The sequence below is a fragment of the Sphingobium sp. SYK-6 genome, from assembly GCF_000283515.1.
In the GTDB taxonomy this organism is placed as follows: Bacteria; Pseudomonadota; Alphaproteobacteria; order Sphingomonadales; family Sphingomonadaceae; genus Sphingobium; species Sphingobium lignivorans.
Window position 1 is genome coordinate 1078327 of sequence record NC_015976.1, and the last position, 115343, is coordinate 1193669.

Consider the following 115343-nt stretch of genomic DNA (forward strand, 5'->3'; position numbering starts at 1 on the left):
AGATTCTCACGGTGATTGCTCCATCAGGCCCAAGTCAGGCGGCTAAAGGCGATTCCCAATCTCCGGTCATCGCCTGGTGGCTGAGCCAGCTTGTCGACGGAAAGCCGGAGCGTGTTGGATCCCCTTCGCCATTTGCCGGCTGGAGCAAAGGTAAGTGGCTGTGGGCCGGTCGACGGCTCCAGCTCATAATGCCCAACCGGTCGCTCGTTGAGATAGATGGTCACTTTTTGACCACCTTCAACAAAGGGATTCGCGCTGCAATACAGTGACATCGTTTCAGGGCAGGCAGCGAAGCTCGCCATCAACAGTGCGTCGTGTGCAACGGACCACACGAAGCCGCCTGACACTTCCACACCCGACCACCCATTCGAAAGGAGGCCGGAGAACTCGTCAAGTTGGTCTTCTCGTGCCGCCACATCCGTCGATCTCGACGGCGGCATGATCTCGAAGTGAAAATCCGCAAGACGGATGCCCGCCACCCGACTGTCCTCGCGCGTCAGCGGAGCGAGAACTTCAGGAATGATCGTCAGCCGAGAACCCGGCGGAAGCGCCTGGCTGAAGCGAAGGTCCAGATGGAACTGCCCCAGCCCGATGTCCGCTTCGGCGATCACCCTTCCGCCTGACATCAATGTCAGCTTCTGGTCTGGATGGGTATTGTCGCCTACGATGGTGATCCCCAGCGACGCGAAGTCCGAGGGCGTCACCATTTCGGTGATCCCTGCCCAGCGGACACGGGTGTCGAAGCCCGATGCAGGGTCCGGCATGTCAGGCGCGTGGGATCCCGACGCGTAATAGCCGCAATAGGGGGTATGCATCTCGAACGGCGAGGCCGTCGCGCTACCGAACATGAACTTGTCGACCTGTGTCGGGCGCAGTGAGCGGGAGCGATAGGCGTGCGCCCATTCGCGCTGGATCCTGCTACCCTGCGCGCCTGAAAAACCGCCGGCCAGATAGTGAGCCACGATTTCGTCGATATATTGCATTCGGGCGCCTTCGTCATACGCGCGAAATAGAAAGTCGTGGTCGGCGCAAATAGAGTAGCGGGGGTTGTATCTTATGTCACGCAACAACGATGCGCGCGTAAAAGTGGCCTGGTGACCCGGAATCCGGCTATGCCAGCGACGGTCGATCGTCCCTCTCCGCAGATCGTCGCGCAATGCAGAAAAGTCGCTCGATCGCTGGATTTTTTCCAGGCGGCCATTCACGTATACATGATCGCCGTAAAAGATATCGGGATCGCCAGCGACCCGTGCGAACATGTCGGCAACGGTATCGGCGCTATACAACCGGTCTCCGGCGTTTAAGAATAGAATATAGTCATTGGATGCCATGAACGCAGCGGCATTCATCGCGTCATAGATGCTACCGTCCTCGATATGCTCGACGCGATCAAATGCGCCTGCGTAGCGATCAAGAATGGTGCTGGTCGCGTCCCAGCTCATTCCGTCAACAAATATATACTCGACGTTCGCATAACTCTGATGGAGTACACTTTCGATCGTAAGGGGTAGGTCGGCAGCAGCATTTAAGGCGACCGTGACGATTGATAAGGACTTTTCAGTCATCAAAATCTTCTGCTTTTATGTTGAATTTTTATGATGATAATTCATTAAATGTCGAACTATTCTTCACATGTAATGAAAAAAATTTCATGGCCCGACAGGATGTAAAAGCTTACAATATCATTCCTTTGTGTCAACAATGGAGATCAGTTCTGCATTGTAGGATCTTATATTTGATCGGTCTCGCCCGAAAGGCGAAATGGCTTGATGTTCTTCCGGCTGCCTCTAAAAAGCGCATGGCCATGCCGATCTGTTTTTTTGCCCGTATCTTGCAGCCTCTGTATTGGGTGTCTTCGCCGGAATCAATCAGGAGCAATGCGTGGGAATGACCGGGGAGCTGAATATCAACACGGATGTGGCTGCGCTCATGGCGGCTGGGCAATGGGATGTCGCTGCCATACTTATCCGCCAGATGCTCGCGGACCAGCCAGACGATGCCGGCGCCCGCATCCTGTATGGTGATTGCCTCTTGCAACTGGGCCAGTTCGCCGCCGCAGAGCAATCCTATCGGGTCGCGTTGTCCGATCGTGGTAGTATGAGCGTGCTTTTGTCCAAGCTCGCGCTCTTAGCCCGGGCGCGCAATAGGTTCGACGAGGCGCTCGGTTATTATCAGGAGCTCCGTGGCAAACCATCGGCCCATGCAGGGGGCGATACGCAGATGGCGGACGAGGCAGCCGCCATCAGGGCCGCTTGGCCCCGGCGACCGGAGGTGTCGCCGGATCAACTTACCATCATTTTCTCCGGATTATCGTTTCCAGGCGTCCCAGCGGTTCATTGGGGGCGAGACAAGGCTTTCTGGCGCTACGCCCCGATCGCTCAAGCCTATATGTCGGTGCTCGATGCGGCCGGATTTTCCTATCGCGTTATTGCTCATCCTGAATATATAGCCGATGCGGCTACGGAATTCGGCACCTCTGACTGCATTCACATCCGTATTGCTCCACCGGATAATCCCCGGCTTTTGAAGGGAGCGTATAATATACTGGTCTGCCCCGCGACGGTTGCCGATCTTCCGATCAGCAAAAAGGAAAAGCATCCCTTTGCCGACTGGATGACGTTGATCGAAGCGTTTGACGAGATCTGGGCGCCGACGCGATACAGCTTCGACATACTTGTCAATTACACTCGCGCGAAGGCGCGCCTCGCGCCGCCGCCTTTAATACCGGTCGGAAACACGGGCCTGGTTGGCGAACCAGAGCGTCGCCGGGCGATCGGTATCCAGACGCTCGACAATCGCAAATTCATTCCTTTAGCGGTTTTTCCGCGCATCCAGCCCCTCTTCAGCAACTGGTCTGCACGTCAGGCACGGACGCTCGGCAGCATCGTCCAAGGCATGATCGAGGAGCCGCGTGTCTTCCTCGCGATGGTCGTCCAAGGTGACAGCCGCCAACACGTCCGGGCCCTTGTGGAGGCGTTCAGCGAGTACCTTCTCTGGCATCCCGACGCGCTGCTGCTGATCCTCTACATGGCGGTCGATCTGCCTCCGGAGGCGATCAATCCCGATATCGCCAGGCATCATCTGGAACTTCCCGATCGGCTGTTGGAAACGCTCTGTTCGGACCGTATCTGGCTTTGTTCCGATCAGTGGAGTCCTGATGCCCTTGCCGAACTCTATGCCATGACCCATTTCTTCATTGGCTGCCCGTCCATTGAAGGGCATTCTCAGATGCTGGTGGACGCGATGACGCACGGCTGCGTGCCGATCATGCCGCGCCATTCAGGGTTATGTGACATCATCGACGATGACAGCGCAGTAGTGATAGCCAGCACGCCCATGGATGATCTGCCGTCAGAGCATCTAATCACGGCCGAAGATGTATCCGATGCCTTGGCGCGGGCTGGAGCGCTCTCCGACGAAGCCTATGCCGCTCTCCAGGCCCAGGCTGTCACAAGCGCGCACAGAATACATGGAGGGAAGAATACGACCGGCCTGTTTCAGCAATTCGTGAGCACGTTACGCGCGGCTGGATCGGCGGACCGCTCATGATCTGGAAAACAGCGGCAGAGTTGCCAGGGGCGTTATCGGGAGACGCGGTATCGGACTCGGGCATTCCCACGGCTGCGCTGGAGATTTCGCCGATGTTCGAGGAGCATTGGAGCGGCATTCCGATGGTCACCGCGGAGTTGGCCGGCCATGCGCTCGGCGACAGCGGTGTCGACTGGATATTCCTGCACAACAATATCGTCATTCCGTATGCACTGGTCGAACTCCTGCTGGTGCGCCGGTCTGGTCGTGCACTTCTGCCCGATCTCGCCGACCTGGCGTATGCGGGAAACCTCATCAATCGCTTCGAAGCCAGCACTCGCGCGTGCGTATGGCCGAACGTCAAATGCATGGCCGGCTGGTTCGCGCGTGAAGCCGTTATCATCCATGATTTGTCGACGTTGATCGCGCCGGAATTCCATAACGACGACACAATCAATTATCATTGTGATCGTGTCCTGCACGACTGCAGGACCTCCGATCATATTTTCTGCGTCTCCGATGCGACACGCAGGGACGTCATCAACTATTTGCGCGTGCCCGAGCGCAAGACCTCGGTAATTCCGCTAGGGGCGCGCTTCGAAGAGTCGGACCTCTATCAGGCGTGCGAGCAGCGTCGCAGCATCGATGTCGAACCCTATATCGTGATCATCGGAACAATCGAGCCTCGCAAGAACGGAGGCATGATCATCGACCTGCTGATGAAATATCCCCATCTTCTGAACGGCTACCAGATCGTCTTCATCGGTCGGGAAGGCTGGCTCGACGAGAAGCAGCGGATCATGGATCAATTGGCGACGTTGGGCATCGCGAGCGACAGAGTTGTCTTCACGGGTTATGTTTCTGACGAGATCAAGACCCGCTTGCTCCTGAACTGCGCCTTCGCCGTCTATCCATCCTTCTTCGAAGGCTATGGCCTTCCGGTGCTGGAATGCGCGGTGCTGGGCAAGCTATGCGTCGCATCGCGGACGAGCAGCATCGTGGAAGTTGCTCCTGACATGTGCATATTCTTCGATCCGACCGATTTGGAGAGTCTGCGCTCTGCGATCGAACACGCTCTTGCCTGCGTCCGGCTGCCGGGCAGGCAGGACCCGTCCTTTATCGATCTGTGCCTCGCGATCGAGGCTCGCGGTTGGCATCATTGCTACAATCATGTCCGCAATTGGCTGATGTCTGGGGAGCCTCACGCGTCATGATCGGGCAGGTTGTGCATCTTGATGCATGGTTCGATGGGGCAACGGGCAGAGTCGAGGGATATGCCGCGCCAGCGGGTGAGATTGCCCCCTGCACGATCCATTTTCGGAATGGTGGTCGCCTCATCGCTGCCGCCCGAGCGGTTCATTTCATGCGCGACGCGACTTACATCCGCGCGGGATGGTGCGGTTTCTCGCTGGGGGTCGTGCCAAGTCTCTTTCTGTTCGATGACAGTCTCGATCTTTGCTGCGCAGCATCCGGGAATGTTCTGCTGAGCTTGTCTTTTGCAGATATTGCTGATGGCTGGGCGGCGTCTCCCACGAAGGCAAGAACTGCCAAGATCATCGACTTCCTCCCCTCGCAAAGCGCTATACCCTCAGTCGAGGCACTCGGCCCGCTGGTGTCACGCATCATCGAGCGTAAGGGGCCGATAGTCGCGGCAGAGGCGATGTATGAGATGCTGCTCCGGCGCCCTGCCGACCCGGGCGGTCTAGTGGAGGTCGCGGGGCGGTTGAGAACCGGCCACGTCAAATTAGCGATGGAGGGGATGCTAGCGAGCGAGGAGTATGCCTCGCTCGCTGCTAGTCGTCGCCTTCTATCGCCCTTCGATTATGGCACCCCCCCTGAAATGGTTCTGGCTTTGGTGGACTAGGCCGTGAACTCATAAAAATGGATCAGGCTGATGCGGCCCTCTTGGCGTTTCGGTGCTGATGAGCACGGCGCCGGATGAAGGCGTGGATCGGGTAGATGTCGAGGAATTTTCCTCGTTGGCCATCGATAGTCAGGGTAAGCTGTTCGCCATCAGAAAGGGAAAGCAAAAGCTTACGGGCCTCGGCGCTCTCCTTTACCTGCGGATCGAATTTTAGGGCCGCGATGTCGCGATAGGCCACGAACCTCTGGTTTGGTAGCAAGCGCAGGCCTTCACGCTCAATGACGAAGATCTTCTCGCCAGAACTATCGCTGTAGATTCCAAGCACCTCTCCTGCGTCGTCGGTGCTGGACCCGCGCAGACCGATGGTGCTCTCCACGGTGCGCTTGATGATCGGATCACACATTGTGATGGTATACTCGATTTTGCCCTTTCGTCTTCATCGGGAACATGATTCAGAATCGGCATGAGCCGATATGATCTGACCGACTTCGAGTGGCGCGTGATCGAGCCGCTGCTGCCCAATAAGCCCCGAGGCGTGCCCCGTGTCGATGACCGCCGCGTGCTGAACGGCATCTTCTGGGTGCTGCGTTCCGGTGCACCGTGGCGTGACCTGCCCGAGCGCTATGGCCCACGCACCACTTGCTACAATCGCTTCGTGCGATGGCGGAAGGCTGGCGCCTGGGACCGGATGATGGATGCCATCACCGCCGCCTATGACGGCGACATCCAGATGATCGATAGCACCTCCGTTCGCGCCCACCAGCAGGCCGCGACGGCAAAAAGGGGGGGCGAGATCATTGTCTCGGTCGCTCCCGAGGCGGCCTCACGACCAAAATCCACGCGGTCGTCGATGCGCAGGGGCTTCCGATCCGGCTCGGCTTAACCGCTGGGCAAGCGCACGACGGCCAGGTCGCTGACACGCTGCTCGACCAACTTGACCCACATACCATCGTGCTAGCTGACAAAGCCTATGACGCTGACCGCATCCGTGAACTGATCGAAGTGCAAGGAGCTACGCCGAACATCCCGCCGAAAAGCAATCGGCGCTGGAAGCCCTGCTTCAGCAAGCGCCTCTATCGCGAGCGCAACCTGATCGAGCGATTCTTCTCCAAGCTGAAACACTTCCGCAGGGTCGCCACCCGATACGACAAGCTGGCCGAGAACTTCCTAACTATGGTCCAGCTCGCATCAATGCGGCTCTGGCTTCGCGTTTATGAGTCTACGGCCTAGCTGATTGATCCCATGGCATCGCGGGGCCCCTGATCCGGAGGCCAGCGATGCCGCGGGCCCGGCATGCGTGTCTATATGCTGCCCAAAAGGTCAGCGTTCGCGCGCTTCCAGCATGCCATGCATCAGATAATGACGCAGGGGGGCAATGCCCGCAGCGGCGACATCCGGATAGCGGGATAGATAACCGTCGCCGTCGAACAGGCCTGACTGCTGCAGCTTTTCGTTCTGGCGCTTGCGCTGCCACCTTAGCGGCATAAAGCGCCACCACCATTTCCCGGGTTTGTCGAGTGCGAAAACCGCCAATTGACGAAGCCATTCCATCTGCTCCCGAGTCTCCCGCAACAACCGCTCGGTTTCGAGGTTCCTCGTTTGCACTACCATCGGCATCGGCTGCCGCGCCGGGATGGCTTGGACTCCGAGGCGCTGCGGGGCCCCATTCGGCGATCCCGCTTCCACGCGCATCCGTGGTAGTGCTGGAGCGGTCAGCGCTTCTGCCGGCTCCGCATCAGTCTCAGGCAACAATGCTCCCGCACTGGCCAGACGTTTCATGAGCATGCTCTTGTCGCGATGCTTCACGGGATCCATCAATGCCGATTGGTAGGGCGGCGCGGCGGCTGGACTCGAAGAGGTAGGCGCAGGTTGCGCTGCCGCCTTCTCAACGGCTTCGCTCAGGGCTGCATTCTTCGATGTCAGCAGGTCGATCTGGTTGTTCAGCCTTTGCAGTTGCGCCTTGGCCGCACCGAGTTCTCGTGATTTTGCATCGCGGTCGCGCGCTAGAGAGGACAACTGGCTTTGATGATCTGCGCGTTGCTCAGCCAGCTTGAATATCCATCCATTCGCGTCCCCCAGCTTGGCCTCTAGGACCGCTTCACGTTCTTCCGCCTCCTTGAGTTCCCGCTCTAAAGAACTGACCCGATCGCGATGCGCAGTGAGCAGTGAAAGCGTTTGTTCGATTTCCTCCTGACGCTGCCGGAGGATATTCTCGGCCCGAGCGATGTCCTGCTCGAGCTTCTTTACCTGTGAACGCGAATCATCCAGCAGCGCCTCGGCCTTGGCCGTGTGCTGTTGCTGTTCATTCTTTTCATTCTGCAGTTGCGCGCTCCGCGCCTCTTCAGCGGCCAAGCGCGTCGTGAGGTCCTTAAGCATGTCGAGCTTTTCCGCAAGGTCAGTTTCCAGAGCTGCCAGCTTGGTGGTCACGCGCTCGCGTTCCTCTCGCGCCGCGTTTTCCATGGATTTCTGCCTGGCGCGATCCTCGTCGAGTTTCTCACGCAATTTCGCTAGTTCACCCTCACGATGCGCGCGATCGGTCTCCATCTCGGCAAGGCGGGATTCCAAGCTGATCCGAATATCTTCGTTCTGGCGTGAGCGAGCCTTCTCGGTCTCCAGCAGTCCGTGCCATACCATGCTGGTATGATCAATGAACTCCTTCTGCTGGTGGATAAGTCCTTCGAGTGTCTTGATGCGCTGAGAAAGCGATTCTGGACCCCCGCTCGCTACTGTATTCACGCTTAACCTCACTTTCGAAAGATGGATGCATTTCTGGACGAATTCAGGTCGCGTCCCTGCCAGTCAGTCACTACTCATAGATTGCCCTTAGAACGCTTTGCCATTCGCCGCCAACCCGTTGTGCAGAATAGCGATCTGCCACAAGTGCCTGTCCCCGATGGGCGATGTCATCGCGCCAGACACTGTCCTCGACCATACGTCGCATATGGCGTGCAGCCATGTCGAGGTCCGGATCAGCCCATGTTTGTCCGGCACCGAAAGGATATTGCCCTTGGCCGACCTGACACAGGGAGGCAGCAACGAGAGCTGCCGTGCCGTGCGTCGTGAAATCCATATTCCCTGAGTGAGCAGTCGCAATCACCGGCTTGCCCAGGAGCATGGCCTCCGCGATGTTTCGGCCGAAACCCTCGCTACGATGTAACGAGACGAAGCAATCGAGAGATCTCCAGAGGTCGAGTAAATCGGCACGGGTGAGGGATTCCGTAATGATGCGGATGCGGTGATCATGGGCCTCTTCGCTTACTAATGCCTGCCACTCGGGATTATCAGAGCGTAGAGCTTTGATGACGAGGCCGACCGACTCATCGTCACGTCCGAACGCCTTATGGAAGGCCGTGATACAATTGCCGGGTGCTTTCCGCGCGTAGCTCGACAGGCCATCGAAGGCGAATCCGAACAGAAACGGGATTGCCGGCAGGTTGAAAGCCCTGCGATCCAAGCCAGAGCTCTCCCGCACAGAGACAGCCATCGGCAGATGCCGAACGGGTTTGGGCGACGAGCGACAATAGGCGTCATAAGTGAATCGGCTCGAAGCCCAGACTTCGTCTACGAGATCATAACTGTCACGCCAGGCCAGAGGCATTTCTGATAGCTCCCAAGGCCAAAACCCGACATTGTAATAATCGGCAAACAGCGCCCGGCCGCGCTGCATAATTTCAGCGGCCGTGCTGAGGGGGCTCATACAGAACATGTTGAAGGCAAATGGAAGGAGATCTCCAGCCTCTGCAAATCCCTGTTCCTCATCGGGCATGGTGATGCCGGGAGAAACATTATGTAGCGAATAAGGGATGTCGACGGCGTCCAGCGCGTAAGCTGCCATGCGAACATCTTCGCTGACGCCGCTTCGTCCGTGGATATGGCCAAACAGATTGACGCCGAAAGGGCGGGCTACAGAAAAAATGCGCGATGGTGGGCGGGCGAGCATGATCTTGGGATGGGTGAGGATCGGAAAGATGCGGCTCCCTTCACAAGCGCACCAGGCGCGGAACTGGGGATCGCTCGGCGACATGAAGCGGGTGGCAAGGGTCTCGTCAACCGACCATATGTAAGTGAGAAGGCGCGGAACATCCCTGAAAGCGTCGTCGGGCGCAAGCAGATGACTTGCCTGCTCATCGTCCAACAGCGCATCCAGGTTGGTTTGGGACAAACCCCGCGCGAACAACCAGGCGAAAAAGGCATTCTGCTGAAGCGCGTTGGCGTGGGCCAGCGGCGTCGATAGTGGCGAGCGGTGGGCTAGGCGATGCATCAGCCATGTAACCGGGATAGGTCCGCGTTGTCTGTACTTGGGATGGGGCCGATTCGCAGCCAAGAGGCCACGGTCACCGACGGGATCGAATTGAAGTCCCATCTCGGCGAAGCCATGGAGGATATACCACCAGTACAAGTCTGCCACGCCAGCGCGCGTATGGAGGTCGAAGGCGGTCTGAAGGTCCTGCCGTTCTTGCCAGATGGCCCGTGCCCGGGCTGGAAGCGATGCGCCGGCCGGCATCTGGGCTGACCCTGATCCAAACCACTGCATGATCCGGCGCGGCAAGATGCCGGCCGTTCTGCTCAATGAACTTCGTCTCACTCGTCCTGCCCTGGTAGCCTACCGTTCATGCCGCGTACTCGGCCGAAATCGAGCGTAAGCCGCTCCTTGCTTTGGCGGCAATGTTTTTATTATCTGTCCCGTCTGCCGCGCTCGGGCGTTGGCGGCAAGCAACGCTGTTGCCACTGATCATGCCACGTGGCATCGACGGCAAGCTCATTCGGGCCTGCATGCGGACTGTTTACGTTTGTGGCATTCGACCAGATGTGCCTGACACGCCGATCGCAGTGGCGTAAAATATAATGATCAGGCGCAGATATGGTGAATAACGGTGACTGAGGTGTTGTTGCTTTCCTTAAATATAAGATGAATTTGTCGAAAGATTTTCTATTGAGGGATTTTCATGAAATTCGCCTTTGTCGTGCAAAATTTGGCGCAGGTGAGCGATTCCGTTGGATATGACTGTATATACCAGTATAAGACAATTAGAGAATTGTATCCTACGGATGGCGGCGTTCGGATTTTTTCAGAAGTATTCGACAGAAGAATTCATTGCGATATAGACATCGAGCCGATGAAGGATTTTTGGGAGGCCGTTGCGGCATATCCCGACGCCTGCATCATTTATCATTTCTGCGATGGCTGGACAGAGATTGACGAATTTCTACGCGAAACGGCGCGCAATGCCGTAATTCGCTGGCACAACAACACGCCGCCATGGTTCTATATCCGGGACAATGTAGATTTCGCTGCCGACTGCAATCGGGGTTACGACATTATCTCCCGGTTCGCGCACGCGGGAAGTGTGCGATTTATGGTCAACTCTGAGTTTACACGCCGACAGCTCCATGCATTGGGTGGGCTGGATTCGTTGATAAATACCGTGTTTCCTGCCAGCACTTTTCTCCTGAAGGATCGCCGCGACAATCGGGCCGCCCTGCCGCAGTCGGCTGACCGCCCGATCGAACTCCTGTTCGTAGGACGGGTGGTGCAGCACAAAGGACATCGACACATCCTTTCAGTTGCCGCGGTCGTGCAGCGCTTTTGCGAGCGTCCGGTCCGCGTGCTGTTTGCCGGAGCACTTGAAGCGCGTCTCCAGAACTATTGGTTAGAGCTGACCGACATTGGGGTGAGGCTGGGTGTCGAAACTGTTTTTCTAGGACTCGTTTCCGACGCTGATCTGGCGGAACTATATGCATCCTGTGACGCCTTCATCTGCATGTCGGAGCATGAGGGTTTTGGCATGCCGGTGTTCGAGGCCATGCGAAGCCATGTGCCAGTTATTGCCTGGTCGACGAGCGCCATGGCGGATCTGCTGAAAGGCCACCCTTTCGCATCAAGTGAATTTTCACTTCATCGGTTTGCCGCTTGTGTCATTGCAGCCATGGAGCCATCCATCAGGCAGCGTGTGATCGCCTTACAGCAGTATGTCCTGGAGGGGTATACTGATGCGACTGTGCGCTCCCAACTATGTGCCGCAATAGCACGGGCAGAAGATTTGGGACTAGATCCGATCTCCGATGCGCCGGCCGTTCCCGATATCGACGATATCGCCACCTTTGTCTCGAATCTCACCGAATGGATAGAGCAAGAAATCGGCACGTCTGTCGAAGTATTCATCCACGACGCCCCCGTGAATTATGTCAGCCTCTATGACATCGCGATCCATGACCGACTCATTCGGGCCGTCTATTTTGATAGACAAGCTCGGGGCGCACGCGCACGCTCCGATCATTTCGATGAGCTGCACCCGTTCCACTCCATCATCCGGCATGCGATGCTGGGCGAGGCGATTGCTGACGTCAATCCGCCTCGTGATCTGGAAACGCTGTTGAGCTTCGACGACGAGGTATTCGTGCGCTTGGCTTATTGGGCGTTGTTGGGAAGGGAGGTCGATTCAGGCGGACTTTCCATTTATCTGCGTCGCATTCGCAAGGGCGAGGATAAACTGAGGCTGCTTCGCGAACTGGCCAGTTCCGCTGAAGGGCGGAAGCATGGCGGGCGGTTGGGAAAGGCGGTTCTGGCGGCCGGCCAGCCCAGCGATATCGTTCGCTTGCAGCAGATGGAGACGACAATCGGGCGGCTGCAGCGCTTCCTCGCCCCTGAAGTGGGCGGGCCGCCGCCTCATGATCCCCTCGGCAGCATTCGCCATGTCGACGATTTGCTGCAACTTAACACCCCGTCATTCATCGACATGTCCTATCGCATTTTGCTTGGCCACGCCGTGGAGGCGGGGCGCATGGACCGCGATCTGGCGGCCCTCCGTCAAGGGCAGTCCCGGCACGCCTTCTTATCAGCGCTGCGAAGGTCATTAACCGAACAGGATCAGATCGGCAGTCTAGAGGGCTTGTCGGCCTATCTCGCAGCACCCGAAGATGGGGCGGATCCCGTGTCGATCCGTGTGGCGCGACTGTCTAATGAGTTGGGACGATTGACTAATCAGTTGGCGCTGTGGGACCAGGCTCCATCGGGCGTTCATGCGCAGGAGCCAGACCGTGCCTTGCTCCGTCTGACTGAACAGGCGGTCCGCACAAGCTCTAGCCCTTCGATGGAAAGCCTGCGGGCGCTATCGTTGGAAAGAGCGGCCGGACGCCGAGAAGCCGTGACCCAATCAGCCGGCTTGTGCCCGGCAGAGACGCAAGCTGGGCCCGGCGAGATCGAAATCCATCATATCCATCAAATTCTGATAAACGACGAGGACCGGATACCTGATGAACTGCCAGACATCGTGCAGCGCAATCGGGACTCGCTCCGTAGGTTCTATCCGGAAGCTGAGTATCGCCTGTGGGGGGCGGATGATCTGCGGCAATTTATCGCAGCGCATTTCGAGCCAGCCGTGGTCGAGGGTTTCGACATCCTGCAGGCCTACGCGCTCAAGGCCGACTTGGGACGATACTGTCTTTTGTATGTTTTTGGAGGACTCTACAGCGACCTCTCCAATCGTTTTCTTTCGCGGTGGCGGATTGCGGAAGGAAAGACGATCGCCTGCTTCCGCGAGCATAAGCCTCTCCATGGCGCCGTGTGGATGCTCCAGAACACCTTGATCTATGCCTCACCGGGGCAACCAGAATTACGACTCGCGATAGATCTCGTACTGGAGAACATCCGTAATCGGGAATATGGAGTCAGTTCCCTTGCGCCAACTGGCCCTATCCTCTTTGGCCGCGCTATGGCTGCAGTCGGCCAGGCGAGCAGCTACCAGATCGGCGATGCGATCAATCTGCCGGTCGAAGGCGGGTTGAACCGTGCCAATTATGTCGATCGGGACGGCACATTGGTCGCGGCGAGGTTGCAGGGCAATGGGGGATGCCTCTCGGAACTCGGCCTGCAGAAGACAAACGTCTATGGTGAGATGTGGAGCCGTCGGGAAATCTACGGCGAAGGTCTCCTACTGTTCGCGCATGATAACCCTGCCGTGGAGACGGCGGAACCGCGCGACATTGCGGGTATCGTTCTGGGCACGCAGGGCAAAGAGCGAGGGATAAGCATTCGTAAGATTGCCTTACCGCGCGGGCAGTACAGGATCACCGCCCGATTCCTCGTGAAGGATCGGCCGGGCGCTATCGGCTTGGCAGTCGATAGCGATGGCGGAACCCGTCAGATCGTGAGGGGCAAGGCCGTGTTGCCGGATGACTGCGGCGACGTCGGCGTCGCAGTCACGCTCGACGAGGCAATGACCGTCGACGTCCATATCCGCGTCGGTCATGCCTTTCACGGTCTCTTCAAACGTCTGATGGTTCGCGGTGTTTCTCAGCACGATTCCGATGTGACACTGACGGAAACCGAAGCAAGTGGTGTTCACGCCCCCGAAGCGAGAAGCGTGACAGTGCAGCCCGTCAGTCACATTCATCATATAGCCTATCATCCCGCCGTCTTGGCTTTGGCGGATGAGAGCGAAATTGCGGAGAACATCCGTCTTGCGGCAGCCTTGCATGATGGGGCGCGGCAGATGGTCTGGACCGAAGCTAGCCTGCGCGAGTTTATCGCGTCTCGCTTCAATGCCGATGTCGTCTGGGCATATGACTGTCTGCCCCAATTTATGAACCGATCGGAACTGGGGCGCTATTGCCTCCTCTATGCATTGGGCGGGCTCTACGTTGATCCGTGGCTCCGGATGGTAAGTCCGATCGGCGTTGCTTATGGCAAGCAGTTGACGTGCTTTCGCAGCGCCGAGGTGGAGGATGGGGCCTCATGGTCGATTGACACCAGCTTGCTTCACGCTGAGCCCGGACGGGCCGAATTCGAGCAGCTCATCGATCAGATTGTCGAAGGCGTGCGTGGCGGGGATTATGGCGCGATACCAACGGCTGTGACCGGGGCAGAGCGGCTGGGGCGGGGCTTGGCGATATCTTATGATGCCAGACGATATTTTGGCGGCGAGATCGTCCCCATGACCCGCGGACGTCCAATCGTCAACGACTGTTTCGTTAGCCAAGATGGACGTCTCATCGCCGTCTGTAAGGGGAGCGACAATCCCATAACACGAATGCGACAGGAAGTCAGGGCGGCGTGGCTGGAAGGGCGCATCTACGCGCATGTCGAAGGGCCGCATTTGCCCCGGCGGGCGCCATTGGTGCAAACTTTAGGCTGATCTGATCCCGGAAAACTCTACCCCAGGGTGGTCCAGAGAATGGTGTCGGATCACGGACGAGCCGTGGTGACATGCTCCCCGAAGTTCCTCCACTCATAAGTAGGGGCCGGCGTTGTCATGGTGCCCATCCGAGCGGGGTTCCACAAGCCGCTTGGCAGCATCGGCGGGCGTCAGCCCGCCTATCCCGCTATGCGGACGCGCATGGTTGTAATCGTCGCGCCAGCTCCTCAGTACCGATCGGGCGGCATGGCTGAGCGATGCGAACAGCGTTTCATTGAGGCGTTCTTCGCGCAAGCGACCATTAGAGCGTGATCATCTTAGGTTGAAGCATAGCCACTATTTCTGAGATAGTTTGCGCACTCGGTGGGGGAGAAGGCGTCGAGCAGTGATCCGATGCGCTTCCATGTTGCCTCGACTGATCGTTCGTTTGCCTTTCGCAAGAGCGTCTTGAGCTTGGCGAAGACCTGCTCGATTGGGTTGAGGTCAGGGCTGTAGGGCGGCAGGAACAGGAGCTTGGCCCCGCAGCTGCGGATAGCCTCACGCACGGCCTGGCCTTTGTGGCTGCCGAGGTTGTCCATGATGACGATGTCGCCCGGGGCAAGCGTAGGGACGAGGAACTGCTCGACATAGGCAAGGAAGAGTTGGCCGTTGATTGGTCCGTCGAGCACGCACGGGGCATCGATCCGGTCGTGGCGCAGCGCGGCGAGGAAGGTCAGTGTGCGCCAGTGACCGAACGGCACTTTCGCGTGCAGCCTCTGTCCGCGCCAGGCGCGACCGTGGGTGCGGGTCATGTTGGTCTTGGCCCAGGTCTCGTCAATGAAGACGAGGCGCGATGGATCAAGCCGGTTCTGGTACTTGCGCCACTGCATCCGTCGGCGGGCGATGGCGGGACGATCCTGCTCGCTGGCGAACAGGCTTTTTTTTGAACGACAGTCCCTCGCGTTCGAGGAACAACCACAGCGCGCCATAACTCGCCTTCACCCCGCGGTCTGCCAGTTCGGCCAGCAAGCCACGCAGCGTCAGATCGGGTTCTGCTGCAACACGCGCCAGCAGCCACTCCCGCTCCGGCAGCAACACCGGCTTGCGGTGCCCGCCCAGTTTGCCTGGGACAACCCCGCCAGTCCGGCGCTGGCGCTGAGACCAACGCACAGCGCTCGCAACGCTCACGCCAAACTGCGCCGCTGCCGTTCGGGCGGAAGCGCCCGACGCCATCGCAGCAACAACCCGCTCACGAAGATCAATCGAATAGGCTCGGCTCATCCCTGCTGGCCTCCTGCCCAGCCAACAGGTTGAATCAGAAAAATCAGCCCGCGTGAATCCCCAATCGATTCAATCAAACAAGATCACGCTCTAGAGCTCTCCACATAGCCGTTCTGCTGCGGTTTGCCGGGCGCGATGTAATGCCACTCGATGCGGCGGTCCTGAGTCCATCGCAGGGTCGCCAGGCTCGTAAGATCAGTGCCGTTATCGCTGACGATCATGAGGGCCTTGCCGCGAGCCACGATGATCGCGTAAGCTCTCGGCTGACACGGGCGCGTGACAGCGACGCCGCGCACGACCTGCTAAAACCGCTTCGTGCGGTGGCGGAAGGCAGGCATATGAGATCGGATGATCGATGCCACCACCGCCGCCCATGGCGGCGATATCCAGATGATCGACAGCACCTCCGCTCGCGCCTAACAGCAGGCGTGACGGCAAAAAGGGATCGAGCTATTGTCCCGGTCGCTCCCGAGGCGGAGTTAAGAACAAAATCCACCCGCTTGTCGATGCGCAGGGGCTCCCGATCCGGCTCGGCCTGACAGCAGGACAGGCGCACGCCGGGCAGGTCGCGGGATCATCTTGGTCCGCACACCATCGTGCTTGCCGACAAAGCCTACGATGCCGACCGCATCCGTGCGCTAATTGAAGGGCAAGGAGCCACGCCTAACGTCTCGGCCGAATTCAATCGGAATTGGAAACCCTGCTTCAGCAAGCGGCTCTACCGCGAGCGTAATCTGATCGAGCGCTTCTTCTCCAAACTGAAGCACTTCCGTCGCGTCGCCACGCGGTACGGCAAACTCGCCGAAAACTTCCTCGCCATTGTCCAACTTGCGTCAATGCTTCTGTGGCTCGGTGCTTATGAGGCTACGACCTAGATGAGATGCCTGAGGAAGTGGCCAAGAAACTGCAGGCGGGCCTGACGAGATCGACGTGATTCGGCCATCCCCTGCCCACAGCTTAAGTAACATTGGGGGGCGGATCCACCCCCTTGCCAGTCCCCTCGCGCCGCCCCGATCGCGCGTCGAGCGCGTGGAGGCGGCGTGTGACGTCCGGGCGGTGGAGGAGCTGTGCGAGCGGCGCGGGCAGGCGGCGTTGCCAGTTCGGGTGTTCGTGGGTGGTGCCCGGGATGTTCACCTGATCCTCGGCGCCGATCAGGTCTTCCAGCGAAACCATGGCAAGCACCGAGCGCGTGCGGGAGATATGGTCCACCGCGGCGTCGACGACCTGTGAGGAGTCCGTGGGCGGGGGGAGGGGCCCGGTGCCGATCGCCTGCCAGAGCAAGGTCCGGTCGCGAGCCCGGATCGCCTGCGCTGCGGCCAGGTCGAACGCCTGGTGCAGGCGCGCGGTCCATTCGAGATCATGGCCGCTCCACCAGCCGGCGAGGGTGGCCGTATCGTGCGTTCCGGTCATGGCGACGCTCTGGGCCTCGTATGCGTCGGGGGGCAGGAAGCGGCCATCGCCCTCCCGCTCGAAGGGGAGGACGCGCATGCCGAGCATGCCGCGGTCATTCGCCCGCTCGCGGAAGCCGGCGGGTATGGTGCCCAGATCCTCGGCGACGATGATCGCATCGTGCCGCTGGCTCTCCAGGGCGATGATGCGCAGCATGTCCTCGAAGGGGCAGGCCAGATAAGCGCCGGCGCTGCTGGGGCTGCCCTCGGCGATGACCCACAGGCGCTGCAGCCCGAAGGCATGGTCTATGCGCACGCCGCCGCAATGGTGCAGGGCCGCGCGGATCATGGCGATCCAGGGCTCGAATGCCTGATCCGCCAGGGCGCGCGGCGAGAAGGTTGTGAGGCCCCAATTCTGTCCCGTCGGTCCCAGCGGATCGGGCGGCGCGCCGATCGTGAGCTTCCGGAGATAGGCGGAGGGGCTGGCCCAGACATCGCTGCCCCGGGGATCGACGCCGACGGCCAGATCCGCGATCAGGCCGATGCCCATGCCGGACGCGCGGGCCGAGGCCTGTGCGCGGGCCAGCGCCTGCGCGGCGAGGCGCTGGCCGAGAAGATGGACGCCAAGCGCGTCGGGATGCGTGGCGATGAACGCGCGGAGCGGGTCCTCGGCCGCCGTCCGCAGATCATCCGACCAGCGCGCGCGGAGCGGGGGCGAGAGATGCAGGGCATCGAACGCGGCGTGCCGGTACAGCGCTTCGCCTTCCCCCGCCGCCCAGTCATGCAGGTCTCGTCGCTGCGGCGCCGTCAGACCGGCATAGCTGCGCTCCAGCGCATCGAGCGCGGCGGGGAGAGCGGCGGACCAGTCGATCAGTGCCGAGGCGTTGACGGTCTCCTGCAGGCCGAGTGGCGCCAGCGCGCTATTGAGAAAGCGGCGGCTGGACGGCGCATAGGGGCTGTAATGCTCCGTGCGCCCGGGAATGAGGGCGTGGACCGGACTGATCGCGAGGAAGGCGGCGCCGCGCGCTCCGAAGAGGTGCGCCGCTTCCGCCAGATCATCCAGCGTGCCGAACGCGCCCGGTCCCCGCAGGGCCGGTATCTGCACGGACGAGCCCCAGCCCCGATCGGGAAGGCGGCACCGCGCCGGCGCGATGGCGAGGACCATTTCATGGCCGTCGACGTACAACCGGTGATAGCCGGTCCGTGCGATGGGCGGCAGGCTGCCCCCGCGAATGGACAGCGCGAGCGGCTCTCCATCCTCCAGGATCAGCTCGGCCCGTTCGTGCCGGGCGAGCCCTGCCGGAAGGGGAATGGGTTGTCCGGCATCGCCGCTGAGGAAGCGCGGGGGCTGGCGTTGCTCCGCCTCGCATCTGGCGAGGCTCTGCGCCCGGTCTGCGGACGTCCCGGCGGGATAACCGAGCGCGCCGAGCACGGCGACGAGGTCGTCAGGGGCGACCTCGGCCGGGCGCCCCTCGGCGTCGGTCCATTGCCTTGATAGGCCCAGAGCGGCCGCGAGCCTGTCCAGATCGGGTTCGGCCCGCATGCCGCCTTCCGTGCTCGTCAGACAGCCGGGGCCTTCTTCTTCGGGCGCCCGGCGCGCCGTGGCGCCGCCGGCGTGGCTTCGGAAGCCTCCGGGGACGGTTCCGGCTGTTCGGCTACGGCCTGCTGGGCCGCATCGAAAGACGGGGCAGCATCACCATCCAGTTCCTGTTCCGCGCGCAACCAGTGGTCCTGCGAACGCCCGTCGGGGCGGCCCTCCGCTTCCCATATGGCATAGGCACGATCCTTGATCGTCTGGTCCCGATCTTCGCTCATTCATGATCCTCCTTCACTTGCCGGTCGGCACAACGCCTAACGCGCCGCGCGCAGTTTGGATGCGACAAGCCGCAAGAGCCTTGATCGAGATTAAGTCCTGCATGTGCGGTCGAGATGGCCGGGAACGTGGAGCCTCATCCATCGTTTCGCTGGGGCAATTCAAAGGAGACTGAGAATGATCAAGCGATTGCTCGTCGGTGCCGCGCTGGGTGTGTGGGGCAAGAAGCTCTATGACGAAGGACGGCTCGATCCCTATATCGCCAAGGCCAAGTCGAAGGTGGACAGCTATGCGGGTACGGACACGGCCACGGCCGGCCCCGCCAAGGCCAAGACAGCCACCACGCCGGCTGTCTGAACTGCATGCGTGGGGCGGGGCTTTGCTGCCTCGCCCCGTCGGCCTATGGCGAAGGTCGGGCCGCTCATTCCCACTCCCGGATCAGACTGCCCAGCTGGGCAGGTGAGAGCGGCTGTTCCAGCTGGTCGCTCGTGCATTGTTCCGGCGCTTTGTCCGGCCGCCAGCGCAGCAGCCGCGTGCCGTGGCGGAATCGCCCGCCGGTCACCTGATCGTAGCGGACCTCGACGACCAGCGAGGGCTTGATCGGCAACCAGTCGGAGGTGCGCTTTCCGCTCCACCGGCTCGGCCCGCCAGGCGCCTTGCCGGTGAAGCCGGGCGGCGCGACGAGCGGCAACAGACGGTCTCGAAGTTCCCTGCGCTGGTCGCGCGCTATCGCGCTGGTGAAGCCGACATGATTGAGCTTCCCGTCCGGCCCATAGAGGCCGAGGAGCAGGGAAACGACCGCGCCGTCGGCTTCCCGAAAGCCGCCGACCACGCAGTCGGCCGTGCGCTGCTGCTTGATCTTGGCCATGGCGCGCTCTCCGCCGCGATATGGAGCGTCGCGCCGCTTTGCGACAATGCCGTCCAGTGCGCCGCCGGTCCGGTCGAGCCAGGCCTTCGCCTGCCTGGCATCGCGTGTCATTGGAGAGAGGTGAAGGACGGGAGAGCGGATGGTGGCATGCCAGGCTTCCAGGGCCGTGCGGCGTTCTTCGAGGGGGCGGTCCGCCAGGCGGGTGCTGCCGCGATGGAGCACATCGAACAGCATGATCTCGGCGGGAGTTTCGCGCGAGAGGCGCGCGATCCGCGACGCGGCGGGATGAAGGCGCTGCTGCAGGGCGTCGAAGGACAGCATGTCGCTCACCGGCAGGATGATCTCCCCGTCGAGGCTCAACGCCCGATCACCCAGAGCGCCGATGGCGGCGGCAAGTTCGGGAAAGAAGCGGGTCAGGCTCTTTCCCGACTTGGACTTGAGCTCCACATCCGGCCCATCCTTGAGGATCAGCACCCGGAACCCGTCCCACTTGGGCTCGAACTGCCATCCGTCCCCCGATGGAAGCTCCGCGACGAGCCTGGCTTCCATCGGGAGTAGGTCATCAAACCAGGCGCGCAGCCTGCCCGCCATCAGGCGAGCTTCAACCCTTCCTTGTTCATGCTCGCGGTGAGCCGGGCGCCCTCGGAATCCGAGATGGCAGCGGCGAGGGCGGGGAACAGCGTCTCCTCTTCCTCCGCGATATGGGTTTCGAGCGCCGAACGCAACTCGCCGACCTTGGAGAGGAAACGCGGCGCATTGGGCGCCATCATCTCGAGCTCGAACAGGGCGTGCTTCACGTCGCCATGATCGGTGATGAGTTGCTCCGCTTCCTCGGCCAGCCCATGATCCCGCATGGCGGGGTAAATGACATTCTCTTCCTCGAAGGCATGCTTGCCGAGCAGATGCTTGATCTGCGTGAGCAGCATGGAGCGTTTCGCTTTCTGGGTCTCTTCCGTCGCTTCGAGCGCATCGAGCAGGCGGAACACGATGCGGTGCTCGGTCTGCAGCGCTTTCTGCCAGTCCCGTCGCAGCAGGCTGGGACCCTGGACAAGGAGCTTGCGGCCGAAATTGGCGGCGAGCCCTGCGGCCATGCCGATCGCAGCGAAGCCGACCAGCACGGCTGGAGAGGGAACGGCCTTGGGCCGGGCGAAAGCGTCACTGATTTTCATGTCGATTGCTCCGTCGCAAGGGGGACATCTAGAGAACCGCTGCCGGAGCGTTGGGTTTCCGGTGCTTTCGGGCGCATCCGGCGGGGCAGCTCGATGGCCATGGTGAAGCTCTGCTCCTGCCAGTCCCGCCGGACGTAGAGCGCATCGTCGCCCGCAGTGAGCGTGTATCGTCCCATCGCGAACAGCTCGGGCTGCTGGCGCCGACGGGCGAGCAGGTCGCGGGTCAGGTCCAGCTTCCGGGCATCGCGCGCGTCCATGTCCGCGCTCGCGTCCCAGTCGACCGGCCGGCGATTGTCGGGATCGGTGAGCGCAATGCTCGTCAGCTCGGTGCCCTGATAGATGTCCGGGATGCCCGGGGCGGTCAGTTGCAGGGCCGCCTGCGCGAGGACGAGGTCGCTGTGGATCGCTTCGAAGGCCTGCCGCTCCTCGGCCGACCAGATGAGATGATCGGCGAGTTCCTGCATGAGACGAGTCGCGACCGCCGCGGCGCTTTCCTCCGTCTCGATCGCGGGATCTTCGTGGCTGGAGTTGTCCTTCGCTTCCCGCATGGCCTTTGCCAGATGGTCGGCACTGCGCGCATCCCTGTCCGGTTCCCGGTACATCATGAGCGCGACCTGCGCGGCATAGATGCCCCAGCGTTCCGGGAGCGCGCGCTCGGCCGCGAGCGTGCGCCCGCGCGCGTACAGCCGCTCGCCCAGCGCGGGCAGATAAGTGAGCGCGATGATGGCCGCGCGCGCATCGGCCGAGCGCTTGGTGTCATGGGTGGAGAGGCCCGTCAGCGCGCAGGGCGTTTCCTGCGCGCGGGCAGCCATGCGCTGCTCGAACGTGGCGGGGTCGGTCGGCTGGAGATCCGGTTCGGCGCCGACCTCGCAAAAGGGGAGATAAGCGACAGAACGGAAGAACACCGTGTCTTCCTCCGATTTCGCGGTGAGGGCACCGGTCAGCTGTTCGAAGCGGGCGGCGAAGGTGCGGGCCTGCGGATCGTCGGGCGCCGAAAGCAGGTTGAACACCGGTCCGAGCGCTTCGCTCGGCAAGCGGTCCGCCCGGGCGGCTTCCAGCGCGCCTGCCAGTCGGGCACCCGGCGGCAGCGCGTCAGCAGCGTAGGAGCGATAGACCGGCCAGTGGAGAGCAAGCTGCGCAATGGCGGCCCGCACCGCCTGCGCGGCGGGAAGCGAAGCGGCAAGGGCCTGCGACGCGGCATGGCTCACGCGGTCCAGCTCGGGTGCGAAGACATGTTCGAGCAAGTGCGCCCGCACGGCCCGCACTTCGGCCCCGCTGTCTGCGGGGAGGCAACCATTCGCGGCCTCCCGAAGCGCCTGCAGTCCGTCCGGCGCGGTCAGGAGCTGCGTGACGGGCGCCATGAATTCATAGCCGCTCATGCCCTCCACGGGCCAGCTGGACGGCATGGCCTCGCCTTCCTTGACGATCTTCTCCACCCAGATCGGCAGGACCCCGACCGCGTCCCGGAGGCGGCGCAGATACGCGCCGGGGCGGGCAAGGCCATCGATATGGTCGACCCGCAGGCCCTGGATGTGCCCGGCCTGCACCTGCCGGATGATCCAGCGATGCGTGAAGTCGAACACGTCGGGGTCTTCCTGGCGGACCCCGATCAGGCTGCTGATGTTGAAGAACCGACGATGAGTGATGGCGTCCGCGCTGATCCGCCAGTGCCCCACGCTCCAGTGCTGCCGGTCCAGCAATTGCCGGAGGGTTTCACCGGTGAGCGCTCCGTCCGGCGGGAGCGCGGAGAGGGAGCCCTCGCGCAGGGGATAATCCTGATCATAGATGCGCAGCGCCGGCACATCCCCATCCCCGGCGAGCGAGATGTCGCCCGCCGCGAGCAGGTCCGCCGGCGACCCGTCCAGCACGGCGAAATGCAGGGGCCCCCTGCGCCAGTCGATGTCGAACATGGCGGCATAGCGGCTGGCGGGACCTTCCCGCATGACGTTCGCCAGATAGGGATTTTCGGGCGACAGCACCATGTGGTTGGGCACGATGTCGAGGACCAGCCCCATGTCGGCATCCCGGACCGCGTGGGCGAGCCTCTGGAACGCGTCCTCCCCACCCAGCGCCGGATCGACCTCATTGGGATCGACCACGTCATAGCCGTGAGTCGAGCCCGTCGCGGCCGTGAAGAGCGGGGAGAGATAGAGGTGACTGATGCCCAGCGTCCGGAGCCAGGGGATGCGAGCGCGCACCGCGTCGAGGTCCACGCCGTTGCGAAGCTGGACGCGGTATGTGGCGACGAGGCCGGGGGCAGCGCGATGGGCCATAGCGCGTCTCATTCCATTCTGACGGCAGCCGCGATGGAAAAGCGGCTGTCAGGTTGTGCTTCGACGAAGAAGGGGTCGAGGGGTGGTTCGATCGCGCCATCGCCGAGGGAGAAGCGCAAAAGCAGGCGCCCCGGGCCGAATGCCCAGGCGACATCGAACCGGGCACCCTCCCGCTCCACCGTCACTGCGGGGGCGGCGGCGGGGGTGGGGGCAGGGGCGGCGAGCAGCGGCTGGACATGGATTTCGCGCAGTGCGAGCACATCGCGCGCGAAGGCCTCGTGGCGCAGCTGCCGCTCGGTCTCGGGACGACCGATCTGTGAGCGCAGCGCGGTCTCGGGCGCGTTGGGATCGGGCACGGTGCCGGCGAAGGCACTGAAGCGCTCGAATTCCCGCGCCCGGCCGGACCGCACAGCTTCGGCCAGCTCGCCCTCGAAATCGGTGAAGAAAAGGAAAGGCGCGTCGGTCAGGAACTCGTCGCCCATGAACAGCATCGGGGTGAAGGGCGAAAGGAGCGTCAAGGCCGTCACCACTCGCAGCGCGCTCTCATCGCTCACGAGATGATGGAGCCGTTCGCCTTCCGCGCGATTGCCGACCTGGTCATGATTGCCGAGGAAATTGATGAAAGCGCTGCGCGGCAGATCGGACGAAGGTTCGCCTCTCGGCTTTTCGCTGCCGGGTCGCGGCTGGCCCTGCTCGACATAGCCGTCGCGCAGCGCCGTCTCGATGTCGGCCAGCGGATCGACGGCGAAGGGCGCGTAATAGCTCTCGCTCTCTCCGGTCAGCAGGCAATGCACGGCATGGTGCCAGTCGTCGTTCCAGGTCCCGTCGAACGGGGCATCATCGTGAAAATAGCGGGTGAGATTGCGCTCGTCCTCAGTCACCAGATGGATCGGCCGGCCCCATTCGCGTGCCCGGATCGCGCGGCCGATGTCGTCGAGGATGTGGGAGTCGGATTCGTCGTCCATCGCATGGACGGCGTCGAGGCGCAGGCCATCGAGCTGGAATTCCTCGAGCCAGTAGAGGGCGTTCTCGATGAAGAACGCGCGGACGGCGGGTTCCTCATAAGCGATGCCCTGTCCCCAGGGGGATGTGCGCGAGGAATGGAAGAAGCGCGGGCACCAGGCCGCCAGATAATTGCCGGCCGGCCCGAAATGATTGTAGACCACGTCCAGCATGACGGCGAGGCCGAGCCTGTGCGCCGCTTCCACGAAATGCTTGAGATCCTCCGGACTGCCATAAGCGTTGTGCGGCGCATAAGGCAGGACACCGTCATAGCCCCAGCCGCGCTGCCCTTCGAACTGGGCCAGCGGCATCAGCTCGATCACCGTGACGCCAAGCGACTTGAGGCGTGCCAGCCCGTGCCTTGCAGCGTCGAAAGTGCCTTCCGGCGTGAAGGTGCCGACGTGTAGCTCGTAGATGATGGCCTGATGCCAGGGCACGCCCTGCCACTCGGCGGTCCATTCGAAGGCCGTCGGATCGACGAGGCGGGACGGGCCATGGACATCGCCTGCCTGCGCGCGCGCGGCGGGATCCGGATAAAGCTGGCCGTCCACCCGGAACAGATAGGTCTGGCCCGCCCGCGCCGCGGTGGTGACACTGGCCCAGCCATCGTCCTTGCGCGTCATGGGCGTCGCCACGCCATCCACCTCGACGGCGATCTCCCCGGCATCGGGCGCCCACAAGGCGAACCGCCATTGCCCGTCCGCGGCGGGTTCGGCGCCCCAGGAGCGGGGGAGGGCATGCGTGTTCATGGCTGGGCCGGCGCGAAGACGCAGACGCTGGCCGGCTCGATCGCGACCGTGTCCCCGGGGCAGGGCTCCGGCGCGAAGGCTTCGTCCCGCGCGGTATCGACGACGCGGACCCAGCCCGTGACACCATTGGGCGTGGGCAAGGTGAAGTCGAGCCCATCGCCGGCATTGAGGACGATGAAGAGCGCGCTGATATTCTCGTTCTCGACGAAGGGCGCACGGGCGGAATGGTCGACGAACAGACCGAGGACTCGCAGCCCGGCCTGTCCCCACAGTTCCTCGTCCATCTCCCGGCCGTCCGGCTGATGCCAGGCGATCTCGATCCTGTGCTCCTCCGTGCTTTCGCCCAGCAGGAACATGTCTTGCGAGAGAACGGGGTGATCGCGGCGGAAAGCGATCATATTGGAGACGAAGTCGAGGAAGGCGTCATCGCGACGGTTCCAGTCGATCCAGGCGGTCTCGTTGTCCTGGCAATAGACATTGTTGTTGCCGCCCTGCGAATGGCCGATCTCGTCACCGGCCAGCAGCATGGGAACGCCCTGGCTGAGGAACAGCGTCGCAATCATGTTGCGGCGCCGGCGGGCGCGCGCAGCGATGATCGCCTCGTCCTCTGTTTCACCTTCGGCACCCATATTGTCCGACACATTGTTGTCGTGCCCGTCCGCCCCGTCCTCGCCATTGGCCTCGTTGTGGCGATCGTTGAACGAGACGGTGTCCATGAGCGTGAAGCCGTCATGGGCAGCGAGGAAGTTGATCGATGAGGTCGCGCCCCGGTCGGAATGATTGAACTGGACGGGGGAGCCGAGCAGATTGCCGGCCAGATCGCCCACCATCCCTTCATCGCCCCGCCAGAAACCGCGGACCGTGTCGCGGAACTTGTCGTTCCATTCCCGGAAGGGATGAGGGAAGCCGCCCACCTGATAGCCGCCTTCGCCAACGTCCCATGGCTCCGCGATCAGCTTCACGCCGGCCAGGATCGGATCCTGCCGGATGGCGCCGAAGAATGTGCCTTCCCGGTCGAAGCCGGCGGCCTGGCGCCCCAGGGTGGACGCGAGATCGAAGCGGAAGCCGTCGACATGCATCACCTGCACCCAGTAGCGCAGGGAATCGAGCACCATGCGCAGCACCATGGGATGGGCTACCGAGAGGGTGTTGCCCGTGCCCGTCTGGTCGAAGGAATAACGGGGATTCTCGGGGGAGAGGGCATAATAGGCCGCGTTGTCGAGCCCCCGGAAGCACAGCGTCGGGCCGCGCTCGGACCCCTCGGCCGTGTGGTTGTAGACCACATCCATGATGACCTCGATGCCGGCCCGGTGGAAGCGCTTGACCATGTTCTTGAACTGGCGGATTGCCGAGGGCGCGCCGTCGCGCTGCTGGAGGAAGCGGGGCTCCGGCGCGAAATAGCCAAGCGTCTGATAGCCCCAGTAATTGGACAGGCCCCGGTCGACGAGCGCGCGATCATCGAGGAAGAACTGGCAGGGCAGCAGCTCGATCGCGGTCACGCCGAGCTTGCGCAGATGGTCGAGGATGGGATCGCTGACCATGCCCGCATAAGTGCCGCGCAACTCCTCGGGCACATCCGGGTGAACCATGGTGAGCCCCCGGACATGCGCTTCATAGATGACGGATTCGGTCCAGGAACGGCGGATCGCCTTGTCATCCTCCCAGTCGAAGTCCGGGTCCTGCACGACGCTCTTGACCATGAAGGGTGCTGAATCGCGTTCATCGAAAGTGAGATCGTCGCCGCTTTGCAGGTCATAGCCCCAGAGCGCATCGTCCCAGCGGATCTGCCCGGCGACTTCCCGGGCATAAGGGTCAAGCAGCAGCTTGTTGGGATTGAACCGGTGACCTTCCTCCGGCGCATAAGCACCATGGGCGCGATAGCCATAAAGCTGCCCGGGCCGGACGCCGGGCAGATAGCCCGACAGGATCGAGCCCTCGCGATGCGGCAATTCGAGCCGCTGGAGCTCTTCCGAGCCGTCCGGGGAGAACAGGCAGAGTTCGATGGCTTCCGCATTCTCCGAGAAGACGGCGAAATGTGTGCCTTCGCCCGTGAATTCGGCCCCCAGCTCATGATGCAGCCTGTCGGGCTTCGCGAAGGCAAAAGTCATTGGTCCTCCTGAATTTGAAGTCTTCTCTCTTTTCTCAGCGGCGGCCGTTCGCGAGCAGCCGGAGGGCCGGGGCCTCGGTCCGGTTGCGATCGGTGGACGCAAGCAGGGGCCGGGGATGCAAGGCTGCGCCGTCCAGCCGTGCAAGATTGGCCAGGGCGCGCGCCGAGAGGACGTGGATGCCGCCCTCGGAAATGGTGCACCATCGGCCCGGTGCGCGCAGGGCGCGGTCCAGCTCGAACCCGTCGGGGAGAACCGCGTCCTGCGTCACGATCGCATCGTGGATCGTGACGTTCCGGCCGATCCTCGCGCCCGGCAGCACGACGACATTGTCGAGCCGCGAGCCGGCGCCAATGAGCGCGCCATGCGCGATGGACGACCCGGTCCAGCTGAACACCGAAACGCTGTCCCGCGCGTGCGTCCGGGCGGGATCGAGAACCGGCATGGCAGCGACGTCGAGCGGAACGGGCCAGCTCGGATCGAGCGGCAGGGTCCCGCTGGCCATTTCGCTATGGACGCGATGATAGGCATCGATCGTGCCGAGGTCGCGCCACAGGGGCGCGGCGTCCCTGCGACCGGGCAGCGTATAGGCATGCGCAAGCCGGCCTTCCACCATTTGGGGGAGCACATGCTTGCCGAAATCCAGCTCTTCATGGAGCGGCGCCAGCCGGTCCAGCAGGCTTTTCAGCCGCGACCAGCTGAACACGTAAATGCCCATCGAGGCCAGCGCGAAGCCGGGCCGGTCCGCAGATGACCTGGCGGTGGCGGGCTTCTCGAAGAAATCGACGATGCGGCCATCGTCATCCACCTGCATGATGCCGAATTCGCGAGCGGTTCCCACAGGCACATGCGCCGCGCCCACCGTCACGCCGGCGCCGCTCCTGCGGTGCGCGTCCATGAAGGGGCGGTAATCCATCTGGTACAGATGGTCGCCGGCGAGGATGACCACGAGATCGGGTGCCCGAGCATCGATCGCGGCCCGCACCTTGCCGACCGCGTCGGCAGTGCCGTTGAAGCCGCCAAAATCGCTTCCATCCAGCAGTTCGATCCCGAGCGGACCACCGCGATGCCGGCTCTGCCAGCTCGCTTCGATATGGCTGCGCAGGCTTTCCGGCGCATATTGCGTCAGGACCATGGCCTGCGCGATGGCCGAGTTCGAGACGTTGGCGAGCGTGAAGTCGATCAGGCGGCAGGACGGGCCGACCGGCAAGGCGGGCTTGGCCTGCGCATCCGTGAGGTCGAAAAGCCTGGATCCCCTGCCACCGGCAAGAACGATGGCCAGATCGCGCGAACGGACGGCCGGAGCAGTTGCTTGGTTCATTCTGACCCTGTGCGGACGGTGTTGACGGGGAGATGTTGACATCAGCCACAACTCGCACCCGCGATCGCCGTTCCCGCACTTGCGCTATGTTATCATCTGCCGTCCTCTCCCTGTCATCGCCGGTCCCGTCCGCCCGAAAGGAAATGGCCCGCCATCAAGGGAAGGGCGGGCCATCCAGGCGGAAAGAGAACCGCTGCGGCGGCTCAATTCCGGTCGAGACGCCGGGCGTGCGCCAGATGCTGCTCGATCACCGGTGCCAGCTCGCCCGCCGCTGCCTTCAGCGGCGTCACGGTCCCGTCCGTCGCATACTTCCTCATGAGTGCCAGCGCATCTTCATGCGCGTCGACCTGGCCGTCGATATACTCCTCGTCGAACTTCGCGCCCTTGAGGGCCTTCAGCTCATTGAGGTCTTCCTGCTGATCGCGGCTGAGCGTCGCGTCCGGCGTGATCTGCGGCTGCGAGGCGCCGGCCGCTTCCTTGATCCGGGCGGTGGACTGGGTATGCGCCTCGATCATCTTTTGGGCGAATTCCTTGACCTCGGCGGATTGGGCGTTGGTGGCCGCGAGCTTTGCTGCGGCGATCTCGAAAGCGTCGCTGCGTGCGGCGGTGTTGGCGAATTCCTGTCCCGAGGGGGTGGGCGTCAGGCTTTGGGTCACGTTGTCGATGGTGTTGGTGGCGGCGTTCTCGGCCCTGTCCACCGTGCCTTCGACATCCTGCTCGACATTGGAGTTGCACGCCGCGACGGCGAGAAGGGGCAATGCGAGAAGGGCTGTCCTCATAGCGATCATGATGATCTCTCCCAGGCTGCTTGTGGCGAATGAAACGTGGCGGGCTTTGCGAGGTTCCCCCGCCGCGCTTCGCCGTCACGCCGTCGCCTCGCCGGCGATCACCCGCGGACCCGCCCGCAGAAGGGTGGGGCGAAACCAATGTTCGCCAGCGCCGTTCCCAAGAAGCCGGCCCTTTGCCGGCGAGACAACGGAGGTTGCTCATGGGACTGATTCTTTGGTTGATCGTCGGCGGCATCATCGGCTGGCTGGCGAGCATCGTCATGCGGACGGACGCTCAGCAGGGCATTTTCCTCAACATCATCGTCGGTATCGTCGGCGCATTTCTCGGCGGACTGATCTTCTCCGGCGGATCGATCAACAACGCGCCGCTCACGCTCACCAGCTTCCTGGTTTCGCTGGTCGGTGCGATCATGCTGCTCGCGATCGTCAATCTGGTTCGGCGTGGCCGGGTTCGCTGAGCGGACGAAGAATGAGGAAGAAGGCGTGCGGGAGATCGCCACTGGCGGGAGAGGTGCTAACCCGCGTTAATATCACGCCTCTCGCGCTTTACGGCAGGACGCCCTATGCTCGCCGCCCGTACCGGGCGGAAAACAGGCCAGGGCGCCTGTCGTGAGGTGAATTGATGGGAACAAGGCAGGAGACGGTGCAGTCGCACCGGACGGCAGAAGGACTGCCGCAGGACGCTGGCGTCCTGAGCCTGCTCTACCGTTATACGGACCAGCTCTACCGGGCGAAGACGCTGGACGCGATCTATGACGCGGCCCTCTCCGCCATCTGCGACGGGCTGGAGACGGACCGCGCATCCATTTTGCGATTCGACGACGAGGGCGTCATGCGCTTCGTCGCCAGCCGGGGGCTTTCGCAAGCCTATCGGCAGGCGGTGGATGGCCATTCCCCATGGGAAGCGGGGGCGCGCAATGCCGAGATCATCAGCATCGAAGATATCGCGCAGTCCGGGGAATCGCCCGAGATCATCGCCGCGATCCGCAAGGAAGACATCCGGGCCCTGTGCTTCATCCCGCTGGCGCCCGACAACCGGGTGATCGGCAAGTTCATGGTCTATTACCGGGATGCGCGGACACTCGGCCGGGACAAGTGCGAACTGGCGCTCACCATTGCCCGCCAGCTCGGGTTCGCCTTGCAGAAGCACGAGGCGGATCACGCCGCACGCCACCTCGCCGCGCTCGTCGACGGCTCGAACGATGCCATTATCTCCAAGACGCTCGACGGCATCATCACCAGCTGGAATGCCGGCGCGACGGGCCTCTTCGGCTACACCGCGCGCGAAACGATCGGCAAGCCGATCCTCATGCTCATCCCGGAGGACCGCAGGACCGAGGAAGACGAGATCCTCGCGGCGATACGCGCGGGAAAGCGAGTCAGCTCCTATGAAACCGTGCGGCGCCGCAAGGACGGGCAGCTCCTCGATCTTTCCCTGACCATCTCGCCGGTGAAGGACAATGACGGGCGGATCGTGGGTGCGTCCAAGATCGCGCGCGACATTTCCGAGCGGCGACGCCATGCCGAGGCGCAGGCGCTGCTGCTCGCGGAGATGAACCATCGGGTCAAGAATGCCTATGCGCTGACCAGCAGTCTTCTCCTGCTGAGCGCACGCACGACGAAGGATGCCGATACCCTGGCGAAAATGGTCGCGGATCGCCTCGCCGCCCTCGCTCGCGCGCATAGCCTCACGCTTCCGTCCGCAGCATCCGGGGAAGGGGATAAACGCCCTGATTCGCTTCAGTCCGTCCTTGCCGCCACGCTCGCGCCGTTCGAGGGAAGCACCGATGCGGGCGTCCCGCGCCTCGTGATCTCAGGCGACGACGCGCCGGTCCCGGACAGGCTGGTGACGTCGCTTGCCCTGCTGTTCCATGAGCTGGCGACGAACGCCACGAAATATGGAAGCCTGTCCGTTCCGGGTGGCCGGGTGGAGCTTTCCGTCCGGGGCAGCGAACAGGAGACGGAGATCAGCTGGCTGGAACTGGGCGGCCCGGCCACATCGATGCCAGCGGAGAAGGGGTTCGGCAGCCGGCTCCTCGACCTTGCGGCGCGTGAACTCGGCGCGATCGAACGGCGCTGGGAAGTGGACGGACTGCGCGTGATCCTGCGGATGGCCCGAACAGAAGACTCGAACCCGGCTCCCGTCAACGATTCCGCGGCCATCCCGTGACACAGCGAACCGGCGTGCGCCACGCCTCGACCCGGAAATGCAGACAATCTAACATATGTAAATTCAGCGGGAGTAGAATCAGCTAATCTCGTGTTTCGGGGCGAAACAGGAATTTGTTGATGGCCAGTCTTGCCACTATCGCCGACGATCATATTCAATTCAGACCCCACCAATATCTTGCTCGCGAGGCCGACCGGCCTGAGTTCGTCTACAGGATAGAGGAGGGATGGGCATGCCGATTCCGTCTTTTGAATGACGGCCGGCGACAGATTACTGCGCTCTTCCTGCCCGGTGACTATTGTGAGCCGCAGTGGGTTCTGGGTCATCGCCCGGCCCAGCCCATCGTGGCGCTTACCAATGTGCGCGCCTCGTGCATCCCCTGCGCGTCGATTGGCAATCGTCCGTTCGATCAGCAACGTCGTCTCTGGAGCGCGCTTGCGCATGCGCTCGACCGGCAGTCCGACTGGCTGGTGACGCTGGGGCGCCGCACGGCGCTGGAGCGCATCGCGCATCTTCTGTGCGAGATATTCGAGCGCCTCAGTCGCAGCGGCCTCACTTATGGCCAGCAATGCGCCCTGCCGCTGACGCAGATGGACATGGCCGATCTCACCGGCCTGACCCCGGTTCATGTCAATCGCACGCTCCAGTCCATGCGCTCGGCAGCGCTGATCGAATTGCAGTCCCGCTGGCTGCGCATTCCGGACCTTTCGGCGTTGCGTCAGGCGGCGTGCCTGGCACCGGCCTAGCGCCGGAGGTCGATCAATCCGCTCAGCGGGGCCGCCGTTCGGGATGGAGATAGGCCGGATCGAACTCGGCGAGCGCGCGGAGCGCACCAAGGTCGCTGATGGTCACTTCCCGCTTGCGGAACTCGACGGCGCCGCTGTCCCGCAATTCCTGCAGCACCCGGTTGACGTGGACGCTGGTGAGCCCGAGGCAATCGGCAAGATCGGCCTGGGTCAGCGGCAGGGGGAAGGGCGTTTCCGGCGGGGCATGGCCGACCAGAGTCAGCCGGAAATGCAGCTCGCAGAACAGATGGGCGAGGCGCTCGATTGCCGGACGCCGCCCGAGCGAGAGAACCCATTCCCGATGGATGGCCGCGTCCAGATTGGTCGTGAACCAGAGCAGGCGCGTGAGATGGGGATGGGTTTCCGTAATCCGCAGCAGTCGCTCATGGGGGACGATGCCGATCCGGCAAGGCGTCAGGGTCGTGACGCTGTCGGACAGCTTCTTGAGCGTGAACCCATGCAGGTCCACGAAATCCCCGGGAATGTGAATTTCCGTAATCTGCCTGCGGCCTTCGCTCAGATCCTTGTGACGGCACATGAAGCCCTGGAGCAGGACGATCGCGTGACTGAGCTCCTCCCCTTCCCGGATGGTGGCATGTCCGGCGCGGACGGAGCGGATGTCGCTGATCGCCCAGCGCAGCATCGCTTCCTCGTCCGCACTCATATCATCGTGCGTCCGCAGTCGCTCGAGTAGAGGGGCGATGGCAGCAGTCACGGCACCCAGTCCAATGCTGACGCCAGAATATCTCAAGACAGGCCTTTCGCAAGGCAATGGTGCGGACGGTCAGCCGGGCCGGTCCGCGCCCGGGCCGAACAGCATGCCATGGCCCGGCTCGCCAGCCATATCAGGGGCGGCCGGGAACAGGAGGGACAAAGCGTCACGCGTCGGGTTCGCCGATCTCGTCTTCCTCGTCGGTGGCCAGAGCGTCCGCCTCGTCGTGATCGAGATGCCGCTCGATTTCCTCGGAGATCAGCTCGAGCTGATCGTAGCTCATGGCGAATTCGTGCGTGTCGCCGTCCTCGTCGTCAAACTGGAGCAGATAGCCTTCCGTGGATCGGGCAATGGTGAAGGTGTCGAGCAACTTGGCCATATCGCATCTCCCTTGGTCTCCGCCCCAAACGCCAGATGACGCGAAATGTTTCTTCCAAATGATGCGGCGCGGCCAATGACAGGGCCGCCGCGCCGGGCCGAGGCCCGTTCAGGCGATGATCGGGGCGATCCTCGCGCGGAGCAGGGCTGCCGCATCGCCCGGCGCCAGCCGCACCTGCAGGCCCCGCTGGCCGCCGTTGATGTAGACGAGGGGCTCGGCCATCGCGCTTTCCTCGATCACTGTGGGCACCATGCGCATCTGGCCGAACGGACTGATCCCGCCCACCTTGTAGCCGGCGATGCGCTCGGCGTCGGCCGGGCTCATCATCTGCGCGGACTTGGCACCCAGCGCGGCGGCAAGCTTCTTCATCGACGCTTCCCGATCGGAAGGCAGGATGAGGCAGGCCGGCTTTCCGTCCGCCATCGCCATCAATGTCTTGAGAACGCGGCAGGGATCCTCGCCCAGCGCCTGCGCGGCCTGAATACCGATCCGGTCGGCCGACGGATCATAATCATAACTGTGGATCGTGAAGGGGATACCCGCCTTCTCCAGCGCCCGTGTGGCGCGCGTGGCTTTCGACATGGCGGCGCTCCGGATACTCGACGGCCCGCCGCATAGCCCGGCGAACGCGCCAAGTGAAGGCCGCGCGCCCCGGTATTGCGCGCTATAAGCAACAAATCAGCAACCATTGCCCTTATCCTTTCAGTATCGACTGGACGGGCACAATCACCGCCGGACGGGACGCAAGAGGCGGTTGATGTTGAAGCGAATAGACGTGGCGGAAGTTCAGCTTGGCATGTTCATCCACAAGCTGGAAGGAAGTTGGCTCAAGCACCCGTTCTGGCGGACGAAATTTCTCCTCGATGATCCGCAGGTCCTGGCCGATCTTCGCGCCAGCGAGGTTGAAGGTGTGCTCATCGACATCGAAAAGGGCGCGGACGTAGGAGACGCCTCCTCGCCGGCCGGGCGCCGACGCCCGCTGGTCCCTGCATCCTCGTCGGCGGATCATGTGGCGGAGCGGGTGAGGCTGGAGCGGATGCAGGCGAGCCAGCAGGCCTTTCGCGCGGCATCGAACGTCATTCCCTTCGACCTGCGCTCGGCCACGGCGCTCAGCGTGGCGCGCGAGGTCGGCCATGCCCGCGCCGTGGTGGCGAAGGCCAGCCGCATCCTGTCCGGCGTGTTCGAGCAGGCGCGGCTCGGCAAGGCCCTGTCGAAAGCGCAGGTGGAACCGGTGATCGAGGACCTGTTCGCCTCGATCCAGCGCAACCCGCATGCCTTCAATGGCCTCATGCGCATCCGCCGGGAGAACAGTACGCTCTATTCCCACGGCCTTGCCGTCAGTGCGCTGATGATCGCGCTGGGCCGGCAGATGGGGCTCGACGAGCAGCGCGTGAAGGATGCCGGCATGGCGGGCCTGCTCATGGACGTGGGCATGGGGCACCTGCCCATCGATGTCTCGACGATCCTGGACGATCTGAGCAGCGCCCAGCGCAACATCGTGGAGACTCACACCACGCTCGGCTACGAGTTCCTCGAGCTTGGCGGGGAATTGCCCGAGGAAGTGACGCGGGTCTGCCTCGAACATCACGAGCGCTATGACGGCAGCGGGTATCCGCATGGGCTGGTTGGCGAGGAAATCGGCCTGTTCGGCCGCATGGCGGCCATCTGCGACGTCTATGATTCCCTGACATCGGACCGCCCGCATCGCCCGCGCGTCGATCCCAATGCCGCGCTCGGACTGATGCGCGGCATGGAAGGCCAGTTCGATGAAGCGCTGCTGGATCAGTTCATCGAGAGTGTCGGCGTGTATCCGATCGGCTCGGTGGTGCGCCTGACCAACGGGCGGCTGGCGCTCGTGGTGGATCAGAATGCCCAGGACTATACCAGCCCGCGCGTCTGGAGCTTCTATGACGTGGGGTCGCGCCGGGTCATCAAGCCCGAGGATCTCGACCTGCGATTCTGCCGGGGGCGGGTGGAAATCGTCTGCAGCGACGATGCCTCGGACTATGCCATCGAGAATTTGCCGGCTATCCGCGAAATGGTCTTCAACAGCGCCTGCAAGGCCCTGGCCTGACGAACAAATCTGCGGGTAGCGAGAGCCCGCACCGATCTCCCGGACCTTCGGCGCAGACCCCTTCTGCTCAGGCGGATTCACGCTCGCCATGGCCGGCGAGGTCCGGAGCATCTTGCAATCATATCATGATATGATATCGCCATATCATGCGATTCCTGGCCGACATTCCCGATGACGATCTCAAGTGGCTGGATCAGCGCGCCGGCGAGCAGGGCCGGTCCCGCGCCGCCATGCTCCGGGAAGCGGTGAGCGCCTACCGGGCCGAACAGTCGCAGCAGGGGATCGAGCGCTTCTTTGGCCTCTGGTCGCGCCATGGCTCGGCGGTCGATGGGCTCGACCATGAGCGCCGGATCCGGGGTGGCAGCGACGGCGCGCCCGGCGGGAAACGCGCGTGAGCGAGTTCTATTTCGATACCAACATCCTGATCGATGCGCTGCATGACCGGCCGCAGGCATGGGCCGAGCTGCGCCGGGCGCGGCGGCCGTGGATCAGCCGGATCAGCTGGATCGAAGTGATGGCCGGTGCCCCGGAAAGCGCGCAGGCGGACACCGAGCGCTTCCTCGACATGTTCGCGGTGGCGGAAGTGGATGAGGAAGTGGGGCGGCGCGCAGCCTCGCTGCGCCAGCAGCGCGGATCGATGAACCTTTCCGCGGCGATCATCCTGGCGTCCGCCCAGCTCAGCGGACGTATCCTCGTGACGCGCAACAGCAAGGATTTCCCCGCCAATATGCCGGGCATCCGGATACCCTACACAATCTGAGACGACGGAAGGCTTGAGCGATGTGCGGAATCATCGGGATCGTAGGAGCGCAGGATGTCGCCGAGCGGCTGCTCGACGGGCTGCGGCGCCTGGAATATCGCGGCTATGATTCGGCCGGCATCGCGACGGTGGTCGACGGCGCGATCGAGCGGCGGCGCGCGGAAGGCAAGCTCGCCAATCTCGCGCGGGCACTGGCGGACGATCCGCTGTCCGGCACCACCGGCATCGCGCATACGCGCTGGGCTACCCATGGCGCGCCGACGACCAGCAATGCCCATCCCCATGCCACCGGCGAAGTGGCAGTGGTCCACAATGGCATCATCGAGAATTTCAAGAGCCTGCGGGACGAGCTGATCGCGCGGGGGCGCGTCTTCCACAGCGAGACGGACACGGAAGTCGTCGCGCATCTGCTGAGCGAGCATGTGGAAGCCGGGGCCAGTCCGCAGGAAGCCGTGAAACGCGTGCTGCCGCGCCTGCGCGGCGCCTTCGCGCTCGCCATCCTGTTCCGCGCGCATCCCGAGCTGCTGATCGGCGCGCGCCTGGGCTCGCCGCTGGTCGTGGGCCATGGCGATGGCGAGACCTATCTGGGATCGGACGCGCTGGCACTGGCGCCGCTGACGCAGAGGATCGCCTATCTGGACGAAGGCGACTGGGTGGTCGTCACGCGCGACGGCGCGCAGGTGTTCGATCGCGATGACAACCCCGTCGAGCGCCCCGTCACGCTCTCGGGCGTGTCCGGCGCGATGATCGACAAGGGCAATCACCGCCACTTCATGCAGAAGGAGATCTACGAGCAGCCGGTCGTCGTCGCGCAGACGCTGCGCAGCTATCTGCGCCGCATCGATGATCAGGTCTCGCTGCCGGTGCCGGATTTCGATCTCTCCGCGATCCGGCGCGTTACTATCGTAGCCTGCGGCACGAGCTTCTATGCGGGCATGGTCGCGAAATACTGGTTCGAGCAGTTCGCGCGCGTGCCGGTCGACCTCGATGTCGCGAGCGAGTTCCGCTACCGCGCGCCGGTGATGGAGGATGGCGGCCTTGCCCTCTTCATCAGTCAGTCCGGCGAGACGGCCGATACGCTGGCGGCGCTGCGCCACGCCCGGGCCGAAGGGCAGAAGATCGCCGTGGTGGTCAATGTGCCGACCAGCTCGATGGCGCGCGAGGCGGACCTGCTGCTGCCCACGCATGCGGGGCCGGAAATCGGCGTCGCCTCCACCAAGGCCTTCACTTGCCAGCTGGCCGTGCTCGCCGCGCTGGCGGCGAATTTCGCGCGCGCGAAGGGGCGGCTGACCCCGGAGGACGAGAAGGCGATCGTGGGCCATCTGGCGGAAGCGCCGGCCGCGATGAATCAGGCGCTCGCGCAGGACGAGGCGATCCAGGCACTGGCGCCGCTCATCGCGCCCGCGCGCGACGTGCTCTATCTCGGCCGGGGCACGGATTATCCGCTGGCGCTGGAAGGCGCGCTCAAGCTCAAGGAAATCAGCTACATCCATGCCGAGGGCTATGCCGCGGGCGAGATGAAGCATGGGCCCATCGCCCTCATCGACGAAGCCGTGCCGGTGATCGTCATCGCGCCCTCCGGCCCCCTGTTCGAGAAGACCGTTTCCAACATGCAGGAAGTGCAGGCCCGGGGCGGCAAGGTGGTGCTGATCTCGGACGAGGAAGGCATCGAGGCAGCGGGCGAGGGGTGCCTCGCGACGCTAGCCCTGCCGAAGGTCCATCCGCTGATCGCGCCGATGGTCTATGCCGTGCCGGTCCAGTTGCTGGCTTATCATGTGGCGGTGCTCAAAGGCACCGATGTCGACCAGCCCCGCAACCTGGCGAAGAGCGTGACCGTGGAATGAGGCGGGGCGGACGTGAGTAGATGTAGTGAAACAAAAGAGATTTTCAGATTACAATTAAGTCTTTCAGATTTTGAATCTGTGACAATTGAAATTTGCGGATTTATTCCGGAATATATCATTGATATATTTGAAAATTAAGCAAGATAGGGCTCAAGGGCGCTTGCTTATCAAAGTGTGAATCTTGGGGTTTCGTGCAAAAATCGGGTGAGAAATGGCTACTGGCTGATCGCTGTATTGGGCGTCGATGTGCGGATGGACGGCAGCGGGCAATCAACCGTCGAGTTGGTTCGTCCGCTCACGCGAACAAAGCGGCCCTTCATTGGATCAGAACAGCCCGCTGGTACCTGCCGGTCGTTCATCAGGCCAAACCGGCTCCCCGGCGACCTCGGGAAGCCGGGACTGTTGTCAAATTTCGGTCCGTTCGGACAGCGTCAGTGCATCGTCGATATCTACACCGAGGTATCTGACGGTATTTTCGATGTTGGTATGGCCGAGCAGGATTTGCACGGCGCGAAGATTACCCGTTGCCTTGTAGATCAGTGCCGCCTTGGTCCGTCGCATCGAGTGTGTGCCATATTCTCGGTTGTCGAGGCCGATCGTCGATACCCATTCGTCGACAAGGCGAGCATATTGTCGTGTGCTCAAGTGACCAAGGTAATCGATCCTGCTGGGGAACACGAAGTCTCGGATTGTGCCGCCGCGCCGGTCGAGCCAAGTCTTGAGGCTCTTGCGTGCCTCAGTCATGATTTCGAACTGCACGGGTCGATTGGTCTTTTGCTGGATAACGGTCGCGCGATCCCGAAATGACCCCGCGCTGATCAGGTCGCCGATCTTGATTTTGACCAGATCGCAGCCTCGCAATTTGCTGTCGATGGCGAGATCGAACAGAGCCCGGTCACGCAGACGTTTGTGTTCGTCGAGATAGAAACGGATCGCCCAGATATCGCGAGGCTTCAGCGGGCGTTTCGGTCCAATATTTTTCCCTGCGTTCCAAGGCCGCCGATCATGTATGGCGGGGTCGAGGTCTGAATGTCCCATGATAGTTCTCCGATGGCCGCAATGGCCAGAGCGAGTGTAGCCCCATGTCAAACCACCATCAGACAAGTGTCGCGCGACACTTGACAATCTTGCGGCGCTGCGCTACATCCGAACGATGGAAATCGAGAGCATCAGGCACAAAGGCCTGCGCCGCTTCTTTGAGACGGGCAACGCTAAAGGCTTGGTTGGAGACGCGGGACGGCTGCGCAAGATGCTCGCCTTCATCGACGCTGCGGAAAGCTTCGAAGAACTGTCAGTGCCTCCGAACTTCGGAATGCATGAGCTGACAGGCGATCGGAAGGGGAGCTGGTCGATGACGGTTACGAGAAACTGGCGGATGACCTTCGGTTTGAATGATGAAGGCGCGCTAATCGATATGGATCTGGAGGATTATCATGGCGCTTAAGATGCACCCTTCGCTCGCGCTCCACGTGGGAGACTGGTTGAAGACAGAAATCGTGGAGCCTGCACAGGTCAGCGTGACAGCTTTGGCTGAGCATTTTGGCGTATCAAGGCAGGCGTTGAGCACCTTGCTGAATGGCAATGCGAACCTGTCTGCTGATATGGCTATTCGGTTTGAGAAGGCTTTCGGCATCAAGGCCGACACTCTGTTGCGGATGCAGACAGCCTATGAGCTGGCCCAGGCCCGCGAGCACGAGCAGGACATAAAGGTCGAGAAGCTCGCAAAAGCTGCCTGACATCGCCGAAATATCTGCCATTCAAAGTGACAAGGGCGCCCGTGAAAGCTGTCGTTGGTTCACGGCCCGGATTCGACACCTTCTCCAACGCACGCTTTGCCGCCCCCAAGACAAACTTCGCTTGACGACTCGATATTCTACTACTTAAGTAGAGTTACCCCGCACGGACCAGCTGGTCGGGGCTTTCGTGCGCTTTCAAGGGGCCTGATCCGCGGCTTTTGATTGGGATGCAGCTTGCTCCGCGTGACCAACCGCTAAAGCGCACGATGCTCAGGCGACCGCGCCAGGCGTCGTGTTCCCCTCTCGCAAACGAAGAGGTGATACGATGCGCAAGACCTTCCAGACCTGTTGACCTGACCCGAACTCCAGCACGGCTCGAGCAGGAGCCGCACGCCCGCTGATCACGAGGCCCTGGCCTCTTCCGGTCAGGACGACGTGCGCCCTGTGACGGTCAGCACCGCCCCTGCCTCGGCAGGCGGCGGCCAACCCTTCGCCATGCGAGCTCAACATGATCAGGCTGACCAGATCCGATCTGGCGGGCCTGGCGCGCTACCCGCTGTCTCTTCAGCAATCGGCGATCGCTCTGTGGGGCGATCTGCCGGGGGAAAGTCGCGCCCTGTCTGCCGACACACCCGCGCCTGCCGATACCGCCGGGCAAAACGGACCATCACGTTCAGGGACATATAAAAAATGAGTTTCGATCAGTTTCATACGCGCAGTTTTCATGGTCGCGGTGCGGGCGACGGCGTGCAGGCGGGCGTCATCAGGCGCCATGGGCTCCTGCGCTCGGCCGCCCTGGCCCTTTTACTTCTCGCACCGGGCGGGGCCTATGCTGCTGACGATGCTGCCACTGCTGATGCCGACGCATCGGCGGAGGAGAGCGGTGCCGTGATCGTCGTCACGGCGTCCCGCCGCCGCGACGAGGCGGTGCAGGACGTCCCCATCGCGCTCAGTGTGGTGAGTTCGCTCACGCTGGAACGGCGGGGCGATTACACCCTCGGCCAGATCCAGCAGTCCGTTCTTCCCGCCGGTGCCGGTGACGATCGCTTTCCTCGGCGTGACGCTCTTCGTCCTCTATCTGGGCTGGACGATGATGCAGATCCCCTTCCTTGCCTGGTCGGGGGAACTCTCCAAACGCTATCACGAGCGCACCCGCGTTGCGACCTATGTGCAGGTGATCTCCGCCGCCGCTCTGCTGGCGACACTCATCATGCCCACCATCGCCGATCAGCTCTGGCCGAGCAACGCACCGCTCAAGCTCGCTTTCATGGGCGGCCTGGTGCTCGCCACGCTGGTGCCGACGCTGATCCTGACCGTGCGCTCGTTCCCGGATCCGCAGATGATCGACCTGCCGCGCACGCGCCTCTCGCCGTTCGCCGCGATCCGGGTCATCGGCGCCGAGCCGCTGCTGCGGCGGGTGCTGGCCTCGGACTTCGCCGTGACGCTGGCCCAGAATATCCGCGCCGCGCTCTTCGTCTTCTTCGTGGCGCACTATATGGGCCGGCCGCACTGGGGGAGCGGGCTCTTCCTGCTGCAATTCGTGTTCGGCATCTTCGCCGGGCCGATCTGGATGCGGATCGGCTATCGCTTCGGCAAGCACCGCACCGCCATTGCCGGCGAGCTTGCGCAGGTCGCGATCAATCTGGGTCTGCTGGCCGTCACGCCATCGGCCTTCCCGCTGCTCATCGGCCTCACGGTGGCGCAGGGGCTGGCCCAGGGCTCAGGCAATCTGATGCTGCGCTCGATCGTCGCGGACATTGCCGACAAGCATCGGCTCGAAACCGGCGACGACCGCACCGGCCTCTTCTTCTCGGTCTTCAGCCTCTCGGGCAAGGCCGCGACAGCCGTCGCCGTCGGCATCGCCCTGCCGCTGGTCGCCTGGCTCGGCTTCGACCCCAAGGCCGCCCGGAACAGCGACGCCGCGCTGACCGGCCTGCTGCTGGTCTTCGCACTGGGCCCGGCCATTGCCCACGCTTTCTCTGCCCTGCTCATCCGCGGCTTCGCGCTGGATGAGGCCGCGCATGCCGAAATTCGCCGCCAGCTCGACGGTAGGGCCGTGGCCCTCTCGCCCGCTGAATAACTCTGGAGGACAATCATGACATTGCTGGAAAAGACCCGACCCATCGACACCGACCTGTTCGAGATCACGCCGCTCCAGCCGAGCCTGGGCGCACAGATCAGCGGGATCGACCTTTCGCAACCACTCGACAAGGCCCGCCACGCCGCCCTTCACGCCGCCCTGCTGCACTACAAGGTGCTGTTCTTCCGCGACCAGCCCCTGACTCGCGAGCAGCACATCGCTCTCGGCGCCGCCTTTGGCGACCTGGAAACCCATCCGGTCTTCTCCCTGCCGGATCATCCGCAGATCCTGCCGCTCGTCTCCCGCGAGTTCGCCGGCAAATATCGCCAGACAACGGACAGCAACTGGCACGCCGACACGACATTTCGTGCCGAGCCCTCCGCTGCATCCATCCTGCTCCAGCGGGTCTCGCCGGGCCTTGGCGGCGACACGGTCTTCGCCAACGCGGTCGCTGCCTATGACTCACTGGACGACGAGACCAAGGCGCGGATCGACGGGCTGACAGCCATCCACGACACGCGCATCTTCCTGCAATTCATCGATTCCGAGGAGAAACGCCGGGCGTTGCAGGCGCAATATCCGCCTGTCGAGCATCCAGTCGTACGCGTTCACCCCGAGACGGGGGAGAAGCTGCTCTACGTCAATTCGGTCTTCACGCGGGAGATCGTCGGCCTGCGACCGGACGAGAGCAAGGCACTGCTCGCCCGCCTGTTCGATCAGGTCAAACGGCCGGAATTCCAGGTGCGCTGGAGCTGGCAACCGGGGTCCATCGCCTTCTGGGACAACCGGGCGACCCAGCATTACGCCGTGCCCGACTATCGCGGCGACCGCCACATGCAGCGCGTCACCATCGTCGGCGACCGGCCGGTCGGCCCGGCATCCATCAACTGATCCCCCACGCAGAAAGGAGCATCATCATGTCAATCGTCAAGACCTACGCCAACGCCGCCGATCCCGCTTCCCCGCTCGACATCGCGCCGGTCACCGGTACGATCGGCGCGGAAATCCGGGGCGTCCAGCTCTCCGGAGACCTCGATGCCACCACCGTCCGGGCGATCCAGGATGCCGTGGTGCGTCACAAGGTCGTCTTTTTCCGTGGCCAGCATCACCTCGACGATGCCGAGCATGAGGCCTTCACGGCGCTGTTCGGCGATCCGGTGGCGCACCCCACCGTCCCCGTCGCACAGGGCTCGCGCTACCTGCTCGAGCTGGACAGCCGGGAAGGCTATGCCGCATCGAGCTGGCACACCGACGTGACCTTCGTCAATGCCTATCCCAAAGGCTCGATCCTGCGGGGTATCACCATCCCGGAGGCCGGCGGCGACACGCTCTGGGCCAATGGCGAGACGGCCTATGACGGCTTGCCCGAGCCGCTGCGCCAGCTCGTGAACGGTCTCTGGGCCGTGCACACCAATCTCTACGATTATGCAGCGATCCTCGGCAACGCACCCAAGGGGACCGATCAGGAAAAGGAGCGGCTCAACCAGCACCGTAATGTCTTCGCCTCCACCGTCTACGAGACGGAGCATCCGGTGGTGCGCGTGCACCCCGTCTCGGGCCAGCGCTCGCTGCTGCTGGGCCATTTCGTGAAGAATTTCGTCGGCCTCAGCCAGGCGGATTCGGCGCGCCTCTTCAACATCCTCCAGGATCATATCACACGGCCCGAGAATATCGTGCGCTGGCGCTGGCAGCCGGGCGACGTGGCCTTCTGGGACAATCAGTCCACCCAGCACCGCGCCGTCGCCGATTTCGGCCTGCAGCGCCGCACGCTGCGCCGCGCCACCATCAATGGCGATGTGCCGGTGAGCATCGACGGACGCACCAGCCGCACCGTCCGCAAGGAAAAGGCGGTTCAGTACGAGCCTGCATGATCTGATTCCACGGCCGCGCCACGGCCAGGAAAGGGGACGTGGCGCGGCCCTTCTGATTGCCTCCGACAGACAGGAAACCGCATGACTTTCGCCAAGCCGCTGACGGCGCTCGCTGCCGCTCTGCTCGCGCTCACCGGAACGCCGGCCGATGCTGAAGCGCAGAAGCGCCCCAATTTCCTCATCATCATTGCCGATGACCTGGGCTATTCCGACATCGGCGCCTTTGGCGGCGAGATCGCGACGCCCAATCTCGACAGGCTCGCGCTCACGGGGCTGCGCCTCACCGGCTTTCACACCGCGCCCACCTGCTCGCCCACGCGCGCGATGCTGCTCTCGGGCACGGACAATCATCTCGCGGGTCTCGGTTCGATGGCCGAGACGCTCGCACCCAACCAGCGGGGCAAGCCGGGCTTTGAAGGCTATCTCCGGCCCGATGTCGCCTCCCTCGCCGAGCGCCTCTCGGCCGGCGGCTACCGCACCTTGTTCTCGGGCAAATGGCATCTGGGCCTCAAGCCCGAGCAGGATCCGCACGCCCGCGGTTTCCAGCGCAGCTTCGCGCTGCTGCAGGGCGGCCATAATCATTTCGGGCAGGGCCTCTCGACCGATCCGGCCAGAGGCGACACCTATACGCTGGACGGCAAGCCCCTCGCCCAGCTCCCGGCCGACTTCTATTCCTCCGATGTCTTTGCGACGAAGCTGATCGAGGCACTGAACGGCACCGGTGGCGCGAAGAAGCCCTTCTTTGCTTATCTCGCCTTCACCGCGCCACACTGGCCGCTCCAGGCGCGGCCCGAGGACATCGCGAAATATCGCGGCCGCTATGATGCCGGGTTCGACGTGCTGCGCGCCCAGCGCCTCAAGCGCCAGCGCGAGCTCGGCCTCATCTCGCCCCAAACGGTCGCCCACAGCACGAAGGTGCCGCGTGGCCACTGGGATGCGCTGACCGCCGCCGAGCAGCGCCAGGCTGCGCGGGACATGGAAATCTATGCGGCGATGGTCGACCGGCTCGACCAGAATGTCGGCCGCGTGCTCGATGCGCTGCGGGCAAGCGGCGAGCTCGACAACACCGTCATCCTCTTCATGGCGGACAATGGCGCGGAAGGGCTCGACGTGGAAGGCGGGGGCCTCAAATTGCTGGAGGCGCGCCTTGCCAGGGCGGACAACAGCTTTGCCAATCGCGGCACTGCAACCTCCTATGTCGCTTACGGCCCGGGCTGGGCCCAGGCCGCCACCGCACCTTCCTGGAGCGTCAAGGGCTATGCGACCGAGGGCGGCACGCGCACCGTCTCCTTCCTCAACTGGCGCGGGATCGCCCGACAGGGCCAGACGAGCAATGCCTTCCTCTCGGTCGCCGACATCGCGCCGACCTTCCTCGATCTTGCCGGCATCGCGCGTGACGGGACCAGCTTCGCCGGCCGCGCCGTCCGTCCGATCACCGGCAAGAGCTGGGCGCCCTTCCTCGCGGGCAAGGCGGATCGCGTCTATGGCGTGGAGGAGGCGATCGGCACCGAGCTGTTCGGGTCGCGCGCGATCCGCCAAGGCGACTGGAAGATCACCGACCCGGGCGACGGCAAATGGCGCCTCTTCAATCTGGCCGAGGATCCCGGGGAGACGCAGGATCTCTCGCTCGCCGAGCCCGAGCGGTTCACGCTGCTCCTCGCCGCATGGGACAGCTATGCCGAGCGCGTCGGCGTGATCCTGCCCAGCGAAACGCTCTATCGCCCATGACCCGACGGTTCGCGACCTGCCTGATCGCCGCCCTTTCGCTGCCGGCGCTTGTGGCTGCCGACCGGGCAATCCCGGTCAGATCGCTGCCGGAGAACCGGCAGTGCCTGCCGCCGGCCGACCTCATGGTCTGGGTTGCCGGGGGTGAGACCCGGATCGGCGACGATGAGGGTTATGCCGACGAGCGCCCGTCCTACACCGCCCCGGTCAAGGGCTTCTGGCTCGACCGGACGGAAGTGACCAATCGCCAGTTCGCGGCCTTCGTCGCCGCGACCGGCCATGTCACGACGGCCGAGCGGCGGGGAGACTCCTTTGTCTTCGTGCCGCCGGCCGCCGGGACGATCGCCACCGCGCCGGACCAGTGGTGGCGGATCGTCCAGGGCGCGGACTGGCGGCATCCCCAGGGACCGGGGAGCCGCATCGACGACCGCCTGGACGAGCCGGTCGTGCATGTTTCGCAAGCCGACGCGCGCGCCTATGCCCACTGGCGCGGCCATCGCCTGCCAAGCGAAGAGGAGTATGAACGGGCGGCGCAGGGCCGCCTCGGGACGCTGCGCGATCAGCCGGCGCCGGACTCGGCCAATAGCTGGCAAGGACCGTTCCCCCATGAGGATCTCAAGCTGGACGGAGCCGCCGGCATTGCGCCCGTGGGCTGCTACAAGGCTAACGCCTATGGCGCGCACGACCTCATCGGCAATGTGTGGGAGTGGACGTCCAGCTGGTACACGCCCGGCCACGGCCCCGAGCCGAGTCCGCTCGGTGCCGGATCCAATCCGAGCGCCGATCCGCGCCAGCCCGACAAGCCCGTGCGCGTCATCAAGGGCGGCTCCTTCCTCTGCGCGCCCAATTATTGCGCCCGCTACCGCCCCGCGGCGCGCCACGCGCAGGCGGAGGACGAAACAGCCTCGCATATCGGCTTTCGAACGGCATCGAACAGGGATCTCAATAGCTAGTCGGGAAGCGCCCCAATTCCAGACATTGAGCGGATCGAACGAAACGCCAACAAAGGCGACATTCGACCGCCCCAAACGGCTCCCTAAAACCTGTCCTTTGTTCATCAGGCTGTCAAAGCTTCCCGATGCACTGACCTTCGGACCTGAACGGGAAGTTTTGTCGGAAGCCGCCGCGATCATCTGCAAGCGCCCGAATAGCAGTCTTCCGAATGTGCAGGCGCTAACTCCGAAATCGGCCGCTCAGGTCAGGTCACGCTATCGCACAACCCTCCAGCCATTTGACGGCGCAGGCAAATTACATGCGACATTAAACCCGAGTCAGATGAAGTTGAGGGCATTATTCTCTGATTACGTCCGATTTCACCTTGGAAATTTCATTCCTTTATAGTAGACGCACTTGTATCACCTACCACAATTCAATTCCTCTGTTGAGACTATTCATGCGAGAGCGATTCTATAACAATCGGAGGGATGACGAAGGCCCCCGCCGCAAAATTACAGGATTATCGACTGTCGAAACTTTCCTGGCGTCAAGCCGGACGAGCGTTGGAATGCGCGCGTAAAAGTCGCCTGCGAGGAAAAGCGACAGCTCAGCGCGATCTCGGCCAGTGATAGATTGGTGCTTGCGAGTAGCTGGCGCGCCAGCTCCAGCCTGCGGGTGCTGACATAACGATGGGGGGGGATTCCGGTCGCATCGCGAAAAGCGCGCGCGAAGTAAAAGGGGCTAAGGCAGGCAATCGCCGCCAGTTGATCGAGCGTGAGATCATCACTCAGATGAGCCTCGATATGATCGGTTACCCGCTTGAGGCGGCGCGGATCCAGCGCCCCACGGAGCCGATCGGCGCCGGGCTTCATGCGATCGCTCGCATAACGGCTGACGATATGTGCGAACAGCGCCATGCTCAGCTGATCGGCGAGCAGGCTGCCACTGGACGTTTCGCTTCGCAGCTCGTCAAGCAATCGCAAGCCGATCTGCCGCACAAGTTCGTCATCCACATTGGCGGCATAGTGAATGCTGCCGGGCGAGATGGTGCGCGATGCTGCCTCGGAATAGCGATCGAAGCGCTGCTGGGGAAAATAGAGATGAAGAATCTGGGGCAACTCGGCCGTAATCCGGATGGAGTCCTCCTCGACCCCGATCGGACAGAACCAGAGCGTCCCCTTGCGCACCGCCGTGCTCTGAAACTGGCCATTGCCCCGTCGCTCGACAGAGCCGTCCGGCACGTCGGCCAAAGCGAGGGTGATTTCCATCTGATCCGGGCGGATCGCCGGGATTTCTCCGGCCGGATGCGCGCGTAGCTCAGCCGCGAAGCCGCTCCAGCCGCGCGATCGGGAACTGCACAGGAGCCCCGCGTGCGGAAACTTATACTCGCCGAATTCTGCCAGCGTCGTCATGTGCCACGCCCCGCGCGTATCCACCTTCCAGACTGCCGATCCTTCATGGGCAAGACAAGTGACAAGCGCAGGAACGGTCAAAAATTCCGCAAGCGAGGCAAAGACAAAATGGACGGATCATGATCCACTGGATGTGGGAAGGTGGAAACGTGACTGAAGCTCGAAATGTCGACGCACTGCAGGACAAGGATCGCGCGCTTCACGAGATGATCGAGGCGCTGACGGCCATCCAGCTTGGCGCCAGCGCCTATCGCAACTGGCTTGCGAAAGGGCCGGCTGAAGCGGGGCAGGCGCGGCAATGTCTGGGCGACATACTGGACCAGACGTCCCGTCTGCAGAGCGTGGTCGAGGCGCTCCTGCGCGAAGAGGTTTAGGCCGCGAGATTGCCGATCGCGCTAATCCGGCCAGCGCGCGCACTGGCGACGGCCCATTCGAGCGCGGTGTCGGCGACCACCTCCCAGCCTTGGTCGATGCAGGTCCAATGCGAGCGGCCAGGGAAGATGGTGAGATCCGTGCGGGAGGCGGCGCGCTTCTGTCGCTTGTAGATGGCGCGCGTCATTCCCGCATCGGCGATCAGATCGAGCTCCCCGCCGATCAGCAGGAGCGGCGCGCGGATCTTGCTCGCCCAGTTGATCTTCATCGGATTGACGACGCCGTTCCAGTAGACGCGGCCGGGCGTCGGAACGATGTAGCGATCGTACAGCGCGTCGGCCTGCTCCTTCGGCACGGTCTGGGCGAAACGGTTGCGAAAGTAGGTGCGGGACATGGTCTTGGCCTTTCGCCAGCTCAGCGGATCGATGAACACCGGCAGTGCCGAGCGGATCGCATGCGGATAGAGCGGCACGCCGGGCGTCGGCGCCGGATCGATGGCGACGCCCGCGACGCCGAGACCACGATCGAGCAGATGCTGGACGAAGACGCCGCCCAGCGAATGGCCGATGAGGATCGGCTCTTCCCGCAGGGTGGCGATGATGGCGGCATAATGATCGACGATCGCGCGCTGGTTGAGGAAGCGCAGCTGCGGATGCGGCGCGGCGCGCAGTTGCTCCGGCGCGCGGTCGTCATAGGGCCAGTCCGGCGCGATCACCGTATAGCCCTGTGCTTCATAGCGGACCTTGAAGCCTTCCCAGCTCCTCGAATTCAACCAGGCACCGTGAATGAGCATAATGGTCTTGGACATGATCGTCTCCTTCCGCTCCGGCCGGCTCGCGAGCCGGCCTCTTGATGATGATGGAAGAGTGCCCGGTGGCCGGGGCCGAACCAATTCTACGGACCGGTGTCGAAGCTAAACCTTGGTTTGGTGCGAGCCCGGTGGCCGCGATGCAGCGGGGGCGCCGCCACCGGTCCGGGATCACGCCTTGATGAAAGCGAGCAGCTCCGGATTCACGATATCGGGGTGGGTCGTGCAGAGGCCGTGCGGCAGGCCCTTATAGGTCTTGAGCGTGCCGTTCTTCAGCAGCTTTACCGAAAGCGGCGCGGAATCGGCGTAAGGCACGATCTGGTCATCGTCGCCATGCATGACGAGCGTCGGCACGGTGATGGCCTTCAGATCCTCGGTAAAGTCGGTCTCGGAAAATGCCTTGATGCAGTCATAATGCGCCTTGGCGCCGCCCATCATGCCCTGCCGCCACCAGTTCTGGATCACGCCCTGATCGACCTTCGCGCCCGGCCGGTTATAGCCATAGAAGGGCCCGGCCGGCACATCCATGAAGAACTGCGCGCGATTGTCGACCAGCGCCTTGCGAAAGCCGTCGAACACCTCGATCGGCAGACCGCCGGGATTCATGTCGCTCTTGACCATGATCGGCGGCACCGCGCCGATCAGCACCGCCTTGGCGACGCGGCCGGGCTTGGCCCGTGCGACATAATGGGCGACCTCTCCGCCGCCGGTGGAGTGGCCGATATGGATGGCACCCTTGAGGTCGAGATGATCGGTCAACGCTGCGACGTCAGCGGCATAAGTGTTCATCTCGTTGCCCAGCCAGGTCTGGGTGGAGCGGCCATGGCCGCGCCGGTCATGCGCGATGACGCGGTAGCCCTGCAGCAGAAAGAACATCATCTGGTTGTCCCAGTCGTCGGCGGTCAGTGGCCAGCCATGGTGGAACATGATCGGCGTGGCGTCCTTCGGGCCCCAATCCTTGTAGAAAATCTCGGTTCCGTCGCTGGTGGTGACATGAGGCATGGTCTTGGCTCCTTTCTGGGGGGTGGCGGCAAAGCTCGTATCGGCCAGCAGCGACAGCCCGGTGATGGCGAGGCCTGAGCCCAGCATCTCGCGGCGTGTCGGCGTGAACAGGTCGGGCATGGGTTGATCCTTTCAGGGTAGATGCCAGTAGCGACGGCTTCCATCGCCGCAGGGCAAGGCGAAGCGCTCGACGAGCGACTGGACCTGCGAGACTGTGAAACCGGCTTCGATCGCGGCATCGACCTCACGCACGGCATATTCGAGCGGCTCGTGGCGCAGGCGCACGACCAGCTGGCGCAGCGCTTCCAGCCGGGCGTTGGCAAGGCTCACGGGGTGATCGACGGCGCCGAACAGACGGGCGAGAAGCCCCGGGCGCCGGTCGGCGATCAGCGGATCACTGGTCGCAAGCACGATGACCGCCTGCTCCACCGGATCGAAGGCGGGCCGGCTCACGGCAGCTGCGCCTGGAAGAAGGACCAGGTCCTGCCGTTGGCAAGCGCGGCGGCCTCGGCGTCATAATGGGTGCCGCTGTGCCGCGCGAAGGCGTGGTTGCAGCCTGGATAGGAGAAGATCTCCACGGCCGGATTGCCGCGCACGGCGTCCGCGATGATCGCCTGTGCTGATGGGGAAATGAACTCGTCCTCTTCGGCGAGGTGGACGATCGTCGGTGCGCTGATGCGAGCAGCTTCGTCGGCATAGTCCTGCGCCGCGCCGGGATAATAGACGACGCTGGCGTCCGTGCCGTGGCGAGCGGTCACGAGGAAAGTCATGAGACCGCCCAGGCAATAGCCCATCAGGCCGACCTTGCCGGTCGTCCCCGCGAGCGTCCTTGCGAAGGTGATCACTTCGGCAATGTCGCGCGCGCCCTGATCGCGATCATAGGCTCCATAAAGCGCAAGGCCCTTTTCCCATTCCTCCGGCGTCCAGTGCGAGAGGTCGAGCCCGGGTTCCTGCCGCCAGAACAGGTCCGGCGCGATAGCCACGAAACCCCGTTCGGCAAGCTCGTGACAACTGGCGCGCATGTCGTCATTCACGCCGAACACTTCGTGCAGAACCACCACGGCGGGGGCAGGCAAACGCGCCGGATAAGCGACGAATGCGCGGAAAGAACCATCCTCAACGTCGATCTGCAGATAGTCACTCATCGGCCAGCTCCTCGACTGTGCGCAGACTATGGCGTGCGGCGACCGCTGCGCTCAATCAGACGAGGGATGGCTCGCGCTAGACCTTGGTATGGCGCGGCCAGGAACAAAAAAAGCCGGCTTGTGAAAAGCCGGCTCAGTTTTGGGGAGAGGGGTGAGATGGCTATTTCACGCGCCCCGGCAGGCTGAGATCGCCCGATGCCACGTCGAAGACATTGGCGATGCAAAGCAATGGCGCGTGGAGATTGGCGTTGACCTTGAGCGCCGACGTCACGCCATCGAACCTGACGCCTGCGCTGGCACCGATGACGCTGGCGGGCACCTTCACCTCGACCATGTCGGTCTCCAGCGTCGTCGGATAGGTCGGGCTGTCGATCAGCAGCGGCACTTTGGGCCAGGTCGCGGGCACCTTTGGCGTCATGCCCTCGGGAATATCCCTCACCTTGAGCGAGCCCTTCCCGCAGGCTTCGTCCGGCACCAGCACGACCCAATGCGGATGCCAGACATGGCGATTGGCGCTACCATCGGCAGTGTCGTCAAAATCGGGATGGAAGGTGACGGCGAGCGCTAGGATACCCTGCCCCTGCTCGAAGCCGACGCTCTCGCTGTCGAGACTGGTCGGCCAGACATAGGAATAGACGGCGCTCCCGGCGAAGGCGCCGGTCGGCTTGGGACGGAGAGCCCCCGCCTTGCCGCGCACCTTCACCTGGAAGACGATGTCGGGGCCGATGCTCTTTACGTCGGTGCGAATGATGTCGAAGGCGGCCTCGCGATCTTCTGGTCGGGCGCGGAAGCGATATGCCCTTCATGCTGGGCGAGGGCGCCTGTCCCGGCACCAAGCATGGCGAGGGCTCCGGCAAGTCGGACGAACGTCATGATATGAACTCCCTGAGATGGATTATTCGGCGGCGGTGGCGAGATCGAGGCCAAGCGCCCGGGCGACGCCGGCGCCATAGGCAGGGTCGGCGCGCTGGCAGTTGGCGACATGGCGCTGCTGCACGGCGAGGGACGCGCCGCCGATCTGCCGGGCGGTATTCTCGAACAGAAGCTGCTGCTGGGCCGGGCTCATCAGGCGGAAGAGATTGCCCGGCTGCTCCCAGTGATCGTCATCGATGCGATGATCCCAGTGCGCGGCGGCGGCGTCGATCGGCAGCGCGGGCTCGTGGAGATGCGGCTGGTCCCGCCAGACGGCCTGGTCGTTCGGATAATAGCTGAGCGTTGCGCCGAGATTGCCGTCCGTGCGCATCGCACCGTCGCGATGATAGCTGTGGAACGGGCATTTGGGGGCATTGACCGGGATGTGCGCATGATTGACGCCGAGCCGGTAGCGTTGGGCGTCTCCGTAGGAGAAAAGTCGCGCCTGCAGCATCTTGTCCGGCGAGAAGCCGATGCCGGGCACGATGTTCGCGGGGGAGAAGGCCGCCTGCTCCACCTCGGCGAAAACATTCTCGGGATTGCGGTTGAGTTCCAGCACGCCGACCTCGATCAGCGGATAGTCCGCTTTTGGCCATATCTTGGTCAGATCGAACGGATTGTGCTTGTGAGTGCTGGCTTGCGCCTCGGTCATCACCTGGATGCAGAGTGTCCAGCGCGGATAATCACCCCGCTCGATCGCCTCGAACAGATCGCGGCCATGGCTTTCCCGATCACCGCCAATGACGGCGGCGGATTGCGCGTCGGACAGATTTTCGATGCCCTGCTGGCAGCGGAAATGGAATTTCACCCAGACTCGCTCGTTATCCGCGTTGATCAGGCTGAAGGTGTGGCTGCCGAAGCCGTGCATATGCCGGTAGCTCGCGGGGATGCCACGGTCCGACATGACGATCGTCACCTGATGCAGTGCCTCGGGCAGCAGCGTCCAGAAATCCCAGTTGTTCTGTGCGCTGCGCAACCCTGTGCGCGGGTCACGCTTCACGGCGTGGTTAAGATCCGGGAAACGCAGCGGATCGCGGAAGAAGAAGACCGGCGTGTTGTTGCCGACCAGATCCCAATTGCCCTCCTGCGTGTAGAACTTGACCGCGAAGCCGCGAATGTCGCGCTCGGCATCGGCCGCGCCGCGTTCGCCAGCCACCGTCGAGAAGCGCAGGAAGACGGGCGTCTCCTTGCCGACTTCCGCGAAGAGTTTCGCTTTGGTGAAACCTGTCACGTCGTTGGTCACCGTGAATGTCCCATGAGCGCCCGAGCCCTTGGCGTGCATGCGGCGCTCGGGGATCACCTCGCGGTCGAAATGAGCGAGCTTCTCGATCAACCAGATGTCTTCGAGCAGCGCTGGCCCACGCGGACCGGCCGTCAGGATATTGATGTTGTCGGCCACCGGCGCGCCGCTGGCATGGGTGAGTGGCTGGTTATCGCTGGTCATCGGTCCCTCCTGTACGTTCGCACGAGAGTGTCGCGGCAGGTCGATCGGGTCGATTGTGCCCAGGTTTTTCGCAATCAGATCAAAGTATAGTCAGCGCCCGCAATACCCAGTCGAGTGCATGGTCGGCGACTTCCTCCCAGCCCGGCTCGGCGATCAGCAGATGCGACCGGCCGGAGAAATGATGGAATTCGGTCATGGCCTGGGACCGGCGTTGCAGCCGGAACGCCGCCCGTGAGAGGGCCGGAGAAATCAGCCGATCGCGATCGCCTGCCGTGATGAGCAGCGGCTGGCGACGCGCGCGGGCATCGACCCGCGTGCCGATCCGCAGGGCTGCCTGGTGGAAGATCATGCCCGGTGCCGGAATGACATAGGAGGCAAAGGCCTCGTCGATCAGGGCGTCCGGCGCTCCCGTCGCGAACAGGCGGCCGAAGCGTGTGCGCGAGAAGGCATAGGGACGTCGCCAGCCGAGCGGGCGCAGCATGATCGGCGCGATGGCGCTCAGGGCCGTCCAGTCCGGCACGACACCGCCGATCGGTGCTGGATTGAGCGCGACGCCGGCCACGCCAACGCCCCGGTCCAGCAGAAGCTGCACGAGCAGCCCGCCGAAACTGTGGCCGATCAGGATTGGCGGCTCAGGCAGGCGCTCGGCATGGGCTTGCAGATGATCGGTGATCCGTCGGAGCGTGAGGCTGCCGAAACCATCCGGCACCGCGCCGCTCAGCGCGCTCGCCGGTCGTCCTTCGATCAACGGCCAGGAGGGAACATGCACGGCATGCCCCCTCGCTTCATAGCGCTGCCGGAACGGTGCCCAGCTGTCCACCGTCACCCATGCACCATGCACCAGCATGATCGGGGGCGCGCTCATGGCGCCGGCTGACGCGTCCGGTTGCGCACGAAGCTGGCAATGAGGTCCGCTGTCATCTCTGGCACTTCGTGCTGCGGGCCATGGCCCATGTTGGGCATGACCATGAGGTGCAGGCTTTTCCACACCCGATTCAGCGCGAACCAGTTCTGGACGGGGAAACAGATCTCGTGATCGCCGCTGATGACAAGGATCGGGACGCCCGCCGTGGCGAGAAAATCGCGATAGCCGGCGAGATCGGGGAAAACGTCGTCGGCCGCCCGATCCTCCAGAAGATGCATATAGGTCTCTTGCGGGATGGCCGGGCTGCGATCTCCCGTGCGCTCAGCGATGCGCGCAACAGACGCTGCAGCTGCGGCCCGGCTCGCCGCGGATTCCGGCTCGAAGAAAAGCACCGTCTCGTCGTGGAGGTCGTAGACTGGTTTCAGGGCATGGTCGAAGAAGACCGGATCCAAACCGTGCTCCAGCTTGCCCGGGGGCGCCGTGCCGATGAGGACGATGTGCGACACGCGTTCGGGCATCAGCGTGGCGACGACCTGGGCCGGGAAACCGCCGATCGACCAGCCGCCGGCCACGAAGCGATCGATGGCCAGCGCATCGGCGAGATCGATCATGTCGCGGGCCATGTGTTCCGCGCGATAGGAGGGCGTGCCAGTCGATTGTCCGAGCCCGCTATAGTCGAAAATGATGACGCGGAAATTCTGCGCGAGCGCATCGAGAAACGCCGGATCCCAAACGTCCATGACGCCGCGAAAGCGCAGGGCCAGAATGATAGGCGTCCCGGTGCCGATCTCGCGATAGGCCAGCGTGCGGCCATTGGTCTCCACGAAACGGGTTGCCACCGTTCGGGCGGTGTCGAGTGTCTGGGTCCTCATTTGCGCCTCCTTGGATTTGGGACGAGCGCAAAGTGAGCCGTTTCGAGGCATGGCGACATTCGTGCGTTGGCGTGGCGCGAATATACCAAAGGTCAGGCGACCAACGTGCGATCCAGGCAGGAGATAAGCGTGTCCGCCTCGAATGGCTTGAGGAGCAGTCCGGCCGCCCCGCACGCGTCGGCCCGATCGATGAGCGCAGGCTCCGTTCTGGCAGTGATGAGAATGACGGGCACGGCCAGGCCACGCCGGTCGAGCGCGGCCTTGAGGTCGAGGCCGCTCAGGCCCGGCATATGGATGTCCGAAATGACGCAATCCGGATGCGTTTCGGTCGCATCTAGGAAGGTCTCGGCGGAGGAATATCCCTCGGCGCCATAGCCTTCTGAGCGCAGCAGCGAGACGATCGCGCGGCGCAGCGACGCGTCGTCATCGATCACGGCAATCAGGGGCGGGTGATGAGCGGTCATTCCAGTCAAACGCTAAAGCCGTGCGCGCGCGACCTCAATCGCGGCTATACTCTCGTATAGCGACGCCCGATCATTGCATGCCGCCGTTCAGAAGTCCGGCCACGCGCACCAGGTCCGCCACGGAGCGGGCTTCCATCTTGCGCATCATCGCGCCGCGGTGCGCCTTCACCGTCACGATGCTCAGATCGAGGCGCTCGGCGATCTCCCTGTTCATCAGTCCCTCGACGACGCAATGGAACAACTGGGCCTCGCGGCTGGTCAACGAGGCCATGCGCTTGCTCGCTACGGCTTGCGTCGCGCGCTCGGCAAGGAGGGCCCGGTCTCGCTCGACCGCGCGACCGATCGCATCGAGCAAATCCTGCTCGCGAAAGGGTTTCATCAGGAAGTCAATCGCGCCGGCCTTCATTGCACGCACGGACATAGGGATATCGCCATAGCCGGTCATCATGATGATCGGCGCAGAAGCAGCGGGCGTGCGCAGTCGGTCCTGGAGGTCGAGACCACTCATGTCCGGCAAACGCACGTCCAGCAAAATACAGGCGGGACCAGCCGAAGGCCCGGTGTCGAGAGCAATGTCGAGAAAGGCCGACACCGTGCCATAGGCGCGCGCCTCATAGCCGACTGAGCGAACCAGACGAACCAGTCCGTCAGCGAGGCCTCCATCATCCTCCACGATATGGACGGTTGCGGATCGGGGTTCAGGCACGGGCCATCTCCTCTTCTGCGACCGGCAGGTCGAAATGGAAAGTCGAGCCTTCGCCGAGGCTGCTCTCAGCCCATATCCTGCCGCCATGAGCGCTGATGCAGGTGCGGCAGATGGCCAGGCCCATGCCCATGCCATCCGGTCTGCTCGAATAGAAGGGGTCGAAGATGGTCTCGAGCGAAGCCCGATCGATCCCGATGCCGCGATCGCGCACTTCGATGTGCAGGCGGTCCTCCTCATGCCGGATCGCGATCGTCAGATCCTTGGCGCCATCCACACCTTCCATGGCCTGCGCGGCATTCATCATCAGGTTCACCAGCACCTGCTGGATGTTCACCGCATCGGCCATCACCGGCGGCAGACCATCGTGCGCATCGACATGGGTGGATATGCCATGGGTGCGCAACTCACGGTCGATGAGGATGATCGCATCATGGACGAGCCGTGCCATATCCTGCGGCGCGGGCTTGAGCGGCGCATTGCTGAGAAACGCGCGGGTCTGCTCGACCACCGCCTTCGTCCGCATAGCCGCCGTCAGCACGCATTCCAGCGCCTGTTCGGCCTCGACGAGATCGGGCTGGTGCCGCCGCATCCAGCGCAGCGAGGCCTCGGCATTGGCGACGATTGCGGCCAGCGGCGAGTTGATTTCATGTGCGATGGATGCGGTGAGGGCGCCCATTGTGCTCACCCGTACCGCGCGCGCCATATCCAGCTCTGCCTGCGCCAGGCGAGCCTGCGTCGCTTTATATTCGGTGATATCGAGATCGCTGACGAGAATATCTTCGAACTGCTGCATGTCGGTCGGCAGGCCGGCGGTGAAGAGGGTGTCGACCGCCTCGCCATCTGGCAGCGTGATGTGCGTTTCGGAGCGATAGAAGCTGTCGCCATTCGCGAACGCGACCAGCCATTGGACAAAGGTCTGGTCGGTATCGGGCAGCAATCCGTCGAGCGAGCCGAGCAGCGCCTGCTTGTCCGGCGCCCGGGACCGCGACACGGCAAACTGGTTCACATCCTTGATGATGACATGGCGCCTGATTTCGCGCAGTTGGTCCGGATGCGCCGCGAAATGGGCCTGCATGTCGCGCACGCCCGAGCGGAGCAGCGCCAGCACCGCGTCGCGCGCATAGGACCAGTCCTCACGCCACAGCGAAATGCCCGTCCGCTCGAAGATCGTGTCGTTCCAGCGCCGGCTCTCGTCCAGCGCGTGCAGCAGACCAGCGACGCGCCGCCGGTGTATCATGACGCCGAGGATCACCAGCCCGATGGAGAGAGCGCTCAGCAGACCCGCGGAAATCCAGCCCGTCAAATCTGCGGGGACCACCAGCGCGAGAGCGATGATCAGGGTCGAGGCGATAACAAGCACCGACCAGTCCAGATTTGTCCAGCGCATGGCCGGCGCGGAGGCACCGGGCGTCACCGCCCAGGTCGGGATGCCATCGTCGGTGACGTTGCGCCGAACGGTCGCATCGTCCCCGGGCCAGAGGGTGAAAACCTGACGCACCAATCCCTCCCTGGAGAGCCCCACGCCTCCGCACTGCGAGATTTAGCTGCTAAACCGAAAATTTGCGGCTGAACGATCGTATAGTTGATCGAGGGAGATTTTCGCCACAGGGTCATGTGACAGCGATTTTGGGGGCCGGCAGAAGATAGATGACCGCCAAGCCCCTCATTTCCGTGGTCGACGACGATGCCGCGATCCGCATCGGCCTCTCGAGCCTGATCCGTTCGGAAGGCTATGAGGTCGCTCTTTTCGAAAGCGCCGAAGCCTTCCTTGCGAGCGGTGCGTCTGGCAAGCCGGGCTGCCTGCTGACCGATATCCAGATGCCCGGCATGAGCGGCCTCGACCTCCAGGCCCGTATTCGCGTGGAGCATCCGGCCCTGCCGGTGCTCGTCATGACCGCCTTTCCCGAGGAGGCGATGCGCCAGCGCGCGCTAAGTGCAGGCGCCGTCTGTTTCCTGAGCAAGCCGTTCGACGCGCAGGAATTGCTGCGATGCCTGCGCCGTGCGCTGGGCGAACGCTGAGCATACCAAGGTATCGCTTCCTTGAAGCTCTGGGGAGGCATAGCAAGATATCATGGACCAGACCGCGACCGTGCATATCATCGATGATGATGAATCCATGCGCCGAGCCGTCGCGGCGCTTTTGCGATCGGTCGGGATTGCGTCACAAAGCTACGATTCCTGCAGCACGTTTCTGGCAGCGTCGCTCGCTGACGAACCGGCCTGTCTGCTCCTCGACGTTCGGCTGCCGGGTACGAGCGGTCTCGATTTCCAGCAGCAGCTCGCTGGGCATGGGATCCATCTCCCGGTCATCATGATCACTGGCCATGGCGATGTCCCCATGTCGGTGCAGGCGATGAAGGCAGGGGCGATCGATTTCCTCACCAAGCCATTTCGTGATCAGGATCTGCTCGATGCCGTGGCGACCGCGCTTGAGCGGGACCGCAAGCGACGCGCTGAGACGGGCGAGCTTTCTGCTCTCAGCGCTCGCTACGAGGCTCTGTCCCTGCGCGAGAAGCAAGTCATGGGTCTGGTAACGGCCGGCCGGCTCAACAAGCAGGCCGCGTTCGATCTCGGCCTCAGCGAGATCACCGTGAAGCTCTACCGCGCCTCCGCGATGAAGAAGATGGAGGCACGCACCCTGGCCGATTTGGTCAAGATGGCTGAGCGGCTGAAGATCGGCATGCCCGGCTGAGCATCAGGCCGACGCGATCGGCGGCAGCGTGAAGGCGAAGCGCGCGCCTTTCGTTTGATTGCTCGCCTCGATACGGCCGCCATGGGCCTGAATGATGGACCGGCAAATCGCGAGGCCCATTCCCATGCCGCCCGGCTTTGTCGTGAAGAAGCCATCGAACACATGCGGCAGATGCTCGGGCGCGATGCCGGGACCGCTATCGTCGAAGCGGACTTCGACTTCGCCATTGTCCAGACATAGGGCGCGGACATCGAGCGAGCGCCCTGTGGCGGGCTGCTCCGCCATCGCCTGGATCGCATTGACCGCCAGATTGACGATGACCTGCTGAAGCTGGACCCGGTCGGCCAGGATGGTCGGCAAGCCCTCGTCCATGGCGAGCGCCACCGTCACGCCCTTCGCTTGCGCCTCGTGCCGGATGATCAGCATGGCTTCGTCCAGCAGAGCGGCAATGTCCTGCGGTGCCGGGGAGGGCTCGCGCTTGAGCGCCATGCCCCGGATGCGCGCGATGATGTCGCTCGCCCGCCGGGCATCTGCGACGATGTCCTGCGTCAGCGTCTCGACTTCCTGGAGATCAGGCTGATCGCGGCGCAGCCAGCGCAGGCTCGCCTGGCCGAAGGCGGAAATGGCGGCGAGCGGCTGGTTCACCTCATGCGCGATGGACGCGGTCAACTCGCCCAGGGTCGAGACGCGGGCGGCATGGGAAAGATCCCCCTGGACCTTCTGCAGCCGCGCCTCGCTCTCGCGCAGCGCCCGGTCCACCTGTTTGCGCGCGCTGATGTCGACGAAGCCGACGACATTGATCCCCCGCTCGATGAGCGGGCCGACGAACGACATGGTGTAGAGCACATCGACGAGGCTCCCATCGGGCCGATTGACCTGCGTCTCTTCGATGAAATGCGCTTCTCCACGCAGCCTTGCGAGCAATGAGCGCCGGATCGTGTCTGGCCGCGCTTTCCAGCCCCACGCGATCGGCCCGCGCAGTGCGGCCGCGCCATCCACGGCGAACAGGCGTATCGCTTCATCGTTCGCTTCCTGGATTTGCGGCAATTGCAGCACGTCCTCGATGAACTGCGGCGTGCGCTCGACATAATCCAGCAGATCGGCGATGCCCTCTGATCGCAGCGCTTCCAGCCGGGCGGACAGCGGTTGCATGTCCAACTGCAGCAGCGCGACCGGGACGTGCTGGAACAAGTCGCGATAGCGATGCTCGCTCGCCTCCATCTCGGCAAAGGCCTGCTTGCGTGCGCTGATATCGATGACGCCGACCAGCACCGTCCCCTGCGCCTTGTGATCGCTGGGCCAGCAGACCGTGAACAGCACATCGATGAGCCGACCGTCCATGCGCCGCAGCACCGTCTCGACGCTGTATCGATCCCGCCGTTGCGCGGCAGCGATGAGAGATTCGGCAAAAACGTGACGGCTCTGCAGCGGCCAGGCCCAGTCGATCGATTTGGCCAGCAAGGCATCCCGCGAAGGCGCGCCGAACAGGGACAGCGTCTGATCGTTGACATCGATCACCCGCACCATGCCGATCGCGCGATCGATGAAATCATGATCTTCGCGGAGGCGCGCCGGGATGTCCGTCACCCCGGACGCGACAAGCATGCCGATCGCGCGTCGGACCTCCGAGAAATCAAGCTCCCAGAAGGCGGCGGCCATGGCATGGAACAGATTGGTGAAGCGATGCGAGGCAATCTCGCCTTCGCTGACCTCCCCTGTGTTCCGGCTCCACTCGACAATTTCGCAGATCGTGCCCTTGGCATCGCGCCGCCCGACGCAGCGCACCCTGACGCACAAGTCCCGTCCATCTGCTCTTCGCCGGTAGACTTCGCCCTGCCAGACACCGTGCCTCGCTATTTCGCGCAGGATGTGATCCAGGCCAAAGGGATGGCTGCTGTTGAGCAAGTCATCGCACCGCCGACCGACCGCCTCAGCAGCCGTCCAGCCGTAAATATGCGTTGCGCCGCTGTTCCAGGATCGGATTTCACCATCGAAACACCGGACAACAATGCTGTCCGGTATGAGGTCGCCCAGTTCGCTCGCATCCCAGCCCATCGCGCTGAGCATAGCGGGAAATTCCGCGAAAGCCGACCGGCGATCACGATACTTTTGTATGATGTCTAACTGCGGTGGAGACCTTCATTCGATCATTTGCCGTGGGTAATTCTCGACGAGGTATACGATGGTCTCGCTCCGTCCTGCGCATGGACAATAGAATCCAACCTCGTTGTGGACTGAAATTCAACTCCAGCCTGATCGGACCCGCCCATCCGTGCAGGGTGACGTGCAACGCGTTGCCCCCCTTGCGTTGCGCTGAGCGGGCCGACCGCAGTCGGCCCGCTCTTCTTTTTCGGCGAAGCCGATGTGAGTGCACCGAACTGCTTGGGCTTCTAACGCGAACATAGCCGACATCCGGCGTTCGAGACGAGGCCCTTAAAGCCTGCCCTTCGTTCATCAGGCTTTCGCGCCACAGCATTTGGACTTACCGATCGGAAGTCGAGTATGACGGCGTGCGGTTCCGGTGGTGAGGGGCATGGTGACCACCGCATCCTCAAGGGCCTTCGTACGACTTGGCGCTGGCATCTCTACTCCGACTGGGCGAAGGCTCATCACCACCTTCGCTGGCGCCGATGTTTGACGCTTCAGCAATAATCGTCACGGCGGTCGATTGCCTCGTCCGCTGCCTCACACCGTCCTCGACATCCTGACCCTCAGAACGAAGATCAACCGGGCGTCCCTGCCTTGCTGGAACACAGGCGATTGGCATCTCGTAGAAGTAACGTTATCTCATATCACGAATCAGCCATAAGTTGGGGGTCGAAATTGCTTTTCCATAATAATGGCGCGTGCCTGCTCGCCGCGTCCTTGTCCGTTTGTTCCGTCGGCGTGCGTGCAGAGGAAGCGGGCGCCCCCGCGATCGCGTCGGACATTGTCGTCACGGCCAATCGTACGGAAGAACGGCGGGAGAATGTCGCCTCGTCCATGGAAGTGGTCAGCGAGGAACAGCTTGCCAATACGGTCGCCCTCAATTTCATCGATCAGCTCAAGAAGAATGCAAACGTCGACGTCATCCAATATCCCAACGGGCTCGGCGGCGTCGGCTTGCGAGGCTTGCGGCCAAGCTTCGAGTTCTCGATCAATCCGCAGGTGCTGGTCCTCGTCGACGGCCGCCCGTCAGGTTCGAGCAGCTTCACCACGATCGCGCCGGAAAGCATCGCGCGCGTCGAAGTCCTGAAAGGCCCGGCCTCCGCGCTCTATGGGGCGTCCGCCGTGGGTGGTGTCATCAACATCATCACGCGCCGCTCGTCCGGGCCTCTTGGCGGCCAGTTCACGGTTGGCGGCGGATCTTTCCAGACGATTCGGTCCGGCGCCACGCTCGGCGGCGGCCTGGTGCGCGGCGTCGATTTCGACCTTGATGTCGGCTACGTCAATCAGGATGGAGACTTCCGGCTCGGCAATGGCGCGCGCGCGGGGAACAGTTCCTTCCGGCGCGGCTCCGGCCGGTTCAGGGTAGGCAGCACGCTCTCGTCCATTGCCCGCCTCGATGCGAGTTTCGACTTTGCCAGTCTCGACAATGATGCGCCCGGGCCGCAATCCTATAATCCCAGGACGCCTTCCGGCAACCAGACGGACCGGATCACGGGCGACATTCGGCTGGAACTGACGCCGCAGGATCACGCGATCCGCCTCATCGGCTACGCCTCTCGGGAGAACTATGATTATTATACCGTGCCGCAACTGGCCTCGCGCTATGTCTCCAGCAGCACGCTCACGGAGTATCGCGGCGCTCAGGTACAGGATAGCTGGCGGGTCCTGCCGGCGCTCCGCCTGACTTATGGCGGCGACTGGCAGAGAGTCGAGGCGAGCCGGCAATCCTGGAACGCCAATGGCACGGGGAAGGCGCCCTCGTCGCCGAACGAAAGCCGGGAGACGAAAGCCCTGTTCGCGGAAGCGGGCCTGAACCTTCTGGATGAAGGGCTGATCCTGACGGCTGGTGGCCGCTATGACTGGATCACCGTCCGGACCTATGAGACGCCCTATCGCATCAATTTCACGCCGGGATCGGCCAATTTCGGCGTCTTCAATCCACGCGGCGGCGCCGTGTTCAAGCTGGGTGGCGGTTTCCGTCTCCACGGCACGATCGGACGCGCGTTCGTGCCGCCACAGGCATTGCAGCTGGCGGGCGAAAGCGAGGAATTCGCGGGCATCCAGCGCCGCGTCACATATGGAAACGCCGATCTTCAACCGGAGCGCAACACCACCTGGGATGCCGGCTTCGGTTTTGCGCATGGGGCGTTGTTCGCCGACATCACCTATTTCAACGCGCGCACCCGAAACCGGATCAAGACCGAGCTCGTCTCCGAGACGCCGACGCTCCGCCAGACAAGCTATGTCAATGCCGACAAATCCCGGATGGAAGGCGTGGAAGCCCAACTCGCACTCGACGCCGGGGCCGTTCTCGGGCTGGCGCAGGACCGGGTGCGTTTCAACGGCAGCGTGACGCACATCATCACCGCACAGGACCAGACGGCCGCCGGGGTGGCGACCGCCATCCGCAACGTTGCGGACTGGAAAGCGACCGGATCGCTCACCCTCTCTAACGGCAGCACGCTGTTTGGCACCGCTACCGTGCGCTTCAATGGCGACCGGGTCGATGCGGACAACAGCCAGGGACGCATCTTCACCAACGGTGCGGGCGGAGAGTTCACGCTCGCCCGCTTCACCACCGTCGATTTCAGCCTGCGCTGGCAGCCGACCCCCATGGACGGCTTCCGGCTGGAAATCGCCAACGCCTTCGACGTCCATTACTACGAGAAGGCCGATTACTGGATGCCCGGTCGCACGGCCTATGTCCGTTACGTGCGGAAGCTCTGAGCGATGTGGGCGAAGGACGCGCTTGGCGCGATTTCCGACCTGCTGTTCCTGCCCGTGGTGGTGGGACTGCTCGGCGTGGTTCTCTGGACGGTCCTCGCGCTTGGGCTGTTCCTGCGCAGCCTGATCGGGCGCTATCGCGGCCATCGCCCCGCGCGGGATCGCTACCGCGCCGCGATCGATCAGGCATTGACCGGCCAACCGCATGACGACGAGCTGGCGATCGAGGAAATCGTCGCACGCGCGGAAGGCGATGCGGCCCGCTCGCTCAACGCAGTGCGTTTCGCCATCCGGATCGGCCCCTCGCTGGGGCTGATGGGCACGCTGATCCCGATGGCCACGGCCCTCTCGGGACTGGCGCGGGGCGATCTCCAGATCCTTGCCTCCAACATGGTGATCGCATTTTCCAGCACGGTGGTCGGGTTGGCGGTGGGCGTTGTCGCTTATCTGGTCGCGATGGTACGGGAAGGCTGGGCGCGCGCCGATCTCGATGCGGTGCGCTTTCATGCCGAGCGCGCATTGCGCCGGGAGGAAACATGAGCCGCCGCCGCCCCGTCCGTTTCGCCCGCCGTCGCGATGAGGGAAGCTGGCAGGAAGATCCCCTTGCCGGCATTGCCAATCTGTTTGACGTCAGCCTCGCCTTCATCGTGGCGATGGTGGTGGCGCTCTATTCGATGATGGGCGCGCCGTCACTGCTCGATCCCGCCAGCAACTGGACGATGACCCGCACCGGGGCGGATGGTCGCATGGAAATCATCCGCAAGGACGGCAAGCAGATCAAGGTGGAGAAGGTGAGCGACCGCAAGCTCAGCGGCAATGGCGACCGGCTCGGCGTCGCCTATCGCCTGCCGGATGGCAAGGTCGTCTATGTGCCGGAAGCGGAGGCGGAAGGGGCCGGCGGAGGGAAGAAATGAGCTGGCTTCCACTGGTCGCGCGACTTCTGCTGGCGCTGTGCATGATCGGCATCGGCGCGGCGGGCCATGTCCAGCCAGCCCCGCCACGCCCGGACTTGCCACGTCCGGACCTGCCACGCATCGCCTTCGTGTCCATCCACATCGCCGAAATGCCGACGATCGCGAAGGCCGGCGCGCGGCGCGTGGCAGATGATGTCACGGTGGACTTCTTCGGCCTGGGCGGAGGGCTGGTGCCCTCGATCGAGGGGGTCGACCTTGGCCGCTATGATCTGGTTCTGCTCGATGCCGCCGGACCCCGCCTGCTCAATTTCACGCGCCAGATCGAGGATGCCAAGATGCGCACCAAGGTTCTGGTCGTGGGCCCCGGAACGCCGATCGCGGGTACGATCGACCCTGCTGCCCATCCCGATATCGCGCGCTACTGGACCAATGCGACCGAAGCGAATTTCGCCGGGCTGTTCGCTTATGCCGCTGCGCGGGTGCTGGGGCGGAGCATGGCCGTTCCGCCACCCGTCGATTTTCCACCACTCGCGCTTTGGCATCCCGATGCGCCGGCGCCCTTTGCCGCCATGGCCGACTATCTGGGCTGGGCCTCTGCGCGCTTTGCCGATGCAGGCGCACGGCCGAAAGTGGGCATCCTGTTCTATCGCAGCCTCGTGCTGGCGAACAACGCCGGGCTGGTTACGGCACTCGTCCGGGAAATCGAACGGCAAGGGGGCATGCCGGTTCCCATCTGGCGGGAGGGTGGCGGCGACCTTGCCTCCACCCTGCTCGGCGACACGCGGCTCGATGCCCTGATCCTGTGCGGCAACCGGATCGACTATGCATCGGCACAGGCCGGGGTGGCTGAGGCAGAGCGGCTGGGCGTGCCTCCTTTGATGTGCGCAACCGATTATCGCGGCGATGCGGATGCCTGGAGAAGCAGCCTGGGTGGCTTCGCGCCGGCTTCGACCGGCGAGCTGGCGATGAGCGAACTCGATGGCATCGTCGAGCCGATGATCCTGGCCGCCCGCGCCACCGCGCCGGACGGCACGGCGAGCTATGATCCCATTGCCGACCAGATCCGCTGGCGCGTCGCGCGGGCCCTCGCCTGGGCGAACCTGCGCCGCCTGCCCAACGCGGACAAGCATGTCGTCGTCAGCTATCATAATGAGGAGCCGGGCGAGGCCGACGTCGGCAGCGATCCGGATTCCTATCTGGATGCGCAGGGCAGCATGGTCGCGCTGCTCGAGCGGCTTCGCGCGGAGGGGTATGATACGGGCGCCGCGCCCCTGCCTGACAGGGCGACGCTCGCTCGCCGTCTCGCCACGGAAGCGACCAATGCCGCCCAGGGCGATGACGAGGCCCTGCGGCGCAGGATCGCACAGGGAGCCATCGCAGTCCCGGTCCGGACATATCTCGCGTGGTATGCGGCTCTCCCCGCCGCGCTGAAGCAGGAGGTCGAGCGGGTCTGGGGTCCACCGCCGGGCAAGCTCATGACGGTGGACGGGCAGGTCGTCGTCCCGGCCCTGCAGTTCGGCAAGGTCATCCTCGCTGCCCATCCGCTCTGGGGGCCCCAGACGGGCGGAAAGGCACTGGAACAGCGCGGCGCGCTCCCGCCCCATCACCAGTATCTGGCCTTCTACCTGTGGATGCAGAAAAGCGGGCGGGCGGACGCCTATCTGCCGCTCTTCACTCAGTTGTCGCTGATGCCTGGCAAGCAGGAGGGGCCGGCCGCCACGGATGCGGTGGGTTTGCTGATCGGGGCGCTCCCCCACATCCAGCCCCAGCCGTTGCAGGCCAATGGCGGCGTGGGCAACAAGCGCCGCACGCAGGCCGTGACGATCGGCTTCATGCCGCAATTCGTCCGTGCAGGCCTGTCGCCGCCGCTCGCCGAAATGAAGGCCATGCTGGACGCCGATCCGGTGGACGAGGCAGCGCTGCGGCGCGCGGTCGCCGCGGCGGGTCTTGCCGCCTCGCTCGGCCTCGATCCGGCCAGCGCACCATTTGACGCGCTGCGTGCGGGGCTGGCCACTTACCTTGCCGAGGCGGAAGCAGCGCCCATTCCGCTGGGCGGCCACATATTGGGACAGGCGCCCGCGAGCGATGTTGCCGCGAGGATGGTGCAGGCCATGCTGGCGGTCGGGCAGCCTGCGCCTCATCTGGAGGATGTGGCGCGCGCCCTTGGCGGCGAGGACGATGTGCTGGACGCGGAAAACACCCACCGCGCCCGGGATTATGCGGCACGAATCGCCAGTGCACCGCGCGAGATGGATGCGATCATTGCGGCACTGGCTGGCGGTTATGTGCCCCCCGGCCCGATGCAGGACGCGATCCGCAATCCCGACGCCCTGCCGGCCGGCCGCAATCCCTATACGCTGGATGTGCGCGCGGTGCCGACGCCGCAGGCCTGGGACCGGGGCGTAACGCTGGCCGATGAGATGCTTGCCGACTATCGTGCGAAGCATGGCCGCTTGCCGCGCAAGGTCGCCTTCGTGCTGTGGTCCAGCGAGACCGCTCAGAACGGGGGAACCAACGAAGCCCAGATCCTGCATTTGCTCGGCGTGCGCCCGATCCGCGATGCGCGCGGCCATGTGGTGGACATCGCCCTTGTCGATCGCGCCGCACTGGGCCGGGCGCGGGTCGACGTGCTGGTGACGACATCGGGCACGTATCGCGATCATTTCGGCGAGAAGCTTGCCCTGATCGCCAGGGCGATCCGCCTCGCCGCGCAGGCTGAGGAGGCGGACAATCCCGTGCGCGCCGAAACGCAGGCCCGCGCCCGCGCCCTGCAAGCGCAGGGTGTCGTACCCGAAACGGCGGAAAAGCGGGCCCTGCGCCGTATCTTCTCCACCGCGCCCGGCGCCTATTCGCCCTCCACCCAGTTCGCCAACCGCGAGGGATGGAGCAAGGCGAAGCTCGATGAGCTCTATCGTGCCCGGATGGGCCATGCCTATGGCGACGGTGACGATGGCGAGCCGGACAGCACGGCTTTCACCGCGAGTCTCGGCACGGTCGACGCAGCGGTTTTCAGCCGGTCTTCCAGCGCTTATGGCCTGCTCGATACGCCCATGCCTGCCGCTTATCTGGGCGGTCTCTCGATGGCCGTGCAGCAGGAAACCGGCCGCACCATCGAGGGCTACATCGCCAACGAGCAGGCCTCGGGCCAGCCGCATGTCGAAACCGTCGACCGCTTCTATGCGCGCGAGCGCGACAGCCGCTATCTCAACCCCGCCTGGATCAAGGCCATGCAGGCGAGCGGCTACAATGGCGCGCGCTACATGGCGGATCTCACCGACTCCATGTCACTCTGGGAGCAGACCCGCCCGGACCTGGTGTCGGACCGGGACTGGGAGGCCGTGCGCGACGTGTATCTGCACGATCGCTACCGGCTGGGCATGGACCGCTACTTCGCCGAGCATAACCCGGCGGCGCGCCAGAAGCTGGTCCGCACCATGCTGGATGCGATCGACCGGGGCGACTGGAAGGCCGATGATGCCACGCGCGCCGAACTCCAGCGGACGAGCAACGTGCGACCGCCGACCAGTGGCCGGGAGATTGCGCCAGTAACCAGAAGCGAAAGTCCTGCATCCCGGGGGCCAATAACCGCGCAAAACCAGGTGCCGTCAGCAGCCCGCGCTCCACAAGCTCCTCTTGTGTCGGGATACGAGCTTGAGCCCGCCAAATCCAACGCGCCGATCCAACCTCCGGCGCGCCGGACAATGCTGGCGACGACAATCACCGCGGTCCTCGTCGCTTTGCTGCTCATCGGCGGCGCGGCGCTCAGGCCCCGTTGGTAGTTCCACCGCTGCCACGCGGCGGTGGGCATGAGGCGAACAGTCGCTTGCCGCCAACATTGCAGACGTTCCAGCGGGCCGCGCAGCTGCCCGAAACCAGCCATCTGTTCACCTTCGCGATGCGGCTGTCTGAACACTCAACCTGCTTTTGAGACTTGAGTGACAAATAGGCACGATGTCTCGGCAATATCCCCGTCGGCACTTCAACAATCGGCACGGGAAGCGGTGTCCTCCACGACCGGAGACGACGCTTGAGACGGCCATCCGTTATGGCATTATTGCCGCTGCTTCTGGTGTCGGCATCGCTTTCGCTGCTCATCCGTGGGATACAGCACAGAAGCGTCAAGCGATCCTCGATGCCCTACCGGTTGGCTATACCTACTCAGGCTGCGACCAAGTCCGCGCGGCCGGTGTAGCACCACTCCAAAGTCACGAGCGGTGGTTTTCCGAGCGCTTGGATGGTGATGGAGATGGTGTCGGTTGCGAACCTTACCGGGGTCAATGACCGCCAACATTTCAGACATTGAGACTTCTAGCGGCAGCGCCCGAAAGCTTCCTTCGTTCCGCCAGAAACCAGAAAAAAGGGCCTCCGCCTGAGGATCCGGAAACTGGCTTATCTACGGCTAGCCCTGCCTCTTATCGTAAGGGCCGCTGCCACCACAGCAGCGGCGACGCCGAGCAGCATCGGCCAGACCAGAAAAGCCATCGAAACCGGATCGGCCATCGCGCAAAGCCCGAAGGATATGGCGAGCAGCGTCGTGCCGGACGTTCGGCAAAGGGTGCGCGCGGCCGTCGATTGACGTCGTTTCGGAAATAACTGACGCCAGTGCAGGTCATTCGCGGCGGCGAAGCCCGCCATGCCGATGACTGCAGTAAGCAACGCGAAAGTGAGCAGAACAGCGTCAGACATGGGCTGGCTTCCCGATCGCGGATGGCATCCGCCCAATCCGCTCCGCGCGGGCGCTCAGGCGAACTGCCGTGTAAGCAGCCAAACCTGCCGTCGCGAGAAGAACGATGTCGACGCCTGCCACTGGCCAGTAGGCATCTGCGATCGTCGAGATGAGATGATCGCCAGTCGTCGCCCAGTTTGCAATGGCAGCACTAAGCGCTAGCAAAGCGACCAGCCAGCTTTGCTCCGCCCATGCTGGCGAGACGCCTATGTTGGCCGATACGCGTGAGCGAAGCGCGGCGTGGCCAAGCGTCGCCAGCCAGGTCAGCCAGAATATGCCTTCCTGCCAGCTGTCGTGCGCCGGCAGGCTCGTGGGTAGCAGTCGGTTGGCGACCATCATCGTGCCGGTCGCGATCAGCATGCCGGTGACGCTCGCGACCGCGAAGGCTTCGGCGATGCGCGCGCCCGGATCGCGCGTGGCCGCGTGCTTCTTTTTGCGCTTCTCGACGAAGAACAAAAAGCCGGTGGCGATACAGGCACAACCTGCCAGGCCGCCCGCAAACAGCAGCCAGCGGAGCGGCCAGTGGCGGAACTGCTGGAAGTGCAGCCCGTAGAGGAACCCCTCAGTAGTGCGGATGCCGCTCGCCGGGGGATCTTCATAGAGCAAAGTACCGGTGCTTCCCTTGAAGTGCAGCGTTTCGCTGGTCGCGACCCGATCGACATTGTCCCGCGATATCGAGACATAGGCATCGGCATCGCCATAGTGGACGACCAGTACCGATCCGACTTCTCCGGGCACGCCCTTGGCTGCCCAGCGCGCCTTGGCTGTCGCCATCATGGCATCGACGGAGGCAAGTTCACCCGGCCGGCCGGAGGGGTCGACGGGCAGTCCCGTCCCCGAGGCCTCCACAAGTTCCTGCGCCTTTGCCAGTGGGCGCATCAAGGTCGTTGGTGACGGCAGATACAGGGAAGCGAAGATCAGCAGGCCTGAGAGCGTGATGACGAAGAGGAACGGCAAGGCCAAAACGCCTGTCATGTTGTGAAGGTCGAGTGTCGAGCGCAACCGCGCTTTTTCCGGACGGAAAGTGAACATCTCGCGGAATATCTTGCGGTGCATGACGACGCCGGAAACGAGCAAGGCCATCATGACCATGCCGGCCAGACCGACGATCCAGTAACCAATCTCCATCCACTCCAGATGAAGCATGTAATGCATGGGGAAAAAGAAGCCAGTTCCAAGCTGGAGGCGATCCTGAAGATCGGCGGGTAGACGCTCGCCCGTCTGCGGATCGATCGAGGCATAACCGTAGACGTGGACATGATCCAGGTTCGCGTTACGCGGCTTGTTGGGGACATCAAAGGCGACATACATCCGCAAAATGGGATCGCGGTGATTGGTGTAAACGCCGACGTCGCCCACTTTCATCGCATCGGCCGGGGGCAAGTCGCCGATGACTTCTGCGGCTGTATGCTCGATGCTCTCAGGGTCGGGTTTTACCGACGAGATGACCGGCAGCACGGATCGGTCGAACGAAGGAAAGGGCGCTGCCTGCGCGCGCGTCTCAGGAACGCTCCATCGATCGATCTCACGGTCGAACACGGAGAGGGAGCCGAAGAAGAAGACTGCCATCAGCACGAAGCCAACCAGGAGGCCGAGCCATGTGTGCAGATAGGCCATCGATAGCCGGAAGGTTTCTCGCATCGTTTAGATCCTTCCTGCTCAGACTGTCAGCCGCGAAAGCGCCCAAGCTGCCGTGCCCATTGCCGCCCCGCCACCTGCGAGCACCGCCCATGCCATCGTTGCGGTGCGCAGCACGAAGCCCCAGAGCATCGCACACAGATAGACGAGAGCGCCCAGCATCCAAGAAAGAACCTGCGCCTCCGAAAAAGGCAGGCCGATGGTGAAGCCGGCCAGTGTTGCGAGTGCGGTAAAGCCATAGGCAAAAAGATAACCGCCAACGATCGCGGCGCCGAAACGACTCGCTGTTCTGGCGGGCTGGGCGAAAGACTCCGCCTTTGCGCCATGGTTTCTTGTCATGCTGTTAGCACTCACCCTTTCGAATCCCGCCGTTTGGAAGGCCCTCCGTCAGAGCAGCTCCGTCCTGTCTGTCTTATCGCTTAATTGATAATGAGTTGCAATAGGTCAGGGTGGATGCTCGGGATCCATAGAAAACTGCGCCTGGTGTCAGGCGCGCCATTGCTCATCAGATCCAATTTTCACGGGAGGGAGGGAAACTATCACGATTTCCGGATACGCCGGGTATCAATGATATTAACTCGCAATATACATAATCTTATTGCGCCCTCACATTTTCGGGGGCTATTCATGCAGAAGCTTATTGCGCCAATTCTCTCTCTGCCGCTCGTGCTGGTGCCTGTCATTGCGCCTTGCGCCCGTGCTGCGGAAGCCACGGCATCGGATGAAGAGGCGACGGAGGACGCGAGGAAAGCGATACTCGTTTATGGTCATCGCTCTGACGAAGACCAAACTCGCGCGGCCAGCAACGGCGCAATGGGTACGAAAACGCTGCTCGACACGCCTTACTCGATAACCCTTGTCGATCAGGCGGATATCGCCCGCCGGCAGGTTACAAGTATAGGGCAGGTATTCCAGAACGACCCGTCCGTTTATTCCTCTGCGCCATCGGGATCGATCAACTGGTGGGGCACGCAAATCAGAGGATTAGGCGTTCGCAACTATTATATCGATGATGTCCCCCTGCTGCTGTACTGGGGCGGGGACTTCCCCCTGGAACCGATCGAAAGCGTGTCCGCGCTCAAGGGGCTGACCGGATTTATGTATGGCATCGGCGCGCCAGGCGGCGTCATCGTTTATCGCACCAAGCGCCCTACGGCCGAAGCGATGCTGACCACGGAAGCCGGCTACCGCACCAACAGCGTATTTTATGCAAAGGCCGATGCAGGCGGGCCGCTGACACAGGACGGACGCCTTGGCTATCGTCTCAATCTGGCCGGAGAAAAGGGCACGGCTTATAATAGGGCAGGGGTTAATCGCTTCGTGGCTTCATTGGCGCTTGATTATGCGTTCACTCCCGATCTCAAATGGTACGCCAGCGCCACCTATGAAGACAGCAATCTGAAGCACGAGCCGTTCCAGTTTTACTGGGAAGAATATGTCGGGACCAAGCTTCCTCGGCCGACTTATGACTATGACAAGCTGAACGTCGCCAACAGCTTCTACAAGGCGCGGACACTCGCGACCGCTACCGGTTTCGATTGGTCCTTTGCGCCCGGCTGGTCTGCGCGACTGACTTATGGATATACCAGCAAGCGGCATCATTCGAACAAGATGTTCGTCTATATGCAGAATTCGGACGGAGAATATGATGGCTATGCCTATAACTTCGCCGAGCTGGACAGAAATCACTTCGCCCAGTTTCTCTTGCAGGGCGAAGTCACGACAGGGTCGATCCGGCATGAGATCGTCGCTGGAGCATCCTATCTCGCGACCGACAGCCTGTTCGGTTTCAACGACCGCAACTATTATTGGGGCAATGATTTCAACGGATCAATCTATCAGGATCAGCCGTTCCGTGTGACGCGCACTATGTATTTTGATACCGAGGGTTGGCCCACGAAAGAGCGTCAAAGCGGCGTCTTTGCCAGTGACACTGTGCATTTTGGCGAGCATGTTCAGGCCATCGTTGGCGCACGCTATACCCGGTACAAGCTGCTTGATGCGGATGGAGATCCACGGGTGGATTCATCCTATCGCACGTCATCAGTGACGCCAACCTTCGCGCTCATCTATAAGCCGGCGCCTTATGTGTCGTTCTATGGCAGCTATGCCGAGGCGATGGAGCCGGGCAGCCGTGTCGGTGGCGAATATGCCAATGCGGGCGAGGTGCTGAAGCCGACGCGCAGCCGCCAATATGAAATCGGTGCGAAGTATGAGCATCAGGGCCTGAGCATGACGCTTGCAGGCTTCCGCATCGAACGGGCTGCGACGATCGACCAGATCGTCGACGGCACACGCCGCCTGACGCAGGACGGCTTGACGCTTTACAAGGGCGTCGAAGCTATAGCGAGTTATCGCTTTGCGCCCGACCTCAAATTGGGTCTCGGCGTGCTTCGGCTCGATCCGTCCATTCGCAACGTATCGGCCGGAAATGAGACGCTACAGGGCAATACCCCCGGTGGCGCGTCCAAATGGCAGCTAACCGGCAACGCGCAATATGATATCCCGGCTGTTCCAGGCCTTAGCGTACATGGCAATGTCCGCTATATCGGTAAGGCACCGACCAACGACGCCAACAGTCTAATCATTCCGTCCTACACTGTGGCCAATGCGGGGTTTCAGTATGAAACGCTGGTTGGCAATCGCAAGGTGACGTTCATGGGCAACCTCAACAACCTACTCAACGAAAAATACTGGACCCAAACTAATATAGGGGAGGGTGTTAACGGCGCGCTCGGCGTGCGCATTGCCTGGTAGCCTTGTTCATTTATCGCCAACATAGCCGCCGTTCGATCGCCTGATAAAGCTCCCTAAAGTATGCTCATTGTTCATCAGGCTGTCGTGGCATGGTCATCAATCGCACGAGGGAATGGGCGGCTCGATCAATTTGCGGTGCAACGGCACGGCCAAAACCGCGCTGAAAAAAGTTAGACATGGCTCGTGACCGAAATCGCTCAGCGCGCGAATAAGAGATCATGCGCTCGGACTTCCTCTCGAGATTGATCTCAAGGCCCGCGCCAGGCACGGCGCCGGCTAGCCGCGAGCGTCCGTTCCGAACCGCGCCGGACAGCTGGAGCAGCCTGATGGTTGCGGCACAAAACGGCCACGGTGGTGCCTATCGGCGGTTGCTGGGCGAAATGTCCGAGTGGCTCACGCGCTATTTCCAGCGGCGGCTGCCGCCGGGCGAGGTGGATGACGCCGTCCAGGAAACGCTGCTCGCCGTCCATCGGCGACGGCACACTTATGATCCGCACTATCCGCTGGGACCCTGGCTGGCGGCGATCGCCAAGAACAAATGGATCGACCAGCTGCGCAGCCTGTCGCGCCGCCCCCTGGACGAGCTGCCCGAGGACATAGCCGTGGATGACCACGAGGCATCTGTGGTCAGCAGCTCGGTCCTCGCAAGCCTGCTTGACGAGCTCCGCCCCGCGCAGGCCCAGGCGATCCTGCTGGTCAAGATGTAGGGCTACAGCGTCGAGGAGGCGTCAGGCCAGATCGGCCTCTCCGTCTCCGCCGTGAAGATGAACATCCACCGCGGGCTCGCGCGCCTGACGGCCATCATTGAGAAGACCGCCGATGTCGAATGAATCCCTGATCGCCGATCTGTCGTCAGACCTAGCGCCCGTTCATCGCCGCAGCATGCTGCGCGAGGGCGGACTTGTCCTCGCGCTGGGCGCTGCGGAGCTCGTTCTCTTCCTAAGCCTTGGCGTGATGCGGCCGGACATGCACCACATGGCCGGATCTCGATTTCTGATGTGGCGGGTGGGAAGTCTCGGCCTGCTGGCGGTGATCGCCTGCGCGATGGCGATCCGGTCCTTCTCACCGATGGCGCAGCCGCGCGGGGGGCTGATGCTCTCCAGCGCCCTTGCTGCCTTGGCTATCGTCGGTGGCGCGTTCGTCACGCCCGAAGGAGTGGGCGACCGCGCGCTGCTCGATCGCATCAGTCCGGCCAGCGGCATCGTTTGCGCCACTTCGATCTTCGTGCTCTCGCTGCCGATCGTAGCGCTCCTCGGCGCCCTGATGCGGCGGGCGGCGCCGACCCAGCCAACGCTGAGCGCGCTTGCTTCCGGCATCGCCGCTGGCGCCTGCGGGGCCTTCGTCTTCGCCTTCTGCTGCCCCTTCAACGACCCGCTCTACGTAGTGGTTTGGTATAGCATCGGGTGCGCCGCCGTGATGGCCGTCGCACGATGGTGCCTGCCGCGACGCTTCCGCCTCTAACGAGAACCGTTGCGGCAAATCGACCCTCGCACCGCCTGAACCATCGACCGCCGACCCGCCGGGATTCCGGGACCGGAGACGTGCGCCTGCCTCTCAGAAAGGAACTATGCCATGAAGACTATCACCGACGTGAAGTCCCCAGACCGGGACTGGCTCAAGACATACTATTATCTACGCTTCGTGGTCTCCGCGATCTGGGTCGCGCTCGCCTTCACGGTGGCGAAGGCCATGCCGCCGCTGGCTGCAGGAATGCTCGTCGCCTATCCCGCGTGGGACGCACTGGCGAACTATCTCGATGCAAACCGGAGTGGCGGCCTGACGAAGAACAAGAGCCAGATGCTCAACGTCGTCGTCAGCGTCGTGACCGCCGTTGCCGTCGCCACCACCCTGCCGCACGGCATACATGCGGTCCTCCAGATCTTCGGCGTATGGGCGATCCTGTCCGGCCTGTTCCAACTCGTCACCGGCGTGCGGCGCTGGAAGTCCTATGGCGCGCAGTGGGCAATGATCCTGAGCGGCGCTCAGTCGGGGCTTGCCGGGGCGCATATGCTCAGCAAAGCCGCCGGCGCCGCACCGGTCAGCATCGCCGACATCGCGCCCTACGCCGCCTTCGGCGCCTTCTACTTCCTCGTCTCAGCTGTCTCGCTGACCATCAGCGACGTGCGTCAGCGCGCGAAGGCCGTCGAGCCCTGAGGCACGTCGGAACCGGGCCGGAGATCATGCGGATGTGTTCGCGAGATGACCCGATACCGTTGAGATGAATGCGCGAAGACGCCCAAGTCGTCGCAGGTCCCGGTGGTAACCCATCCAGATGTCGCGCGCCGGCGGCGGCTTCGGCAGCTCTAGTCTGCGGATGCCCGTGATCTGATTGCCGACTACGCGAGGCAGGACGGCGATGCCGACACCTTCCCGGCACATGCGTCCCTGGACGTTGCGGTTGTTCGATCGCAGAATTGGTCTCGCATTGGGGAAACTCTCGGTCAGCCATGCGATGTCCGGGAAATGGCCCGTGGATGTGTCATGGGTGATGAGCCTGAAACCGGCACCGTCGCCATATTGGGGATCGGCGGCTTCCTCCGCGATATAGACGCCATATTCCAGCCTGAAGAGCCGCCGCTGCACGACATCGGCATTGTTGAACGGGACGATGCGAAAAGCAACGTCGGCCTCGCGCTGGGCGAGGTTGAACAGGCGCGTGCCCGTCAGGATTTCGACGTCGACATTGGGATAGGCTTTCGAGAAATCTGCCAGGATGGGAGGAAGGACATAGGCCCCGAACCAGTCCGCTGAAGAAATGCGCAGACTGCCCTTCAGGTCGTGCTCCTGCCCTGCGAGCCGGCGCTCCATCGCCAGCGCGCCTTCCTCCATCTGCTCGGCCAGCGCGAGGATGCTATGTCCCTCGTCGGTCAGGACAAGACCGTCCGCCGTGCGCTGGAAGAGCGTCTGACCGATCGCCTGCTCAAGCGCGCGAAGGCGTCTGCCGACGGTCGGATGACTCGTGCGGAGAGAGCGCGCCGCGCCGCCGAGCGTACCGGATCGCGCAACGGCGAGAAAGATCCTGACGTCACTCCATTCCATTGCGAACCTCGCACAAAACTGAACGCAAAGAGTACATTCCTGTCAGTTCAAGAACAAATCTAAACGCCTAGATTCCCCCCATCGTCATGGAGGTGTTAGTCATGAAGACCTGGTTCATCACAGGCTGCTCGAGCGGCTTCGGCAAGCGGCTCGCGCTTGCTGCGGCACAGCGCGGGGATCGCGTCGTCGCAACGGCCCGGAATGTGAGGGCGATCGAGGACATGGCCGAGCCGTTCGGCGGCCGCATGATCACCTTGCCACTCGACGTGACCGATGCGGCGGCCGCCAAGGTGGCGGTCGCAAAGGCGGTCGAAATCTTCGGCGGGTTCGACATACTCGTGAACAATGCCGGCTACGCCCTGTTCGGCGCGATCGAGGAGGGCACTCCGCAGGAATATCGGCCGATGTTCGAGGCGAACGTCTTTGGCCTGATCGAAACCACGAGAGCCGTGCTACCCGTCCTGCGCCGGTCGGGCGGAACAATCGTCAACATGTCTTCCGGTGCGGGTATCGAGGGCCGCGGCGGCGGCGGCTATTACCATGCCGCCAAGTTCGCCGTGGAAGGCATTTCCGAGGCGCTCGCCGGCGAGCTTAAGCCACTCGGCGTTCGCGTGCTGATCGTCGAGCCTGGGCCGTTCCGCACCGATTTCCTCGGCCGGTCGATCGTCATGGCGGTCAACGAGATGCCCGAATATGCCGCAAGTTCGCGCAAGCTCTATCGCGAGACCGGCAACGGCAATCAGGCGGGCGATCCCGAGAAGGCGGTCGCGGTGATTCTGCGGGCGGTCGATGCCGAGGACGCCCCGCTCCACCTGCCGCTCGGCCCGGCCGCGCACGCGATCGCCGAGCGAAAGCTGGCGGCCTTCCGCAGCGATATCGACGCTTGGCGCGACATCACGATCGCTACCGATTTCGATCCCGTCTGAACACCAATCCTGATTGGAGAGCGATCATGACCCCAACGTTGGAGGGATTTACCCAGCAACTGGTGCCGGCGGACGGCATAAAGATCAACGCCGTTATCGGAGGGGCGGGCCCGCCGATCCTGCTGCTCCACGGCTGGCCCGAAACCTGGTGGGAATGGCACCATGTGATGCCGCGATTGGCCGAGCATTTCAGCGTGGTGGCCATCGATATGCGCGGCGCGGGATTTTCCGACTGTCCGCAGGGCGGCTATGACAAGGCGACGATGGCGTGTGACGCGCATGAAGTCATGATCGCACTCGGCCACGAACGCTACGCCGTGTGCGGACATGACATCGGCGGCATGGTCGCCCTGCCGCAGGCCGCCCTCCACCGAGAGGCTGTTACCCACCTGGCCGTACTCGACGTGCCGCTTCCCGGCTGGACCGGATGGGAAGCGACGACCGCGAGGCTCTGGCACTTCGGCTTCCATATGCACCGGGACCTGCCCGAACGCCTGATTCATGGCCGTGAATATGATTATGTTGCGGCCTTCATGGCGGAGCGGTTCTACGATCACAGCCGCTTCGATCCGGCGGACATCGATATCTACGCCAAGGCGATGGCGCTGCCCGGCCGCACCCGTGGGGGAATGGAATGGTATCGCACGCTCGCCGCAGACCACGCGGCCGCGCTCGAATACAAGAAGCAACCGCTCGAGATACCAGTGCTGGGCCTCGGTGGGGATCAGCGCTTCGGTGCGCAGATGGTGCCGATGCTCGAGGAATTCGCCACCAACGTGACGGGCGGCCCCATCGCGCGGTGCAGCCACTATGTCGCGGACGAAAGGCCGGATGAGGTCGCGGCCGCCCTGGTCGACTTCCTCAAGACCAATTGAAACGCAGCGCCAGCCCACAAGCATGGCGGATCGAATGCATAGCAAAGGAGACTGTCATGACTGCACCCGTCATTCGCGGCGTCAATCATATCGGCATCACGGTGCCGGACATCGAAGCGGCAAAGTCCTTCCTGGAAGCGGCTTTCGGCGCCCAGCTGATCTATCAGTCCTTCGGACCGCAGGATCCGCCGCGGCAGGGACCCGAGTTCGAGCGGGCCGTCGGCGCTTTCCCCGGCACAGTCGTGCGCGCGCAGGCGATGGTCAAGATCGGCACGGGACCCGATATCGAGCTCTTCGAAATGCATGGCCCAGAGCAAGCCCAGCCGATCCGCGCGAGCGACTTCGGCATCACCCATTTTGCGCTCTACACCGACGACATCGACGCATCGGTCGAGCGTTTCGAGAAGGCCGGGGGCACGTCCCTCACCGCGCCGCGCGCCATTCCCTATGCGACCGAAAGAGGTCCTGGAAACAAGGTCTGCTACTGCCGCATGCCGTGGGGCACGACGATGGAGTTCATCACTACGCCCGACCGCATGGCATATCGCGATCAGACGGACGTACGCCGTTGGCAGGATGATTGAGCAGGACGCTAGCAGCGATCGTCAAACCCGAATTGGCGCATGAAGCATACGTGGCAAATCCGAAACTCTCCCGGCTGAGGGCGCCAACAAAGCGGTCATTCGCGGCTCTCAACGCGCTTTTAAAGGCGGCCCTACGTTCATGTTGACCGATCGAACGTCCGGGCAGGGCCTTGACCGACGCCATACCCTGTTTCCCACCCACCAACGCGATGCCGAATGCCTCATTTTTTGTCCCGCGAAGTACCCTTCCCTGGAGTGGGGTGGGTTGCCGGCGCTGGTCGAGCAGGGGCTTCACTCGTCAGAACTGCTCGAATATCTAATCTCGTTGGGGACACGACTTCCACCTTCGTAGGCTCGGTATCCCTGATCCAAGGCTGCGTGCCTAATAGGATAGCCCACATAACGATCAGAACGATGCAAATCGCATATGAAGGCAACCGGCCATGAACAGAGGTGGAAGCGACCGAGAACGGCTCAGGGAAGAAGCGCCTTAGCCCGTTAGCTTCCCAATAATCCTTCAAATATTTTCGCTGGTTCTGCGATGCAATGATACCGCGCATTGTCATGAATGCGATAAGTGCGGAGGCCAATCCAATGGCAGTTCCCAGTATCCATTTTGCGGGTGCCGTTCCACCCGATGCAGCGACTAGCGTGTATGCGGCAATCGTGAAGCCTTGAAATGTCAGATTCCACGACATCCTCGTATTGGCGAGCCCTTGCTCAACCTCGATCTGTTTAGCGATCATTTCCGCAATGCGTATCTGTGCCAATGTTGGCTTTAGCAGCGTGGATTTCGACACGCGGGAATCACGAAAATCGGGGGAATTGCGACCGAGGAACCAATTTCCTGCCAGGTGGAGCCAACGGATAGGCGACCCCCTCAAATTGCAAGGCTTCTTGTTTCCGGTATCACTGTCTGCCACGATCGCGTTTCCCCCCGTGTTCGCAGAGCGAAGGTCGCACAGCAGATTGGGAAAGGAAACAGACGACTGAATTTGGCGGGCGGGTACAAAGTAGTTCAGGTGGCGACGCGAGTTTGCGGTGTCCATGACGAAGGATTTCATGCGCTTTTCCGCCCTCATCTTTGACTTCGATGGCGTGATCGCTGACAGCGAATACATCGCTAATCGCGTGGCCGCTCAGCTGGTTACCGAGATCGGATATCAAGTTTCCACGGAGGGTGCTCTCCAACTGTTTGTGGGCAAGCGATCGTCGGATGTGCGCGAGATCATCGAGCGAGCCACGGGTCTCACGCTCACGGACTTTGAGGCGAAACTTCTGTCGCGCACGCTAGATGCTTTCCTGGACGAGTTGGAGCCGATCAAGGGTGTCCGGGCTTTTCTAGATTGCCATGCTGAGATCCCGCGATGCATTGCATCGTCAAGTTCACATGCCCGCCTAAACGCCAGCCTTGCAAAGATCGACTTGATCTCTCACTTTGCCGGCCGAGTGTTTAGCGCTGACGACGTTGCGCGCGGAAAGCCTTTTCCCGATCTATTCTTGTATGCAGCAAAGCGACTGGGGGCAACACCGGGGGAAGTGCTCGTGATTGAAGACAGCGTCGGGGGTGTCAGTGCCGCAAAAGCGGCAGGCATGCATGTGGTGGGATTGCTGGCTGGCACTCATGTCCGTCCTGGCCTGTCCGAACGGTTGGAGGCTGCCGGAGCGGATTTCTTAGCTAATGATTACGACGATGTCGCTCGGCTCCTTGCACACTGACCCACAGATTACTGAAGGGATTTAAGCATTTCAATGTTAGGCGATCGGCTATGGCTCAGCAGCATCCGCTAGCAGGGCGCTTGTGACGCCATATCTAGGTCGGCTAATGTCATTGCATTCGAAGATATGGAGCTGCTCCCGCGCTATTTTAGACACTCGGACTTTGGTCATTGGCACCTGAAAGCTGACCTTCGTTCATGTGCATCGACACAAATTGAGTAGTGAAGTTCACGGGCTATCGCCATGCCCCGCTATCGCGAAACATGGCGGTATTCCTATTGGACTGTGAGGAGATGCGTCCCGTCCGGCCGCTGAACAAAGTTGAGTCGCCGATTCAAAAAGCGCCCGATCACGTCGATCGCCGTTAGACTGTGCTGACTCGGTTTGACCGTCGTAAAGCTACCCCCGCCTGCGAGCGCGAAGGGGAGCAGCAACTGATCGGCGAGATAAGGACCGGCAAAGGCATTCGATTCCAGATAGCCCCGCATCCGCCCGACTGCTTTCTTGGAGACGCGCTCCGCCGTCACACCCAACTGCCCGAAGCCGCTAACGATCTCGGTTCCATGCTCGAACTGAGCTTCGAGCAGCAGAATGTTGCCCGGGCCCTGATCGTCCGGAAGTTCGCGCACGCAGGCTTCCCGTTCGGACCAGCCGAGATCCCGGCGCACAACATTGATCTCGCGCTCCGCAATCTCAAACGGCAGGCCGGCAAACAGCGCCTGACCGCTGACGCCCATCAGGGCTCCACGCTCCAAACAGTCGATGGGCTGCAACGGCGCCGGGCTGATGTCCACCTCGATCCGACCGCCGCCGCGTGGATAGAAGCCATGCCGGACGAGCCGTGCCTCGACGGTCGGTCCCATGCGATTGATGATCGGCAGGAAGCATTTCGCGATGAATTCGAACGGCGGGGCGAGCATGTTGTGAGTGCCGCCTTCCAACACCAGCCGCGACGGCGCATCGGCTAGCAAGAGCGGCATCAGCAGCGTCTGGAGGACAAGCCCTGTCGATCCCGCCGTGCCAACAGCGAAGTGATACTCATCCGGCACGACCTCGCCCGGCGTGAAGCTGAGGGCGGACGACCCGACATGGAGCCCCTGGCATTCGGCATTGCCGATGACGCACGCCGCTTCGACCGCCGTCACATGCTGACGCATGAGGCCTGGCTTCGACCGCTTGGCCCGGACATTCTCGATGCGGACGGCTTTGCCGGTTACGAGCGAGAGCGCGCACGCATTGCGCACGACCTGCCCGCCGCCTTCGCCTTCCGATCCGTCGATGATAATCATAAGTCCCCCTGGACATGCGTGAAGGGTTACCCCTTCACGCACACCACCTGTTTCAACGTATGGACGATCTCCACCAGATCGGCCTGGGCGGCCATCACGGCTTCGATCGACTTGTAAGCCTTGGGCGTCTCGTCGATGACGCTCTCGTCCTTGCGGCACTCGACGCCCGCCGTATCGGCGATATGCTCGTCGAGCGAGACCAGCTTCTTCGCTTGGGTGCGGGACATCACCCGCCCCGCGCCATGGCTGCAGCTCTCGAACGACTCCGCATTGCCCAGACCGCGCACGATGAACGATTTCGCGCCCATCGAGCCCGGAATGATGCCCATCGTGCCTTTCGCCGCGCGCACCGCGCCCTTGCGGGGCACGAGCACATTCTCGCCGAAATGGTTTTCCCGCGTCACATAGTTGTGATGGCAGTTCACCGCTTCGAGCTCGGCGTCGAAAGGCCTGGCGATCTGGCCGCGCAGCGCCCGGATCACATTGGTCATCATCATCCGGCGGTTCAGCGCCGCGAAGTCCTGCGCCCATTCCACCGCCTCGACATAGTCATCGAAATGGTCGGTCCCTTCCGGGAAGTAGGCGAGATCCTCGTCGGGCAGGTTGATGAACCACTTGCGCATGTCCTGCTTGGCCAGCTCGATGAAGAACGTGCCGATCGCATTCCCCACGCCGCGCGAGCCCGAGTGCAGCATTACCCACACTTGGCTGGAGGTATCGAGGCAAAGCTCGATGAAGTGGTTGCCCGTTCCCAGCGTCCCGAGATGGGTGAGCTGGTTCGTGTTCTTGAACCGCGGATATTTGGCCGTGATCCGATCGAACCGCTCCACGAGCGTGGCCCAGGCCGCCACAATCTCGGCCGGCGGGTCGCCCCACGAACCGATATCGCGCTTGCCGCGATTGACGCTGCGCCCATGCGGCACCGCCCGTTCGATGGCCGAGCGGATGCCTTCCAGATTGTCTGGCAGATCGCTCGCCATCAGCGAGGTGCGCGCCGCCATCATGCCGCAGCCGATGTCCACACCTACAGCCGCCGGGATCACCGCGCCCTTGGTGGGGATCACTGAACCTACGGTCGCGCCGATACCGACATGTACGTCCGGCATGGCCGCCACATGCTTGAACACGAAAGGCATGCGCGCCGCCTTGCGGAGCTGCTCATGCGCCTTCTCATCCACCGGCACACCGCGCGTCCAAAGCTTGATCGGCTTGCCGCCCTCAACGTGCTGAAAATCAAAATTCGTCTCGGTCATCACTACCTCCCTTGCATAATCATGGTGCCGGCGACGAGATTTGGCGAGACATCCCAGAGCATCCTGGCGGATTGCTCTGGGGCGGATTCGAACCGCTTGGCCTTTCGGCTTTACCGTGTAGTCCCGCCGGCATTCGCCAGCTTGTATTCATTTCACGGCGACGAGGTTTTGACAGATTTCTCTCCGTCCTCGTGGACGGTCCCTGTGCTATCGTTACACTACGAACCGATTGGGCGGTCCGGCGGGATTCGAACCCGCATCTGGGGCGTTGAAGGCCATGTAGTCCGTCAGGCATTCGCCATGGTTTTTGCATTTCGGGTCACGGCGACGAGAAGTGAGAAAGACCGTCCCGAGGGACTGGCGCTCTATCCAGCTGAGCTACTGTATCGTTGCCGATACAGGCGGGACTTGAACCCGCGACAACCACATTACCAATGTAGTCCTTCTCGGCATTCGCCGTGATATTCTGGTGGGGTCGTGACGACGAGGTTCGGCAAGACGCGGCCCTTAAGCTACGTGTCGGCGGCGGGGTTCGAACCCGCATCTCCCTTTCGGCACAACTGCCTTCCGGGCGCTTTACTCGTCGGGCCTCGTGGTTTGGAGACATGTAGTCCTGCCAGCATTCGCCACGACCCTGTTCGTTCAGACCTCCACTTGTTCGACGATGCTCACCCAATCCTGCGTTTCGCCGGAGACGAAGCGCGCAATGGTATCGAACACCGCGTCGGAGAAGCCTCCGACATTCAATATGTCCTGCCGGCTGGCGGCCTGGGTGGTGCCGTAGGGCGCGATGTCGATGCAGACGAGCTTGGCTTGCGGGTAGCGCTTCGCCAGTTTCGTCCACTCATGCATCGTCGCCGTCGAGCCGCTCCGCTGCGCATCGACCCAGGACTCATTGTCCGAGACGATAACCACCAGATCGACCGCCGCCTTCTCCTTGTTGAGGAGTGCGAGGGGCGCCGAGACATTCGTCCCGCCACCGCCGACCGCCGCGAACTTCGCGGCGTTCACCGCAATCCGGTCGGTAGCCTTCAGCGTCACCGGCACGACCGCCTGCTCGAAGGGGATGACACGCGCCTGACGGTTGGACCGCAACATCGCCGCCGCGACCAGAGCCGCGACATCGATGCAGCGAACCTTGGACGAAGCGCCCTTGCGGTAGCCCGTCACCGGCCACTGCATCGAACCCGACACGTCGGGGCAGACGACCACGCGGCCCGGCACTTGTCGAACGCCCCGGAGCGACAGCTCCAGTGCTTCCTCTAGCGCCGCCTGCACCTTGAGCGGCACACCGTCGCCAACCTGTCCTAATGCCACCATCAACTGATAGGGCATGGGCCGCACGGCACGGAGCGCATCGCGGTCGGCAAGCCGGGCCGCGACCTGATCGGCAAACCCCTCCACCCCGAACGCGCCATTGCGCGCCAGCGTGTTAAGGTTCATCCGCAGCGCCTGCCAGCCCATGCGGCCAGCAAGCTCCGCCCACTGCTCCGCGACAAGCGGATAAGCGGTCAGCCACTCGAACGGCACCTGCGGCAGCGGTAGCGTCCGGTCCTGCTTCCAGGCCTCGAACGCGGCGATCTCGACGGGCAGAGCGGCGACGTCATAGGGACGACCGATCAGCCAGCCATAGAAAGCCTTGCGCTCCACATCCGCCGGGCGTGCGTGGACCATCTTGACGATGTCCGCCAGGCTCGGCGAATTACCGGTCGCGGCCTGCATCAGGTCACGGATCGACGCCTGCTCCAGCCACTGCTGCACCAAGCGCTTCGGCCGCGTGCCGAGCGACGTCCGCCCGACCTGACCAGACCGAATGATCTGCACAAAGCTGCGCAGCATACGGCCGTTATTCACGACCTTACCGAACACCCGAACCGCGAGGTCGGGATCCGCAACCGTCAGATAGGCCGCCAGCAAGGCCGGCATATCCTTCATCGCGCCGGACGTGCGGGCATAGACCGCAGCTTGGGCGACGAAATATGGATCGACCGCGCGGGCCGCGTCCAGCACATCGGCAAGCTGCGTCTCCGCCGCGCCGTAGAAATTATCGGCCAGCGTGCCGGTCGCCGCCAACTGGGCGAGCTTTGCCTTCGGCCCGTAGGCGTAGGCCGGCGCACCCTCCCGGTTCACCGTATCGGTGCGCGGCAACAGCTTCGCCACGGCGCTCGCAAACAGTCCCTTGTTGGCCATCGTCCAACTCCTCATCTGGTCAGGGCGGCAGGATTTGAACCTGCGACCTCCTGCTCCCAAGGCAGGCGCTCTGCGCAGACTGAGCTACGCCCTGTGAATTTCCGGTCCTTGGGGCGGCCAGCCCATTCCGGCCGCCCCAGTTCCGCCTGCCGCCCGAGTAATCCGCCTCGGTCGACGCTGAATCATCTGCATGGGGCGTGCCAAATCATCAAAGCGAGATCAAAAGACCTCACATATTATTGATTTTATTATTCGAATTTTTATGAATGTCGAAGGTTTCAAAGTCTGAACCACGAAAAATATGATCGCTTAGGATAGGAATTTATCCTATAATATAAGAATGAAACCATTGACCGTGATCGGCTTCCTCGGCTCGACCCTTGATGCCAGTAAGTTCGGGCCATCGCGCTGGAACAAGTGGCGACCAACAGTCGCGCTGACCATGCATGAGGACCTGCGGGTCGATCGACTGGTGCTGCTTCATGGCACCACCCATCGCCGCCTCGCCGAATATGTCGCGGAGGATATCGCTTCGGTCTCGCCGGAGACGCAGGTCGATATGCGCGTCCTCGATTTCCGTGACCCATGGGACTTCGAGGAAGTCTATGGAAAGCTGCTCGACTTCGCGCGTGCCGAACCGTTCGACCCGGACGAGCAGGATTATCTCCTCCACATCACCACCGGCACGCACGTCGCGCAGATCTGCCTCTTCCTGCTGACCGAGGCGCGATACCTGCCCGGGCGCCTGCTCCAGACCCAGCCGGCCAAGCGCGCCGAGGATGGTGGGGCGCCGGGTCGCTGGAGCATCATCGACCTCGACCTGTCGCGTTACGACAGCATCGCCACCCGTTTCGCCGTCGCGAGCGCGGAGAGCACCTCCTTCCTCAAGTCCGGCATCGACACGCGCAATGCCGCCTTCAACCACATGATCGACGAGATCGAGCAAGTGGCACTGCGCTCGCGAGCGCCGGTGCTCCTGATGGGGCCGACCGGCGCCGGCAAGAGCCAACTCGCCCGGCGCATCTACGAGCTGAAGAAGGCCAAACATCAGATTGCCGGGCCTTTCGTTGAAGTGAACTGCGCGACCCTGAAGGGCGACAGCGCGATGTCGGCACTGTTCGGTCACCGCAAGGGCGCCTTTACCGGCGCGGTCGCTGACCGGCCTGGCCTGTTACGCTCCGCCGACAAGGGCATGCTGTTCCTGGACGAGATCGGCGAACTGGGCCTCGACGAACAGGCGATGATCTTGCGCGCCATCGAGGACAAGCGCTTCCTACCCGTCGGCGCGGACAAGGAGGTCGCGTCCGACTTCCAGCTGATCGCGGGTACCAATCGCGACCTCGGCGAGGCGGTGGCGGCGGGTATATTCCGCGACGACCTTTACGCTCGCCTCAACTTGTGGACCTTCCGCCTGCCCGGCCTTGCCGATAGGCGCGAGGATATCGAGCCCAATCTCGACTATGAACTGGATCGCTTCGCCGAACGCGAGGGCGATCAGGCCAGCTTCAACAAGGAAGCGCGCCAGCGCTACCTCGCCTTCGCGACATCGGGCGAGGCGCGATGGCCCGGCAATTTCCGCGACCTCGCCGCCAGCGTGACACGCATGGCCACGCTCAGCCCAAAGGGGCGGATCGATGTGGACTGCGTCGACAAGGAGATCGAGCGATTGCGGCGACTCTGGTCAGCTCAGCCCGATGGCGCCGCCGATAGCCTCTCCGAGATTATGGATGAGAACCAGATCGCCGAACTCGATCTGTTCGATCGCGTCCAACTCGCCGAGGTCGCACGGGTGTGCCGCTCTAGCCGCTCGTTGTCGGAAGCAGGACGAACGTTGTTCAACGCATCACGCATCCGCCGCAGTAGCTCAAACGACGCTGATCGCTTGCGGAAGTATCTCGCGCGGTTCGGGCTGGATTGGTCGACGGTCGGAGAATGACAGTGACCGCCAACATTGCGGTCGTTCGCCAGCCCAAATGTGGTCGTTGAAACTCGCCCTTCGTTCATCCAGCTGTCGAGGCGGAGCGATCGACCAGCGTTGGGACGAAGCCGTCGTTCAGTAGGACGAGAGCGAATGCCCGGTTTCAGATAAAGCGGTCGCTCCCGCGCCGACTAACGGGGTCGAGGAACGAGCAAGCTGGCCGATGGCGGTCCGTCAACTTCTGGATATTCGAACGGTGAATTCGGACGTTTGGTCGAGACGTTCGGGAGCCAAGCCATCTCACCCCACCGACTGGTCGCCCCAACTCTGGCCGGGCCGCACGGAGCTGATTAAGGCCATCGGAGAAGCAACCCCGAGCGCAATGACATGATCGACTCTTTCATCGCGGATGGCGCGCACCCTTACGACGTGTTCGCCTATCGTCAGCCCAACGTCGGTGTTATCGAGGACTAGAGCCTGTCCTGATAGGCTGAATCGTTTGGGGATTCCCAAGGTGGCTTTGTTGTGATTCAAGCTGCTTGCTGGGGAGGAGGCCAGCAGCGATGGCACGAGCCTATTCTGACGATTTGCGAGATCGGGTTGCAGCGGCCGTTTTGTCGGGCCGCTCGGTTCGCGAGGTTGCTGGTGCGTTCGGTGTGAGCGTGGCGAGCGCAGTGAAGTGGTCGCAGCGTCTGCGTGATACGGGCAACGCCGGTTCACGTCCGATGGGAGGCCACAAGCAACGGGTATTGGCGGGGGAGCAGGAATGGATGCTGCTTCGTCTTGAGGAATGTCCGCATCTGACGGTGCGCGGGCTGGCGGTCGAGCTGGCCGGGCGCGGTCACCGAGTCAGCCCCAACACGGTGTGGTCGCTGCTGCGCAAGGCTGGCCACAGCTTCAAAAAAAAGCCTGTTCGCCAGCGAGCAGGACCGCCCGCAGGTGGCTCGGCGGCGGACGCAGTGGAAGAAGTACCAGGGCCGGCTTGACCCTCGCAGGCTGGTCTTCATCGACGAGACCTGGGCCAAGACCAACATGACCCCGTTGCGGGGCTGGGCAAAACGCGGCGACAAGCTGATCGCCAAGGCGCCGTTCGGCAAATGGAAGACGCTGACCTTTGTGGCGGCGCTTCTTCACGACCGGATCGATGCGCCCTGCGTCCTCGACGGCCCGATCAACGGCCAGCTCTTCCTCGCCTATGTCGAGCAGTTCCTCGTGCCCACCCTCGTGCCCGGCGACATCGTCATCATGGATAACCTCGGCAGTCACAAGGGTCAGGCCGTGCGCAAGGCAATCCGTGCGGCAGGGGCCAAGCTCCTGTTCCTGCCGCCCTACAGCCCTGACCTCAATCCAATCGAACAGGTCTTCGCCAAGCTCAAGCTGCTACTGCGAAAAGCCGCCGAGCGCACCGTCGAAGCCACATGGCAGCGGATAGGCAAACTGCTCGATGCCTTCCCACCCCATGAGTGCGCCAACTACCTCAGGAATAGTGGCTATGCTTCAATCTAAACAGGACAGACTCTAGAGTGCCCGGTTGTGTTCGATCTTCACACGGCGGCTTGATTTGCCGGGGATGACGGCCTCGATTTTCCGCTCGGCGAGGTCGGCACGGATAGCATCAGCATCGTAACCCTTGTCGGCAAGCAGGACGTCGGGCGTTCGCTCACGCAGACCTATAAGCGCGCCATACGCCTTGCAGTCTGCGGCTCCTCCGACCGTCAGTTGAAAGGCAAGCGGTGGTCCGAGAGCGTCAGCCAGGCAGTGAAGCTTACTGGTGAACCCGCCCCGGAAGCGGCCAAGAGCGCCTCGATGAGTCCCCCTTTTCCGCCCGCTGCCGAGACGTGGGCGCGGATGGTGGTGCTATCGATGCTGTAGTGGCCACTGTCCAATGATCTCGGCCAGTGTCACGGCGACGGTCTCCCAGACACCGGCTTCACTCCATCGTCGGAAGCGCCGATAAATAGTGTTCCAGCTACCATATTTGGGCGACACGTCTCGCCATGGAGCGCCACACCGGAGCCGCCAGAGGATGCCGTTGATGATCGAACGGTTCTGCTCGGGTGGCCTGCCTCGCCTACGGTTCTCCGGCTCGATCGGCAGCAAGTCCTTCAGAACGCGCCACTTCGCGTCGGTCAAATCGCCCTGGCTCAAGCCCGCCTCCAGCCCGTGCGGCAATCATTTGTCGAAAGCCCGGTTCCGTGCAAGCATGGTTACATGGAAGTGCTGACAATCCTCGTTATGATCGTCGCGGTGCTCTCGGCAGCCATAACAAACGCGATCGTGCAAAGGCGCCAGTTCGCTTCCGGGCGTGGATGGGTCCGCAGCACAGTCGTTTCCGGCTTTATGGACTTCGTTGCAGCTATTGGCATCATCGCCACCTACTTCATCATAGGCCACCTGATCTGGAAGTTGGCGCAGCAGCCACTTTGTCCACGCGCCCTAACTTTCAAAATGGACCACTTTCCGGGGCAGGCCAACATTAAAGCGGCCGAAAAGTTAGCCAACAAGTTAACCCGATCTGATCGCTGTCCTGCAGTACGTTCCTAACATATTGAATAATGGTGAGCCCTGCTGGATTCGAACCAGCGACCTACTGATTAAAAGTCAGTTGCTCTACCGACTGAGCTAAGGGCCCTCCGTGCGGGGCCCTAAAGAGCCCGGCCCTTGCGGTCAACCGGCTTGGGGCGTGAAAGGCGCGCCGCCAGCTGGGCGATGCTGCGACCGGAGCGGGGATCACGCCAATGGGGGGCTATGGCGCGCAGGGGGCGCAGCACGAAATCGCGCTGCGCGAGCGCGGCGTGAGGGATGGTCAGGCGCTTGTGCCGCACCGCACCGCCCGACCAGAGCAGCAGGTCGAGGTCCAGCGTGCGCGCGCCCCAGCGGCGCTGGCGGCGGCGGTGGAATCGGCGCTCGATTGCCTGGAGCATGTCCAGCATGGCAAGCGGTTCCAGCGGCGCCGCAACCAGCGCGGCGGCATTGGCATAAGTGCGGGCGGAGGGGCCGATCGGCCGGCTGGCGATCACGGGGGAACGGGCCACAAGGCGGAGCGGAGCGACATCCAGGGCCTCGAACGCGGCCTTCACGATTGCGGGAGGGCCAAGCCGTGCGCGCAGCGGCCGGTTCGAGCCGATGCCGATGGCATAGACATGCCCGCGCACGGGCTCCGTCCGTCTCCGAATGCTTGCCTTGATCATGTTGCGCGGCCTATCGCGGCCGCATGTCGCTGACCAGCCCCGTCGTCAGTCCGGTGCCGCATGCCGAGCCCGGGCGCGATTGCCCGCTCTGCCCGCGCCTTGTCGCGCTCCGCCAGGTCTGCCGCGCCGAGCATCCGGACTGGTGGAACGGACCGGTGAGCGGCTATGGCGACCCGGCTGCCCGTATCGTCCTCATCGGGCTGGCGCCGGGGATGCGCGGCGCCAACCGGACCGGCCGGCCGTTCACGGGCGATTATGCCGGCGACCTGCTGTTCGCCACGCTGGACAAGTTCGGCCTTTCCCGCGGGGAATATGCGGCGCGGATCGATGATGGCGTGGAACTGGTCGACTGCGCGATCCTCACCAGCGTCAAGTGCCTGCCGCCCCAGAACAAGCCTGTTCCGGACGAGATCCGCACCTGCCGCCAGTTCCTGCAGGCCGGCGTCGAGGGATTGCCGCGCGCGAGGATATTCATCGCGCTGGGCCAGATTGCGCATCAATCCGCTCTCAAGGTGCTGGGCGGCCGGCCGGGGCAGGCACGCTTTGGCCATCTTGCGGAACACGCCATGGCGGGCGGACGGATCCTGCTCGATAGCTACCATTGCTCGCGTTACAACACGAACACCGGCCGGCTCACCACCGCGATGTTCGAGGCCGTTTTCGCGCGTGCCTGCACATTGCGGGATGAACTCGGACCGGCCTGATGCCGGCTGAGCTCAGGCGCCGATATGCAGCATCTGCTCGGCGGAGCGCAGCAATTCGCCGGCGACGAACGGCTTGAGCACGATCCTTTCCTGCGAAAGCGCCTCGGGCAGATGGCTCGCGCCATAGCCGCTGACCATGAGGAACGGGATATTCCTGCCTCGCAGAGCTTCCGCGATGTCCTCCACCGTTTCCCCTTGCAGGTTCCCGTCGAGCAGCACGAGGTCGAGCGGGAGATGCTGGGCGCTCTCCAGCGCGTCCGCCTTGTTGGTCACCGGGCCGATCACGCTCGCGCCCGCCTCACTGAGCACCGAGACAATGTCGAGTGCGACGAGGGGCTCGTCTTCCACCACCAGCACGGACTTGCCATGCATGGAGCCGCTCGCACGGGACGCGGCCTTCGCGGTGCTGGCGGGGGGCGGCGCTGCCACAGGCGCAGCGGCCGACGCTTCTTTCGACGCGGTGGTGGTGGAACGGCTTTCGCCTTCCTGCATGGGGCATGGCAAGGTGAGCGACCATCGCAGCCCTGCCGGGTCGTAGGTCGCCTTTGCCGTGCCGCCTTCGCTGCGCAGGCTGCGTTCAATGAGCGCGCTGCCAAAGCCGGTCCGGCGGGGCGGTGCGACGGGCGGACCACCGCTCTCCTTCCATTCGAAGAACAGCTTCCCCTCCGCCAGCGACCAGTCGAGGTCGACCCGGCCGGTCGGGGTGGAGAGGGCGCCGTATTTGACTGCATTGGTCGCCAGCTCGTGGATGACCATGGCCAGATGGAGGGCGGGTTCCGGCGCGAGCTGCACGTCGGGGCCCTCGGCGGACAGCCGGTCCGGTGCGATCACGCCCATGTCCAGCTGGCCCTGCACCAGATCGCGCAGGCTCGCGCTTTTCCAGGTCGCCTCGCTGAGCAGCGAGTGCGCCTTGCTCAGCGCATGGATCCGGCCGATGAAGGTCGGGGCAAATTCCGAAGGGCCACTGGAATGGCGCAGCGTCTGGGATGCGATCGCCTGAACCGATGCGAGCGTGTTCTTGACGCGATGGTTCAGTTCCCCGACGAGCAGCCGCCGGGTATTTTCCGCGCGCTTGCGCTCGGTCACATCGACGATCTGGATGTTGATCGAGAGGAGCTGGTCGTTCTGGTCGCACAGGGCGGAGCAATAACATTCCGTCTCCAGCGTCGCGCCGTTGCGGCGTGACAGGGCGAGTTCCAGCATGTCGCGCCGCTTGCCGCCTTCGCGCATGTCGTCGATGAGCGCCTGCAGGGAAGCAAGCGCCGCATCATCGAGCCACTCGCCCGCGCTGACGGCGCGCTCCAGCATTTCCTCCTCGCGCCAGCCGAACAGGCGCTCGGCCCCCATCGACCAGGCGGTGATCTGTTGGCGGGCATCGATCTCCACGATGGCGAGCGGCGAATTGTCCCGATGTGCCTGGAGGCGGCCGAGCGCGGACGCCAGTTCATCGCGCTGGCTGGCGAGTTCCAGCCGCTGGCGGTGCAACTCCACGAAGATGTCGACCTTGCTGCGGAGCACCATGGAGTCGAGGGGCTTGAGCAGATAGTCTACCGCGCCCGCTTCATAGCCCCGGAAGTAACGGGTATCGTCGGTCGCGACGGCGGTCAGGAAGATGATCGGTATCCGGCGCGTGCGCTCCGTTCCCCGCATCAGCTCCGCCAGCTCGAAGCCATCCATGCCCGGCATCTGCACATCGAGAAGTGCCAGGGCGAATTCATCGACCAGCAGTCGCTCAAGCGCTTCGCGGCCCGAGCGGGCCCGCACCACGGCCAGGTCCTCGCGCGCGAGAAGGGCCTCCAGCGCGTCGAGATTCTCCTGGACGTCGTCGACGACCAGTATGCGGACAGGGCTAGGCAGCATGGCTGATCTCCGGCACTGGTACGAGGTTGCGGCGATAGATTTTCTCCCCGGGATCGAAATCGTCGAAGCAGTCCGAGGTACTGGAGAAACGCAGCGTCTCCTTGGAGCCAAGGCCCAGATAGCCGCCCCGCACCAGCGAGTTGCCGAACAAGCCGATCGCCCGGTCCTGCAGGACGCGGTCGAAATAGATGAGCACGTTCCGGCTGGAAATGAGATGTGCTTCCGCGAACACCTGATCGGTCACGAGGCTGTGCTCGGCAAACACCGCCCGGGCCCGCAGGGACTTGTCGAAAACGACCGAGCCATAAGCGGCGGTATAATAATCGGACAGCGAAGTCCGGCCGCCGGAGAGGCGGTGGTTCTCGGTGAACCGAGCGAGGCGGCCCTGGTCGTAGACGCCCGCCTGGGCATTGCGCAGCGCGCCCGGGCTGATGTCCGTGCAATAGAAGATGGTGCGATCCTCGAGCCCCTCCTCGCGGAACAGGATCGCCAGCGAATAGAATTCCTCGCCGTTCGCGCAGCCCGCGATCCACACCTTGACCGAGGGGTAGGTGCGAAGATGAGGAATGACTTTCTCTCGCAGCGAACGGAAATACTCCGGATCCCGGAACATCTCGCTGACCTGGATGGTGAGGAAGCCCATGAGCTCGCCGAATGCGGCGGGGCTGCGCAGAACGAGATGCTGGATCTGCGAGAAGCTCTCGCACTCCAGCCGGTCCCGCGCGCGCATCAGTCGCCGGTACAACGAACCGGGCGAATAACCCCGAAAATCATAGTGATAATGACGCCAGATCGCTTCGATGAGCAGATCGGCCTCAAGGACTTCGTGGGGCTCGAGATCGGGAATCATCGCGGCATCCATACGCGGACGAGGGACAGGAGCTTGTCGACGTCCAGCGGCTTGGAGAGATAATCATTGGCACCGGCCGCAATGCAGTCCTGTTGATCGCGCGGCATCGCTTTCGCGGTGAGTGCGATGATCGGAAGATTGCGCCACTGGCTCTGGCCGCGGATGTGGCGCGTGGCGGTGAGGCCGTCCATCTCCGGCATCATCACGTCCATCAGGACCAGATCGACCATCGGCGCTTCGCCACGCAGGGACTGGTCCAGCGCATCAAGCGCTTCCTGCCCGTTGCGCGCGATGCGAATGGTCGCGCCGTGCGGCTCGAACACGCTGGTGAGCGCGTAGACGTTGCGGATGTCATCTTCCACGACAAGGATTCTCTTGCCGTCCAGCGCGGCATCCCGGTTGAGCGATCGGAACACCATCTCCTTCTGCTCTTCGGGCAGTTCCGAGACGACCTGGTGGAGGAACAGGGTCACCTCGTCGAGCAGGCGCTCGGGCGATTTCGCGCCCTTGACGATGATCGACTTGGAGTATCGCCGCAGCCGCAACTCCTCCTGCGCGGATATGTCACGCCCGGTGTAGACGATCACCGGCGGGAAGCCGATCGTCTCGTCTTCGCTCAGCCGTTCGAGCAGATCGAAGCCGGAGGTGTCCGGCAGGTTGAGATCGAGCACCATGCAGTCGAATGTCAGCTCGCCGAGCTTCTCGAGACACTCGGCGGCGCTGTGCGCGGCCACCGTCTCGACATCCTGTGACCCGAGCAGCAGCCCGATGCTCTCCGCCTGGCGCGCATCGTCCTCGACGACGAGGACGCGGCGCACGCGCTGGGCCATGCGCGTTTCCAGCGCGGCCAGCATGTCCACGAGCTGCTCGTGCTTCACCGGCTTGAGGAGATAGCCGACTGCCCCGTTGGCGAGGGCAGCCTGCGCATCCTCGCTCACCGACACGATATGGACGGGGATGTGCCGCGTGCGCACGTCGCGCTTGATCCGGTCCAGCACGGAAAGCCCAGTGTGATCGGGCAGGTTCATGTCGAGGATGATGGCGTGCGGCAGATATTGCCGGGCCAGCACCACGCCTTCATCGGCGGTGTCGGCAATGAGGCATTCGAAGCCCTGTTCATGCGCCAGGTCGCACAGCAGCCCCGCGAAGATCGCGTCGTCCTCGACGATCAGGATGACGCGTGAATTGCCGGTAAGGCTGGCGCGATCATCCTCAAGGGTCGAGTGGCGCGGCGCCGGCTGGTCGCTGCCCGTGCGAACCCGTGCCGGAAGGGACCGTGCGGTCGCGGTGCTGGCAGGCCGGGATTCAAGCGCGGAGGGTTCCAGGACGAGCGGCAGGACCAAGGTGAAGATGCTGCCTTCGCCCGGCGCGCTTTCCACCCTGACGTCACCGCCCAGCAGAGCGGCCAGCTCCCGCGAGATGGAAAGGCCCAGGCCCGTGCCCCCATATTTGCGGCTGACCGTGCCGTCGGCTTGCCGGAAGGCCTCGAAAATGACGTCCAGCTTCTCCGGGGGAATGCCGATGCCGGTGTCCCGAACGCTGAGCGCGATTCGGTTGTCCTCTGCCGCTGCTGCCCGAAGCGTGATTTCGCCTTCCTCGGTGAACTTGATGGCGTTGGAGAGAAAGTTCTTCAGCACCTGTTCGGCGCGTTGCGGATCCGTCCTGATCTCGCCGGACAGGCCCGGGTCGACGCTGATCCTCAGCTTCAGGCCCTTCGCATCCGCCGCCGCGGAGAATGTGGCGCCGAGCTTCTCGAAGAGGCTGGAGATCTTCGTGGGCCGTATATCGAGATCGATCTTCCCCGCCTCGATCTTCGAAATGTCCAGGATATCGTTGATGAGGTTGAGGAGGTCGTTGCCGGAGGTTTCGATTGTGCTGGCATGCTTGACCTGCTCGGGGCTCAGATTGCCCTTGCGGTTCTCGGCCAGCAGCCGTGCCATGATGAGCAGCGAGTTGAGCGGCGTCCGCAGCTCATGGGACATGTTCGCGAGGAATTCGGACTTGTAACGGCTCGCCCGTTCCAGCTCCGCCGTCTGCTGTTCGAGTGATTTCTGGGCGCGTTCCAGCTCGTCGCGCTGCGCTTCGAGTTCCTGCGCCTGATTTTCGAGCGACGCGTTGCTTTCCTCCAGCTCGGCCTGCTGTGTTTCCAGCCGTGCCTGCGATTCCAGCAGGCGCTGGCTCTGTGCCTCCAGCTCCTCGTTGTTGGCCTGCAATTCCTCACCCTGCGCCTGCAGTTCCTCGGCCTGCTGCTGCGTTTCCTCAAGCAGGACCTGCAGGCGGCTGCGATAGGTGGCCGAGCGTATGGCGACGCCCAGCTGGCCCGCTACGCGGGTCATGAACGCTTCGGCCCGGGAGGCTTCCTCCCCGGCAAAGCCCATCTCGATCACGCCGATCACGTCGTCATCGGCGCGTGCGCCGGCGATCAGCAGCTGTCGCGGCGCTGCCTGGCCGAAGCTCGATCCGAAATAGAGGTAGTTCTCGGGGACGTCGGTCAGGAGGAAATTGCGCCTGTCCTGCACGGCTTGGCCGAGCAGGCCATCGCCGGGCTTGATCTCGAGGGGGATCCGGGCGGTGTCGGGAACCCCGTAGACGGCGCGCCGCACGAAGCCCCCTTCATCGCGAATGAAGACCGCGGCTGCCTGTGCGTCCAGATACTCGGCGAGGAAACGCAGCATGCGCTCGGCCTGTTGCTCGACCGACAGGTCACCGGAAATCGCATTGGCGAGGCCGACCTGACCGACCTGCATCCAGTCCTGCCGCTCCAGTTCCAGCTTGTTGCGGATGAACATGATGCCGATGCCGGAGAGCAGCCAGGTCACTGAAAGCCCGATGGTGCGGTTGACGAAGGCGATGGAGGGATCGACCCCGTCGCGCCCGAGGAAGAAGCCGGTCACCACGAGAACGCTGACGATGCTTCCCACGACGACGGGGGCCAGCGGCTTGCGCGACAGGAAGGAAAGCACAGTGGGGATGAGATAGAAGGCCCACACCGACGTACCTAGGGGCACCATCAGGTCGACGAGAAACGGAGCGATCAGGAGAAGAGAAAGAACGCCGTAGAGGATAGCTTCACGATTCTTAAGAGGCACTTGGTCCGCCCTATTGTTACGCAAGGACAGACAGTCCTCACCCCCGGCGCGGAACGAACGATTCCTCAGATGGTTCCTGAAAATGTTCGAAAGATGCGGTCAGCCCCCGGCGGAAGGCAGCGCCAGGGCTTTCAGTGTCTCCAGCCGGTCCGCTTCGCTCGCCGGCTTGTCCGTCCGCCAGCGCAGGATACGGGGAAAGCGAACCGCGACGCCCGATTTGTGACGGCGCGAGAGATTGACCGCTTCGAACGCCAGCTCGAAGACCAGTTCCGGTTCCACGGAACGGACGGGGCCGAACCGTTCACGCGTGTGCTTGCGGACCCATTGGTCGACCTGCAGGATCTCCGCATCGGACAGGCCGGAATAGGCCTTGGCGACAGGCACCAGCACGTCGCCGTCCCACAGGCCGAAGGTATAATCCGTATGGAGCGTGCTGCGCCGGCCGTGCCCTGACTGCGCATAGATCAGCACGGCGTCGATCGTCATCGGATCGACTTTCCATTTCCACCAGTCCCCGCGCCGGCGGCCATGCTGATAAGGCGATGATCGGCGCTTGAGCATGAGCCCTTCCACGCCGCGTTCGCGCGCCATCTCGCGCAGGGCCGCCGCGTGCGCCCAGTTGTCGGCCATGATCTCGGGCGAGAGGGCGATGCGCCGGTCGTCCAGTGTCGCGAGCAACGCCGCGAGCGCTGCACGTCGATCCGTCAGCGGGCGATCGCGCAGGTCCGTCCCGTCCAGTTCGAGAAGATCATAGGCAAGGACGCGCGCCGGGGCCTGCGCCAGCGTGCGCGCACCGGGCTTGAGGCGCTGGATGCGGGTCTGGAGCGCCGTGAAGGGGAGGGGGGCGTCCCCGGCGTCCCAGGCCAGCAACTCGCCGTCGATCACCGCGTGCCGGGGGAGCAGCGCTGCTGCCGCCTCGATCTCCGGGAACCGTCCGTCCAGCCTCTCCTCGCCACGCGACCACAAGGCGAGGTCGTCGGCGCGGCGGATGAGTTGAAGGCGGATGCCGTCCCACTTCCACTCGACCAGCCAGTCCTCGAGGGGCCCCAGCGCCTCGGCCGGCTGGTCGAGCGGCGAGGCGAGGAAGAAGGGGAAAGGCGAGGCCATGTCGCCCGGCTGCGGCTCGGGGGAGAGAAGGCCGGCGAGGAAGTCGGCAGACGGAGCCCATGCGCCGAGCATGCGCTGCGCGATCAGCGCGATCTCCACGCCGGAGAGTTCAGCGAGTGCCTGCTGCACCAGCCCGCGCGAGACGCCGACCCGCAATGAGCCCGTCAGCAGCTTGTTGAACAGGAAGCGCTCGCCGAAGGGCAGCGTGCACCAGGCCCGCTCGACAACGGCTCTGCGGTCGGCCTCCGGCGCGTTGGCGACGGGCAGCAATATGTCCTCGATCCATGTCGCAAGCGGAATGTCCTCGCTGGCGTCGGCCGGATCATCGAGCAACAGGGCCAGCGTTTCGGCCAGATCGCCGACCTGATCGTAGCTCGCGTCCACCAGCCATTCGGGCGTGCCGCTCGTCTCCGCAATCCAGGCGCGAAGTTCGCGGCTGCCCGCCAGTTTCGCGCGCGGGCCGCCGATCTTGTTGCCGGCAAGCAGCCACAGCGCCCATGCCGCATCCCGAGGCGGCGCATCCCGGAAATAGCGCACCAGTGCGGCGCGTTTCTCGAGCGTGCCGGTGCTCCGGTCGAGACGCTGGAAAAGATCGGCGAAACGCCTCAAGTCTCTTCTCCGCCGAACTCGGTGCGGAAAGCGCCGGCATCCACGCCGCGGTCCCGCAGCGTCTGCACGAGGGCCTGAGTGTCGCCATGCGTCGCGATGATGCGCCGCGCGCCGGTTTCCTCGACTGTCCGCAACAGGTCGGGCCAGTCGGCATGATCGGAAACGACAAAGCCGCGATCATAATTGCGACGGCGGCGATTGCCGCGAATGCGCATCCAGCCGGAGGCGAAGCCCTGCTGGGCGTTTCGGAAGCGCCGTAGCCAGGGGGACCCCGCGGCGGAGGGCGGAGCCAGCACCAGCCGTCCAGCCAGCCGCTCCCCGGGGGGCTCGTCGGCGACCCGGCGCGTCTCCGGCAGCGCGATGCCCGCGTCGCGATAGATCTGGACGCCGGCATCCATCGCGCCGTGCAGCCAGACCGGCTCCCCATCGATCAATGCGATCTCAGCCAGCAGCCGCTGCGCCTTGCCGAGCGCGTAGCAATAGAGAATTGCCGCCTCGCCATTCGCGGCACATTCGGCGCGCCAGTCGATGATCTCCTGCGCCACGGCGGCGGTCTCTGGCCAGCGATAGATGGGCAGACCGAACGTCGCCTCGGTGATGAAGACATCGCAGGGCACGACTTCGAACGGGTCGCAACTCGGATCATGCTGGCGCTTGTAGTCGCCGGCCGCGACCCAGACCTCCCCGCCGACTTCGATCCTGACCTGCGCGGAACCGAGCACATGCCCGGCGGAATGGAACGACACCGCGGCCTTTCCCAGGCGGAAAGGTTCGCCATAGGCATGGGGGTGATAGTTCTGCGGCCCCAGCCGCCATTCCAGGATCGGCAGGCCGGGCGCTGCCACATGATATTCTCCCATGCCCGTGCGAGCGTGGTCACTATGGCCATGGGTGATGACGGCGCGCGCGACCGGGCGCCAGGGATCGATGTGGAAGTCCCCTGCAGGGCAATAGAGCCCCTCGGGGCGAAGCTGGACGAGGTCAGCGCTCATCCGCGCGGTGCCTTCTCATCCTACCTCCTCATGCGCGATCCACCATGGCTCCAGCCGCACAATGGCGGGCGTGCCGCTTCGTTCCGCAGTGGCGAGGGCTGCCCCGGCATGTGCGAGGCAACGATCGCCCGTGAGGTCATGGCCGAATGTGCGGGCCCGGCTCCAGGCCCTCCGCCGCCAGAGCGCGACGGCCCATCCGGCCCGCGATGAAGGCGCAGGCGATGAGCTGCAACTGGTGGAACAGCATGACCGGCAGAAGCACCATGCCGACCTGTGCGGCAGGGAACAGCACGCCCGCCATCGGCACGCCGGAGGCGAGGCTTTTCTTGGAACCGCAGAACAGCAGCACGGCGGCGTCGCCGTGTGGCAGGTTTAGGACGCGGCCAAGCGCAGCCGTGAGTCCCAGCACGAGGCCCAGCAACACCAGGCAAAGCAAGGTCAGCAACAGAAGATCGTCGACGGAGACCCGGTGCCAGATGCCTTCGACCACCGCTGCGCCGAAGGCGCTGTAGACCACCAGCAGGATCGAGCCGCGATCGACCAGCGAGAGGATGCTCTTGTGGCGCGTGATGAAGCCGCCGATCCAGGGGCGCAGAAGATGACCGATGATGAAGGGCAGGAGCAGCTGCAGCAGGATGGCTTCCACCGATGCGAGCGAGATGCCACCGGTCGTTGCGCCCATCAGCAGCGCGACCAGAAGGGGTGTGAGGAAGATGCCGACCAGATTGGAGAAGGACGCCGCGCAGACCGCAGCCGCGACATTGCCGCGCGCAATGGCGGTGAAGGCAATGGAGGACTGCACGGTCGAGGGCAGGAGGGTGAGGAACAGCAGTCCTGCCGCAAGCGGCGCGGACAGCAGGGGGAGCGCGCTGAAGCCGAGCCCGAGCAGTGGAAAGACGCCGAACGTGACGAGCAAGGTGGCGATCTGCACGCGCCAGTTGCGCGCGCCTTGCCAGATGGCTTCGCGGGAGAGCTTGGCGCCGTGAAGGAAGAACAGGAGCACGATGCCCGCGTCCGCCGCGCCTTCCGCAACGCCTGCCCATTGGCCGCGCGCGGGCAGCAGGCTGGCGAGGACGACAGTGCCGAGCAGCGCAATGATGAAGGGATCGAACAGAGAGCGGAGTCTGGAGATCACGGGGGACCGTTCACATAGGAGTCGAGCTGCGCCAGATGCGCCGAAACCTGTCCGTCATCAAGGAAAGAACCCAGGAAACTGTTGCGGGCGAGCGTGGCGAGGTCCCGCCGGTCGAGACCGCGCGCAGCCGCGACGGCGCGATAATTATCGGCGATATAGCCGCCGAAATAGGCCGGATCATCCGAATTAATGGTAGCCCGGAGCCCCAGCGCCAGCATGCGGTCGATGGGGTGGTCGCCCATCTCCTTCACCACGCGAAGCTTGAAGTTGGAGAGAGGGCAGACGGTGAGCGTCATGGCCTCGCGCGCCAGCCGGGCTGTCAGCAACGGGTCCTCGAGCGCGCGATTGCCATGGTCGAGCCGGTCGATCCCCAGCAGGTCGAGTGCTTCGAGGATGTAGGCAGGCGGCCCTTCCTCTCCGGCATGGGCAACCCGCCGCAGTCCGGCATCCGCCGCCGCGGCGAAGACACGGACGAAGCCGGAGGGCGGATGACCCACTTCCGAGGAGTCGAGGCCGACGCCTTCGATATAGTCGAGCCAGGGCTCGGCGGCGCGGAACGTCGCCAGCGCGGCTTCCTCGTCGAGGTGGCGCAGGAAGCAGAGGATCAGTTTCGCGGTCAGGCCGTGCCGTGCGCGCGCATCCGCCATTCCCGCGAGCAGCCCGCGCATGACGACGTCGAAGGGAATATCCCTGTTCGTGTGGGTCTGGGGATCGAAGAAGATCTCGGCATGGACCACGCCGTCAGCGGCCGCACGATCGAAATAGGCAACGGCGAGATCATGAAAATCCTCTTCCGTCCGCAGGACGTCGGCCCCCGCATAATAGATGTTCAGGAAGTCCTGGAGGTTCGAGAAGTCATAGGCGGCACGCACCTCCTCGACAGAGCGGAAGGGGATGGCGATCTTGTTGCGGCGAGCGAGCGCGAACATCAGCTCCGGCTCGAGGCTACCCTCGATGTGGAGGTGAAGCTCCGCCTTGGGCAGGCCGGTGATGAAGCGGTCGAGATCGGTCATGACATGCTCCGGATGAGACAGCGAGCGAGCCTCGGTGGCCGGCATCAATGGCGGGCCAATGACAAGCCGCGGTCTCATGGTTCGTGGTAGGGCGTTCTTCTACACCGGCTTCGCGTCGATCGCCATGGATGGCCAGCGCCCGCTTTCCCGGATATTGCCGGCCCTGGTCCGGCCGGCATGCATGGCGCGGCTTTCGTTCATCCTCCTCACGCCCGGGAGTCCCCCGAATGACCGTCGAGAAGCGCTATCTCACAGCTGATGAACTGCTGGCGGACTCCTTTCGCCTCGCCAATCTCATTCTCGACGCCGGCTTCCGCCCCACCCACATCGTCGGCATCTGGCGCGGCGGGGCGCCCGTGGGCATCGCCGTACAGGAGCTGCTCGAATATCATGGCGTCAGGGCCGATCATATCGCGATCCGCACGGCCTCCTACACCGGTATCGACCGGCAGGAGCCCGAAGTACGCGTCTATTCGCTGGGCTATCTCATCGACACGCTGGAGCCGACAGACCGGCTGCTGGTGATCGATGACGTGTTCGACAGCGGCCGCTCGATCGACGCTTTCCTGCGCGAACTGCGCGCGCGCTGCCGCCACAACACGCCCGACACGATCCGCATCGCGACGGTCTATTACAAGCCTGCTCGGACGAAGGTACCGCTCAAGCCGGATTTCTATGTCCACCGGACGGACGAGTGGCTGGTCTTCCCCCACGAAATCGATGGGCTGAGCCAGGAGGAAATCCGCCGGCACAAGCCGGACGCGGCGCTCATCCTGCGCGAGCATTGAGGCCGGCCTCGCGACTGAAAAGTCACCGCGTGCGGAGAGCCAGTTGTCCGGAAGCGGTTTAGCTGGTTAGACCTGTCTTTCCCGAAAGCTTCTTCCAGCACTCAGATGGGATCTTGCATGATCAGAAGACTGTCCCTGTCCGCCTGCCTTCCTCTCCTGTCCCTCCTGAGCGCCGCGTCGGCACAGGCCGCGTTGCCCGAAGCGGCCGCACCGCGAGCGACCGTCGCGCGGCTCGAGGCTCTCAACGCCAGTGACAGTTTCAAGACTGCGGCCGCTCGGCTGGATGCCGATTGGGACCGCATCGTTGCCGACATCATCACGCTGACGGAGATCCCCGCGCCGCCATTTGGCGAGGCGAAACGAGCCTCCGCCTTCGCGGACATGCTGAAAGCGCACGGGCTGGAGGATGTGGAAATCGACGAGGAAGGCAACGCGATGGGGCTGCGGCGGGGCACCGGGAAGCCCGGCGGCCCGCTGCTGGTCGTCGCCGCCCATCTCGACACCGTGTTTCCGGCCGGGACGGATGTGAAGGTACGGCGCGAGGGGGATCGGCTGCTGGCGCCCGGCATCGGGGACGATACATGCAGCCTCTCGGTGCTGCTCGCCTTTATCCGCGCGATGGACGCGGCGGGCATCCGCACGACCCAGGACATTCTCTTCGTCGGCAATGTCGGCGAGGAAGGCCCCGGCGATCTGCGCGGCATCCGGCATCTGTTCAGCAAGGGCAGGTACAAGGATCGCGTCGCCCAGTTCGTGGCGTTCGAGCCCGGCCGCGACGGCATCACCATCGGCGGCATCGGGTCCAGGCGCTACAAGGTCGCGTTCAAGGGGCCGGGCGGCCATAGCAATGGCGACTTCGGCATGGTGAATCCTGCTTATGCCATGGCCAACGCCATCACCCGCTTCAGCCAGATGCCAGTACCCAAGGAGCCGCGCACAGTATTCAATGTCGGCATTGTCGAGGGCGGCACGTCCGTCAACTCGATCCCCTTCGAGACCGCGATCACCGTGGACATGCGCTCGGAAGGTAAGGCGGCGCTCGATGAACAGGAAAACTATCTCCTCGGACTGCTGCAGCCCGCCGTCGACACGGAGAATGCCGCGCGCAGCACGGTCAAGGGCAAGATCAGCTATGAAGCGAAGAAAGTCGGTGACCGCCCGGTCGGCCTGACCCCGGCCAACAGCCCGATTGTCCAGATCGCGACGGCTTCTGCGCTCGCGGCAGGCACCAAGCCCGTCTACCGCATCGGCTCGACCGACTCCAACATTCCGATGAGCCTTGGCATTCCTGCCATCACGCTCGGCTCGGGCTTCTCGACCAGCCGCAGCCATTCGCTGGAGGAATCGCTGCTGCTGGACCGGCCCGGGACCGTCAAGCACATGACCGTGGGCCTCGCCACCGTCATCGCGCTGGCCGGAGGGAAATGACAGTCATGGGCGGGAGATGGCACACGACGGGGACGTCGAAGCACTTCTCCCGCTCCCCTCAGCACCCCTTCGACTGGCGTGGTGGCGACTGCGTGGGGCCCGCGACATCCGGCAGGGAAAGCTGGTCGTCGGGGAAACGGCGGCTCGCCACGCGGTCACGGCCTGATCGCTTGGCTTCGTACAGCGCTTCGTCCGCGAGCCGGTAAAGCTGGCGGAAATCGCTTGGCGTGCTGGTCGCCGCGACGCCGATGCTGGCGGTGACGCAGCGGTCTCCGATCGCGTCGCGATGATCGCACGCGGCGATTTCCTGCCGTACGCTCTCGGCGAAGCGGGCGAGCGCGAAACCTTCCAGCCCCGCGATCAGCAGCGCGAATTCCTCGCCGCCCAGTCGCGCCGCCGTGCACATCGCCCCTTCCCAGCGCTCGATCCGGCTGGCGATGGCCGTGAGGACCATGTCGCCGGCTTCGTGGCCGTAAACGTCGTTGATCGCCTTGAACCGGTCGATGTCGATGAGCAGCAATGCGATTGGCGTGCGCGTGGTGCCGGCATGGTCGAGCATCGGGCCGGCAGTCTCCACGAAGCCGCGCCGGTTGCGCAGGCCGGTGAGCGGATCGCGCCGGGCAAGTTCGCCGGCCTGTGCCGCCGCCATGCGGGCCCGGTCCCGCTCCAGGCGGAGAGAAGCGAGGCTGCGGGTCGTCGCGACGGAGAGCCAGATCGTCTGCCAGGCCGCGGCGAACAGCACGGGGACCTTCGATCCGCCGCCCCAGAAAGCATTCTCGACGTCCACCAGATGAATGAGCGCCAGCGTGATCATCGGCAGCGACCAGGCCAGGGCGAAGTCCCGCGCTTCCGCGCAGCCTCGCCGCCAGGCGACGCCGAGGCATATGGCCACGGCGAGCAGATCGGCAAGAGTAGCGACGCCCAGGATCGTGCCCAGTTGCTGAAGCCCGACGCCCCGCATCAGGGAGGCAGGAATGCCGATGATGCCGATGCTGATGCCGAGCCCCAGCGTACCGAGGCGCAGCCAGGCCGGGAACGTGTCGCGGCCGAGCGCAGTAACTGCGGAGATCGTCGCCAGCGCGATGGCAAGACAGGAGAGAAACGTTGCGGTCTGGGCGGAAAGCGTGCCCGCCATGCCGGGCAGCACCAGCAGGTGGATCTGCGACCAGACCGCACCCCATGCGAGCATGCACATCGCCCAGCCGCCCTGCCAGGCAAGATACTGGCGGCGCAAGGCATGGGCGAGCGAGAGATTGTAAAGGCCGCTGATGAGCAGCAGCGTGAGCGCCGCGCCGATGGCAACGGCAAGTCCGGCCGATTGCATGCCGCTTTCATCGGGACTGAGCAGTCGCATGTTCAGCAAGCCATGAGCGGCGAGCCCGTCATAACGCATGGTGACGGCGGTCAGTCGGGCCGCGCGGCCGGGCGCTTCGAACTCGATCTGGCCGCCGGGGCGCCAGTGCCCATGGAAATCACCTCCGCGCACCTGGCGCCAGGCGACTGTGCCGTCCGAATAGGAGAAAGCGACCGCCAGCCTGTCGAAACGGGACTGATGCACCATCAGCACCACGTCCCGCGGTCCGACGGGCAACCGGTCGAGATTGGCGCGTAGCCATAGGCTGCCTTGCTGATAGCCGGCGGGTGTCCCGTCGCAGGCGAAGCGGAGCGAGGCGAGGACTTCGTCGGGCTGCTGCCGGTCCGTCACCGCATGGCAAAGCGAATCGACCTGAAGACGCGTTTCGGCACGCGCAGCCACGCTCCAGAGCGTCGCGACAATCCCCAGCAGCAGGGCAAGCCAGCGACCCATGAATGGAAGAACGACACGCGAACGCTTCATGGGCGGGGCTATCGCAGGAAAGGGTTTGTAAAGCTTTACCGTTGCGATGGATCGAACATCGAAATCGCGTGACAAAGCCGCCGTAAGGACAGGATACCGGACCATGAAGCCGCGATCGGGATCAGCAACAGCGCCCGCCATTGCGTCCGCCATAACGGGCCTGTTCCCGATCGCGGAAGAAGGCGATGCGAGTCATGGGCGTACGCTCGGGATGGTGACTGGCCATGTGGCGTAGATACTGGTCGTAGCTCGGCTGGCCGACCATGAGCAGCGCTGTCTCGCGCAGGCGGGCGATGAGGCCGGTCATTCCGCCGCCGCCATCGCCGGCACGACTTCGCGCGCCGTCGCCACGTCGCTGCGGCGGGCAGCGATGCAGCTACGCACCGTGAAGAAGAGCAGCGACAGCACCACGGCGAGGAAGAGCGCGCACAGGGCGGCATCGATCCGATCATTGAAGATGATTCGCCGCATCTCCGCCATCGATTTGGCTGGCGCCAGCAGTTCGCCACGCGCCGCCGCGTCCGAGAAGCGCCGGGCATGGGCGAGGAAACCCACGGCGGGGTCTGCGGAGAACAGCTTGAGCGCGCCGGCGCTCACCGTGCAGACGAGCAACCAGGCGGTCGGCAATGCCGTGACCCAGGCGAAGCGATCCCGCTTCATACGGAACAGCACAGCCGTCGCCAGCATGAGCGCCACGGCGGCCAGCATCTGGTTGGAAATGCCGAACACCGGCCACAGCGTGTTCACGCCGCCAAGCGGATCGGTGACCCCCTGATAAAGGAAGAAGCCCCAGGCCGAGACGCACAGGCCCGTCGCGACGAGGCCGGGGAGATGAGAATTGCTGGCGCGAAAGGATGGCACCACGAGGCCGATCAGGTCCTGGAGCATGAAGCGTCCCGCCCGCGTGCCGGCATCCACCGCAGTCAGGATGAACAGCGCCTCGAACAGGATGGCGAAATGATACCAGAAAGCCTTCATTGCCGCCCCGCCGACGGCATGGCTGAAGATTTCCGCCATGGCGACCGCGAGCGTGGGGGCTCCGCCCGTGCGGGAGACGATCGTTGCTTCGCCCACGTCGCGGGCGGTCTGTTCGAGAATCTCGGGGGCAATCGGAAAGCCCATGGCGGAAACCGCCGCCGCGGCGCTGACGGGATCGCCGCCCGTGATCGCGGCCGGGCTGTTCATCGCGAAGTAGAGGCCGGGATCGAGGATCGAGGCGCCGATGAGCGCCATGATCGCCACCACGGCTTCCATCAGCATGCTGCCATAGCCGATGACCGGAGCATCCGCCTCACTGGCGATCAGCTTGGGCGTCGTTCCGCTCGCGATCAGGGCGTGGAAGCCGGAGACCGCGCCGCAGGCGATGGTGATGAACAGGAAGGGAAACAGCGCGCCCGACCAGACCGGGCCGCCGCCATCGACGAACTGCGTGAGCGCCGGCATCTTGAGCGGCGGGGCCATGATGACGATGCCGACCGCCAGCGCGGCAATCGCGCCGATCTTGAGGAAGGTGGAGAGATAGTCACGCGGCGCGAGCAGCAGCCAGACTGGCAGCACCGAAGCGACCGCGCCATAGCCAATGAGGATCCAGCAGAGCTGGACCGGCGTGAAGGTGAACAATGGGCCCCAGACCGGCGATGCAGCGACTGACTGGCCGAAGATGATCGCGAGAATGAGCCCGACGAAGCCAAGTGCGGACACCTCGCCGATCCGGCCGGGCCTGATCCAGCGCGTATAGATGCCCATGAACAGCGCGAGGGGCACGGTCGCCGCGACAGTGAACATGCCCCATGGGCTTTCTGCCAGCGCGCGCACCACGATGAGGGCCAGTACCGCCAGGATGATAACCATGATGGCGAAGGCGCCGATCAGCGCGATGGTCCCTGCGACCGGTCCCATCTCCATGCGCACCAGTTCGCCCAGCGAGCGCCCGTCCCGCCGCATGGAGATGAACAGCACCATGAAGTCCTGCACCGCCCCCGCGACCACCACGCCGGCGATGATCCACAGCGTGCCGGGCAGATAGCCCATCTGCGCGGCGAGCACGGGGCCGACCAGGGGGCCGGCGCCCGCGATGGCCGCAAAATGATGACCGAAGAGAACGCGCCGGTCGGTCGCGACATAATCCAGCCCGTCCGCCCTGTAGATCGCTGGCGTCGGCCGTGCGGGATCGAGCCGCATCACATGACGGGCGATGAACAGCGCATAATAACGATAGGCGACCGCGAAAGTGCAGAGCGCCGCCGCGAGGATCCAGAGCGCATTGATCGGTTCGCCACGCGATACCGCCAGAACGGTGAGCGCCAGCGCGCCGACCGCGGCGACGATGATCCAGGGAATGTGCTTGAGCATCGCGATCTCCTGCCTGCTCGTTGCCGCACTCGGGTGCGATGGGCAATGGCTTTCGGCGTGGCGCGGTCGTTCGGGAGCGGCATCCGCCCTAACGTTCAAGGGGCGCCGTCGCCTCCCGCGCTGAGCGTCCGCAGCGCAATGTCGAGCTGGACACGCGAGATCTGGCCGACATGGCTTTGCCGCACGATGCCCTCGCCATCCACGAACAGGGTGGTGGGCAAGGCCTTTCCACCCGTGATCTCACCGAGTCGGCTGTCGGGGTCGAGCAGCACCGGCGCCGTGTTGAGGCGCTCGGTTTCCAGGAAACGCCGCACATGCCCGGCCGCTTCACCCTGATCGACGAGCAGGATGGGCGGCACGCCCGGTTCCGCCGCGGCTTGCACGAGCATCGGCAGCTCCCGCCGGCACGGCGGACACCATGTCGCCCAGAGATTGAGGACTACCGGTCCGCCTCTGACATCGCCGAGCGTGAGAGAGTCGCCGTCGAGACGTTCGAAGGCGAGCGACGCCGGCAACATCAGCGGCGGATCGCGGGGCGCCAGCCGCTCGAAGCCCGCCCAGATGAGCGTCAGCGCCGCGAGGAGGGCAAGGCCCTGAGCCACAGGGCGAGCGCGGCGGAGGGAGAGGACAAGGACGGCCCCCGCCGCGACGACGCCGGCCGCCCAGGACCAGCCGCCGAGCCAGACATGCAGCGCGGCGATCGGATCGAGCGCGAAGCTGACCCTATGTTGCCAGACATAGGCAGCTCGAGCCGCAATCAGCCCGGCGGCCAGGGCGAGCAGTCCCGGCCAGAAGGCCGAGCGCCGCCCGTCCCGGCACAGGCGCCATTCGCATGCGGTGAGGAACAGCAGCATCAGCGCGAGCGCCACGAGCCGGTCGAGCGGGACCATCACCGGGCCGATATGGAGGATATTGCTCATCGGGGTTCCTATCGGCCCGCATGTTTCAGGCGACCAGCCCGCGCAGCTCCGCGAGAGCGGATGCCTCGCTGTCCCGGTCGCTCAGCAGCGAGCGGAAGCGCCCCTCGCGATCCATCAGGATGACGAAGGCGCTGTGATCGATCGTGTAGTCGCCGCCGTCGACGGGCACTTTCTGGAAGAATACCCGAAAGGACTTTGCTGCCTGCGCGATTTGCGCTTCGCTGCCGGTGAGGCCGAGGATGGGCGTGCCGAACAGGTCGACATAGGCGCCTACGTCGGCTGGCTTGTCATGGCCGCTGTCCACCGACACGAAGACAATGCGGAACTTCTCGCCGTCCGCACCCATCGCCTTGCGCAGGTGCGCCATGCGGGAAAGCGTCGTGGGGCACACGTCCGGGCAGCGGGTGAAGCCGAAGAAGATGGCATAGGGCGTGCCCTTCAGCGTCTCGGGCGTCACGGGCTTGCCGTTCCGGTCGACCAGCGAGAAACGGCTGCCGATGTCCGGTGGGGCCTGCGTGCCGACCGAGCCCGGGCTTGCGCCGGGCGTCCCGGTCAGCCGCATCGCGAGCAGGACGCCGCCCGCAAGCGCGACGAGGCCGATCGCCAGCCAGAGCCAGAGGCGCAGTCGGGACAAGGGCGAGCGCGTGTCAGTGCGAGTCATGGCTGTTGCCTCCGTGCGCGTCCTTGCCGGCAGTGCCGTGGGTCACCGCCTCGACCCGGAAGCGAACCGCCACGTCGCCCGCGCGAGCGAACCGCAAAGTTACGGGAAAAGTCTCGCCGCGCCTGAGCGGACGCTTGAGGCGCATGAACATGATGTGGAAGCTGCCTGGCTTTAGCGCCACCGATCCGCCCGGCGGGATAGCGAGCCCGTCCCGCAGCGGGCGCATGCGCATCACACCGCCGTCCATGCTCATGGTGTGGATCTGTACTTCGGCCGCAACGGGCGTGCTGCCTCCGAGGAGTCTGTCTGGGGCTTTGCCCTTGTTGCCGATGGTCAGGAAACCGCCGCCGGCGCTCTGGCCCTGCGCGGTTTCGCGCGCCCAGGGGGCCGTGATCTCCAGGGTTCCGGCGGTCGTCGTCTGGGCGGACGTAGCGGTTGGGGCGAGCGTGGCGGCAAGCGCAAAAGCGGCAGGAATGAGGGTATGACGGATCATGGTCCGGTCTCCGAAAGAAAAGGATGCGGTGGGGCAGGTCAGCCCCGGGGACTGGCTGGCGACGAAAGCCGCCATCGCCATTGAAGGCGCGATGGATCAGGCGCGCGTGGGCGGACCACGCAGCGGCGGGCGCAGACGTGCGCTCTCGCGGGCAAGCTGCCAGGCGGGAAGCGGCGGTACAGGCCGGGCCGCGTGCCGGTCCGGTTCCACCGTCGGAAAGGGCTCTGCCTCCGCCAGCAGTGGTGCCGCCAGTGCCGAAAAGGCGCAGGGCTGATCTCCGGCTCCGGTATCGCGATGGTCCTCGTTCCCGTCCGCGTCAGCGGGGAGGGCGATCGTTATCGAGGCCGGACCGGTGCCGGTGCAGAGGGCGACGCTGAGCGACTTGTGCTCCACTGCGGTCATGTAGCCGGCGGGCATGAGCAGCTTGAACGCCAGCGCGACGCACAGCATCAATGCCGCCCCGCGGCGATGAGCAAGGAGAAGGCGGCGCAAGCGATCCACGCTTCGCCAATAGGACGCTGCGCTGCCCGTGTCACGCGGGAGCAGTGGTCCGCCGGCCGGGGATGGCGCGGCCGGGTGAGCAGCAGCCTGGGTCATCCGAAACACGCCATTTACCCCCGCATCGCCAACTTCCATAATATGCAAGGAAGTACGGGCCGGCCTTGAATGGCCCGCTTCTGACGGAGAGGACTGAACGTGCGCGGGCCCCAGCTCTGGCCCGCAGCTATTCTGGAGGCAGAATATGAGCGAGACCGGCACTTATCTCGCGGTTTTCACGAGCAACAAGTCGAGCCCGCGCTGGCAGGCCTGGTATGCGATGTCCGATGAGGAGCGCCGCGCCAGGGATGAGGAAGGCCTTGCCGCGCTGAAGGCCTGGGACGAGGCCAACAGGGATTCGATCGTCTATGAAGGCGGTCCGCTCGGCCCGACCAAGCGGACTTCCCCGGCTGGCGTGGCGGATGCAGTGAATGAGCTGACGGTCTTCGTGGTCGTGCGTGCCCGATCGCATGAGGCGGCGGCCAGGCTGTTCGAAGGCCATCCGCACTTCACGATCTTCCCGTGCGACTCCGTCGATGTGATGCCTCTCCTCGGTCCCAACGCATGACCCGGCATCGTATCTATTCCATGAGCTTTGCCAGCGTCTATCCGCTCTACGTTGCCAAGGCGGGAAGGAAGGGGCGCAACGCCGGCGAAGTCGACGAGATCGTCCGCTGGCTGACGGGCTATGCGCAGCAGGAGATCGCGGGCCATCTGGAGAAGCAGACGAGCTTTGAGGATTTTTTCGCCCAGGCCCCCGCTCTCAATCCGGCCAGACATCTTATCAAGGGAACGATCTGCGGCGTCCGCGTGGAAGAGATCGAGGAGCCGCTGATGCGGGAAATCCGCTATCTGGACAAGCTGGTCGACGAGCTTGCGAAGGGCAAGGCCATGGAGAAGATCCTCCGGACATGAAACGGCGGGGCGGCCGGATCGCCATCATCGCATTCAGGCGCGCACGCCCCCCTGCTCCCAGCCACCCAGCGGTACGGCCGTCCCATATTGCGCGCGGAGACGAGCGAAGAGTCCGCCTGCCGTGAGCAGCGCGATCTGGCTGCGCGCGCGAGCATCCACCTGCGCCTCATGCTGGCTGATCAGGCTTCCATCCGCGGCCATGAAACGCAGCGTGACGATGGGGCGCGCGGGCGTGAGGCAGTCCGTACCCAGAATGTCGATGCGCAGCGCCGGGTCGGGAGCCGGCAGCGAAGCGTCGGCCGGCAGCAGGACGGGCAGCACGCCCATGGCGATGAGATTGTTGCGGTGAATGCGCTCGAAGCTGCGCGCGAGGATGGCACGGATACCGAGCAGGGCCGTGCCCTTTGCCGCCCAGTCCCGCGCGGAGCCGGTGCCGTAATTCTCGCCCGCGATGACCACGAGCGGGATGCCCCGCGTTGCGAAGGCGGTGGCGGCATCGAAGACGGATGTGCGCTGCCCGTCCGGGCCAAGGGCAAGATTGCCGGTGGCCCCGGCAAGCCGGTTGTCCAGCCGTTGATTGTCGAATGTGCCGCGAATCATGACATGGTGATTGGCGCGCCGGTCACCATAGCCACCAAGCCGCTCCGTCGGCACGCCGCGCGCGCGCAGATGGAGCCCGGCAGGCGAGTCAGGGCGTATGCGGGAAATCGGCGAGATGTGATCGGTGGTCACATTGTCACCCAGCCAGAGCAGCGCTCGCGCATCGATGATGTCACCGCGCGCGCCGGCCTGATCGGCGCCGAAAAAGGGCGGTGGCTGGATGAAAGCGGAGTCCGCATCCCAGGGGAAGCAAGGCGCCTGCGGGGCGGGAAGCGCATCCCATGCTGTGTCCTCGGGTGGCTCGGGCGTCTCGGTGCGCAGGGCGCGCTCGGCGACCGCCACCATGGCGGCAATCTCTTCCGCTTCCGGCCAGATGTCTGCCAGCATGACCGGCACGCCGTTCCGATCGGTGCCGAGAGGCGCTGCGGAGAGATCGATACAGAGCGACCCGGCCAGAGCGCCCGCGACCACCAGCGGTGGCGAGGCCAGATAGTTGGCGCGCACATCCGGATGAATCCGGTTCTCGAAGTTGCGGTTGCCCGAAAGCAGGGCAGTGAGCAGAGAGGGCGCATCCTCCGGCCCCGACGCAATCTCCGCCTTCAGGTCGCCTGAATTGCCGACACAGGTGGTGCAGCCAAAGCCCACCAGATGGAAGCCCAGCGCATCCAGATCGTCCTGCAGGCCACATAGGCGCAGCATGTGCGCGATGCGGCGCGAGCCCGGCGCCAGCGAGGTCTTAACCCAGGGCGGCACGGCAAGGCCGCGCGCGCGGGCCTTGCGGGCGAGCAGCCCGGCCGCGATCATGAGATGCGGGTTGGCGGTGTTGGTGCAACTCGTGATGGCCGCGATCGCGATGGCGCCGTCCCCGCATGTGCCGGGCGCGGGCGGCGGCCCCATGTCCGGGAAGCTCTCCCTCAGGCTGGCGGGAACGTCCGGCAGAGCGCGCAGCTGCTGCGGGCGGCTCGGCCCGGCCATGACAGGCGCCAGATCGTCAAGCGCGATGTCGATCGTGCGGCTGTAGCGGCGCTCCGGGCCAGCATCGCGCCATAGCCCTGTCGCCAGCGCATAGGTGCGGTAGCGCGCTATGGCCTCGGGCTGTCTCCCATTGGCGGCCAGATAGTCGAGCGTTTGGTCGTCGACCGGGAACAGGGCGGCGGTCGCGCCATATTCCGGGCACATGTTCGATATGGCCGCGCGGTCTGCCAGCGCCAGATGATCGAGCGCATCGCCCGCGAACTCGACGATCTGGTCGACGACGCCAGCCGCGCGCAGTCGCGCTGTCACATGCAGCGCGATGTCCGTCGCCATCACGCCGGGACGAGGGTGCCCGGTCAGGCGAACGAGACAGACGCGCGGGAGCGGGACGGGCAGGGGATGGCCCAGCGCCGCCATTTCCGCCTCGATGCCGCCCACGCCCCAGCCGAGAATGCCGAGCGCGTTGACCATGGTCGTGTGACTGTCCGTGCCGATGACCGTCTGCGCGGCGGTCCACGCCGGTTGGTGCGGGAGCGGGCTCGCCACCTCGCTGAGTTGCTCCAGGTTGATCTGGTGGCAGATGCCATGCCCCGGAGGCACGACGCGCAGGCGCGGGAAACTACGCTGCGCCCATTTGAAGAAGCTGTAGCGTTCCGCGTTGCGTGCATATTCGAGCGCGAGGTTGCAGGCGAGAGCCTCCGACGTTCCGCTGTGATCGACGCGGACGCTGTGATCGATCACCAGATCGATGGGGATGGCGGCATCCACGCCGCCGGGTGCCCCGCCGTGCGCGACATGATGATCGCGCAGCGCGGCGAGATCGGCCAGCACGGCGACGCCTGCCGTATCCTGCAGGAGGATGCGCGAGGGTCGGAAGGGAATCTCCGCGCCATCCAGCGCGCCATGGGTCAGCCAGTCGTCGAAGGAAGCCAGCCACGGCGCAGGATCGGCTTCATGCGCGAGGATATTCTCCAGCAGGATGAGCAGCGATCGCGGCAGGGCAGCGAGGCGACCGCGCTCCGCCGCATCGAGCCGCTGCCAGGGCGTCGCGATGCCGGCTTCCCGGGCAGGCGTCGCGTTCATGCTCCGGCGCGCCGGGCCCTGAGCGCCGCCAGGCTTCCGCCGGTCTTGACCTTTCCGGGCAGCGGATGCCCGACGATCTCCTCGGCCAGGATGGCGCAGTCGATCAGCTTTTCCAGATCGATGCCGGTTCCGATGCCCATTTCCTCGCACATAAACACGAAGTCCTCGGTGCAGATATTGCCGGCCGCACCGGCATGGGCGGCGAAGGGGCAGCCGCCCAGACCTGCCACCGCGGCATCGAAATGTGCGACTCCCATCTGGAGTCCTGCATAGGCGTTGGCGAGCCCGAGCCCGCGCGTGTCATGCAAGTGGAGCGAGAGCGCCACATCGGGATTGGCATCCTGCACCGCGCCGACCACCTGCCGAATACGTTCAGGCGTGGCCCAGGCCATGGTGTCGCCAAGGCCGATGAGGCCAAGGTCCTCGCCATGGTCGCGCGCGATGGCGCGCATGTCCGCGACGAGCCCCACCACCCG

General features: G+C 63.7%; 102 protein-coding genes, 2 tRNA genes and 5 pseudogenes (2 of these 109 only partly in view). 45 read left to right on the top strand and 64 right to left on the bottom strand.

Features of this window, described 5'->3' with window-relative positions; genetic code table 11:
- Both SLG_RS04990 and SLG_RS20255 read right to left on the bottom strand, forming a co-directional pair.
- A protein-coding gene (locus SLG_RS04990) for a glycosyltransferase (protein WP_014075345.1) crosses the window boundary here: on the bottom strand, positions 1-10 show its beginning. It extends 1034 nt beyond the left edge of the window; the window shows 10 of its 1044 coding nt (coding positions 1-10); it begins with the start codon at positions 8-10; the stop codon falls past the left edge of the window.
- A 13-nt stretch (positions 11-23) separates the two neighbouring features.
- Complete coding sequence (locus SLG_RS20255) at positions 24-1565, bottom strand: glycosyltransferase family 2 protein (protein ID WP_014075346.1); 1542 nt, start codon at positions 1563-1565, stop codon at positions 24-26.
- 280 nt (positions 1566-1845) lie between these two features.
- On the opposite strand from SLG_RS20255, the gene SLG_RS05000 reads away from it, so the two are divergent.
- Genes SLG_RS05000 through SLG_RS05010 form a run of 3 tightly spaced genes read left to right on the top strand, consistent with a single transcriptional unit; the run spans position 1846 to position 5392 of the window.
- On the top strand, positions 1846-3549 hold the full coding sequence (locus tag SLG_RS05000) for a tetratricopeptide repeat protein (RefSeq protein WP_158512680.1): 1704 nt from the start codon (positions 1846-1848) through the stop codon (positions 3547-3549).
- The gene (locus SLG_RS05005; RefSeq protein WP_083853311.1) at positions 3546-4742 is read left to right on the top strand and encodes a glycosyltransferase family 4 protein; all 1197 of its coding nucleotides are present in this window, start codon (positions 3546-3548) and stop codon (positions 4740-4742) included. The genes SLG_RS05000 and SLG_RS05005 overlap by 4 nt, the downstream gene beginning before the upstream one ends.
- Complete coding sequence (locus SLG_RS05010; protein ID WP_041391735.1) at positions 4739-5392, top strand: hypothetical protein; 654 nt, start codon at positions 4739-4741, stop codon at positions 5390-5392. Before SLG_RS05005 ends, SLG_RS05010 begins: the two co-directional genes overlap by 4 nt.
- Before the next feature lie 22 nt (positions 5393-5414).
- Here SLG_RS05010 and SLG_RS05015 read toward each other — a convergent pair whose 3' ends face one another.
- Positions 5415-5795, bottom strand: coding sequence for a hypothetical protein (locus SLG_RS05015; protein WP_014075350.1), 381 nt, complete (start codon positions 5793-5795; stop codon positions 5415-5417).
- A 60-nt stretch (positions 5796-5855) separates the two neighbouring features.
- On the opposite strand from SLG_RS05015, the gene SLG_RS20780 reads away from it, so the two are divergent.
- Positions 5856-6622, top strand: a protein-coding gene (locus tag SLG_RS20780; protein WP_148276491.1) for an IS5 family transposase whose coding sequence is annotated in 2 segments (ribosomal slippage) — positions 5856-6180 and positions 6180-6622 — 768 coding nt in all. Because the reading frame shifts where the segments join, the coding sequence is not laid out codon by codon here.
- A 90-nt stretch (positions 6623-6712) separates the two neighbouring features.
- Here the strand turns inward: SLG_RS20780 and SLG_RS05030 are convergent.
- Positions 6713-8128, bottom strand: a complete 1416-nt coding sequence (locus tag SLG_RS05030; RefSeq protein ID WP_148276492.1) for a hypothetical protein — start codon at positions 8126-8128, stop codon at positions 6713-6715.
- Between the two features lie 70 nt (positions 8129-8198).
- Positions 8199-9926 carry a glycosyltransferase family 4 protein gene (locus tag SLG_RS20260; protein ID WP_014075354.1) on the bottom strand — a complete coding sequence of 576 codons (1728 nt, stop codon included), beginning with the start codon at positions 9924-9926 and terminating at the stop codon, positions 8199-8201.
- A gap of 412 nt (positions 9927-10338) precedes the next feature.
- Here SLG_RS20260 and SLG_RS05040 point away from each other — a divergent pair, with 412 nt between their 5' ends.
- Entirely contained in the window at positions 10339-14526 is a 4188-nt protein-coding gene (locus SLG_RS05040) for a glycosyltransferase (protein WP_014075355.1), read from the top strand.
- A gap of 93 nt (positions 14527-14619) precedes the next feature.
- Here SLG_RS05040 and SLG_RS05045 read toward each other — a convergent pair.
- From SLG_RS05045 to SLG_RS20790, 3 genes and pseudogenes are all read right to left on the bottom strand, one after another.
- Positions 14620-14829, bottom strand: a pseudogene (locus SLG_RS05045) (integrase core domain-containing protein); the annotation flags it as partial.
- A gap of 14 nt (positions 14830-14843) precedes the next feature.
- Positions 14844-15786 (bottom strand): IS630 family transposase gene (locus SLG_RS20785; RefSeq protein ID WP_014077526.1). Its coding sequence is split into 2 segments (ribosomal slippage): positions 14844-15449 and positions 15451-15786, totalling 942 coding nucleotides; the frame shifts between segments, so codons are not numbered across the junction.
- A 95-nt stretch (positions 15787-15881) separates the two neighbouring features.
- A pseudogene (locus SLG_RS20790) lies at positions 15882-16090 on the bottom strand (integrase core domain-containing protein); the annotation flags it as partial.
- 292 nt (positions 16091-16382) lie between these two features.
- Here SLG_RS20790 and SLG_RS22435 point away from each other — a divergent pair.
- Positions 16383-16661 carry an IS5/IS1182 family transposase gene (locus SLG_RS22435; protein ID WP_014075359.1) on the top strand — a complete coding sequence of 93 codons (279 nt, stop codon included), beginning with the start codon at positions 16383-16385 and terminating at the stop codon, positions 16659-16661.
- 82 nt (positions 16662-16743) lie between these two features.
- Here the strand turns inward: SLG_RS22435 and malQ are convergent, their stop codons facing one another.
- Together malQ and SLG_RS05065 are read right to left on the bottom strand one after the other, a co-directional pair.
- Entirely contained in the window at positions 16744-18717 is a 1974-nt protein-coding gene (malQ, locus tag SLG_RS05060; RefSeq protein WP_014075360.1) for a 4-alpha-glucanotransferase, read from the bottom strand.
- A 17-nt stretch (positions 18718-18734) separates the two neighbouring features.
- Positions 18735-18989: a DUF2934 domain-containing protein gene (locus SLG_RS05065; RefSeq protein ID WP_014075361.1), complete on the bottom strand. Its 255-nt coding sequence runs from the start codon at positions 18987-18989 to the stop codon at positions 18735-18737.
- 175 nt (positions 18990-19164) lie between these two features.
- Between SLG_RS05065 and SLG_RS20265 the strand changes: the two genes are divergently transcribed.
- Positions 19165-19344 carry a hypothetical protein gene (locus SLG_RS20265; RefSeq protein ID WP_014075362.1) on the top strand — a complete coding sequence of 60 codons (180 nt, stop codon included), beginning with the start codon at positions 19165-19167 and terminating at the stop codon, positions 19342-19344.
- 64 nt (positions 19345-19408) lie between these two features.
- On the opposite strand, the gene SLG_RS05075 is transcribed toward SLG_RS20265, so the two are convergent.
- The 7 genes from SLG_RS05075 to SLG_RS05105 all read right to left on the bottom strand — a co-directional run bounded on the left by SLG_RS05075 (position 19409) and on the right by SLG_RS05105 (position 29262).
- Positions 19409-20446, bottom strand: a complete 1038-nt coding sequence (locus tag SLG_RS05075; RefSeq protein ID WP_014075363.1) for an ATP-dependent DNA ligase — start codon at positions 20444-20446, stop codon at positions 19409-19411.
- The gene (locus SLG_RS05080; RefSeq protein WP_014075364.1) at positions 20446-21024 is read right to left on the bottom strand and encodes a hemerythrin domain-containing protein; all 579 of its coding nucleotides are present in this window, start codon (positions 21022-21024) and stop codon (positions 20446-20448) included. Before SLG_RS05080 ends, SLG_RS05075 begins: the two co-directional genes overlap by 1 nt.
- On the bottom strand, positions 21021-23297 hold the full coding sequence (gene treY / locus SLG_RS05085; protein WP_014075365.1) for a malto-oligosyltrehalose synthase: 2277 nt from the start codon (positions 23295-23297) through the stop codon (positions 21021-21023). Before treY ends, SLG_RS05080 begins: the two co-directional genes overlap by 4 nt.
- An 8-nt stretch (positions 23298-23305) precedes the next feature.
- Complete coding sequence (gene treZ, locus SLG_RS05090) at positions 23306-25048, bottom strand: malto-oligosyltrehalose trehalohydrolase (RefSeq protein WP_014075366.1); 1743 nt, start codon at positions 25046-25048, stop codon at positions 23306-23308.
- A complete protein-coding gene (gene glgX / locus SLG_RS05095; RefSeq protein WP_014075367.1) occupies positions 25045-27156 on the bottom strand; it encodes a glycogen debranching protein GlgX in 2112 nt (703 codons plus the stop codon). The genes treZ and glgX overlap by 4 nt, the downstream gene beginning before the upstream one ends.
- A gap of 34 nt (positions 27157-27190) precedes the next feature.
- Positions 27191-28474: a glucose-1-phosphate adenylyltransferase family protein gene (locus tag SLG_RS05100; protein ID WP_014075368.1), complete on the bottom strand. Its 1284-nt coding sequence runs from the start codon at positions 28472-28474 to the stop codon at positions 27191-27193.
- A gap of 203 nt (positions 28475-28677) precedes the next feature.
- Entirely contained in the window at positions 28678-29262 is a 585-nt protein-coding gene (locus SLG_RS05105) for a DUF4142 domain-containing protein (RefSeq protein ID WP_014075369.1), read from the bottom strand.
- 200 nt (positions 29263-29462) lie between these two features.
- On the opposite strand from SLG_RS05105, the gene SLG_RS05110 reads away from it, so the two are divergent.
- From SLG_RS05110 to SLG_RS05120, 3 genes are all read left to right on the top strand, one after another.
- A complete protein-coding gene (locus tag SLG_RS05110) occupies positions 29463-29720 on the top strand; it encodes a GlsB/YeaQ/YmgE family stress response membrane protein (protein ID WP_014075370.1) in 258 nt (85 codons plus the stop codon).
- A 164-nt stretch (positions 29721-29884) separates the two neighbouring features.
- Positions 29885-31432, top strand: a complete 1548-nt coding sequence (locus tag SLG_RS05115) for a PAS domain S-box protein (RefSeq protein ID WP_014075371.1) — start codon at positions 29885-29887, stop codon at positions 31430-31432.
- 119 nt (positions 31433-31551) lie between these two features.
- Complete coding sequence (locus SLG_RS05120) at positions 31552-32178, top strand: Crp/Fnr family transcriptional regulator (RefSeq protein WP_014075372.1); 627 nt, start codon at positions 31552-31554, stop codon at positions 32176-32178.
- Between the two features lie 22 nt (positions 32179-32200).
- Here the strand turns inward: SLG_RS05120 and SLG_RS05125 are convergent, their stop codons facing one another.
- From SLG_RS05125 to ybaK, 3 genes are all read right to left on the bottom strand, one after another.
- On the bottom strand, positions 32201-32932 hold the full coding sequence (locus SLG_RS05125) for a Crp/Fnr family transcriptional regulator (protein ID WP_014075373.1): 732 nt from the start codon (positions 32930-32932) through the stop codon (positions 32201-32203).
- A gap of 163 nt (positions 32933-33095) precedes the next feature.
- On the bottom strand, positions 33096-33308 hold the full coding sequence (locus tag SLG_RS05130; RefSeq protein WP_014075374.1) for a hypothetical protein: 213 nt from the start codon (positions 33306-33308) through the stop codon (positions 33096-33098).
- A gap of 108 nt (positions 33309-33416) precedes the next feature.
- Positions 33417-33890, bottom strand: a complete 474-nt coding sequence (gene ybaK / locus SLG_RS05135) for a Cys-tRNA(Pro) deacylase (RefSeq protein WP_014075375.1) — start codon at positions 33888-33890, stop codon at positions 33417-33419.
- Between the two features lie 175 nt (positions 33891-34065).
- On the opposite strand from ybaK, the gene SLG_RS05140 reads away from it, so the two are divergent.
- From SLG_RS05140 to glmS, 4 genes are all read left to right on the top strand, one after another.
- Positions 34066-35382, top strand: coding sequence for an HD-GYP domain-containing protein (locus tag SLG_RS05140; RefSeq protein WP_070098714.1), 1317 nt, complete (start codon positions 34066-34068; stop codon positions 35380-35382).
- A 146-nt stretch (positions 35383-35528) separates the two neighbouring features.
- Positions 35529-35777, top strand: a complete 249-nt coding sequence (locus SLG_RS05145) for a ribbon-helix-helix protein, CopG family (protein WP_014075377.1) — start codon at positions 35529-35531, stop codon at positions 35775-35777.
- Positions 35774-36142, top strand: coding sequence for a type II toxin-antitoxin system VapC family toxin (locus SLG_RS05150; RefSeq protein ID WP_014075378.1), 369 nt, complete (start codon positions 35774-35776; stop codon positions 36140-36142). Before SLG_RS05145 ends, SLG_RS05150 begins: the two co-directional genes overlap by 4 nt.
- A gap of 20 nt (positions 36143-36162) precedes the next feature.
- The gene (glmS, locus tag SLG_RS05155) at positions 36163-37986 is read left to right on the top strand and encodes a glutamine--fructose-6-phosphate transaminase (isomerizing) (protein ID WP_014075379.1); all 1824 of its coding nucleotides are present in this window, start codon (positions 36163-36165) and stop codon (positions 37984-37986) included.
- Positions 37987-38391: 405 nt separating this feature from the next.
- On the opposite strand, the gene SLG_RS05160 is transcribed toward glmS, so the two are convergent.
- Positions 38392-39024 carry a tyrosine-type recombinase/integrase gene (locus SLG_RS05160; protein WP_014075380.1) on the bottom strand — a complete coding sequence of 211 codons (633 nt, stop codon included), beginning with the start codon at positions 39022-39024 and terminating at the stop codon, positions 38392-38394.
- Positions 39025-39139: 115 nt separating this feature from the next.
- Here SLG_RS05160 and SLG_RS05165 point away from each other — a divergent pair, with 115 nt between their 5' ends.
- The 7 genes from SLG_RS05165 (at position 39140) to SLG_RS05195 (ending at position 46351) form a co-directional block, all read left to right on the top strand.
- Positions 39140-39430: a type II toxin-antitoxin system RelE/ParE family toxin gene (locus SLG_RS05165; protein ID WP_041391743.1), complete on the top strand. Its 291-nt coding sequence runs from the start codon at positions 39140-39142 to the stop codon at positions 39428-39430.
- Positions 39420-39722, top strand: a complete 303-nt coding sequence (locus SLG_RS05170; RefSeq protein WP_041391744.1) for a HigA family addiction module antitoxin — start codon at positions 39420-39422, stop codon at positions 39720-39722. Before SLG_RS05165 ends, SLG_RS05170 begins: the two co-directional genes overlap by 11 nt.
- A gap of 988 nt (positions 39723-40710) precedes the next feature.
- Positions 40711-41802 carry an MFS transporter gene (locus SLG_RS05175; RefSeq protein WP_083853316.1) on the top strand — a complete coding sequence of 364 codons (1092 nt, stop codon included), beginning with the start codon at positions 40711-40713 and terminating at the stop codon, positions 41800-41802.
- 15 nt (positions 41803-41817) lie between these two features.
- Positions 41818-42693, top strand: coding sequence for a TauD/TfdA dioxygenase family protein (locus tag SLG_RS05180; protein WP_014075385.1), 876 nt, complete (start codon positions 41818-41820; stop codon positions 42691-42693).
- A 26-nt stretch (positions 42694-42719) separates the two neighbouring features.
- Positions 42720-43673: a TauD/TfdA dioxygenase family protein gene (locus SLG_RS05185; RefSeq protein ID WP_014075386.1), complete on the top strand. Its 954-nt coding sequence runs from the start codon at positions 42720-42722 to the stop codon at positions 43671-43673.
- A gap of 81 nt (positions 43674-43754) precedes the next feature.
- The gene (locus SLG_RS05190) at positions 43755-45401 is read left to right on the top strand and encodes an arylsulfatase (RefSeq protein ID WP_014075387.1); all 1647 of its coding nucleotides are present in this window, start codon (positions 43755-43757) and stop codon (positions 45399-45401) included.
- On the top strand, positions 45398-46351 hold the full coding sequence (locus SLG_RS05195) for a formylglycine-generating enzyme family protein (protein ID WP_014075388.1): 954 nt from the start codon (positions 45398-45400) through the stop codon (positions 46349-46351). Before SLG_RS05190 ends, SLG_RS05195 begins: the two co-directional genes overlap by 4 nt.
- Before the next feature lie 495 nt (positions 46352-46846).
- On the opposite strand, the gene SLG_RS05200 is transcribed toward SLG_RS05195, so the two are convergent.
- Positions 46847-47746 carry a helix-turn-helix domain-containing protein gene (locus tag SLG_RS05200; protein WP_014075389.1) on the bottom strand — a complete coding sequence of 300 codons (900 nt, stop codon included), beginning with the start codon at positions 47744-47746 and terminating at the stop codon, positions 46847-46849.
- Between the two features lie 149 nt (positions 47747-47895).
- Between SLG_RS05200 and SLG_RS05205 the strand changes: the two genes are divergently transcribed.
- Positions 47896-48120: a hypothetical protein gene (locus SLG_RS05205; RefSeq protein ID WP_148276494.1), complete on the top strand. Its 225-nt coding sequence runs from the start codon at positions 47896-47898 to the stop codon at positions 48118-48120.
- Here SLG_RS05205 and SLG_RS05210 read toward each other — a convergent pair.
- The 11 genes from SLG_RS05210 to SLG_RS05260 form a co-directional block, all read right to left on the bottom strand.
- On the bottom strand, positions 48117-48926 hold the full coding sequence (locus tag SLG_RS05210) for an alpha/beta hydrolase (RefSeq protein WP_014075391.1): 810 nt from the start codon (positions 48924-48926) through the stop codon (positions 48117-48119). The two genes, SLG_RS05205 and SLG_RS05210, sit on opposite strands and share 4 nt — an antisense overlap.
- 171 nt (positions 48927-49097) lie before the next feature.
- Complete coding sequence (locus tag SLG_RS05215; protein ID WP_041392682.1) at positions 49098-49928, bottom strand: alpha/beta fold hydrolase; 831 nt, start codon at positions 49926-49928, stop codon at positions 49098-49100.
- 132 nt (positions 49929-50060) lie between these two features.
- Positions 50061-50381: a hypothetical protein gene (locus SLG_RS05220; protein ID WP_014075393.1), complete on the bottom strand. Its 321-nt coding sequence runs from the start codon at positions 50379-50381 to the stop codon at positions 50061-50063.
- Positions 50378-51073: a dienelactone hydrolase family protein gene (locus SLG_RS05225; protein WP_014075394.1), complete on the bottom strand. Its 696-nt coding sequence runs from the start codon at positions 51071-51073 to the stop codon at positions 50378-50380. Before SLG_RS05225 ends, SLG_RS05220 begins: the two co-directional genes overlap by 4 nt.
- A 160-nt stretch (positions 51074-51233) precedes the next feature.
- Entirely contained in the window at positions 51234-51776 is a 543-nt protein-coding gene (locus SLG_RS05230; protein WP_014075395.1) for a hypothetical protein, read from the bottom strand.
- 192 nt (positions 51777-51968) lie between these two features.
- On the bottom strand, positions 51969-53429 hold the full coding sequence (locus SLG_RS05235) for a catalase (RefSeq protein WP_014075396.1): 1461 nt from the start codon (positions 53427-53429) through the stop codon (positions 51969-51971).
- Positions 53430-53508: 79 nt separating this feature from the next.
- Positions 53509-54294 carry an alpha/beta hydrolase gene (locus tag SLG_RS05240; protein WP_014075397.1) on the bottom strand — a complete coding sequence of 262 codons (786 nt, stop codon included), beginning with the start codon at positions 54292-54294 and terminating at the stop codon, positions 53509-53511.
- Entirely contained in the window at positions 54291-55166 is an 876-nt protein-coding gene (locus tag SLG_RS05245) for an alpha/beta fold hydrolase (RefSeq protein ID WP_014075398.1), read from the bottom strand. The genes SLG_RS05240 and SLG_RS05245 overlap by 4 nt, the downstream gene beginning before the upstream one ends.
- A gap of 92 nt (positions 55167-55258) precedes the next feature.
- Complete coding sequence (locus SLG_RS05250) at positions 55259-55630, bottom strand: response regulator transcription factor (protein ID WP_014075399.1); 372 nt, start codon at positions 55628-55630, stop codon at positions 55259-55261.
- A gap of 70 nt (positions 55631-55700) precedes the next feature.
- Positions 55701-56336 (bottom strand): response regulator transcription factor, encoded by a 636-nt coding sequence (locus SLG_RS05255; protein WP_014075400.1) that lies wholly within the window; start codon positions 56334-56336, stop codon positions 55701-55703.
- Positions 56329-57834, bottom strand: coding sequence for a sensor histidine kinase (locus SLG_RS05260; RefSeq protein ID WP_014075401.1), 1506 nt, complete (start codon positions 57832-57834; stop codon positions 56329-56331). Before SLG_RS05260 ends, SLG_RS05255 begins: the two co-directional genes overlap by 8 nt.
- A gap of 149 nt (positions 57835-57983) precedes the next feature.
- Here SLG_RS05260 and SLG_RS05265 point away from each other — a divergent pair, with 149 nt between their 5' ends.
- Both SLG_RS05265 and SLG_RS05270 read left to right on the top strand, forming a co-directional pair.
- Positions 57984-58355, top strand: coding sequence for a response regulator transcription factor (locus SLG_RS05265; protein WP_014075402.1), 372 nt, complete (start codon positions 57984-57986; stop codon positions 58353-58355).
- 97 nt (positions 58356-58452) lie between these two features.
- Entirely contained in the window at positions 58453-59028 is a 576-nt protein-coding gene (locus tag SLG_RS05270; protein ID WP_331386532.1) for a response regulator transcription factor, read from the top strand.
- 3 nt (positions 59029-59031) lie between these two features.
- Here SLG_RS05270 and SLG_RS20270 read toward each other — a convergent pair whose 3' ends face one another.
- Together SLG_RS20270 and SLG_RS22440 are read right to left on the bottom strand one after the other, a co-directional pair.
- A complete protein-coding gene (locus SLG_RS20270) occupies positions 59032-60687 on the bottom strand; it encodes a PAS domain-containing sensor histidine kinase (RefSeq protein ID WP_231848759.1) in 1656 nt (551 codons plus the stop codon).
- Positions 60688-60798: 111 nt separating this feature from the next.
- Positions 60799-61095, bottom strand: a pseudogene (locus SLG_RS22440) (PAS domain-containing protein); the annotation flags it as partial.
- An 819-nt stretch (positions 61096-61914) separates the two neighbouring features.
- Here SLG_RS22440 and SLG_RS05280 point away from each other — a divergent pair.
- From SLG_RS05280 to SLG_RS22445, 5 genes are all read left to right on the top strand, one after another.
- Positions 61915-63903 (top strand): TonB-dependent receptor plug domain-containing protein, encoded by a 1989-nt coding sequence (locus SLG_RS05280; protein WP_041392688.1) that lies wholly within the window; start codon positions 61915-61917, stop codon positions 63901-63903.
- Positions 63904-63906: 3 nt separating this feature from the next.
- The gene (locus tag SLG_RS05285) at positions 63907-64440 is read left to right on the top strand and encodes a MotA/TolQ/ExbB proton channel family protein (RefSeq protein WP_014075406.1); all 534 of its coding nucleotides are present in this window, start codon (positions 63907-63909) and stop codon (positions 64438-64440) included.
- On the top strand, positions 64437-64814 hold the full coding sequence (locus SLG_RS05290; protein WP_014075407.1) for a DUF2149 domain-containing protein: 378 nt from the start codon (positions 64437-64439) through the stop codon (positions 64812-64814). Before SLG_RS05285 ends, SLG_RS05290 begins: the two co-directional genes overlap by 4 nt.
- Positions 64811-68593 carry a cobaltochelatase subunit CobN gene (locus SLG_RS05295; RefSeq protein WP_014075408.1) on the top strand — a complete coding sequence of 1261 codons (3783 nt, stop codon included), beginning with the start codon at positions 64811-64813 and terminating at the stop codon, positions 68591-68593. Before SLG_RS05290 ends, SLG_RS05295 begins: the two co-directional genes overlap by 4 nt.
- Before the next feature lie 172 nt (positions 68594-68765).
- Entirely contained in the window at positions 68766-69095 is a 330-nt protein-coding gene (locus SLG_RS22445; protein WP_083853317.1) for an excalibur calcium-binding domain-containing protein, read from the top strand.
- Positions 69096-69203: 108 nt separating this feature from the next.
- Here the strand turns inward: SLG_RS22445 and SLG_RS05300 are convergent, their stop codons facing one another.
- Genes SLG_RS05300 through SLG_RS05310 form a run of 3 tightly spaced genes read right to left on the bottom strand, consistent with a single transcriptional unit; the run spans position 69204 to position 71517 of the window.
- Positions 69204-69500 (bottom strand): DUF3325 family protein, encoded by a 297-nt coding sequence (locus SLG_RS05300; RefSeq protein WP_014075409.1) that lies wholly within the window; start codon positions 69498-69500, stop codon positions 69204-69206.
- Positions 69493-71181 (bottom strand): PepSY-associated TM helix domain-containing protein, encoded by a 1689-nt coding sequence (locus tag SLG_RS05305; RefSeq protein WP_014075410.1) that lies wholly within the window; start codon positions 71179-71181, stop codon positions 69493-69495. Before SLG_RS05305 ends, SLG_RS05300 begins: the two co-directional genes overlap by 8 nt.
- A gap of 18 nt (positions 71182-71199) precedes the next feature.
- Complete coding sequence (locus SLG_RS05310; protein ID WP_014075411.1) at positions 71200-71517, bottom strand: hypothetical protein; 318 nt, start codon at positions 71515-71517, stop codon at positions 71200-71202.
- Between the two features lie 288 nt (positions 71518-71805).
- On the opposite strand from SLG_RS05310, the gene SLG_RS05315 reads away from it, so the two are divergent.
- The 4 genes and pseudogenes from SLG_RS05315 to SLG_RS05330 all read left to right on the top strand — a co-directional run bounded on the left by SLG_RS05315 (position 71806) and on the right by SLG_RS05330 (position 76089).
- Positions 71806-73935: a TonB-dependent siderophore receptor gene (locus tag SLG_RS05315; RefSeq protein WP_014075412.1), complete on the top strand. Its 2130-nt coding sequence runs from the start codon at positions 71806-71808 to the stop codon at positions 73933-73935.
- Positions 73936-74261: 326 nt separating this feature from the next.
- Positions 74262-74765: pseudogene (locus SLG_RS05320) on the top strand (sigma-70 family RNA polymerase sigma factor).
- Entirely contained in the window at positions 74755-75396 is a 642-nt protein-coding gene (locus tag SLG_RS05325) for an NrsF family protein (protein WP_014075414.1), read from the top strand. The pseudogene SLG_RS05320 and the gene SLG_RS05325 overlap by 11 nt, the downstream one beginning before the upstream one ends.
- A 111-nt stretch (positions 75397-75507) precedes the next feature.
- On the top strand, positions 75508-76089 hold the full coding sequence (locus tag SLG_RS05330; RefSeq protein ID WP_014075415.1) for a DUF308 domain-containing protein: 582 nt from the start codon (positions 75508-75510) through the stop codon (positions 76087-76089).
- A 24-nt stretch (positions 76090-76113) separates the two neighbouring features.
- On the opposite strand, the gene SLG_RS05335 is transcribed toward SLG_RS05330, so the two are convergent.
- Entirely contained in the window at positions 76114-76974 is an 861-nt protein-coding gene (locus SLG_RS05335; RefSeq protein WP_014075416.1) for a LysR family transcriptional regulator, read from the bottom strand.
- Between the two features lie 101 nt (positions 76975-77075).
- Here SLG_RS05335 and SLG_RS05340 point away from each other — a divergent pair, with 101 nt between their 5' ends.
- Genes SLG_RS05340 through SLG_RS05350 form a run of 3 tightly spaced genes read left to right on the top strand, consistent with a single transcriptional unit; the run spans position 77076 to position 79359 of the window.
- Positions 77076-77900 carry an oxidoreductase gene (locus tag SLG_RS05340; protein ID WP_014075417.1) on the top strand — a complete coding sequence of 275 codons (825 nt, stop codon included), beginning with the start codon at positions 77076-77078 and terminating at the stop codon, positions 77898-77900.
- Positions 77901-77926: 26 nt separating this feature from the next.
- Entirely contained in the window at positions 77927-78775 is an 849-nt protein-coding gene (locus SLG_RS05345; RefSeq protein WP_041391746.1) for an alpha/beta fold hydrolase, read from the top strand.
- 56 nt (positions 78776-78831) lie between these two features.
- Positions 78832-79359: a VOC family protein gene (locus SLG_RS05350; RefSeq protein WP_014075419.1), complete on the top strand. Its 528-nt coding sequence runs from the start codon at positions 78832-78834 to the stop codon at positions 79357-79359.
- A gap of 221 nt (positions 79360-79580) precedes the next feature.
- Here SLG_RS05350 and SLG_RS21250 read toward each other — a convergent pair whose 3' ends face one another.
- A complete protein-coding gene (locus SLG_RS21250; RefSeq protein ID WP_148276496.1) occupies positions 79581-80423 on the bottom strand; it encodes a hypothetical protein in 843 nt (280 codons plus the stop codon).
- Between SLG_RS21250 and SLG_RS05355 the strand changes: the two genes are divergently transcribed.
- Entirely contained in the window at positions 80407-81078 is a 672-nt protein-coding gene (locus tag SLG_RS05355) for an HAD family hydrolase (protein ID WP_051003699.1), read from the top strand. The genes SLG_RS21250 and SLG_RS05355 overlap by 17 nt on opposite strands.
- 275 nt (positions 81079-81353) lie before the next feature.
- On the opposite strand, the gene rtcA is transcribed toward SLG_RS05355, so the two are convergent.
- The 4 genes from rtcA to SLG_RS05375 all read right to left on the bottom strand — a co-directional run bounded on the left by rtcA (position 81354) and on the right by SLG_RS05375 (position 85904).
- The gene (rtcA, locus tag SLG_RS05360; RefSeq protein WP_014075421.1) at positions 81354-82367 is read right to left on the bottom strand and encodes an RNA 3'-terminal phosphate cyclase; all 1014 of its coding nucleotides are present in this window, start codon (positions 82365-82367) and stop codon (positions 81354-81356) included.
- Between the two features lie 26 nt (positions 82368-82393).
- The gene (locus SLG_RS05365) at positions 82394-83620 is read right to left on the bottom strand and encodes an RtcB family protein (RefSeq protein WP_014075422.1); all 1227 of its coding nucleotides are present in this window, start codon (positions 83618-83620) and stop codon (positions 82394-82396) included.
- Between the two features lie 642 nt (positions 83621-84262).
- Complete coding sequence (locus tag SLG_RS05370) at positions 84263-85810, bottom strand: vWA domain-containing protein (protein ID WP_014075423.1); 1548 nt, start codon at positions 85808-85810, stop codon at positions 84263-84265.
- A 16-nt stretch (positions 85811-85826) separates the two neighbouring features.
- A tRNA-Pro gene (locus tag SLG_RS05375) sits at positions 85827-85904 on the bottom strand.
- Between the two features lie 246 nt (positions 85905-86150).
- Between SLG_RS05375 and rtcR the strand changes: the two genes are divergently transcribed.
- Both rtcR and SLG_RS20800 read left to right on the top strand, forming a co-directional pair.
- Positions 86151-87746 carry an RNA repair transcriptional activator RtcR gene (rtcR, locus tag SLG_RS05380; protein WP_014075424.1) on the top strand — a complete coding sequence of 532 codons (1596 nt, stop codon included), beginning with the start codon at positions 86151-86153 and terminating at the stop codon, positions 87744-87746.
- 545 nt (positions 87747-88291) lie between these two features.
- Positions 88292-89234, top strand: a protein-coding gene (locus SLG_RS20800; protein ID WP_148276498.1) for an IS630 family transposase whose coding sequence is annotated in 2 segments (ribosomal slippage) — positions 88292-88627 and positions 88629-89234 — 942 coding nt in all. Because the reading frame shifts where the segments join, the coding sequence is not laid out codon by codon here.
- Positions 89235-89246: 12 nt separating this feature from the next.
- On the opposite strand, the pseudogene SLG_RS22450 reads toward SLG_RS20800, so the two are convergent.
- Together SLG_RS22450 and SLG_RS22025 are read right to left on the bottom strand one after the other, a co-directional pair.
- Positions 89247-89510: pseudogene (locus tag SLG_RS22450) on the bottom strand (transposase); the annotation flags it as partial.
- Between the two features lie 75 nt (positions 89511-89585).
- Positions 89586-89876 carry a transposase gene (locus SLG_RS22025; RefSeq protein ID WP_158512681.1) on the bottom strand — a complete coding sequence of 97 codons (291 nt, stop codon included), beginning with the start codon at positions 89874-89876 and terminating at the stop codon, positions 89586-89588.
- A gap of 63 nt (positions 89877-89939) precedes the next feature.
- Between SLG_RS22025 and SLG_RS05390 the strand changes: the two genes are divergently transcribed.
- Positions 89940-90272, top strand: a complete 333-nt coding sequence (locus SLG_RS05390; RefSeq protein WP_041391748.1) for a hypothetical protein — start codon at positions 89940-89942, stop codon at positions 90270-90272.
- A 12-nt stretch (positions 90273-90284) separates the two neighbouring features.
- On the opposite strand, the gene SLG_RS05395 is transcribed toward SLG_RS05390, so the two are convergent.
- Together SLG_RS05395 and folK are read right to left on the bottom strand one after the other, a co-directional pair.
- A tRNA-Lys gene (locus tag SLG_RS05395) sits at positions 90285-90360 on the bottom strand.
- Positions 90361-90373: 13 nt separating this feature from the next.
- Positions 90374-90919, bottom strand: a complete 546-nt coding sequence (folK, locus tag SLG_RS05400; RefSeq protein ID WP_014075428.1) for a 2-amino-4-hydroxy-6-hydroxymethyldihydropteridine diphosphokinase — start codon at positions 90917-90919, stop codon at positions 90374-90376.
- 23 nt (positions 90920-90942) lie between these two features.
- Between folK and SLG_RS05405 the strand changes: the two genes are divergently transcribed.
- The gene (locus tag SLG_RS05405; RefSeq protein ID WP_014075429.1) at positions 90943-91623 is read left to right on the top strand and encodes a uracil-DNA glycosylase; all 681 of its coding nucleotides are present in this window, start codon (positions 90943-90945) and stop codon (positions 91621-91623) included.
- 12 nt (positions 91624-91635) lie between these two features.
- Here the strand turns inward: SLG_RS05405 and SLG_RS05410 are convergent, their stop codons facing one another.
- From SLG_RS05410 to SLG_RS05440, 7 genes are all read right to left on the bottom strand, one after another.
- Positions 91636-93483 carry a response regulator gene (locus SLG_RS05410; RefSeq protein ID WP_014075430.1) on the bottom strand — a complete coding sequence of 616 codons (1848 nt, stop codon included), beginning with the start codon at positions 93481-93483 and terminating at the stop codon, positions 91636-91638.
- Positions 93473-94345 (bottom strand): CheR family methyltransferase, encoded by an 873-nt coding sequence (locus tag SLG_RS05415; RefSeq protein WP_041391750.1) that lies wholly within the window; start codon positions 94343-94345, stop codon positions 93473-93475. Before SLG_RS05415 ends, SLG_RS05410 begins: the two co-directional genes overlap by 11 nt.
- Positions 94330-97344 carry a response regulator gene (locus tag SLG_RS05420; RefSeq protein ID WP_083853318.1) on the bottom strand — a complete coding sequence of 1005 codons (3015 nt, stop codon included), beginning with the start codon at positions 97342-97344 and terminating at the stop codon, positions 94330-94332. The genes SLG_RS05415 and SLG_RS05420 overlap by 16 nt, the downstream gene beginning before the upstream one ends.
- Before the next feature lie 177 nt (positions 97345-97521).
- Positions 97522-99138 (bottom strand): ATP-dependent DNA ligase, encoded by a 1617-nt coding sequence (locus SLG_RS05425; protein ID WP_014075433.1) that lies wholly within the window; start codon positions 99136-99138, stop codon positions 97522-97524.
- Positions 99135-100130 carry a ligase-associated DNA damage response exonuclease gene (locus tag SLG_RS05430; protein WP_014075434.1) on the bottom strand — a complete coding sequence of 332 codons (996 nt, stop codon included), beginning with the start codon at positions 100128-100130 and terminating at the stop codon, positions 99135-99137. Before SLG_RS05430 ends, SLG_RS05425 begins: the two co-directional genes overlap by 4 nt.
- A gap of 136 nt (positions 100131-100266) precedes the next feature.
- Entirely contained in the window at positions 100267-101262 is a 996-nt protein-coding gene (locus tag SLG_RS05435) for a bile acid:sodium symporter family protein (RefSeq protein WP_173385016.1), read from the bottom strand.
- The gene (locus SLG_RS05440) at positions 101262-102278 is read right to left on the bottom strand and encodes an adenosine deaminase (protein ID WP_014075436.1); all 1017 of its coding nucleotides are present in this window, start codon (positions 102276-102278) and stop codon (positions 101262-101264) included. Before SLG_RS05440 ends, SLG_RS05435 begins: the two co-directional genes overlap by 1 nt.
- A 227-nt stretch (positions 102279-102505) precedes the next feature.
- Here SLG_RS05440 and SLG_RS05445 point away from each other — a divergent pair, with 227 nt between their 5' ends.
- Both SLG_RS05445 and SLG_RS05450 read left to right on the top strand, forming a co-directional pair.
- Positions 102506-103066: a phosphoribosyltransferase gene (locus SLG_RS05445; protein ID WP_014075437.1), complete on the top strand. Its 561-nt coding sequence runs from the start codon at positions 102506-102508 to the stop codon at positions 103064-103066.
- 117 nt (positions 103067-103183) lie between these two features.
- Positions 103184-104494: a M20/M25/M40 family metallo-hydrolase gene (locus tag SLG_RS05450; RefSeq protein WP_148276499.1), complete on the top strand. Its 1311-nt coding sequence runs from the start codon at positions 103184-103186 to the stop codon at positions 104492-104494.
- 58 nt (positions 104495-104552) lie between these two features.
- Here the strand turns inward: SLG_RS05450 and SLG_RS05455 are convergent, their stop codons facing one another.
- From SLG_RS05455 to SLG_RS05485, 7 genes are all read right to left on the bottom strand, one after another.
- Complete coding sequence (locus SLG_RS05455) at positions 104553-106331, bottom strand: GGDEF domain-containing protein (protein WP_148276500.1); 1779 nt, start codon at positions 106329-106331, stop codon at positions 104553-104555.
- Between the two features lie 121 nt (positions 106332-106452).
- Positions 106453-106638, bottom strand: a complete 186-nt coding sequence (locus SLG_RS05460; RefSeq protein ID WP_014075440.1) for a YbdD/YjiX family protein — start codon at positions 106636-106638, stop codon at positions 106453-106455.
- Positions 106635-108683, bottom strand: coding sequence for a carbon starvation CstA family protein (locus SLG_RS05465; protein ID WP_014075441.1), 2049 nt, complete (start codon positions 108681-108683; stop codon positions 106635-106637). The genes SLG_RS05460 and SLG_RS05465 overlap by 4 nt, the downstream gene beginning before the upstream one ends.
- Positions 108684-108778: 95 nt before the next feature.
- The gene (locus tag SLG_RS05470; protein WP_014075442.1) at positions 108779-109603 is read right to left on the bottom strand and encodes a TlpA family protein disulfide reductase; all 825 of its coding nucleotides are present in this window, start codon (positions 109601-109603) and stop codon (positions 108779-108781) included.
- A 25-nt stretch (positions 109604-109628) separates the two neighbouring features.
- On the bottom strand, positions 109629-110264 hold the full coding sequence (locus SLG_RS05475) for an SCO family protein (RefSeq protein ID WP_014075443.1): 636 nt from the start codon (positions 110262-110264) through the stop codon (positions 109629-109631).
- Positions 110251-110757: a copper chaperone PCu(A)C gene (locus tag SLG_RS05480; protein ID WP_148276501.1), complete on the bottom strand. Its 507-nt coding sequence runs from the start codon at positions 110755-110757 to the stop codon at positions 110251-110253. The genes SLG_RS05475 and SLG_RS05480 overlap by 14 nt, the downstream gene beginning before the upstream one ends.
- 96 nt (positions 110758-110853) lie before the next feature.
- Entirely contained in the window at positions 110854-111249 is a 396-nt protein-coding gene (locus SLG_RS05485) for a DUF2946 family protein (RefSeq protein ID WP_148276502.1), read from the bottom strand.
- 250 nt (positions 111250-111499) lie between these two features.
- Between SLG_RS05485 and SLG_RS05490 the strand changes: the two genes are divergently transcribed.
- Positions 111500-111862: a hypothetical protein gene (locus SLG_RS05490; RefSeq protein WP_014075446.1), complete on the top strand. Its 363-nt coding sequence runs from the start codon at positions 111500-111502 to the stop codon at positions 111860-111862.
- Positions 111859-112209 (top strand): DUF2200 domain-containing protein, encoded by a 351-nt coding sequence (locus SLG_RS05495; RefSeq protein ID WP_014075447.1) that lies wholly within the window; start codon positions 111859-111861, stop codon positions 112207-112209. Before SLG_RS05490 ends, SLG_RS05495 begins: the two co-directional genes overlap by 4 nt.
- Positions 112210-112242: 33 nt before the next feature.
- On the opposite strand, the gene SLG_RS05500 is transcribed toward SLG_RS05495, so the two are convergent.
- Positions 112243-114867 (bottom strand): aconitate hydratase, encoded by a 2625-nt coding sequence (locus tag SLG_RS05500; RefSeq protein ID WP_014075448.1) that lies wholly within the window; start codon positions 114865-114867, stop codon positions 112243-112245.
- Positions 114864-115343, bottom strand: the 3' portion of a protein-coding gene (locus SLG_RS05505) for a hydroxymethylglutaryl-CoA lyase (RefSeq protein WP_041392708.1). It continues 483 nt past the right edge of the window; only the last 480 of its 963 coding nucleotides appear in the window; its start codon lies off the right edge, out of view; it ends in the stop codon at positions 114864-114866. Before SLG_RS05505 ends, SLG_RS05500 begins: the two co-directional genes overlap by 4 nt.

Excerpts from the sequence above, each read along its gene's own strand:
- SLG_RS05140 (WP_070098714.1), top strand. The coding sequence starts at position 34,066 with ATGTTGAAGCGAATAGACGTGGCGGAAGTTCAGCTTGGCATGTTCATC.
- SLG_RS21250 (WP_148276496.1), bottom strand. The coding sequence starts at position 80,423 with ATGAAATCCTTCGTCATGGACACCGCAAACTCGCGTCGCCACCTGAAC.
- SLG_RS05250 (WP_014075399.1), bottom strand. The coding sequence starts at position 55,630 with ATGACCGCTCATCACCCGCCCCTGATTGCCGTGATCGATGACGACGCG.
- SLG_RS05490 (WP_014075446.1), top strand. The coding sequence starts at position 111,500 with ATGAGCGAGACCGGCACTTATCTCGCGGTTTTCACGAGCAACAAGTCG.
- SLG_RS05440 (WP_014075436.1), bottom strand. The coding sequence starts at position 102,278 with ATGACCGATCTCGACCGCTTCATCACCGGCCTGCCCAAGGCGGAGCTT.
- folK (WP_014075428.1), bottom strand. The coding sequence starts at position 90,919 with ATGATCAAGGCAAGCATTCGGAGACGGACGGAGCCCGTGCGCGGGCAT.
- glmS (WP_014075379.1), top strand. The coding sequence starts at position 36,163 with ATGTGCGGAATCATCGGGATCGTAGGAGCGCAGGATGTCGCCGAGCGG.
- SLG_RS05365 (WP_014075422.1), bottom strand. The coding sequence starts at position 83,620 with ATGACCGAGACGAATTTTGATTTTCAGCACGTTGAGGGCGGCAAGCCG.
- SLG_RS05315 (WP_014075412.1), top strand. The coding sequence starts at position 71,806 with ATGCAGAAGCTTATTGCGCCAATTCTCTCTCTGCCGCTCGTGCTGGTG.
- rtcR (WP_014075424.1), top strand. The coding sequence starts at position 86,151 with ATGAAACCATTGACCGTGATCGGCTTCCTCGGCTCGACCCTTGATGCC.
- SLG_RS05265 (WP_014075402.1), top strand. The coding sequence starts at position 57,984 with ATGACCGCCAAGCCCCTCATTTCCGTGGTCGACGACGATGCCGCGATC.
- SLG_RS05115 (WP_014075371.1), top strand. The coding sequence starts at position 29,885 with ATGGGAACAAGGCAGGAGACGGTGCAGTCGCACCGGACGGCAGAAGGA.
- SLG_RS05215 (WP_041392682.1), bottom strand. The coding sequence starts at position 49,928 with ATGCCTCATGTCACCACCAGCGACGGAACCGAGATTTTCTACAAGGAT.
- glgX (WP_014075367.1), bottom strand. The coding sequence starts at position 27,156 with ATGACTTTTGCCTTCGCGAAGCCCGACAGGCTGCATCATGAGCTGGGG.
- SLG_RS20270 (WP_231848759.1), bottom strand. The coding sequence starts at position 60,687 with ATGGCCGCCGCCTTCTGGGAGCTTGATTTCTCGGAGGTCCGACGCGCG.
- SLG_RS05455 (WP_148276500.1), bottom strand. The coding sequence starts at position 106,331 with ATGAAGCGTTCGCGTGTCGTTCTTCCATTCATGGGTCGCTGGCTTGCC.
- SLG_RS05465 (WP_014075441.1), bottom strand. The coding sequence starts at position 108,683 with ATGCTCAAGCACATTCCCTGGATCATCGTCGCCGCGGTCGGCGCGCTG.
- ybaK (WP_014075375.1), bottom strand. The coding sequence starts at position 33,890 with ATGTCGAAAGCCACGCGCGCCACACGGGCGCTGGAGAAGGCGGGTATC.
- SLG_RS05210 (WP_014075391.1), bottom strand. The coding sequence starts at position 48,926 with ATGTCCAAGACCATTATGCTCATTCACGGTGCCTGGTTGAATTCGAGG.
- SLG_RS05285 (WP_014075406.1), top strand. The coding sequence starts at position 63,907 with ATGTGGGCGAAGGACGCGCTTGGCGCGATTTCCGACCTGCTGTTCCTG.
- SLG_RS05185 (WP_014075386.1), top strand. The coding sequence starts at position 42,720 with ATGTCAATCGTCAAGACCTACGCCAACGCCGCCGATCCCGCTTCCCCG.
- SLG_RS05180 (WP_014075385.1), top strand. The coding sequence starts at position 41,818 with ATGACATTGCTGGAAAAGACCCGACCCATCGACACCGACCTGTTCGAG.
- treZ (WP_014075366.1), bottom strand. The coding sequence starts at position 25,048 with ATGAACACGCATGCCCTCCCCCGCTCCTGGGGCGCCGAACCCGCCGCG.
- SLG_RS05350 (WP_014075419.1), top strand. The coding sequence starts at position 78,832 with ATGACTGCACCCGTCATTCGCGGCGTCAATCATATCGGCATCACGGTG.
- malQ (WP_014075360.1), bottom strand. The coding sequence starts at position 18,717 with ATGCGGGCCGAACCCGATCTGGACAGGCTCGCGGCCGCTCTGGGCCTA.
- SLG_RS22445 (WP_083853317.1), top strand. The coding sequence starts at position 68,766 with ATGTCTCGGCAATATCCCCGTCGGCACTTCAACAATCGGCACGGGAAG.
- SLG_RS05200 (WP_014075389.1), bottom strand. The coding sequence starts at position 47,746 with ATGACGACGCTGGCAGAATTCGGCGAGTATAAGTTTCCGCACGCGGGG.
- SLG_RS05345 (WP_041391746.1), top strand. The coding sequence starts at position 77,927 with ATGACCCCAACGTTGGAGGGATTTACCCAGCAACTGGTGCCGGCGGAC.
- SLG_RS05145 (WP_014075377.1), top strand. The coding sequence starts at position 35,529 with ATGCGATTCCTGGCCGACATTCCCGATGACGATCTCAAGTGGCTGGAT.
- SLG_RS05430 (WP_014075434.1), bottom strand. The coding sequence starts at position 100,130 with ATGAGCGCTGACCTCGTCCAGCTTCGCCCCGAGGGGCTCTATTGCCCT.
- SLG_RS05190 (WP_014075387.1), top strand. The coding sequence starts at position 43,755 with ATGACTTTCGCCAAGCCGCTGACGGCGCTCGCTGCCGCTCTGCTCGCG.
- SLG_RS05470 (WP_014075442.1), bottom strand. The coding sequence starts at position 109,603 with ATGAGCAATATCCTCCATATCGGCCCGGTGATGGTCCCGCTCGACCGG.
- SLG_RS05080 (WP_014075364.1), bottom strand. The coding sequence starts at position 21,024 with ATGAAAATCAGTGACGCTTTCGCCCGGCCCAAGGCCGTTCCCTCTCCA.
- SLG_RS05170 (WP_041391744.1), top strand. The coding sequence starts at position 39,420 with ATGGCGCTTAAGATGCACCCTTCGCTCGCGCTCCACGTGGGAGACTGG.
- SLG_RS05450 (WP_148276499.1), top strand. The coding sequence starts at position 103,184 with ATGATCAGAAGACTGTCCCTGTCCGCCTGCCTTCCTCTCCTGTCCCTC.
- SLG_RS05340 (WP_014075417.1), top strand. The coding sequence starts at position 77,076 with ATGAAGACCTGGTTCATCACAGGCTGCTCGAGCGGCTTCGGCAAGCGG.
- SLG_RS20255 (WP_014075346.1), bottom strand. The coding sequence starts at position 1,565 with ATGACTGAAAAGTCCTTATCAATCGTCACGGTCGCCTTAAATGCTGCT.
- SLG_RS05420 (WP_083853318.1), bottom strand. The coding sequence starts at position 97,344 with ATGGTGCCCCTAGGTACGTCGGTGTGGGCCTTCTATCTCATCCCCACT.
- SLG_RS05295 (WP_014075408.1), top strand. The coding sequence starts at position 64,811 with ATGAGCTGGCTTCCACTGGTCGCGCGACTTCTGCTGGCGCTGTGCATG.
- SLG_RS20260 (WP_014075354.1), bottom strand. The coding sequence starts at position 9,926 with ATGCAGTGGTTTGGATCAGGGTCAGCCCAGATGCCGGCCGGCGCATCG.
- SLG_RS05165 (WP_041391743.1), top strand. The coding sequence starts at position 39,140 with ATGGAAATCGAGAGCATCAGGCACAAAGGCCTGCGCCGCTTCTTTGAG.
- rtcA (WP_014075421.1), bottom strand. The coding sequence starts at position 82,367 with ATGATTATCATCGACGGATCGGAAGGCGAAGGCGGCGGGCAGGTCGTG.
- SLG_RS05015 (WP_014075350.1), bottom strand. The coding sequence starts at position 5,795 with ATGTGTGATCCGATCATCAAGCGCACCGTGGAGAGCACCATCGGTCTG.
- SLG_RS05245 (WP_014075398.1), bottom strand. The coding sequence starts at position 55,166 with ATGAGGACCCAGACACTCGACACCGCCCGAACGGTGGCAACCCGTTTC.
- SLG_RS05305 (WP_014075410.1), bottom strand. The coding sequence starts at position 71,181 with ATGCGAGAAACCTTCCGGCTATCGATGGCCTATCTGCACACATGGCTC.
- SLG_RS05415 (WP_041391750.1), bottom strand. The coding sequence starts at position 94,345 with ATGGATGCCGCGATGATTCCCGATCTCGAGCCCCACGAAGTCCTTGAG.
- SLG_RS05040 (WP_014075355.1), top strand. The coding sequence starts at position 10,339 with ATGAAATTCGCCTTTGTCGTGCAAAATTTGGCGCAGGTGAGCGATTCC.
- treY (WP_014075365.1), bottom strand. The coding sequence starts at position 23,297 with ATGGCCCATCGCGCTGCCCCCGGCCTCGTCGCCACATACCGCGTCCAG.
- SLG_RS05445 (WP_014075437.1), top strand. The coding sequence starts at position 102,506 with ATGACCGTCGAGAAGCGCTATCTCACAGCTGATGAACTGCTGGCGGAC.
- SLG_RS05460 (WP_014075440.1), bottom strand. The coding sequence starts at position 106,638 with ATGACCGGCCTCATCGCCCGCCTGCGCGAGACAGCGCTGCTCATGGTC.
- SLG_RS05065 (WP_014075361.1), bottom strand. The coding sequence starts at position 18,989 with ATGAGCGAAGATCGGGACCAGACGATCAAGGATCGTGCCTATGCCATA.
- SLG_RS05335 (WP_014075416.1), bottom strand. The coding sequence starts at position 76,974 with ATGGAATGGAGTGACGTCAGGATCTTTCTCGCCGTTGCGCGATCCGGT.
- SLG_RS05495 (WP_014075447.1), top strand. The coding sequence starts at position 111,859 with ATGACCCGGCATCGTATCTATTCCATGAGCTTTGCCAGCGTCTATCCG.
- SLG_RS05105 (WP_014075369.1), bottom strand. The coding sequence starts at position 29,262 with ATGATCGCTATGAGGACAGCCCTTCTCGCATTGCCCCTTCTCGCCGTC.
- SLG_RS05195 (WP_014075388.1), top strand. The coding sequence starts at position 45,398 with ATGACCCGACGGTTCGCGACCTGCCTGATCGCCGCCCTTTCGCTGCCG.
- SLG_RS05480 (WP_148276501.1), bottom strand. The coding sequence starts at position 110,757 with ATGATCCGTCATACCCTCATTCCTGCCGCTTTTGCGCTTGCCGCCACG.
- SLG_RS20265 (WP_014075362.1), top strand. The coding sequence starts at position 19,165 with ATGATCAAGCGATTGCTCGTCGGTGCCGCGCTGGGTGTGTGGGGCAAG.
- SLG_RS05325 (WP_014075414.1), top strand. The coding sequence starts at position 74,755 with ATGTCGAATGAATCCCTGATCGCCGATCTGTCGTCAGACCTAGCGCCC.
- SLG_RS05100 (WP_014075368.1), bottom strand. The coding sequence starts at position 28,474 with ATGAACCAAGCAACTGCTCCGGCCGTCCGTTCGCGCGATCTGGCCATC.
- SLG_RS05225 (WP_014075394.1), bottom strand. The coding sequence starts at position 51,073 with ATGAGTGACTATCTGCAGATCGACGTTGAGGATGGTTCTTTCCGCGCA.
- SLG_RS05005 (WP_083853311.1), top strand. The coding sequence starts at position 3,546 with ATGATCTGGAAAACAGCGGCAGAGTTGCCAGGGGCGTTATCGGGAGAC.
- SLG_RS05355 (WP_051003699.1), top strand. The coding sequence starts at position 80,407 with ATGACGAAGGATTTCATGCGCTTTTCCGCCCTCATCTTTGACTTCGAT.
- SLG_RS05370 (WP_014075423.1), bottom strand. The coding sequence starts at position 85,810 with ATGGCCAACAAGGGACTGTTTGCGAGCGCCGTGGCGAAGCTGTTGCCG.
- SLG_RS05270 (WP_331386532.1), top strand. The coding sequence starts at position 58,453 with ATGCGCCGAGCCGTCGCGGCGCTTTTGCGATCGGTCGGGATTGCGTCA.
- SLG_RS05300 (WP_014075409.1), bottom strand. The coding sequence starts at position 69,500 with ATGTCTGACGCTGTTCTGCTCACTTTCGCGTTGCTTACTGCAGTCATC.
- SLG_RS05160 (WP_014075380.1), bottom strand. The coding sequence starts at position 39,024 with ATGGGACATTCAGACCTCGACCCCGCCATACATGATCGGCGGCCTTGG.
- SLG_RS05405 (WP_014075429.1), top strand. The coding sequence starts at position 90,943 with ATGTCGCTGACCAGCCCCGTCGTCAGTCCGGTGCCGCATGCCGAGCCC.
- SLG_RS05240 (WP_014075397.1), bottom strand. The coding sequence starts at position 54,294 with ATGAGCGCGCCCCCGATCATGCTGGTGCATGGTGCATGGGTGACGGTG.
- SLG_RS05475 (WP_014075443.1), bottom strand. The coding sequence starts at position 110,264 with ATGACTCGCACTGACACGCGCTCGCCCTTGTCCCGACTGCGCCTCTGG.
- SLG_RS05500 (WP_014075448.1), bottom strand. The coding sequence starts at position 114,867 with ATGAACGCGACGCCTGCCCGGGAAGCCGGCATCGCGACGCCCTGGCAG.
- SLG_RS05130 (WP_014075374.1), bottom strand. The coding sequence starts at position 33,308 with ATGGCCAAGTTGCTCGACACCTTCACCATTGCCCGATCCACGGAAGGC.
- SLG_RS05390 (WP_041391748.1), top strand. The coding sequence starts at position 89,940 with ATGGAAGTGCTGACAATCCTCGTTATGATCGTCGCGGTGCTCTCGGCA.
- SLG_RS05410 (WP_014075430.1), bottom strand. The coding sequence starts at position 93,483 with ATGCTGCCTAGCCCTGTCCGCATACTGGTCGTCGACGACGTCCAGGAG.
- SLG_RS05310 (WP_014075411.1), bottom strand. The coding sequence starts at position 71,517 with ATGACAAGAAACCATGGCGCAAAGGCGGAGTCTTTCGCCCAGCCCGCC.
- SLG_RS05010 (WP_041391735.1), top strand. The coding sequence starts at position 4,739 with ATGATCGGGCAGGTTGTGCATCTTGATGCATGGTTCGATGGGGCAACG.
- SLG_RS05235 (WP_014075396.1), bottom strand. The coding sequence starts at position 53,429 with ATGACCAGCGATAACCAGCCACTCACCCATGCCAGCGGCGCGCCGGTG.
- SLG_RS05290 (WP_014075407.1), top strand. The coding sequence starts at position 64,437 with ATGAGCCGCCGCCGCCCCGTCCGTTTCGCCCGCCGTCGCGATGAGGGA.
- SLG_RS05075 (WP_014075363.1), bottom strand. The coding sequence starts at position 20,446 with ATGGCGGGCAGGCTGCGCGCCTGGTTTGATGACCTACTCCCGATGGAA.
- SLG_RS05330 (WP_014075415.1), top strand. The coding sequence starts at position 75,508 with ATGAAGACTATCACCGACGTGAAGTCCCCAGACCGGGACTGGCTCAAG.
- SLG_RS05110 (WP_014075370.1), top strand. The coding sequence starts at position 29,463 with ATGGGACTGATTCTTTGGTTGATCGTCGGCGGCATCATCGGCTGGCTG.
- SLG_RS05120 (WP_014075372.1), top strand. The coding sequence starts at position 31,552 with ATGGCCAGTCTTGCCACTATCGCCGACGATCATATTCAATTCAGACCC.